This window comes from Bradyrhizobium sp. USDA 4452, from assembly GCF_054063575.1.
In genome coordinates this window covers 4,743,607-4,857,400 of record NZ_JBSSGK010000001.1, presented here as the reverse complement: position 1 = coordinate 4,857,400, position 113,794 = coordinate 4,743,607, and the positions used below count along the sequence as shown (strand labels likewise).

The window sequence follows — 113,794 nt, the reverse complement described above, 5'->3', positions numbered from 1 at the left end:
GAGACCCACGGCCATGTCGGCCTGATCGAAATCCGAAAACCCCCGCTGAACTTCTTCGACGTCGCGCTGATCAACCAGATCGCCGACGCGCTGGAAGAGTTCGACAACAATATCGAGATCCGCGCCTCGGTGCTGGCGGCGCAAGGCAAGGCGTTCTGCGCCGGCGCCAATTTCGGCGACCCGGCCCGGCAGGAGCAAGAGGAGCGCGCCAAGAGCGATCCGGCCTCCAACCTGCCGATCAACCATCTCTACGTCCAGGCGGTGCGCATCTTCCGCAACAAGAAGCCGATCGTTGCGGCGATCCACGGCGCCGCGATCGGCGGCGGCCTCGGCCTTGCGGTCTCGGCCGACTTCCGCGTCGCCTGCCCCGAGGCGCGCTTCGCGGCGAACTTCACCAAGCTCGGCTTCCATCCGGGCTTTGGCCTCACCACGACGCTGCCGGAGCTGATCGGCAAGAACAACGCCGAGCTGATGTTCTACACCAGCCGCCGCGTCACCGGCGAAGAGGCCTATCGCTGGGGTCTCGCCAACGTGCTGGTGCCGCAGGACCAGGTGCGCGCCGAGGCGATGAAGCTCGCGCAGGAGATCGCCGAATGCTCACCGCTCGGTCTGGTCTCGACCCGCGCCACCATGCGCGCCGGCCTCGCCGACCGCGTGCTCGCCGCGACCAACCATGAGCTGGAAGAGCAGACCAAGCTGCGCGCGACCGAGGACTTCAAGGAAGGCGTCAAGGCCACCGCCGAACGCCGCGTCGCGAACTTCAAGGGACGATGAGGCGCGAGCGGCTCTATCCACGGGTCGTCCCGGCGTAGGCCAGGACGACCCGAATTACTTCGGCACCACCAGCGCGTCGACGATCGTCACGCCCTGCCCCTCCGGATGCACCAGCACCGGATTGACCTCGATCTCGGCGATCTCGCCTGCATGCTGCGCCGCCAGCACCGAAATCCGCGAGATCAATTGTGCGAGCGCCGCGACATCGGCTTTCGGCGCGCCGCGGAAACCGTGCAGCAGCGGCGCGGCCTTCAGAGTTTCCAGCATGCTGGTCGCCTCGGCCGCGCTCACCGGCGCCGGGCGATAGACCACATCCTTGAACAGCTCGGTGGTGATGCCGCCGAGGCCCACCATCACCATCGGCCCGAAGGTGCTGTCGGTCATGGTGCCGACAATGATCTCGACGCCTTTCTTCGCCATCGGCCCGACCAGCACGCCCTGAATCGCAGCATCCGGTCGCTGCTGCTGCACGCTTTCCAGCATGTCGCGATAGGCCGTAAACGCCGCGCCCTTGGCGGCGATGTTGACGCGGACGCCGCCGACCTCGCTCTTGTGCGCGATCGCCGGCGACTGGATCTTCATGACAAGCGGAAACCCGGTACGCTCGATCGCCGCGTCTAACCCGTCGCGGTCGGTCACCAGCACCTCGTCGGGCAATGCGATCCCGGCGGCGCGGAGCAGCGACTTGCTGTCATGCTCGGAAAGGGTCTTCGCCGCAAGATGCACCGAAAGATCGTGTATCGGCGAAGCAGATGCCGCGATCTCCGGTAAGGGCTTGAAGCTGGCATAATCCGCCAACCGCCGCATTGCGACGGCGACATGGGTCAGCCCCGACAGCACGACGACGCCCGACTTCGCAAGCTCCTGCCGCGCGAAATGCGACGGCAGCGTGTAAGAATAGAACACCACCGGTTTACTCTGCCGTGCGATCAGAGGCTTTAGCTCGGCCTCCTTGAACGGCATCCGCGTCTCGCTCGACAGCGACAGCACGACCAGCGTCGCATCCACTTCATCGGACGCGTCGAACAGCTCGATGCTCTTCTGCAGGCCACCGGACGAGACACCCTGCGCTGTCACGTCGACCGGATTGCCGGCCGCACCGTAGGACGGCATCCATTGCTTAATCTGGCCTTGAATATCGGCCGAGAGTTCCGGCACCTGCAAGCCCTGCATCGACACGGTGTCGGCACCCCAGATGCCGGCGCCGCCGGACACCGTCAGCACCGCGGCGCGATTGCCCTTCGGCAGCGGATTGGTGGTCAGGACCGCAGCAATCGTCACGGCCTCGTCGAGGTCGTTGGAAACGATGAAGCCATATTTGGCGAACACCGCGTCATAGGCCGCCGACCAGCCCGCCATGCTCGCGGTGTGCGAGGCCGCCGCACGCTCGCCGGCGCCGGAGCGGCCCACTTTGGTGACGATGATGGGCTTCCTGAGCTCCGCCGCGCGCTTCGCCGCCGCCAAAAACTTGTCGACGTCGCGGATGCCTTCGATGAACAGCAGGATCACGTCGGTCGATGGATCCTGCACCATGTAGTCGAGGAATTCACCGGCGCCGAGATCGCTCTCATTGCCGGCGCTGACCACGTAACTCAGCGCAACGCCCAGCGCTTTGGCGCGATGATAGATCGCAAAGCCGATGCCGCCGCTCTGCGCGACGATGCCGATCCGCCGCTTGGTCGCAACGAGTGCCGGCGCGTCCGGCTTGACGTCGACGGTCGGGCTGAAGGTCGCAGCGACCTTCTGCACCTGGCTGTAGAACCCTTCGGCATTCGGACCACTGATCCGCATCCCGGTCCGCTTCGCCAGCGCCACGATCGCGTCCTGCATCGCTGCGCTGTCGCCGCCCTCCTCGGCAAAGCCGGACGAGATGATGACCGCGTTCCTGACGCCGGCGGCCGCGCATTGCTCCAGCGCCGGCAGCACCGCACGTGCAGGAATCACGATGACGGCAAGATCGATCGGCGCGCCGATCTCGGCGATCGACTTGAAACATTTCAAGCCGTCGATCTCGTCATAGTTCGGATTGATCGGATAGAGCGCACCGGGATAGCCGTTCTTGCGCAGCATCGCGAGCAGCCGGCCGGGAATCTTCTCATGATCGCGCGAGGCGCCGATCAGCGCGATGCTCTTTGGGGCGAAGAAGGAATCGAGCGGATGCGGCATGGGGCGTTCCTTGTTATTCTTCTTGTAGCCCGGATGGAGCGCAGCGCAATCCGGGGGGCCTATCCGCGGAGAGCGCAGTCCCGGATTTCGCTCCGCTGCATCCGGGCTACGACGATCATGCCGTCAGCTTGAACATCACTCCGCAGAGCAAGAACTCATCGCCATCGACAGCACAGCCCCGAGCTTTCGCGGCGTCCAGCACCTTGGCCTTGCTGGCGACCTTGAAGGTCAAGCCGCTCATGATCTCGCTGTCGCCCTTGACGAAGCGGAAGGTCGCGTTCGGCAGCTTGACCACGGTGCCGTCGGCGGGAATGCCGAGGATCTTGCCCCAATGCGCCGCCAGCCCCTCCGCCTCGGGGCTCTGCATCTCGACCTCGGTCAGCGCCAAAGTCGTGTCCTTGCGGATCGACTTCTGCCAGTCCGGCCCGGCCGGCGGATATGGCCCAAGAATATCATCGCTGCCGTCGGTGTGGTTGAACTCGATGAAGGCGGCGCGGCAGTCGCGCGGGTGCAGTTGCACGCCGTGATAGGGCGCGTGCGTGATCACGTTCGCGGTCCGCACGCCGATCGCATTGGCTTTGGCGCCGCGCGCGTCGGGATCCTCGCAAGCGAAGATCGCCATGTAGCCGCCGCGGCCGGCGGTCTTTTCGATGAAGCGGCCGGCCGCTGTGCCCGGCCCTGGCTGGAACGGCGATACGACTTCCAGCAGGATGGTATCGACCGGCAGCAGCGCGTTCTCGAGGCCATATTTGGCGACGTTGCCGTCGCGGAAACAGACGTCGAGGCCCATGATCGCGGAGATATCCGCGATCACGGGCGCAAGCTGCGGTGCCACCAGGCAGATCTGCCGCAGCCGCATGTACTCGGCCATCATTTACTGTCCCTGGAAGGTGGGCTTGCGCTTCTCGACGAAGGCCTTGGCCGCTTCCTTGTGGTCGGTAGTCTCGCCCGCACGCGTATGGTGGATCGCCTCGCCGTCGAAGCAGGCTTCCAGCGTCATGGTTTCGGCATTGTTGATGTTGCGCTTGATGTAGCCGAGCGCCACCGACGGGCCCTGTGCCAGCGACCGGGCCAGCTCCAGCGTCTCGGCCTCGATTTCGGCATCGGGCACCACCTTGGAGACCATGCCGAGATTGTAGGCTTCCTGCGCCGACAGCACCGGCGACATCATGTAGAGCTCGCGCGCCTTGGCGCTGCCGAGCATCTTGGTCAGGAAATACGTTCCGCCGTAGTCGCCGGAGAAGCCGACCTTGGCAAACGCCGTGGTGATCTTGCAGGAGGCGCTGGCGACGCGGAGATCGCAGGACAGCGCGATCGAAAGGCCGGCGCCGGCCGCCGCACCGTCGAGCTGCGCCACCACGGGCTTCGGCATCGTGTGCAGGATGCGCGAGACCTCCATGCCACGGCGCAGGTTCGCCATTTTGGCCTCGAACGGCAGCGGCGCGCGACCTTCAGCCATCGACTTGACGTCACCGCCGACGCAGAAGGTGCCGCCGGCGCCCCGGATCAGCACGGCACGCACCTCGGTATCGTCCTGCGCCCGCCGCGCCGCCTCGACCAGGCCGCGCGTCATGTCCGGATTGAGCGCGTTGCGCCGATCCGGCCGGTTCATGGTGATGGTGAGCAGGCCCTTGTCGAGGGATTGGAGAACCATCTGATTATCGCTCATGGCATTTTGCCTTTCGTTGTTGTTGGTTGTTACAGCGTCATTTCTTCACGAGCGGGCAGCGCGACTCCGACAGCGGCTGGAACGCCTGGTCACCCGGCACGGTCGCGAGCAGCTTGTAGTCGTCCCAGCGGCCCTTCGACTCCGAGGGCTTCTTGACCTCGAACAGATACATGTCGTGCACCATGCGGCCGTCCTCACGGATCTTGCCGTTCTTGGCGAACATGTCGTTGATCGGGGTCTCCTTCATCACCTTCATGACGGCGGCCGCATCGGTGGTGCCGGCGGCCTTCACCGCCTGCAAGTAATGCAGAACGGAGGAGTAGACGCCGGCCTGGGCCGAGGTCGGCACCCGCTTGGTGCGCTCCATGAAGCGCTTGGTGAAGGCGCGGGTGTCGTCATTGAGGTCCCAGTAGAACGCTTCCGCGAGCAGCAACCCCTGCGCGGTCTCGAGCCCGACGCTGTCGATATCGGTCACGAAGGCCAGGAGCGGCGAGATCTTCTGACCGCCCTTGGTGATGCCGAACTCGGCGCCCTGCTTGATCGCGTTGATGGTGTCGCCGCCGGCATTGGCGAGCCCGATCACCTTGGCCTTGGAGGCCTGCGCCTGCAGCAGGAAGGATGAGAAGTCCGAGGTGTTGATCGGATGCCGCACGCTGCCGAGCACCTTGCCGCCCGACTTCACCACGACATTGCTGGTGTCCTTTTCGAGGTCCTGGCCGAACGCATAGTCCGCGGTCAGGAAGAACCAGGTGTCGAGGCCGGATTTCACCGCGGCAAGGCCGGTCACATTGGCCTGCGCGAAAGTGTCGAACACGTAATGCACGGTATAGGGGCCGCAGGCCTCATTGGAGAGGCGGATCGAACCCGGGCCATTGAACATGATGATCTTGCCGCGCGCCTTGGCGATCTCGCCGGCGGCAAGCGCGGTCGCAGACGCCGCGACGTCGAAAATCATCTCGACGCCCTGGTTGTCGATCATGTCGCGGGCGATGTTGGCGGCAAGGTCGGCCTTGTTGAGGTGATCGCCGACCACGATCTCGACCTTGCGGCCGAGCACCGTGCCGCCGAAATCCTCCACCGCCATCTTGGCGGCAGTTTCGCTGCCCGAACCGGTGATGTCGGCATAGAGGCTCGACATGTCGAGGATGCCGCCGAGCTTCAGCGGGGGTTTGTCCTGCGCCAGCGACGCATTCGCCGAGATCGCAAACACACAGGCCAACACGCCGGCCAAAACCCGTCTCATTCAGATCCTCCCTTGAACGCCGTGCCACATTCCATTGCAGCCGGTCCGTTTCACGCGCGCGGATCATGCCGCATGCCATCTACAGCGGCAAGTCGCGGAGCTGTCACGTGTTTTCCGCTGAACGGAATGGCTGTAATGTGCCAAGATCAACTGATGCAGGTGTTGTCGATGCGGATTCTGCTGACGCCCGCTCGCAGCGCGCTCCTCGCGTGCGCGACGCTGTTTGCATGCGATCAGGGCCATGCCGCCGGATGCAATTTCGAGATTCAGGGCGAGGGTCGCGTCGCCGCAGTGGTCGATGCGCGCAGCCTGCGGCTGGGCGACGGCCGTGAGGTCAAGCTCGCCGGCATCGAGGTGGCGGACCGGGCGAAGGCCGCCGCCGCACTATCGGCGCTGCTGGTCGGCCGTGAGGTGACGCTGCGCGGCCAGGACGACACGCCGGACCGCTATGGCCGGCAGCCGGCCTACGCATTCCTCGATGGCAGCGGGAGGCCCGTGCAAAGCGAGTTGCTGCGCCAGGGCCTCGCGCTGGTGTCGTCCGAGATCGCCGACAAGGACTGCGCGACGGCGCTGATGGCGGCGGAGGCCGAGGCGCGGACCGCCCGGTCGGGAACCTGGGCCGAGAGCACGGTCATAAAAAACGCCGAAAGTCCGGACGATATTTTGGCCGGGATCGGGCGCTTTACGGTGGTCGAGGGCAGGGTTTTGTCCGTGCGTCAAGCCGGGGCGACGACTTACCTGAATTTCGGCCGAAACTGGACTCGGGACTTTGCTCTGACTATTTCAAGGCGCATAGTCCCTGCGTTCGAGGCGGCCGGGCTTGCGCCCAAGTCTCTGGAAAATCGCAGGATTCGTGTCCGAGGCTGGGTGGAAGCACGACGTGGGCCGCGAATCGAGTTGCTCCGGGTGGGGCAGATTGAGCTGCTCGGCGGGAACTAGGGGGCCGACAGGCCACGGCCCGGCCGGCCACGGGACAATTTGTGGGTTTTTGACGTGATTGAACGCGCTGGACGGCGTGAAGATGGAACCGGCCGCCGGCTTTCGGCTGCGCCGGCGCTCGTCTGCGCGGCCCTGACGCTGTCCGCCTGCGGCAATATCGGCCGGTTCGAGCAGCCCACGCCGACCGCCGCGGCGGCACCGGTGAAGCCGAACCGGGTGGTGCAGCAGACGCCCAACAGCGAGCGCGAGCACGAGCGCATTCTGTCGTCCTATGGCGGCGCCTATGACGACCCGAAGCTCGAGGCCCTGATCAGCAAGACCGTCGAGCGGCTGGTCGCCGCCTCCGAGCGGCCCGACCAGGCCTACAAGGTCACGATCCTCAATTCCGGCGCGGTCAACGCCTTCGCGCTGCCGACCGGCCAGCTCTACGTCACCCGCGGCCTGATCGCGCTCGCCAGCGACACCTCCGAGCTCTCCTCGGTGCTGAGCCACGAGATGGCGCATGTGCTGGCCAAGCACGCCGCGATGCGCGAGGACCAGGCGCGCCAGGCGGCGGTGGTGACGCGCGTCGTCACCGACATGAGCACCGACCCCGACCTCACCGCGCTGGCGCTCGCCAAAACCAAGCTGACGATGGCGAGCTTCTCGCGCCAGCAGGAGTTCGAGGCCGACGGCATCGGCGTCGGCATCGCGGCGCGTGCGCATTTCGATCCCTACGGCGCGGCGCGCTTCCTGACCGCGATGGAGCGCAATGCCGCGCTCAAGATCGGCAAGACCGCGCTCGATCCGCGCGCGCAGGATTTCACCTCATCGCATCCGGCAACGCCGGAGCGCATCAACAATGCGCAGACCACCGCGCGGCAATATTCGTCGCCCGAGAACAACGACCGCGACCGCGAGACCTATCTCGCCGCGATCGACAATATCGTCTATGGCGAGGATCCCAGTGAAGGCTTCGTGCGCGGCCGCCGCTTCCTGCATCCCAAGCTCGGCTTCACCTTCACCGCGCCCGACAATTTCACGCTCGACAACACCGCACAGGCAGTGATCGGCGTCCGCGAGGGCGGCAGCCAGGCGATGCGCTTCGACGTGGTGCGGGTGCCGGCCGAGCAGTCGCTCGGCGACTATCTGAATTCCGGCTGGATGGAAGGCGTCGAGAAGTCCTCGACAGAGGATCTCAACATCAACGGCTTTCCGGCCGCCTCCGCCACTGCGCATGGCGACCAGTGGCAGTTCAAGGTCTACGCGCTGCGCTTCGGCAGCGACGTCTACCGCTTCATCTTCGCCGCCAAGCAGAAATCCACCGAGAGCGAGCGCAATGCGCGCGAGACCGTGAATTCATTCCGTCGCCTGACCCTTGACGAGATCCAGGCCGCCCGGCCGCTGCGCATCAAGGTCATCAACGTGCAGCCCGGCGACACCGTGGAATCGCTGTCGCATCGCATGGCCGGCGTCGATCATCCGGCCGAGCGCTTCCGTGTGCTCAACGGCCTCGACGCCCACGCCCAGGTGAAGCCGCGCGACCGCGTCAAGATCGTGGTGGATTGAGGTATCAAGAACGTAGCCTTACTTCGCCTTCTCCTTGAGGAAGGCGATGATGTCGGCGCGGTCCTTCGGATCCTGAACCTCGTAGAACATCTTGGTGCCGGGCACCATCGCGTCCGGACCGGACAGCCATTTGTCGAGATTGGCCTCGGTCCACACGATCTTCGAGTTCTTCAGCGCCGGCGAGTAATTGTAGCCCGCGACCGAGCCGGCAAGGCGCCCGACGACCCCCTTGTGCATCGGGCCGACGTCGTTCTTGTCGATCGAATGGCAATCGCCGCAGCCCTGGTACAGCGTGGCGCCGCGCGCCGGATCGCCCGCCGCCCGTGCGCTGTTCAACGCGAGCAGGATCGCGATGGCCGCCATCGCGGCGATTTTGGCGTGCCGCGGCGCCAGCACGCCTGCGATCGAACGAATGGTCATTCCCGGGGTTTTCCTGTTTGCCATCTCAACAGGAGCAGCCTGCCTGCCGTTCTATTCCCTGAGATTTCGTCGCCGGCCGCAGCGATCGCCGACGTCAGCACCTCTTGTTGAGATTTTTCCCGCCCGCGGGGAATATCCGCGTGATCAAACGATCATTATCCAAGCTGCCACCTCCGCAGCGGCACCGGGTTTTTGGAGCATCCCCAGTGTTTCACAATCAGTTCGGCGCCGTCGCTCGACTTCCCGAACTCGGGTGCGTGCTTGCTGCGTTCACCCTCGCGGCAGCCACCGCCGCGCGCGCGGACGGTTGTCCCAAGCCGAGCGACGAAATTGCGACCGACCGGCCCGACGTCACCAATTCGAGTATCGTCGTGCCGGTCGGAAGCCTCCAAAATGAGAACGGCGTCAACCTGAACGGCCGCGACGTTGGCCGCAGTATCGACGGCAACAACAGCCGCTGGCGGCTCGGCATCGCGCCCTGCCTCGAAGTGCTGGTCGACCTGCCGAGCTATGTCGGCACGCTGAAGTCGCCGGGAGCCTCGGGATTTTCGGACGTCGCGCCTGCCCTCAAATGGCAGATCAGCCCGGTGCCGGGAAAGATCGACCTGTCGATCACCGCCGGTGTCGCGCTGCCGACCGGTGCGGCTGCCGTCGCCGGGCGCGGCGCGCAGCCCTACATCCAGCTGCCATGGTCATGGGAGCTGCATGACGGCTGGGGCCTCAGCGGCATGTTCACGGAATTCTTCCGCCCGGCCGAGCCGACCAGCAAGCACATGTCGGAGGCGACTTTCGTGATCGAGAAGAAATTGACCGAGCGGATCAGCGTGTTCACCGAATATGTCGGCGACTATCCCGACGGCGCCCGGCCGATCCAGCTGATCAATTCCGGCGGAGTATACCGGATCACGCCGACCCAGCAGGTCGATCTCCACGTCGCGTTCGGGCTCAACCGCAACTCGCCAAATTATATCGTCGGCCTCGGCTATTCGTTCCGCGTCGACGGGCTGTTTCGCTCATCTACTTCCCCTTGAAAAGGCGAGGTCGCTTTGCTCGGCAGAGCAGAGCGGGTGGGGATCTGCTCTCTCCGCTTGCGGCGTCGCCTGCGGCTGGGACCCCCATCCCGACCTTCCCCCTTTCAGGGGGAAGGAGAAGAGCGTGACTTAGCTGACTTCGACCTCGCGCAGCCCGCTCAGCCACAGCGCCAGCAGCGTCCACACCGCGCCCGACAGCAGGTACGCGCCGGCCGAGATCAAGCCGAAATGCGTCGCCAGCAGCAGCGCGGCGAGCGGCGCGAAGCCGGCGCCGAACAGCCAGGCAAAATCCGAGGTCAGCGCCGAAGCCGTGTAGCGATAGTTGCGCGCGAAGTTCGAGGCGATCGCACCCGACGACTGGCCGAACGACAGGCCGAGCAGCACGAAGCCGAGCACCATGTAGATCGTCTCGCCGAATGCGCCGGCATCGAGCAGCTGCGGCGCAAAGCCGCTATAGACCGCGATCGCGACCGCCGAGCCCAGCAGCAGCGGCTTGCGCCCGACGCGGTCGGCGAGCATGCCGGAGGCGATGATCGCGACCACCCCGACCATGGCGCCGATCATTTCGATGATCAGGAAGCGCACCGGGCTTTCCCTGGTGAACAGGAACACCCAGGACAGCGGAAACACCGTGACCATGTGGAACAGGGCAAAGCTCGCCAGCGGCGCGAAGGCGCCGAGCAGGATGTTGCGGCCTTCCTGCGCCACCGTCTCGCCGACCCGCGCCGGCTCGAGGTCACGGCTTTCGAACAGCTCGGAATATTCGTCGGTCGCCACCATGCGCAGCCGCGCGAACAGCGCCACCACGTTGATGGCGAAGGCGACGAAGAACGGATAGCGCCAGCCCCAATCGAAGAAATCATCCGCCGAGAGGTTGCCGGCGAAGAACGCGAACAGCGCGCTCGCCACGATCAGGCCGAGCGGCGCGCCGAGCTGCGGCACCATCGCGTACCAGCCGCGCTTGTTCGCCGGCGAATTCATCGCGAGCAGCGAGGCGAGGCCGTCCCAAGCGCCGCCCCAGGCGATGCCCTGCAGCACGCGCGCGGCGGCCAAAAGCCAGATCGCCGCGACGCCGATCGTGTCGTAACCGGGCAGGAACGCGAGCGCGACCGTGGCGGTGCCGAGCAGGAACAGCGCGATGACGAGCTTTGCGCCCTTGCCGTGGCGGCGGTCGACCGCCATGAAGATCACGGTGCCGAGCGGCCGCGCCGCAAAAGCCAGCGCGAAGATGCCGAATGAATAGAGTGTGCCGGTCAGTTCGTTGACGAACGGGAACACCAGCTTCGGGAACACGATCACCGAGGCGATTGCGTAGACGAAGAAGTCGAAGAATTCCGACGTGCGTCCGATGATGACGCCGATCGCGATTTCGCCGGGTTTCGCCTGCCCGTGACCTGACGCGGTCGGGGTGCCGTGAGCCATTGCTGGGGCCTGTGCCATCGCCGGAGAACCGTCCTTTGGAGCCTGACCCGGAAACGTGGAAACCGGTTTTCCGAACAGGTCATGCTCAAACCTGAGATGAGGCCACGGGCAGCCTTTGCCTCGCGGTCCACCTCACCTTCTGCGCTTCTATCCCGCAGTGCAACATTGGACAAATTGTCCAATGTCAACTTTGCTGCATCGCAGCTACCCCTTGGCGGAACTCATAAAATTCAAGTGAGGTGAGCCGTGCGCGCCTTGAAATTGTTGGCCTTATTGCCGTTCGCGGCGCTCCTTGGCGGGTGCGATTTCGTCGTCCTGGCCCCTGCCGGCGACGTCGCCGTGCAGCAGCGCGACCTCGTCGTGATCTCGACCATCCTGATGCTGATCATCGTGCTTCCGGTGATGGCGCTGACCGTGTTCTTCGCCTGGCGCTACCGCCAGTCCAACACCGCAGCCCCCTACGAGCCGGAGTGGGATCATTCGACCCAGCTCGAGCTGGTGATCTGGTCGGCGCCGCTTCTGATCATCATCTGCCTGGGCGCGCTGACCTGGATGGGCACCCATCTGCTCGATCCCTACCGCTCGCTGGGCCGCATCGCCGCCGACAAGCCGATCGAGAGCAAGGACGCCGCGCTCAATGTCGAGGTGGTCGCGCTCGACTGGAAGTGGCTGTTCATCTACCCGGATTACGGCGTCGCCGCCGTCAACGAGCTCGCAGCACCCGTCGACCGCCCGATCCGCTTCCGCATCACGGCCTCTTCCGTGATGAACTCGTTCTACATCCCTGCGCTGGCCGGCCAGATCTACGCCATGCCCGGCATGGAGACCAAACTGCACGCGGTGGCTAACACGGCAGGCACCTATCGCGGCTTCTCCGCCAATTACAGCGGCGCCGGCTTCTCCGGCATGCATTTCGAGTTCAAGAGCCTCTCGAGCGCCGATTTCGACAAGTGGATCGGCACCGCCAGGGCCAGCGGCAACATGCTCGGCCGTACCGATTATCTGCAGCTCGAGCGTCCGAGCGAGAACGATCCGGTGCGGCTCTATCGCTCGGTCGATCGCGATCTCTACAAGGCGATCCTCAACATGTGCGTCGAGCCCGGCAAGATGTGCATGAGCGAGATGATGGCGATCGACGCCAAGGGCGGCCTCGGCCGCGAAGGCCTCAACAACACCCTGCCGCTCACTTACGACAAATACGCCCGCCGCGGCGCGCCGCTGGGAGCCGAGCCGACCTTCGTCGCCGGCATCTGCTCGATGGACGAGATCAAGGACGCGCCGTCGCGCGACGTTCTGGCGCCGCTCGACCTGACGCCGCTGCGCGGCGTCGGGCTGAAGCGCCCGCCGTTCTCTCCCGCCCATCCGTCATCGACATCCTTGCTGCTCGGCCAGCGCCCGAAATCAGACTCCTAAGGAGCGCCGCATGAATCCCGATCTCATCAAGATGATCTTCGGCCGTCTCAATCTGGACGCGCTGCCGATCCATGAGCCGATCCTGGTCGGCACCTTCGCGGTGGTCGCGACCGGTGGGCTCGCGCTGTTCGCCCTCGTCACCTACTTCCGGCTGTGGACGTATCTGTGGCGCGAGTGGTTCACCACCGTCGACCACAAGCGCATCGGCATCATGTACATGATCCTCGGCATCGTGATGCTGCTGCGCGGCTTCGCGGATGCGCTGATGATGCGCCTGCAGCAGGCGATCGCCTTCGGCGGCTCCGACGGCTACCTCCCGGCCCATCACTACGACCAGATCTTCACCGCGCACGGCGTGATCATGATCTTCTTCGTGGCGATGCCGCTGGTCACCGGCCTGATGAACTATGTGGTGCCGCTGCAGATCGGCGCCCGCGACGTCTCCTTCCCCTTCCTCAACAATTTCAGCTTCTGGATGACGGTCGGCGGCGCCGTGCTGGTGATGATGTCGCTGTTCATCGGCGAATTCGCCCGCACCGGCTGGCTCGCCTACCCGCCGCTGTCCAACATCGGCTACAGTCCTGACGTTGGCGTCGACTATTACATATGGGGACTACAGGTCGCTGGCGTCGGCACGACGCTATCGGGCATCAACCTGGTCTGCACCATCGTCAAGCTGCGCGCGCCGGGCATGACGATGATGAAGATGCCGGTCTTCACCTGGACCTCGCTCTGCACCAACGTCCTGATCGTCGCCTCCTTCCCGGTTCTGACCGCGGTGCTGGCGCTGCTGTCGCTCGACCGCTACGTCGGCACCAACTTCTTCACGAACGACTTCGGCGGCAACCCGATGATGTACGTGAACCTGATCTGGATCTGGGGGCACCCCGAGGTCTACATCCTGGTGCTGCCGGCGTTCGGCATCTTCTCGGAGGTGACCGCGACGTTCTCCGGCAAGCGGCTGTTCGGCTACACCTCGATGGTCTACGCCACCGTCGTCATCACCATCCTGTCCTATCTGGTCTGGCTGCATCATTTCTTCACGATGGGCTCCGGCGCCAGCGTCAACTCGTTCTTCGGCATCACCACCATGATCATCTCGATCCCGACGGGCGCGAAGATGTTCAACTGGCTGTTCACGATGTATCGCGGCCGGATCCGCTTCGAGCTGCCGATGATGTGGACGGTGGCGTTCATGCTGACCTTCGTGATCGGCGGCATGACCGGCGTCCTGCTCGCGGTGCCGCCGGCCGATTTCGTGCTGCATAACAGCCTGTTCCTGATCGCGCATTTCCACAACGTGATCATCGGCGGGGTGCTGTTCGGCCTGTTCGCCGGCATCAACTACTGGTTCCCGAAGGCGTTCGGCTTCAGGCTCGATCCGTTCTGGGGCAAGCTGTCGTTCTGGTTCTGGGTCTCGGGTTTCTACTTCGCCTTCATGCCGCTCTACGTGCTCGGGCTGATGGGCGTGACGAGACGGCTCCGCGTGTTCGACGATCCGTCCCTGCAGATCTGGTTCGTCATCGCGGCCTTCGGCGCCTTCCTGATCCTGCTCGGCATCGGCGCGATGCTGGTACAGTTCGCGGTCAGCATCCTGCGCCGCGAGCAGCTAAAGGACGCCACCGGCGATCCCTGGGACGGGCGCACGCTGGAATGGGCGACTTCCTCGCCGCCGCCGGACTACAACTTCGCCTTTACACCGGTCGTCTACGACAACGACGCCTGGTGGGACATGAAGCGACGCGGCTACAGGCGCCCGCTGACCGGCTTCAAGCCGATCCATATGCCGTCCAACACCGGCACCGGCATCATCCTCGCCGGCTTCGCGACGGTGATGGGCTTCGCGCTGATCTGGTACATCTGGTGGCTCGCCGCCGTCAGCTTCCTTGCGCTGCTCGCTGTCGCGATCGGCCACACCTTCAACTATCACCGCGACTTCCACATCCCGGCGGATGAGGTGGTGCGGACGGAAGACGCGCGGACACGCGTTCTTACCGCGGGAGCCCAGTCATGAGCGTTGCTATAATAACCACACAGGACTCCGAGCCGGTCTTCCACGTCATCGACGAGCACGATCATCCGGAAGGCGCCAGCACCATGCTGGGCTTCTGGATCTACCTGATGAGCGACTGCCTCATCTTCGCGATGCTGTTTGCGACCTATGGCGTGCTCGGCGGCAGCTATGCCGCGGGCCCGTCGCCGAAGGACCTGTTCGACCTCAAGCTGGTCGCGCTCAACACCACGATGCTGCTGCTCTCCTCGATCACCTATGGCTTCGCCATGCTGACGATGGAGAAGTCCAGGATCGGCCAGACCCAGCTCTGGCTCGCGATCACCGGGCTGTTCGGCCTCGCCTTCCTCGGCATCGAGCTCACCGAATTCGCCCACATGATCCATGAAGGCGCCACGCCGCAGCGCAGCGCCTTCCTGTCGTCGTTCTTCACGCTGGTCGGCACCCACGGCCTGCACGTCACCTTCGGCCTAGTCTGGCTGGTGACGCTGATGGTGCAGACCGCGCGCTTCGGCCTCACCACGGCCAACCGGCGCCGGCTGATGTGCCTTTCGATGTTCTGGCACTTCCTCGACGTGGTCTGGATCGGCGTCTTCACCTTCGTCTACCTCCTGGGAATGCTGCGATGACAACAAAAGCTCACGCCGAAGCTCATACCCTCGAAGCCAATGCCGGACACGACCATGACGATCACGGTGGCGCCGCTCACGGCTCGCTGAAGAGCTATCTGATCGGCTTCGGCCTCTCGGTCGTCCTCACCGCCATTCCGTTCTGGCTGGTGATGACCGGCGCCATCGCCGACAAGCAGGTCACCGCGCTGATCGTGCTGGTGCTGGCCGCAGTGCAGATCGTCGTGCACATGATCTACTTCCTGCACATGAACACGCGGTCCGAGAACGGCTGGACCATGATGGCGATGATCTTCACCGTGGTCATGGTGGTGATCGCGCTGACCGGCTCACTCTGGGTCATGCATCACCTCAACATCAACATGATGCCGATCCACGACATGAGCCAGATGCCGTGACGGTGCGGCCTGCCAGACCATCGCTTGCGCTGCTCACGCTCGGCATGCTGGGCGTGGTGCTGCTGAGCGCGCTTGGTATCTGGCAGATCGAACGCCGGACCTGGAAGCTGGCGCTGATCGAGCGGGTGGAGCAGCGCATGCACGCGGCGCCGGTCGCGCCGCCGCCCCCATCGTCATGGCCGGCGGTCACGGCCGCGGGCGACGAATACCGACGCGTCACCATGCTCGGCACGTTCCTGCATGCCGACGAGACGCTGGTGCAGGCCGTTACGGCCGAGGGTCCCGGCTTCTGGGTGCTGACCCCGCTGCAATTGGCCGACGGAACGACGGTCCTGGTCAATCGCGGCTTTGTTCCGCCCGACCGGCGCGATCCCGCGACGCGGCGCGACGGCGAACCGCAGGGTGAGGTCCGCGTCACCGGGCTGTTGCGGATGTCGGAGCCGAAGGGCGGCTTCCTGCGCAGCAACGACCCCGTGGCGGGCCGCTGGTATTCGCGCGACGTCGCGGCGATCGCCGCCACGCACGGGTTGTCGCAGGTCGCCCCCTTCTTCGTCGACGCCGATGCGACGCCCAATCCGGGCGGCATTCCCGTCGGCGGGCTCACGATCGTGCGGTTTCCGAACAACCACCTGATTTACGCGCTGACATGGCTCGCACTGGCCCTTATGCTGGCGGGCGCCCTCCTGCGCATCATCAGCGGCAGGGGCCGCGCCGGCGCCTCCGAGCCAAGGTGGGGTTCAAGGCGCGCCGCCGTGCGCCGCCTGATCGGCGCAGCCCGCAAGCTATCTCGCGACCCAGGCCCAGATGCTCGAGCGCATATCGGATCTGCATGACGAAAACACCGCGACCGGCACGGCCGTGATGTCGTCCGCCGTGAGCGCGACTGCCGGCATGCCGCTCGATCTCGCAGCGCCCGCCGACATCGCGACCAATCGCAAGAACATGGCCTTGCTGGTCCAGCTGCGCTGGATCGCAGTGATCGGGCAGATCGTCACCATCGGTTTCGTGCAGTTCTGGATGGGCGTGGCGCTGCCGCTGCTGCCGATGGCCGCGGTGATTTCAGGGCTCGTGGCGCTCAACCTCATCAGCCTGCTGTGGCTGCGCTATCGCGCCGACATCAACAACCGCGAGCTGCTGGTCGCGCTGGCGCTCGACGTCGCGGCACTGACCGCGCTGCTCTATCTCAGCGGCGGCGCCACCAATCCCTTCACCTCGCTCTACCTGCTGCAGGTGACGCTCGGCGCGGTGCTGCTCGATGCACCCTCGACCTGGTCGCTGGTGGCGCTGGTCTGCATGAACTTCGCCTGGCTGACCAGCTACTATCGGCCGCTGGAACTGCCGCAACCGGGCGGTGCCGAGGCCTTCAATCTCTATATCGCCGGCACCTTCATCGGCCTCGTGCTCGACGCCGTGCTGCTCGTGGTGTTCATGACGCGGATCAACCGCAATCTGCGCGATCGCGACCTCCGGCTCGCGGCACTGCGCCAGCAGGCGGCCGAGCAGGACCACATCGTCCAGATGGGCCTCTTGGCCTCCGGCGCCGCGCATGAGCTCGGCACGCCGCTCGCCTCGCTCTCGGTCATCCTGGGCGACTGGCGCCGGATGCCCGCGCTCGCCTCCGACCCCGAATTGTCGCAAGACCTCGGCGAGATGGAGATCTCGGTGCAGCGCTGCAAATCGATCGTCACGGGCATCCTGCTGTCGGCCGGCGAAGCCCGCGGCGAAGGTTCCTCGCCGACCACGGTCGCAGCGTTCCTGACTGCGCTGGTGGAGGAATGGCGGACGACGCGGCCATCGGCCACGCTGTATTTCCGCAACGCCTTCGGCACGGATCTGGCGATCGTATCCGACGTCGCGCTCAAGCAGGCGATCTTCAACGTGCTCGACAATGCCGCCGAGGTCTCGCGCGACTGGATCGAGCTGATGGCCGAGCGCAATGCCGACAAGCTCGTGCTGTCGGTGACCGATCGCGGCCCGGGCTTCTCGCGCGAAATGCTGGCGCATGTCGGCAAGCCGTATCAATCGACCAAGGGCAGTCCCGGCAGCGGCCTCGGCCTGTTCCTGGTGGTCAATGTGGTGCGCAAGCTGGGGGGCGTGGTGACGGCACGCAACCGGCCGGACATCGGTGCCGCGGTCCGGCTCGAGCTGCCGCTCTCGACGCTTGCGATCGGAGATCCTCTTGACGGTTGAACGCCAGCTCCTGATCGTCGAGGACGATGCAGGCTTTGCCCGCACGCTGAAGCGCTCGTTCGAGCGCCGCGGTTACGGCGTCGCGGTGTCGGCCTCGCTCGACGAGGTCCGCGAGCTGCTCGAGCAGCAATCGCCCGGCTATGCCGTCGTCGACCTGAAGCTCGCCGGCGGCGCATCGGGCCTCGCCTGCGTCGAAGCGCTGCATGCGCATGATCCCGAGATGCTGATCGTGGTGCTGACCGGATTTGCCAGCATCGCGACCGCGGTGGAGGCGATCAAGCTCGGCGCCTGCCATTATCTCGCCAAGCCGTCGAACACCGACGACATCGAGGCCGCGTTCCTCAAGGCGCAAGGCAACGCCGCCATCGAGGTCGGCGCCCGGCCGACCTCGATCAAGACGCTGGAATGGGAGCGCATCCACCAGACCCTGATCGAGACCGAGTTCAACATCTCCGAGGCCGCGCGAAGGCTCGGCATGCACCGCCGCACGCTGGCAAGGAAGCTCGAGAAGCAGCGGGTGAAGTAGCTAGAGCCGTTGGCTCCCGTAGGCCGGATGGAGCGAAGCGCAATCCGGGGTCGGCCAGTCCGCGAATCCAGCGGCCGCCGAAGGCTACCGTCGCGCCAGGTAGACCCCCAGCAAGAAGGCAACGGCGAGTGATTGCAGCGGCGCCGCCTTGGTCGCCTCACTCAAATGATGCAGCCACCGATCCTGTTGCGGCAAGGGTTCGAATACGGCGTGCTCAGCCATCTGACGGATCGCTTCCGACGCCTGCTCTATGCGTTGTTCAGGGCTGACGGTGGATGCCATGGAGTTTTCGCTAGCCATCGGACGAACGCACCTTCTGGATCAACACCAACGCATCCTGGACGCGGACTGTTCCTCGACCTCCTCACCGAGTGATGCGCTCAGTCATCCCCGAAGAAGCTCACAAACGGACGACGGGGGGCGTCATCTTCGGACGCCATGATCGGCACGTCGCGGCGCTCTGCCTGCTCCACGAGCACCGGTGCTTCACGGCGTTGATCGCCTTGCTCGATCCGCCGCTGCTGGCGTCTCGCCTGCTCGGACGCGATACGCTTCGCCTTGCGTTCAGCATAGCGCTTGCGCTGCGCCTTCTCTTCCGTTTCGGATTTTTTCGCATCCACTGCATCTGCCTGTTTTTCGACGGGCGCTTGCACGTCTTTCACCGGCTCGGCTTGCACCTGTGGCGGCGGAGGTTGCACGGCTGCCTCCGCAGCGGCGGCCTCGCGTTGGGTGGCCGGTTGCGGTGCCGGCGCGGCTTCTGCAGTAGATGGCAGGACAACGCGTGCCGGTTCCGCAGCTGCCGTCGAAGCGACGCGCGTCTGGGCGCCGGCGGAATCCTTGAGCGCCGAGTTTGCCATCAGCAGTCCTCCACCGAACCCGGCACCGAGCATGATGAAGGTTGTTCCAACGCCCGCGAAGAAAATGACTGCCTTTGATGCCATGGTCCGCTCTCCTCCAATGCCGAGCGAACGCGCGAAAGTTACCGCCGTTCCGTTTCGGGAGAATTCGGCAATGAAGTGCGATTCGTCCGGATGGCATGCGGATGACCTGGAACCAGCCCACGCGGGCAAGGTGTCATGATCCATCGAGGGACATCAGCTCGCGGATCCCTGCCTCTTGCCACGCGCCCGGTGCGGGGCGACACGGCGCGCCAACAAAAAGCCCGGCCTTGCGACCGGGCTTTTGGTTTCAATCCGTCGAACCCTTTCAGGCGGCTTCGTCCTCAACCGAGGTGTCGTCGCCTTCGCTGTCGGCATCCTCGCCGTCGGCATCGCCCTCGCCTTCACCCTCGGCTTCCGCCTTGGCGCCGCGGCGCGGGCTCTTGGCGAGCTGGCCTTCGATCTCCTTGATCGCCTCGGTCTCGGTCGAGTGCTGCACGACGGCGATTTCGCGCGACAGACGGTCGAGCGCCGCTTCGTAGAGCTGGCGTTCAGAGTAGGACTGCTCGGGCTGCGATTCCGAACGATAGAGGTCGCGGACCACCTCGGCGATCGCGACGATGTCGCCCGAATTGATCTTCGCTTCGTATTCCTGGGCGCGGCGCGACCACATGGTGCGCTTGACGCGGGCGCGGCCCTTCAGCGTCTCCAGCGCCTTCTTGACCAGCGCCGGCTCCGACAGCTTGCGCATGCCGACATTGGCGACCTTCGCCGTCGGGACGCGCAGCGTCATCTTGTCCTTCATGAAATTGATCACGAACAGCTCGAGCTTGGCGCCCGCGATCTCCTGCTCCTCGATCGCCAGGATCTGGCCGACGCCGTGGGCGGGATAGACGACGAATTCATTGGCCTTGAAGCCCTGGCGCTGGGTCACGACCTTCTTCTCTTCCGGACGGGCCGGAGCGGCCGGCTTGGCGGCAGCCTTCGGAGCAGCGGCGGGTACGGCAGCCTTCGGGGCGGCCGGCTTCGGCGCAACAGCAGCAGCCTTGGTCACGGCGGGCTTGGGGGCGACCTTCGCAGCAGCGGGCTTCGTAGCTGCCGCTTTCGCGGCAGTCTTGGCAGTCTTTTCTGGCATCACGCTTCTTTTGTTCTTTGAGGACTTTGCAGCCGCCGCCTTCTTGGCCCCCTTCACGGGCGCCTTGGCACGGCCCTTGGTTGCGCTGCGAGCAACGACAGCGGCTTTCTTCGTCGTCTTTGAAGCACTCTTTTTACGCGTTTTCTGTGACACAGCCTGCGCGCGGAAACTGCCACGCCCCTGTTCGATGTTGCGGGAACCTCGAAGCCACAAGGTACGCATGGCAGGGGGTTCTTGGCCTGTAATGTGTCAGATATAGCACATTTTCCGCAAAAATCAATGATTTACGCCCGATTCCGGGCATAACAGGGCATCCTCAGGTCATATGTCCGTCATTAGGGTTAAATCGGCGGCCCAACGGAGGCCGCCGCGGGTCCAGTCTCGCCCCTATCAGGGTAGTCTGACGGTTGATGGCAAACGCCAGCGAATCAGTCGCCGCTGCCCGGATTCGGAGAAAAATATTTCTCGAACTTGCCTTCCTTGCCTTCCCACTCCTTGGCGTCCTCGGGCGAGTCCTTCTTCTGGGTGATATTCGGCCAGCTCTTGGCGTAGTCGCGGTTGACCTCGAGCCACTTCTCCAGCCCCGGCTCGGTGTCCGGCTTGATGGCGTCAGCCGGGCATTCCGGCTCGCACACGCCGCAATCGATGCATTCGTCAGGATGGATGACCAGCATGTTCTCGCCCTCGTAGAAGCAATCGACGGGGCAGACCTCGACGCAGTCGGTGTATTTGCACTTGATGCAGGCTTCAGTGACGACGTAGGTCATCCAAAACTCCGGAACGATCGATTTTTCTGGGGTTGCGTAGCGCAGGAATACCGGGGCCGCAAGGGAAGCCGCCTCTGAAAAACGCCAGTATTCTCACGCCCCTGCCACCGGTTTTATGGGGAGCATGATCCCCGGGCAAACGCTATGCGTTTGTCGCGAGGAAAACCGGACCCACTTGTCCGGATCATGCTCTATTGAGATAGCAAGCGCTAAATAACTACTCCTTACCGGCTTGCAAATTGCCGGCCTGCAAATCCTCATACAGCACGCGCGCCGAACCGGCATCGCCGCGCCGCTCGGCGAAGCCGGTGACCTTCAGCACGCGGACGCTGTTGTCGAGCGCGACGGTGATGACGTCGCCTGCCTTCACCCCATGGCCCGGCGATTTCTCGCGCGTGCCGTTGATGCGGACATGACCTGATGCGACGAGTTCAGCCGCGCTGGTGCGGGCTTTCACCACCCGTGCGTGCCACAGCCATTTGTCGAGGCGCTGTCGATCCAATCGTCAAACCAAGAGGTGGATCAGGGGTTGGATTATTCCTTCCGGCCGGCGAGCTGCTCCTTCAGGGCAGCGAGCTTGGCGAATGGCGAGTTCGGATCGATCGGACGGTCGCGCTCGCGCGGCGCGCTCGACGCGTAGGGCCGATGCGACGGGCCGCTCTCGCGCTTGTCACGGCCGCCCTTGCCGAAATCGCGGCCGCCGCGGTCACGATCGCCGCGATCGCCCTTGCGATCGCCACCGCCGAACTTGTTGTCGCGGCGACGCTCATTGTCGCGATCGCGGCCTTTACCTTCGAAGCGCTCGCGGCGCTGGCCCTTGTCCTCGCGCGGCGCGCCATCGGCCGGCGCGGCAGCGGCCGGAGCAGAGCCGTCAGCGGGCGCGCCGGGGCGCGGTGCACGGAAATCCTGGTGACGGCGCGGACGACGATGCTGCTCGCGCTTGTTGTCGCCCTCGCCGCCGCCTTCGGTGGCCTGCGCGCCCTCGGCGGGCTTGCCCTGATGACGGCCGCGGTTGCGGTCGTGGCCGCGATGATGCGGACGGCGCTCGTCGGAGCGGCCACCGGGCCGCCAGACTTCGACCATTTGCGGCTCGGCCGGCGTCTCCGCGGCGGCGGGGGCCGGCTCGGCGGGCGCGGCGTCCGCGCTCGCGGTCTCTGCAGGCGCCTCAGCGGCGTGCTGTGACGGTGTCTCAGCAGCCTCAGGCGGCGTCTCCGCCGCGGCTTCCACGGCAGGCGCGGGTTCGGCGGCAACTTCGGCAGCCGGGGCTTCGGCAACAGCGAGCTCATCGACCGGCGCGGCGCGCTCGGCGATGGCATCCTGATGGGTCTCGATCACGACAGGCGTGGCTTCGCTTGGCACCACCTCGGCAAAGCCGACATCGGGCAGCAGCGCGGCCGACGGTGCCGGATCGCCGGACACCGGCTGCTCGACGGCGGTTTCGCCCTCGGACGCAGCGGCAGCCTCCGGCGCGTCGGCCACGACCTCCGCGGCGGCATCGACCGATGCGTCCACCGCGGCGTCGGACGTCGCCTCGACCGGCGCCGCCTCGGCGGCGACCGTCTCGGTTGTCTCGACCGGCGCAGCCTCGACCGGCTTCGGCGGCAGCGGCGGACGGCGGTCCATGCGGTAGCCGAGCGCGCGCAGGATCGAGGCAAAGTCCTCACCGGCCGAGCCGGTCAGCGAGGTCATCGCTTGCGTCACGACAAAGCCGCGGCCGTCGAACGCACCGGCGGGCTTCTCGCCCGGCGAGGTCTCGCGCCAGGCCAGAGCGGGGCGGATCAGATCGGCGAGCCGCTCCAAAATGTCGACGCGCACCGCGCGCTCGCCGCACTGGCGATAGCCGAGCACGCGATAGCCATCGCGCGGCAACGTCTTGTCGACCGGGAACGAGGTGCGGCCGCTACTCGCCAGATGCTGCACGTTGGACAGCGCGGCCATGTCGACATTGCTCTGCTTCTCGGCCCACAGCAGCGAAGCCAGCGAGCGCGCCGCGGGCTTCAAGAGCTGCGGGAAATAGATGTGGTAGGCGCCGAAGCGCACGCCGTATTTGCGCAGCGCGGCGCGCGAGGGCTGGTCGAGGTCCTTCATCTCGGCCGCGATCTTGCTGCGCTCGAGCACGCCGAGCGCCTCGACCAGCTGGAAGGCGATGCCGCGGGCGATGCCCTGCAGATCCTCGGCCTTGGACAGTTCGAACAGCGGCCCGAGCAGCTTTTCGATATGCGTCTTGAGCCAGAGATCGAGCCGGGTCTGCACGGCCTCGCGCGAGGCGCCGGTCAGCCGCTCGTCGGAGATGATGCGCAGCCGCGGATGCAATGCGTCGTCGGCGGCCACCAGCTTGGCGACCGCATCGCCGGTCCAGCGGATGGTGCCGTCGGAAGTCAGCACGAACTGCTCGTCGGGGGCGGCGCCCAGTTTCTCGGCACGGGTATCGATCTCGCGCGCCAGCACCTGCTGGGCAGCGGCTTGCAGCGCCTTGGCGTCGCTGCCGGCCTCGGCCGCATCGGGTGCGAAGGTGAAACCATCGAGCCGGCCGATCACGTGGCCTTCCACGATCACTTCACCGGTCTTGCCAATTTCCGTATTCAAAACTGAGTTCTCCCGCAGGCGGCGCATCAATACACTGGTCCGCCTGTCAACGAAACGCTCCGTGAGCCGTTCATGCAGCGCATCGGATAATTTATTTTCGAGATCGCGCGTGATCCCCTGCCAGTGGTCCGGGTCGTAAAGCCAGTCGGGCCGGTTGGCAACGAAGGTCCAGGTCCGGATCTGCGCGATCCGGCCCGATAGCGTGTCGATATCGCCGTCGGTCCGGTTGGCCTGGTCGACCTGGGCGGCAAACCATGCGTCAGGGATACGCCCCTTTTGCATCAGGAAGCCATACAGCGTGGTCACGAGTTCGGCATGGGCGGCCGGCGACAGCTTTCGGTAGTCCGGAACCTGGCAGGCCTCCCACAGCCGCTCCACCGCCTTGGCCCCATGCGCCCATTCGCGCACCTCGGCGTCGCGTGCGACATGTTCGAGCACCCGAAGGTCCTCCGCCACCGGGGCCCGCGTCAGTGCCTCATGATTGGGCGTCAGCGCCAGCGACACCTGCAACGCGCCGAGCGAGGAGAAGTCCAGCCTGGCATTGCGCCATTGCAGCATCTTGACGCTGTCGAAGGTGTGGTTCTGCAGCGCATTGACGAGCTCCGGCTCGAACGGTGCGCAGCGGCCGGTGGTGCCGAAAGTGCCGTTGCGCGTGGCGCGCCCGGCGCGGCCCGCGATCTGCGCGAATTCGGCCGGCGTCAGCCGGCGGAACTGGTAGCCGTCATATTTGCGGTCGGAGGCAAAGGCGACATGATCGACATCGAGATTGAGCCCCATCCCGACCGCATCGGTGGCGACGAGATAATCGACGTCGCCGTTCTGAAACATCGCAACCTGCGCATTGCGCGTGCGGGGCGAGAGCGAGCCCAGCACCACGGCCGCGCCGCCATGCTGGCGGCGGATCAGCTCTGCGATCGCGTAAACTTCATCGGCCGAGAACGCGACGATTGCCGTGCGGCGCGGCTGCCGCGTGATCTTGCGGTCGCCGGCGAATTCGAGCTGCGACAGCCGTGGCCGCGTGACGATCGAGGCGCCCGGCAGCAGCCGTTCGATCATCGGCCGCATCGTCGCAGCGCCCAGCAGCAGCGTCTCGTCGCGGCCGCGGCGGTTGAGGATGCGATCGGTGAAGACATGCCCGCGCTCGAGATCGGCGGCGATCTGGATCTCGTCGACCGCGAGAAACGACACGTCGAGATCGCGCGGCATCGCCTCCACGGTCGAGACCCAGAAGCGCGGCGCCTTCGGCTTGATCTTCTCCTCGCCGGTGATCAGCGCGACGTTGTCGACGCCGGCGCGGTCGGCGATCTTGTTGTAGACCTCGCGCGCCAAGAGCCGCAGCGGCAGGCCAATGAGCCCCGACGAATGCGCAAGCATGCGCTCGATCGCAAGATGCGTCTTGCCGGTGTTGGTCGGCCCCAGCACCGCAGTGACGCCTGCGCCGGGCACGCGGTCATTTCCGAACGAAGTTGAGAAAACCATTTTTTGCAGGTGTTTCTTTTGATCGATGCGGCGCTGTCAGCCGTCATTGCGAGCGAAGCGAAGCAATCCATTCGGACCACTTGCGGCGACCATGGATTGCTTCGTCGCTGCGCTCCTCGCAATGACGCGGAAATCCGGAAACTGATCGATCATGGGCATCATCTGAGGCGAATCTGTCTCACAATGCGACGCTTTCTGCGCCCGACTTAAGCTTCAGAACGAGTCCGGAACGAATCGCGGCCGAATCGCTGACTCCATTCCGGGCCTGAAACGTTCACCGCAACATCTCGGGCGGGCTGATGGCGGCGGCACTAGATCAAGTTTGAACGGGCTCCACAAGCACAGGATATGCGGACTGAATTCCTTAAATTCCAGGGGTAGCCGAGTCGAATCAGAAGCAGGCAAGAGTCAACTGGATTCCGGTGACGTTTGTTGCATGCCCCGGTGCCTCGTAGCCCGGATGGAGCGAAGCGCAATCCGGGACAGTCGATGAACTGCACCCCTGAGGAGGCCGCGCAGTGGCTCAAGGGTACCCTCTCCCCTTGTGGGAGAGGGTGGATACGATGCGGTAGCATCGAAGCCGGGTGAGGGGTCTGTCTCCGCGGATAGAGACCCCTCATCCGGCGCGGATTGCATCCGCGCCACCTTCTCCCACAAGGGGAGAAGGTGAGGAGACTACTGCGTCTTCGCCACGCGCGGCGGCGCGGCTGTGGTGACGAACGAGGTGGCCTCCAGCATGGCCTGGCCGAGCGGGGTCGGGATCGTCATGCGGAACGGCACCAAGAGGCGGGTGCCGGCGATCGGCACGAAGGCGATCTCGATGTTGCGCTGGGCGGCGAGGTATTTGATCACGGGGCGATCCGGGATGTAGCCCGAGATCGGCACGAAATAGAGCGCGCAGACCAGCGCGGGGCCGTGATAGCCGCGCTCGGCCTTGACGATCTCGACCCGCTTGAAATCGAGCTTGAGGTCGTAGCGCATGCGGCCGTCGAAGATGCCGGCACTGGTGCGGCAGACATCGGGGCTCATCAATTCGGCATTGCCGGGCGCGCGCAGGAACGAGCCGGTCATCGGATCGAACACGTTCTTCTTCTGCGGATCCGTCACCGGCAGGCGGTCGGCATCGACCGGCGGCTCCGGCTCGATCGCGGAGTCCTTGATGCCGCCATTGGCAAGCACCATCCGGATCGTCTCCGACTTCTTCGAGGTGGTGGTGGTCGCGGTGTAGGCGGCGGCGACCAGCGCACCGTTGACGACGCGGCCCTGCGAGGCGCCCGAGCCGGTGCCGCCGGAAAACGCCTTCAAGAGGCCCGCGGTGCCGCCCTGGGCGGCGGCCGAGAAGCTGTCGTCGCCGATTTCGATGGTCCAGGAGCCCTTGCCGACCGGGATACCGGCCAGCGTCGCCTCATACTGGGCGTCGAGCCGCCCCTGCGCGCTGGCGCGCTCGGCGCAAAACAGCAAAACAGCACCGGCGCACAGGCCGACGAGCCGGCCGAGCGGGGGCAAAAGGGCAATGGCGGTCGTCACTTAACCTACCTGACGGTCCTGCTATCGGCGCTCTGTTCGCTGTCCATCTGGTCGTTCAATTCGGCCGGACAACGTGCGCATCTCTTATGGAACCAAGACTTGCAGCCGAATACGCCCTTTATATGGTTGCCATTTCAGCCGTTAAGTGGCTGGTAGCGCTTATGAACCGGCATTCTCCGATACCGCCATGGGGCGATATAATCTTGACGCTCGGGTGATCTGCCCCTATACACCCGCGGTTCCTGGAAAATGGACGCGAATTCAAAACCCCCGCGCGGGCCGTGTGACTGCACGCCTGGCAGAGAGGCGGGGATGCAATAAGGATTTTGTAAGATGTCCCGGCGCTGCGAACTGACGGCCAAGGGCCCCCAGACGGGCCACAAGGTGAGCCACTCCAACATCAAGACCAAGCGGCGCTTCCTGCCGAACCTGGCCAACGTGACCTTCATCTCGGACGCGCTCGGCCGCAACGTGCGCCTGCGCGTCTCGACCAATGCGCTGAAGAGCGTCGACCACAATGGCGGCCTCGACGCCTACCTGCTCAAGGCCAAGGCCGACGTGCTCTCGCCCCGCGCCCTCGAACTGAAGCGCGCCATCGAGAAGAAGGTCGGCAAGCCGGCCCCGGTGAAGAAGGCGAGCTGAGCGAGACGCGAGAGCGGAATTCGCTGGAAGAGAAAACGGCCGGGTCGATGACCCGGCCGGTTTTGTTTTGGGCGCAGCGAATGGCGGCATCTCGGCATCGAGAGCCTGCTCCAGGTGTTGTATCGTCTCTTGCAGCGATACTGCCTCGCGTCCAACGGACTGCATTTCGGTCTTCGCACGCGCGGCTCGTTGCGACAGGTCTCTGTAGGAATCGAGAACTTGGAAACTTGAAAGCTGGTCACGCAACTTATGTGCATTGGTTTCTGCAATAGTCACTTGTGGTCGCAGCTCAGCGACAGTTCCAACAACTTGGCCGAGCATTACCGAGACGTCAAGGGGCTGCTCGTCAGTGGCGAGCGCGACCGCCGTTATCAAATCGCGCAATTCCGCCGCCTGAAGGCCTTGGGCATCTTGCGCGTTCGCAGCCATCCCCAACAACGAGTCGATCTTCGCCACAGGCAAAGCAAATATGGTGGCAGCAATGCTTTCGAGACCTATGAAGCCAAAGCCATGTTTCCCATTCGCAGCCTTGAGCTCCTCGAGCTTTAGGATCGCATCCGTTGGAAGCCCATCCACCAAGTTGTGCACCATGTGCCATTCCTTCATGATCGAAGTTAGAGCGGTAAGGGCTTTGGTGAAGTCTTCTCCCATTTTCTTTGTGAGGTACTGCACTTTGTCAGGCGCGGCATTCACGGCACCGTAGCAAGCGAAGACTTTCCCGGTGGATTGCAGATAGCCGTCGCACCCCTTGTCGCCTAATGCTCCAAAGGGGCGCACCCGAACAAAGTCCGAGCCGTGCGCCGCATGCATAGTTGAAGAGAAGAAGTCTTGAAAGGCGTCGCCACTACTCCGGCGCAACTTCAACTCGAGAGCGATGCTCCACCAATAGTATTGTTCTGAGGTGATCATTCCATGCTCGGTGCGCGCACCGCCAAAATTACGGCAATGCGATCACCGTATTTGATGCAATTAGGACTTGCAAATTCCGTTTCTTTCGCGCCTGCGAATTTCGCCAGCCGTCCCCAGCGAATTGACTGGGGGAGGACTCAACTTTAGTTGTGCTAGCCGCTTCGCTCCGGCTCCATTGGCGACGTGATTTGGGATCGCCCGGTCGTACCTATGGACCCATGGATACGCGACGGCTCCCGGCGTTCCCTGCGCCTGCCGGAAGGCTCAGGTCGGTCGCGCCGCGAGAATGCGAGCGCACACCCTCTCCTGCTGCTGACAGGTGAATCCATCTGACCGGCGCACAGCGCGATGGTGAGGCGGATTTTCTTTATGCGACTGGGCGCGCAGAAAAATCATCCTTCGTGTCGCATCAAGAGATGGATTGTTTCCGCCTTCGCGAAGGCTTCGGCGGACAAGTCGTCGCTTCGCTCCTCGCAATGACGGCGTCCGCGAAGGCTGCAGCGGACCCGCTGACAGTTGCTGCCAATGACAGCGGTGTCATCGCTTCGCCGCAGCGCGAATCCATGACGATGCGCTGTTCGTGCGTGAAGAGACGCTTAACGCACGCGCCTCGACCAACATAGAAACCCTATAAGTAAAGGCAAAAGCGGCTTGGCGCGCCGAAGCCTTAGCGAAGGCGGCCGTTAATCACAACATCACTGCGCATCATCACGAGCGCATGAGGCGCATGCAAAACGCCACGATCTCATCCAACTCATGGTGTGCAAACAAGCCGTCCGACACGACTGCGATTCGATGTGGCCGACGCCGCACGGCTCGAACACCGTGACGGACGTCACGGCCGGTACAACTGATTGTGAGGCATGTGCGCCGCACTCTTGGGAAGAAGCCTGGCCGTTCCTACATCACGTCCAAAGAACGACCCCGATAAAGGAATTGATCAATGCAAGTTCGCGCAGCCGATACGCGCGGAAGACTGGTGCCCGCGATCGCAACCGCCGCCGTGGCGGTGCTGGCCACGGCAGTCCTCGTCATCCTCGAATTCACCCCGCCCCGCGATGTGCAGGCCGCGGCCGAGCCCGGCATGATCACCTCCGCCGCCGCCAGCAGAGCCGGCGCCACCGTGCTGCCGACCGATCCGGTCACGACCGGCAGCGTGCGGTATCGGTAAAGGGCAGGAGTTCTCTCTCACCCCGCGCTCGCGGGGAGAGGGACATCTCTCCACACGATAGGTCGCTGATAGACCTGTACCCCCTCACCCGGATCGCATTGCGCTACGCTCCATGCGATCCGACCTCTCCCCGCAAGCGGGGCGAGGTGAGAGGCGCCCGAATGCGGGGAGAGATTTTGATAATCATTCCACTTCGCGGCAGGCCATCGCACACTCGTTGATCCTGGCGGCCTGAATTACCCCAGCCATTCGTCCCGCCGCATTTTCGCATTCCTGCCCCGGCGTCTCGCCGCAAGCCTGCCTCTCCATACCTCACGTAAGCTTAGCCCCCGCGAACAACAAAAAACGCACAGGGAGGCTCACGATGATCTGGAAGGCCATCACGGTCGCGACCGCGCTTGCGCTGGCGACACAGGGGCATGCCGCCGAGAAGAAGTACGGCACGGGCGCGAGCGACACCGAGATCAAGCTCGGGCAGACCTCGCCATTCTCCGGCGCGGCGTCGGCCTACAGCGTGATCGCGAAGACGCAGGCCGCCTACTTCAGGATGATCAACGACCAGGGCGGCGTGAACGGGCGCAAGATCAATCTGATCACGCTCGACGACGGCTACTCGCCGCCGAAGACGGTGGAGCAGACCCGCAAGCTGGTGGAGCAGGAGGAGGTCGCCGCGATCCTCAATCCGCTGGGCACGCCGACCGGGCTTGCCGTGCGCAAATATCTCAACGACAAGAAGGTGCCGCAGCTGTTCGTCGGCGCCGGCGCCACGCTGTGGGGCGACTATCAGCATTATCCGTGGTCGATCGGCTTCCAGCCGTCGTACCAGGCCGAGACCGCGGTCTACGCCAAATATGTGCTGACCCAAAAGCCCGACGCCAGGATCTCGCTGTTCTACCAGAACGACGACGCCGGCAAGGATTACGGCAACGGCTTCAAGAAGGGGCTGGGGCCGGAGAACACCGCGAAGATGGTGGTGGCGGAGACGACCTATGAATCGACGGATCCGACGGTCGACAGCCAGATCGTGAAGCTGAAGGCCTCCGGCGCCAACGTGCTGTTCATGCATGCGATCCCCAAGCAGGCGGCGCAGGCGATCAAGAAGATCGGCGAAATCGGCTGGAAGCCCGACCTGTTCTTCCTCGCGGCGACCTCGACCTCGGTGTCCTCGGTGCTGAAGCCGGCCGGCTTCGAATACTCCAGGGACATCATCTCGTCCTACTCGCTGAAGGATCCGAACGATCCGCAGTGGAAGGCGGACCCGGACGTGATCGCCTGGAAGGATTTCATGAAGACGTACTTCCCGGAGGGCAATCTGCAGGACCAGCTGATCGTCTACGGCTACGTGGTGGCGGAGGCGACGGTGCAGGTGTTGAAGCAATGCGGCGACGACCTCACCCATGAGAACATCATGAAGCAGGCCGCCAATCTCGACATCGCACTGCCGATGTTGCTGCCCGGCATTAAGGTGAAGACCTCGCCGACCGATTATTTCCCGGTCGAGGCGATGCGGCTGCAGAAGTTCAACGGCGAGACCTGGCAGCTGTTCGGCGACACCATCGGGAATGATTGAGGGGCGTTGTTGAACGCAACTCCATCCCCACCGTCGTCCCGGCCTGGTGTGCAATTGCGCATGGGGGCCGGGACGACGAGGAGGTTGGACTGCCTTCGTCAACAACTGCCGGCGCGACGTGGAAACGTCGGTCACAGACGTGCGTATATGCCCCGTGGAGCGAGCGAGCGCCTGCCTGATTTCGGAATATTGGAAATGTACCCCTGAGTTGCCCGACGCGTCAAGGCCCTGGTCGAACGCCGGCCACCGCCGCCGGCTACTGTGCATGGGGTTGTTTTCGATTTTTTGGGGACGCACCTCCCGCAGGTGCCCCCGCGGGAGCGCAAGGGAGGCGCTACACCCCCTTCTCCAGCAGCACCCGAAAATCCGCCCGCGCGCGCTGCGCCTCGGCGCGCGCGGCCTCGGACGCATCGCCGAGGCCGAAATAGCCGTGGATGAGCCCCTCGCCCGTGTGATACGCGACCGGCACGCCGGCGGCCTGCAACGCCTTCGCATAGGCGTGGCCCTCGTCGCGCAGCGGGTCGAACCAGGCGGTCGTGACCACCGCCGGCGCGACGCCGGCAAGGCTCCTCGCACGCAGGGGTGAGACGCGCCAGTCGGCGCCATCAGCCTTGTCCGCGAGATAATGCCCCGCGAACCATTGCATCGTCGCCCGCGTCAGGAAGTAGCCCTCGGCATTCTCCTCGCGCGACGGGAACTTGGCGTTCTCGCCCGCATCGGCGTAATTGCCGACCACGTCGGTGACGGGATAGACCAGGAGCTGCGCGGCGAGCCTGATGCCGGCGTCGCGGCAGGCCAGCGCCGTGGTCGCGGCGAGATTGCCGCCCGCGGAATCGCCGGCGACGCCGACGCGGGAGAGATCGCCGCCGAAGTCACTGAGGCGCGCGACGACGTCGCGGATCGCGGCGAAGGCATCCTCGAATGCGCCGGGAAAGCGCGTCTCCGGCGGACGGCGGTAATCGACCGAGATCACCACCGCGCCGGTCTCGATCGCGAGGTTGCGGGCCTGGCGGTCATGGGTCTCGAGATCGCCGGCGACCCAGCCGCCGCCGTGGAAGAAGATCACGGTCGGCGCCGTGCCGCGACCGCTGCGATAGAGCCGTGCGCCGAGCTTGCCCGCGGCGCCCTGCACCTCGATATCGTCAGCGACATCGACCGGCGGCGGCGGCACCGCCTTGCGCGCCTCGGCCAGCGCGCGCAGCTGGTCGCGGCAGCTCTGCGGCGTCATGGTTGCGGGATCACGCAGCGGCAGCAGCGGGATGATCTTTTCGATGACGGGGTCGAGGGGAAGAACCATGATCGTGCTTTCTCGGGAGCAGTTGCCGTCCATCTGACAACATGCTCCCGAAAAGCACAACCATCATGCCAAAGCTCAGGCAACGTGTTGCTGCAGCGACGACGGCTCGGCCTCGGCCGCGTCGGTATTCTCATCCGCCTGCGGCGCGGGCGCTGTTGCAGCCGCGGCCAGTTCCTTGGCCAGCGCCGTAGCGCCGACATAATCGGTCTTGCCGGTACCGAGCAGCGGCACCTTGTCGACGACGCGGATGTCGGCCGGCACCGCGAGCTCGGAGGCGCCGACGCTCTTGGCCTGGCGCTGCATCGCGGCGCGGTCGGCGTCCTTCTGCGTGGTGAGCAGCACGATGCGTTCGCCCTTGCGCGGATCGGGCAGCGTGACCGCGACCGACATCGCCTGCGGCCACAGCGCCGTCGCCATCGTCTCCACCGCCGACAGCGAGACCATCTCGCCGGCGATCTTGGCGAAGCGCTTGGCGCGGCCCTTGATCGCGATGAAGCCCTGCGCATCGACGGTGACGATGTCGCCGGTGTCGTGCCAGCCGTCCGGCAGCGGCTCGAGCACGCCGGGATTCTCGGCACGGAGATAGCCGATCATCACGTTCGGGCCCTTGACCGACAGGCGGCCGCCTTCCGCGATGCCGGGGACCGGATCGAGGCGATACTGCATCAGCGGCGAGATCCGGCCGACGGTGCCCTGGCGATTGGCCATCGGCGTGTTCATCGCCAGCACCGGCGCGGTCTCGGTGACGCCGTAGCCTTCGAGGATGCGGATGCCGTAGCGCTCCATGTAGATCTGCCGCGTGCGCTCCTTTACCGCTTCCGCGCCGGCAATGACCAGCCGCAGAGTGCGGAAATCGTAAGCATGCGCCGAGCGGGCGTAGCCGGTGAGGAAGGTGTCGGTGCCGAACAGGATGGTGGCGCCGGTCTGGTAGATCAGCTCGGGCACGATCCGGTAGTGCAGCGGCGACGGATACATGAAGATCGGAATGCCGCCGAGGAGCGGCATCATCATGCCGCCTGTGAGACCAAACGAGTGGAACACGGGCAGCACGTTGAACACCTTGTCGTTGGCATTGGCATCGACCCGCGCCAGCGCCTGCGCAGCGTTGGCGAGGATGTTGCGGTGGGACAGCACGACGCCCTTCGGGGTGCCTTCCGAACCCGAGGTGAACAGGATGACGGCGGGATCGTTGGCGTTACGGGCAACGCGCGGCGCGATGCCGGCGCGGAAGCCGGCGATCTTGTCGGACAGGCTGATGCCGCCGCGCACATCCTCGAGATAGACGACGCGCGCCTGCTGACCGATCGCCGCGATCAGCTTGTCGAGCTTGCCCTTCTCGATGAAGGCCTGCGAGGTCAGCACGGTGTTCACCCGCGCCGCCTTCATCGCGGCCAGCACGTTGACTGGGCCTGCCGAGAAGTTGAGCATCGCCGGCACGCGGCCAATGGTCTGCAGCGCCATGAAGACGACGGCGACACCGGCCGAGTTCGGCAACAGCACGCCGACATTCTCGCCCACTGAAGTCCCCTGCTCGAGCTTGCGGCTCAACACCTGCGCGCCGAGGATCAGCTTGCGATAGGTCAGCTTGGTGCCGAGCGCGTCTTCGATGATCGGCTTGCCGGTGTCGCGGTCACGACAGGCGTGGCCAAGGCCCTCGAACAGCGTCTGGTCGAGCATCGCGTTCTGGACCATGGCGTCGATCATGACGTCCTGCAGCGCGGCACCGGCGGCATTGCGGCGCGCCTTGCCGCGCAGCGACTGGTCGACCGGCAGCTTCACCGGCGGCAGGATCGAGATCGTCACCTTGGGGAACCAGGAGCGCTTGATCTCGCCGTTCTTCAGATAACTGAGATGCGAGCGCTGCGCGCCCTCGATGCGGACCGGAACGACGACGGCGTCGGCCTTGTCGGCGATCATCGCGGTGCCGTCATAGACTTTCATCAGCGAACCGGAGACCGTGATGCGTCCTTCCGGGAAGATCACCACCGGCTCGCCGGCGGCGACCAGCTTGATCAGGTCGCGCGCGGCCAGCGGCTTCGACGGATCCATCGTGTAATGCTTGATCATCTTCAGGAACGGCTTGGCCCACCACGCCTTGGCGATGCCGGTGTCGACGGCAAAGCTGGCGTCGATCGGCAGCATGGCATGCAGCAACGGGCCGTCGACCAGGCTGACGTGATTGGGCGCGATCAGCATCCGGGTGCCGGCGGGCGGCAGGTTCTCCATGCCGCGCACCTCGAGCCGGAACAGCGCGCGGAACAGCAGCGCACCGAAATCGCGCACGCCCTCCTTGCCCCACTTGGTCAGCACGAACCAGACGGTGCCGAAGCTCGCGATCGCAAGGCCGAAGAAGATCCAGGCGATCGGCAGACCGGTAGCCTGCAGCGCGCCGACGAACACCGCGCCAGCGACCATGAAGCCGGCCTGCAGGATGTTGCCGGCGGCGATGATGCGGGCGCGCTCGGACGGCGCGGTCCAGGCCTGCACGGCGGCAAATGACGGCACCACGAACAGGCCGCCACCGAAGGCGAACAGGAAGAAGTCGGCCAGCATGCGGAAGCCACTGAGCGAGGTCGTGAACGCAGCCGCAGAGACGTCCTTGCCGAGCGAGGTGGTGGCGATCGCAAGTGCGAGGTCGAGGCCGACCACGCCCATCACGATCGCGCCGATCGGCACCAGCGCGAGATTCGGGCGGACGTGGCTCAACTGCGCGGCGAACAGCGAGCCGGCGGCAATGCCGATCGCGAACACGGCGAGGCACAGCGTGACCACGCCCTCGGTGCCGCCGACGCCCTCCTTGATCAGCGCGGGCAGCAGCGACAGCACGATCGCGCCGACCATCCAGAACCAGGACACGATCACCATGCCGTCCCACAGCCGCGGCTCGGCATAGAGCGACTTCAAGAGGCGCACCGTCGAGGTCCAGGGATTCCTGGTGATCAGCAGATCGGGCGCGGAGGGCTGCGTCACCGGAATGCGCGATGCAAATCCCCACGACAGCACCGACAGGCCGACCACGGCGGCGCAGATCCAGCCCATGTGGCTGGCGCCGGCGACGAACAGCCCGCCCGCGATGGTGCCGATCAGGATCGCCATGAAGGTCGCACCCTCGACCAGCGCGTTGCCGGTCGCGAGTTCGGAAACCGAGAGCTGATCAGGAAGCACAGCGTACTTCACCGGGCCGAACAGCGCGGCCACGATGCCGAACAGCGCCAGCGCGATGAACAGCAGCGGGATCGAATGGGTGAAGAAGCCCGCTGCCGCAAACGCCGCGGCGAAAATCTCGAAGAACTTCAGCCGGCGCGCGACGATGGACTTGACGTAGCGGTCGGCGAGCTCGCCGCCGAGCGCCGACAGCACGAAGAACGGCGCGATGAACACCGCACCCGCGAGCTGGACCAGCGCCGGCCCCTGCTCGTTGGCGATGCCATACAGCAGCATGATGACCAGCGCGTTCTTCAGCACGTTGTCGTTCAACGCCGAGCAGAACTGCGACCAGAACAGCGGCGCGAAGCGGCGGGACGTCATCAATTCCTTGATCATGACCGGTTCCTTGGGTTAGCGCGCACGGCGCTGACAGGTCTGCGAATTCGAATGGCAGAGAATGATGGGCGTGGTGAAAATGACGGAGATCCCGCAGCCTTTAGTCTTATCCGCAACGTATCGGTTCGAACCGGCCCAGATCGGCCCGCGCCGGGCGCCGCGACCATGCCCGGCAGAAATGTACGAGACCTTATCCAGGGTTGTGATCAGTCGACTTCGAAACGGGCTCGCGAGGGACATGGTGAGCGCTTTGTTGAGGTTTCGGCGACAATTGCGGAGTGGGCGCGTCAGGTCAGGTCGCTCAAGCCGCCGAACGGCGACCAGCGGCAGCGGCGCGACTTGCGCCGGCGGCCGCGCTGAACCGCCGGGCGCGGTGCGCGCCGGTCGGCGCGCCGCTGCTCCAGGACACCTGCGACGTCGCAGGCGCGGGCGATCCGCTCGATCGGGGCGGTCGCCAGGGCGAAGATGGCGCGGCCGAAGCCCGTCACGAGCTCGATCGCGTCATCGACAAAGGTGGTGGGCAATTGAAGTGCTAGGCTCTGCATGTGAGTGGCCTCCTATGTTAATTTGAGCAACGCTCAAAATTAGTAGCTCGAAAATGAACATTGTTCAAGACAAATCGCGACGAGACCGGAAAAAACTTCAGCGGCGAGCTCTGCTGATCGAGATCGCGCGCCGCTATATCGCATCTAAAGGCTTGAGATCATTGAAGGTTCGCGATGTCGCCGAGGCCGCCGGCTGCTCCATCGGCAGCGTCTATAATGAGTTCGGCGACTTCGACGGTTTGATCCTGACCGTGAACCGGGAGACCGTGCAGGCCCTGACCGCACGGCTCAAGGCAATCCCGGCCGGCGATCCGCTGCGCCAGCTGCACGGGCTTGCGGACGCCTATCTCGGCTTTGCCACCGAACACGCCAACCTGCTGCGCGCGCTGTTCGAGCACCGGATGGAGGACGACCGGCCGTTTCCGGACGATATCCTGGCGATGGTGATGGATGCGTTCGCGCTGATGCATGCACCGCTGGTGCGGCTGTTGCCGGATCGCGATCCCGACGACGTCGCGCTGCTGTCCCGAATGATGTTCTCCGCGGTCCACGGCATCATCTCGCTCGGCCTCGAGGAGCGCATGGTTGCGGTGCCGCCGGAGATGTTGCGCGAGCGCCTCGCGGAGTTCGTCGACACGCATCTCGCAGGGTTGGGCGTGTCGCGCAACGCGTAATCACACCCGGGTGCGGGCGATCGTACCGGCGACGATCTGCATGGCGACGCCGAGCACCCAGCCCGCCATGATCGCCGCGGTCCAGGCGATGTCCGGCTCGCTGCGCAGCACGACGACACCGACCGAGAAGAACGCGACCATCGTCGCGAGGAAAGTGCCGATCGCGCTCAGCAGCTCCGCTGCGTCGATCTTGCGCGTCGAGGCCGCGTCCTTCGGATGGAACAGCTTTGGCGGCGTGTCGATCCCGAGATAGAATCCGATCGCGCCGCCCAGCATCATGATCAGCAGGAACGCCTGCGAGGTCAGCGCCGACACGCTCGAGCCGACATGGATGGCGACGAACAGACCGCTTGCAGCTCCCGCCAGGGCAAGACCGAAGCGCTCCAGGACATGGGCAAATTTTCTGACGCGGCTGCGCATTGCTGTGCCTCATCAATGAATTGCGCCACTGTCAGGCTAGGCCTTTTCGCAGCAGCGCGAAAGCCGTCACCTCTCAAATGGCCGCGACCTCGTGACGTTTTTATGCGGCAGCTCACATCTGTCGTGGCACAGAATGACTATTTATCGATCCAAGGTAGCAATCGAATCCGCCACCACTACGCTGCTCGGCGCAGCCCGCGTCAGGCCATTGCGATCGGCGATCGACATGAAGTGCGGGGCAGCGTTGCTGTCCCGCACTCTTCTTCGCCCCGCAAAGCCTACGCCGCGCGGCCGACCGAGGCATCGAGGTGCTTCAGCTTCGGCAACACCTCCTGCTTGAGTAGCCGCAGCGAATTGTGCCAGGCCTCGGGCTTGTGCTTGTAGTCGAAGCCGAACACCAGCAGCACGCCGAAGCCGCCGACCTCCCGATAGATCGTCTCGATCTTCTCGGTGACGGTCGCGGGCGAGCCGACGATCCAGTTGTTGCGGGCGCAATATTCGACCGTGACGTCGCTGTCGGGCACGTCGGGCGAGGCCTTCAGATAATCCTTGAAGCCAAAGTGGCCGAGCAGCGGCAGGAAGTACTCGCCCATCATCCGGCCCATCATGTCGCCGGTCGACAGCCTCCACGCCTCCTCGTCGGTGTCGGCGACGAACACCTCGCGCACCATCCGCCAATCCTTGCGGCTCGGCTTGCGGCCGGTCTTGGCGGCGCCGGCTTCGACCGAGTCCCAGTGGCTGCCGACATAGGCAGGGTTGAGGTTCAGACTCATCGGGATGAAGCCGCGCTCGCCGGCGAGCTTGAGCGTGTCCGAATTCTTCGACAGGCCGGCGACGCCGATCGGCGGATGCGGCGCTTGCTGCGGCTTGATGTGCGGTTTGAGGAAATCGAACATCGTGTCCGGCTTGGTCACCGTCCAGAACTTGCCCTTGTGGGTCCACGGGCCCGGCTCGGTCCACATCTTCAGGATGATCTCGAGCGCCTCGCGGGTCATGTCGCGGTTCTGACCCGACATGCCGTCGACATTGAACATCGCCCAGTCGCTCGGCAGGCCCGAGGCCGCGACGCCGAAATTCAATCGGCCGTTCGAGAGGTGATCGAGCATCGCAACGCGGTTGGCGAGCTCCGCCGGGTGATGATACGGCAGCAGAAATCCGCCGGGTCCGATGCGGATGTTCTTGGTCTGCAGCAGCGCCTGCGCCACCAGCAGATCGGGCGATGGATGCGGCTCCCAGGGCGCGGTGTGGTGCTCGCCGATCCAGGCTTCCTGATAGCCGAGCTCGTCCAGCCAGCGCAGCACCTGCAGGTCCCAATCGTGGCCCTCTTTCAATCCGCACTCCGGCGGATGCGACGGCATCGCGAAGTATCCGAGTTCCATGGGTTTCCTCTCTTTGTTCGAAGCGTGTCTTCCGCACGCGCTCCGGAGAGTAGCTGCACTGGCCACGGCAGAACAATGGCCAGATAAATCGCAACGTCATTCCGGGGCGACGGGGCAGCATCGAACCCGGAATCTCGAGATTCCGGGCCTCGTGCTGACGCACCAGCCCGGGATGACGACGTCGCGATCCTAGCGCGTCCCGAACGTGGTCTTGCCGAAAAGCGCCTTCTGCGTCGAGGGCTGCGAGCGCCAGTATTGCGGCGGCGCGCTGACCTCGCCGCCGAGCTCGGCGGCGGCGTGCCAGCCCCAGCGCGGGTCGTAGAGCATGCCGCGGGCAAGCGCGACCATGTCGGCCTTCCCCGAAGTAACGATCTCCTCGGCCTGCTTCGCTTCGGTGATCAGGCCGACCGCCATCGTGGTGATGCCGGTCGCCTCCTTCACCGCCTGCGCCGCCGGCACCTGGTAGCCCGGCCCGAGCGGAATCTTCTGCAGCGGCGACACGCCGCCGGAAGAAACGTCCATCCAGTCGACCCCGCGCGTCTTCAGCTCCTTGGCAAATTCGATGGTCTGCGCGAGGTCCCAGGCGCCCTCGACCCAGTCGGTCGCCGACACCCGCATGCCGATCGGCTTGTGATGAGGGAACACCGCACGCACCGCGTCGAATACTTCCAGCGGGAAGCGCATGCGGTTTTCGAGCGAGCCGCCATAGCGGTCGGTCCGCTTGTTGGCGATCGGAGACAGGAACTGATGCAGCAGGTAGCCGTGCGCGCCGTGCAGCTCGAGCGCGTCGATGCCGAGTCGGTCGGCGCGCTTCGCTGACGCGACGAACGCATCGCGAATGCGCTTCAGGCCGGCGTCATCGAGCGCCAGCGGCGCAGCCTCGCTTTCCTTATGCGGGACAGCAGACGGTCCAACCGTCTGCCAGCCGCCTTCGGCGATCGGGATCAGCTGGCCGCCCTCCCACGGGCGCTGGCTGGAAGCCTTGCGGCCGGCATGGGCGAGCTGCATCGCGACCGCAGCCTTCGAATGCTTGCGCACCGAGGCGAGGATCGGCTTCAGCGCCGCCTCGTTGGCATCGCTGTAAAGGCCGAGGCAACCCGGCGTGATCCGCCCGATATCCTCGACATGGGAGGCCTCGATGCAGAACATCGCGGCGCCCGACAGCGCCAGCATGTTGATGTGGGTGAAGTGCCAATCATTGGCGGAGCCGTCGTCGGCCGAGTACTGGCACATCGGCGAGACCATGATCCGGTTGGAGAGCTTGAGGCCGCGCAGTTCGATCGGGGAAAACAGGGTGCTCATGCAGGGACATCCAGGATCGGGGAACAGGCCACGATAAGATAGAGGCGGCCTGCGCGATCACCAACCGTCGCCGGCGCCGAACGGGCCGGGGCAGATCAGCAATGCGATAACGGTGGCCGGCCGGCCTGGCCTCAGTCGACCAGCGTGAACTGCAGCAGCAAATTGCGCTGGATCAGGGAGAAATTGTCGTCGGAGATCATGGTCAGCACGGTCTCGCCCTCATCGGTGACATGGGCATCGATGCCTTCCATGTTGTCGATCTCATTGCCGAGATCGGCATTGAAGATCGCCGGACCATCGACCACGGCGCCGGGCGCGATGTCGGACAAAGCGAGGCGGCGGATGCGAATTCCGGCACCGCCGAGCCAGGAGAATTTCCGCTCCAGGATCAACAGATCGCCCGACTGCAGCAGGACGGCGTCGCTGATGTCGAAATTCTCGGTACGGCGGACGCTGAACTGGCCCGGCGTCTTGCCGCCGACCAGGAAGGCGATCAGGTTGCCGCCGGCATCGAGCCCACGTTCGGAGAGCGCGATCAGCGTACCGGCCAGCGGCTGGCTCGGCGGCGTGGCCTTGGACATGACCTTGGGCACGAAGACGAGCGCCTCGAGCCCCTTGTTGATGGGCAGCTTACGCGCCGCCGGCAGCAGCGGCACCACCTCGCCGCGCGCGCGGGTGAAGCCCGTGGCGAAATCGTAGCGCAGCACCTGGTTGACCCGCTCGAGCCCGACATAGGCAATGGCGCCGTCGAGTGCGAGCGATTCCGAATCATACCAGCCGCGGGTGGCGGTGATCGGTTTGCCGTGGGCGTCGAGCAGCGGCGCCGCCTCGACATCGTCGAGCCCGACCATGTCGCGGCCGCGATAGACGATGCGGCCGGTGAACCAGGTGCCCTGGTCGCTGACCGCAATGAAGCGTTCGCCCTTGGCATCGAGCCGCAGCGCGGACAGGCCGCCGAAGCCGGAGAACGACGAGGTCAGGATCAGACCGCTGCGATACTCCAGCGCGCCGAACCGCACCCGCGCGCGATCGCGGATATCGAACGACGGCAACGGCCGTGCGTTGACCTCGACAGCGGCGGGTTCGTCAACGCGGTGTCGGCCCGGCCTGCCCGGCGGTCCCGGCGTCGGCTGCGTCACGCCTTGCGCCTGCGCGAAGCGCGGCAGCACAACGGCCGATAGACCCGCCGCCATATCTCTCAGGAGATGGCGGCGGCTAAAATGTGAGTGCATGTCTCACGAGTGGAGGCGACGCCGCGCGCCCGGCGTGGGTGCCGAGCCGTGGGTCTCGCTGAACAGCTCGGCGAGCTTTTCAGTGATGGCGCCGCCAAGCTCTTCGGCATCCACGATGGTGACGGCGCGACGATAGTAGCGCGTCACGTCATGACCGATGCCGATCGCGATCAGCTCGACCGGCGAGCGGGTCTCGATCTCCTCGATGATGTGGCGCAGATGCCGCTCGAGATAGTTGCCGGGATTGACCGACAGCGTGGAGTCGTCGACCGGCGCGCCATCCGAGATCATCATCAGGATGCGGCGCTGCTCGGGACGCGCCAGCAGGCGCTTGTGCGCCCAGTCGAGCGCCTCGCCGTCGATGTTCTCCTTGAGCAGGCCCTCGCGCATCATCAGGCCGAGATTCTTGCGCGCACGACGCCATGGTGCGTCGGCCGACTTGTAGATGATGTGCCTGAGATCGTTGAGGCGGCCGGGATTGGCCGGCTTGCCGGCCGCAAGCCACGCTTCGCGCGACTGCCCGCCCTTCCAGGCGCGGGTGGTGAAGCCCAGGATCTCGACCTTGACGCCGCAACGCTCCAGCGTGCGCGCCAGGATGTCGGCGCAGGTGGCGGCAACCGTGATCGGACGGCCGCGCATCGAGCCGGAATTATCCAGCAGCAGCGTCACCACGGTGTCGCGGAAGGTCGCCTCCTTCTCGTGCATGAAGGACAGCGGATGATAGGGATCGGTGACGACGCGCGACAGCCGCGCCGGATCGAGGATGCCCTCCTCGAGATCGAAATCCCAGGCGCGGTTCTGCTGCGCCATCAGGCGGCGCTGCAGGCGGTTGGCGAGCCGCGCCACGATGCCCTGCAGATGCGCGAGCTGCTTGTCGAGATAGGAGCGCAGCCGCTCCAGCTCATCATGGTCGCAGAGATCTTCGGCTGCGATCACCTCGTCGAACTTCGGTGCGAACGCGTGATATTCCGGGCCGCGCGGCTCGTTCTGGCCGCGCGAATTAGGCCGCGTCGCCTCGCCCGGCGTCTCGTCGTCGCCGAGTTCACCGTCGTCGAACGTGTCCGACGTGGAGGCCTGCGCGCTCTCCATCGCGCTTTCGCTCATCTCTTCCGCAGAGGTCTGGGCCTGGTCGGCGCTCATCTCCTGCGCGGCGTCGGAATCGGGCGAGCCCTCGGCACCGGACTGATCGTTCTCGCCGTCCTGGTTCTCGTCCTGGTCATCGTCGTCGTCGGAATCCATGTTGCGGTCGTCGCCGAGATCGAGCGCCGACAGCAGATCGTGAACCATGTCGCCGAACCTGGCCTGGTCCTCGGTGAAGCGGCTGAGCTGGTCGAGCCGCGAGCCGATCTTGTCCTCCAGCGTCGGACGCCAGAGATCGACCATCTTCTTGGCGGCCGCGGGCGGCGCCATGCCGGTCAGGCGTTCGCGCACCAGCATCGCCAGCGCATCCGACAGCGGCGCATCGGCGCGGTCGGTGATCTCGTCATACTTGCCGCGGTGGAAATGATCGTCGAGCATCGCGGTGAGGTTCTTCGCGACGCCGGCCATCCGCCGCGAGCCGATCGCCTCGACGCGCGCCTGCTCGACCGCCTCGAACACGCCGCGCGCCTGCGGATTGCCCGGCATCAGCTTGCGATGCACCTTGGGATCGTGACAGGCGATCTTCAGCGCGATCGAATCGGCGTGACCGCGCACGATCGCCGCATCGCGCTTGGTCATCTTGCGCGCCGGCTCCGGCAGCCGCGCCTTGCCGGGCGCAAGCCCCGGCCGCTCGGCGGCGAAAGAGACCTCGAGCTCCGGCTTCTTGGCGATCGCCTTCAGGCACGCCGACACCGAGCGCTTGAACGGCTCGGTCGGCGCTTCCTTCGATCCGGGACGGAATTTGATATTGGAGGTTGTCATAGCGATTTCGTAAACCAGTGGCGCGTGACGCCGCCGGGATACCCCTCAATCGAACCGAACTCTTTATATCCATTGGCGCGGTAGAAGCCCGGCGCCTGGAAGCTCATCGTATCCAGATAGGATTGCGTGGCTCCGAAGCGCCGCGCCTCGTCTTCGATCGCCTTGATCAGCTTCGCGCCAAAACCCTTGTTGCGAAACTTCTGCTCCATCCAGAACAGCTGGATGAACAACACCGCGGTCCAGACCTCGCCGACGATGCCGCCGACAATCTTGTCGCCTTGCCGCAGCGAGATGGCGAAGCGCTTGTACTTCTGCTTCCCCATTTTCTCGTTGTTGTAGCGGAGCAATCCGCCGAGCACCGCCTTCTTCGTCTGTGTGACTGTGCGCTCGACGGAGATTTTCGGCATGGACTAGCTGAGCGCCACGTTGACCGAGGATTCCGGCAGCTCGACGTTGAAGCAGCGCTGGTAGAACTCGGCGACCAGCGGCCGCTCCAGCTCGTCACACTTGTTGAGGAAGGTGACGCGGAACGCGAAGCCGATGTCGTTGAAGATGTCGGCGTTCTCGGCCCAGGTGATCACCGTGCGCGGGCTCATCACCGTCGACAGGTCGCCATTGGCAAACGCGTTGCGGGTGAGATCCGCCAGCCGCACCATCTTGTTGACGATGTCGCGCCCCTCCTGGGTGCGATAGTGCTTCGCCTTTGCCAGCACGATCTCGACTTCCTCATCATGGGCGAGGTAGTTCAGCGTGGTGACGATCGACCAGCGGTCCATCTGGCCCTGGTTGATCTGCTGGGTGCCGTGATAGAGGCCCGAGGTGTCGCCGAGGCCGACCGTGTTGGCGGTCGAGAACAGGCGGAACGCCGGATGCGGCTTGATCACCTTGTTCTGGTCGAGCAGCGTCAAGCGGCCGGAGACTTCCAGCACGCGCTGAATCACGAACATCACGTCCGGGCGGCCGGCGTCATATTCGTCGAACACCAGCGCGATGTTGTGCTGCAGCGCCCAGGGCAGGATGCCGTCGCGGAATTCCGTGACCTGCTTGCCTTCCTTGACCACGATGGCGTCCTTGCCGACGAGGTCGATACGGCTGATGTGGCTGTCGAGGTTGACGCGCACGCAGGGCCAGTTGAGGCGGGCCGCAACCTGCTCGATGTGCGTCGACTTGCCGGTACCGTGATAGCCGGTGACCATCACGCGGCGGTTCTTGGCAAAGCCGGCGAGGATCGCGAGCGTGGTGGCGCGGTCGAAGCGATAGTCGCTGTCGACTTCCGGCACATGCGGATCGACTTCGGAATAGGCCGGAACTTCCAGATCGCTATCGATCCCGAAGACCTGCCGAACCGAAACCTTCATGTCGGGCAAACCGACGGGTTCTTGCGCTTTGGTCTGGACGGCCGTCGTCATTCATCCTCCGAGGTCCCGGGCATTCCCGAAACCAGATTTAGGTCATTTGGCTGCGGATGGGGTGCTATGCACAAGCCTAGCAGAGAGCATCGGCCGGCAGAAGCCCACGGGCAAATCAAAGTTCCGTCGTTGTATCATAAAGATAGGCGCGAAACCCGATTTTTGGAAGGCTGCTCTGCAAATCCCGCCGTACTTTCGCCGCAGCGCCACGTCGGCCTATTCGGCCAGGCACTTTTCAGCCCGGCGGGGAGTTGTTAGCTCTCGAGCCTGTTTCATCGCCACCCAGGGATTCTGTGACTACGTTCCTTGACCCATTGATCGCGTTCGTTTCGGCCCATGCCTGGCTTGCCTATCTGACGCTGTTTCTGGCCGCCCTGCTGGAAGCCGTCCCGGTGGTCGGCTCGCTGGTGCCGGGCTCGACCATCATCCTGGCGCTGAGCGCGCTGGTCCCGGGCGGCGAATTGAAGCTCGTGCCGGTGCTCGCCGCCGCGGCCGCCGGCGCGATGCTCGGCGACGGCACGGCCTATCTGATCGGCTACCGCAGCCAGCGCGAGATCCTGTCGGCCTGGCCGCTCTCCAACTATCCGCGCGTGGTCGCGCAAAGCGAGGCCTTCTTCAACCGCTGGGGCGTGCTCGCGGTGTTCTTCGCCCGCTTCGTGCCGCCGATTCGCGCCTTCGTGCCGATCACCGCCGGCGCGCTCGACATGCCGCCACAGCGCTTCTACGCCGTCAACATTCCCGCGATCCTGCTCTGGGCGCCGGCCCATGTATTGCCCGGCGTGCTCGCGGTCACCGCGCTGCACGACTATGCCGGCCTGCCGCATCATCAGCATGTCGGCAAGCATCTGTGGATGTTCGCGGTCGCGGGCGGCGCGATCATCCTGACGCTGGCGATCTGGACCATCCGCCGGCGGCACGGCGGCGGCCTCATCGAACCGTCCAAGCCGGCAGAATAAGCGCTAAATGCTATTGGTCATGCCGGCGCGCCCCGGTGCCGGACCGACATAACGCGCGCGCGGCCTGATCAGCTTGCCGAGCTGCAGCTGCTCGCTGGCATGCGCGATCCAGCCGACGCTGCGGGCCATCGCAAACAGCGCGAGCTCGCTGCCGGCGGGCATCCGCAGCGCATGCACCAGCACCGCCAGCGCGTAATCGATGTTGACGAACTCGCCGGTTGCCTCCGCGATTCTATCAGGCACTTCCCGGGTGAATTTGCGCGGCGCGCCGGCCCGCGTCAGGGCCTCAAGCAGGGAGATCGCGCGCGGATCGCCCTTCTTGTAGACCCCGTGCCCGAAGCCGGGGAAACGCTCGCCGAGCGCAACCCGCTCGCGGACCACGGGCGCAACGTCGTTGTCGATCATGGTCTTGACGAGGCGCGAGGCGAGCACGCCGGCGCCGCCATGCATCGGCCCCTTCAGCGCGACGAGCCCCGCAATCACGGCGTCGTACAGATTGAGGCCGGTCGACGCCGCGCAGCGCGCGGTGAAAGTGGAGGCATTCAATTCGTGATCGGCGAGCAGCACCAGCGCGCGGCGAACAAGGTCGGGCGCGTGCTTGTTGTCCGGCGTCCAGACCCGCGCCACCTGCTCATGCAGCGGCTCGGCCGACGGCGCAGCGTTCAGCATGGTCGCGACCAGCAGCCGCAAGATTCGCCCGCCGACCATCGCGCGGCCATCGGGCGCGCGGGTGAAGGCGCCGGGATCGGCATTCGCCGCCAGCGCCAGCACCGCGACCGTCCGGTCGATCGGCTGGGACCGCCGCGCAGCCTCGGCGATCGCCCGCATTTCATCCGAGACATGCGGGCAATTGTCCGATGCGAACGGATCGACGCCAGTGACGTCCCACAGCAGCGTCGCGGTATGCTCCAGCGTGTCGCGCTCGGCGAGATCGACGCAGTTCACGCCGCGATAGATCGGGCCCTGCTCGGTGATGGTGGCGATCGCCGAATCCATCACCGGCAGGTCGGCATCGAAATTGCGAAACCCGCGCGGCTCCGGCGACGGCACGCGGCGCTCCTTCAAGCCCCGGATGTCCTCGGCGCGGTAGCGGTGGCTGCGCGAGTCCGGTGACGGCTCGGAGCGGATCAGGCCGCGGCTGACATAGGCGTAGAGGGTCGCCGGCGAGATCGCGAGCTCGGCGGCGGCCTCGCGGGCGGAGAGGTACAGCTCGGCGGATTTTTTCATATTGATTTATATAATCAAGATTGATCAACTCGTCGAGAGGCCCGACCTTGAAAGGCGTGAAACAAGGAGATCGGGCCATGAACATGATTCTCACCAAGAGCCAGATCGGTCTGGACGGCGTCCCCGCGGCCGAGACCGTGTTGAGCCATGTCGACGGCGAGCGCGGCGAACTCATCATCGCCGGCGAACACGTCGCCAACCTCGCAGGCAAGTCGAGCTTCGAGGGCGTGACGGCGCGGCTGTGGAACGGTGCCACCGGCAAGTCGCTGAGCGAGGCCAATGTCCGCGCCAGCCTCGGCGCGGCCCGCGAACGCGCCTTCGCGCGCCTGCCGGACCTGCTACCGGCGACGCGCGGCATGTCTGTTGTCGACGGCTTCCGCGCCGCGATCGCCGGCCTGCGCGGCGAGAACGGGCTGGAGCATGAGGCGACCATCGTCGGCGCCTTCCCGGTGATCGCGGGTGCGCTGGTGCAGCAAGCCAAGGGGCATGCGCCGATCGCACCCGATCCGAATGCCAGCCACGCCGCCGACACACTGCATATGCTACTGGGCCGCAGGGCCGCGCCGCGCGAGGTCACAGCCCTCGACGCCTATCTCGTCACGGTGTGCGATCACGGCATGAATGCGTCGACCTTCACCACGCGGGTGATCGCCTCGACCCAGGCCGATCTGTTCGCGGCCATCACCGGCGGCTATTGCGCGCTGACCGGGCCGCTGCACGGCGGCGCGCCGGAGCCGGTGCTCGAGATGCTCGATGCCATCGGCACCCGCGAGCGCATCAAGCCCTGGGTCGACGGTGCGCTGGCGCACGGCGAGCGGCTGATGGGCTTCGGCCACCGGGTCTATCGCGTGCGCGACCCGCGCGCCGACGTGCTCAAGGTCGCGATCGAGCGTCTCGAGGCCAACGGCGCCGACCTGCCGTTCGCCGCCGAGGTCGAAACCTATATCCGCGAGGCGCTGCGCAAGAAGAATCCGGAGCGGCCGCTGGAGACCAATGTCGAGTTCTTCACCGCGATCCTGCTCGATGCGCTGGAGATCCCGCGGCAGGCCTTCACGCCGGTCTTCGCCGTGGCCCGCGCCGCCGGCTGGACCGCGCACGCGCTGGAGCAGCGCCGCACCGGCCGGCTGATCCGGCCGAGCTCTTCGTATGTCGGGGCAGTGCCGAAGGACTGAAAGCGTAATCCGGGCTACGAGATCTTCTCCTTCCCCCTGAAAGGGGGAAGGTCGGGATGGGGGTCAGCCACGAACGACACCGCATGCGGGGAGACCAGATCCCCACCCGCTTTGCTCCGGCGAGCAAAGCGACCTCCCCTTTTCAAGGGGAAGTGGAGGCCACGCGCACGGACGGCCTACGCCTCGCGCACCACGGTCTTCAGATAATTATACGCCTTGATGATCTCGATCAGGCGATCCTCGGTGGAGCGGTCGCCGCCATTGGCGTCGGGGTGGTGCTGCTTCACCAGCGCCTTGTACTTCGACTTGACGTCTTCGAGCGTCGCGCCGGCGCCGAGGCCCATCACCAGCAGCGCCTTGCGCTCGGCATTCATGACCTTGCGCGTCTCGGGCTTGGGCTCCGCGCCACCCGGTCCGGGCCGCCAGCGGCCGCGGCCGTTGAGCTCGGAGAACACGTGGAATGGATCGGAGGCGGCGTCGAGACCGCTCTCCTTCTTGCCGTTGTTGGCGCCCATCTTCCAGGTCGGACGGTGACCGGTCAGCGCATCCTTCTGGTAGCGCGCGACATCGTCGGGATTCATGCCCTGGAAGAAATTGTAGGACTGGTTGTACTCACGGACGTGATCGAGACAGAAGTGCCAATACTCGCGCGAGTTCTCACGCCCCTTCGGGGCGCGGTGCGCGCCCTTGTTCTGGCAACCCGCCCACTCGCAGGTCACGGCCTGCTCGCCGGCCTGCGCCTGGCGCTTCGCACTCACCTTGGTCGGCTTGATGCGAATGGAGTCGAAGAATTTTGATGAATCGATCGGCATGTTCTCTTTGACTACGCAATGCACAAATCTTCAAGTCTTGACATTGCGCAGACCTCGTTTCCCGCTTGCACCATTGACGAAAAGCCGTCGCGGACCTAACTCCGCCGCCATGAGCACCAAGGACGTTATCATAAACAAGTTGCGTGAAGCTTTCTTGCCCGAAAGCCTCGACGTGGTCGATGAGTCACATCTGCATGAGGGCCACGCCGGTCACAGGCCAGGCGGCGAGACGCATTTCAGGCTATATATTGTGTCTCCGGCCTTCGAAGGGAAGAGCCGGATCGAACGTCACCGCATGATAAATGCGACGCTGGCGCAGGAACTCGCCGGCTCGGTGCATGCGCTGGCGATCCACGCCCACGGCCCCGGGGAAAAGCCGCGCTAGCGCGCGCTTGGCTCAAGACGAAGCAGCGGTTTTCCGTTATGAGGATAGAGCCATCCGGCGACGGACCTGCTCCCGGTGTGAGCAGGTGAATGATGGATCGTATCGCCACGCTTGATATGGGGCCATTGATGATCCCTTGCTGGCCACGTTTCCGGTCGATTGTCGCCGCCGCCGGCCTGCTCCTGATCTGCGCAATGCGTCCGGCCTCGGCGCTGGATATGCCGAGCCCGTTCGTCCAGGAGGTGCTGATCAAGAGTATCCTGGTCTCGCTCAACGACGCGGTGGCCGCGAACAATTTCACCGCGTTCCACGCCAAGATCTCAAAGCCGTTCCGCGACCAGTTTTCGCCGGACAAGCTGAAGACCATCTTCAAGGATCTGGTCGACAAGCACGCCGTGTTCGACGCCGTCGTGGCCAAGCCGATCGTGCTCGATGAGGACGCCAAGATCGACGACAAGGGCGTGCTGCGGCTGAAGGGCCATTTCGACACCGCACCCAAGCAGGTGAAGTATCAGCTCGGCTTCATCCCCTCCGACGGCGCGTGGAAGCTGTCGGGCATCTCGATCGATATCGAGTAGCGAGGCACATCCACAAGACCCGTCATCCTGCGGAGCGCGTAGCGCGTCTCCTCCAGCGACAAGGCGAAGCCTTTGCGCCGGGGTGACGGTGCAGGCAGCTCGCCTACGCGAACTTAGAACGCCGTCCCCGCCCGCTTCGGCTTCTCGAGCTCGGTGGCCTCGCGCGGGACCGCGACGATGCGCAGCGCGGTGATGCGGTTGCGCTCGCGGCGAAGCACGCGGAAGCGGAAGCCATGGAAGGTGAAGCTCTGGCCGCGCTCCGGGATCGAGCGTGCCTCGTGGATCACGAGACCGGCAACCGTGGTCGCCTCCTCGTCCGGCAGGCGCCAATCCATCGCGCGGTTGAGATCGCGGATCGGCACCGAGCCGTCGACCACGACCGAGCCGTCCGGCTGGGCACGCACGCCGGCGACGACGACATCATGCTCGTCGGAGATGTCGCCGACGATCTCCTCCAGGATGTCCTCCAGCGTCACCATGCCTTCGACCTCGCCATACTCGTCGACGACCAGGGCGAAGTGGGTCTTGCGGCGGCGGAACGCCTTCAGCTGTTCGGAGACCGGACGCATCTCCGGCACGAACCAGGGCGGCAGCGCGATCGCGGAGGCATCGATCGCGGACATGTCGCCTTCATTGGCGCGCATCGCGCGCAGCAGATCCTTGGCGTGGAGCACGCCGACGATGTTCTCCGGCTTCTCGCGCCACAGCGGGATGCGGGTGTATTCGCTCGCCAGCACCTCGCGCACCAGCTCCTCGGGCGGCAGATCCGCATTGACCGTGGTCATCTCGGTGCGATGGACCATCACGTCGGAGACCTGCAGCTCGCTGAGGTCGAGCAACCCGCCGAGCATGTCGCGATCCTGCTTTTCGACCTTGCCTTCGTGATGCAACAGATCGACCGCGCCGCGCAGGCGTTCGGTCGGCGACAGGATGGCCTGGTGCGCGCCGATCTTGATGCCAAGCAGCCGCATCAGGGCGCGGACGATCCCTTCGATGATGGTGAGAAGCGGGCCGAGCACGAACACCGTCAACCGCATCGGCCGGGCCACCAGCAGCGACACCCGGTCCGGCGCATTGATGGCGACGGTCTTGGGCAGCACTTCCGCGAAGATCACCACCAGCACCGTCATCACACCGGTGGCATAAAGCACGCCGACATCGCCGAACCAGGCGGTGAAGATCCCGGTGGCGAGCGCGGAGGCGCCGATATTGGCGATATTGTTGCCGAGCAGCAGCGCGCCGATCATCCGCTCGCGCATCGCCATCAGGCTCGAGACCACCGTGGCTTCGCTGTTGCCCTGCTTGGACAACCGCAGCATGCTGGCGCGCGAGGCGCCGGTCAGCGCCGTCTCACTCGCCGAGAAGAAGGCGGAGACGAGCAGACAGAGCAGCACGATCGCGAAGGTGAACCATCCCACTGGCTTGATCCGTGGCTAGAGCTTGATCCGGAAAAGTGTGTAGCGGTTTTCCGAGAAGATCATGCTCAAATCTAAGCCTTCAGCTTGGCTTGCAGGAAGTCGCGCACCGGCTGTGGCTCGACATTGTTGGCAATCACGGCGCGGCCGACCGCCTCGAGCAGGATGAAGGTAAGCTTGCCGCGCTTGACCTTCTTGTCCTGCGCCATCAGCGCCAACAGAGCATCGGCATCGGCAAGCCCTTCCTGGGTGAAGCCCGCGATATCCTGCAACCGCGTCGGCAATCCTACCGCGGCAAGATGACGCGCGATGCGCCCCGCATCGTCGGATGAAATCATGCCGAGCTTTGCCGAGAATTCCGCCGCCAGCACCATGCCCACCGAAACGCCCTCGCCGTGGAACAGGCGATCCGAGAAGCCGGTCGCGGCCTCCAGCGCATGGCCGAAGGTGTGGCCGAGATTGAGCAGCGCGCGCTCGCCGGTCTCGCGCTCGTCGCGGGAAACAACACCGGCCTTGGCGCGGCAGGAAGTCGCGATCGCGTGCTCGCGCCCGGCGCCGCCCGAGAAAATGTCGGCGTGGTTCTTTTCGAGCCAGCCGAAGAACGCCTCGTCACCGAGGATGCCGTATTTCGCCACCTCGGCGTAGCCGGCGCGGAACTGGCGCGGCGACAGCGTGTCGAGCACTGAGGTGTCGGCGATGACAAGCACTGGCTGGTGGAACGCGCCGATCAGGTTCTTGCCCTGCGGCGAGTTGATGCCGGTCTTGCCGCCGACCGAGGAATCGACCTGCGCGAGCAGGGAGGTCGGCACCTGCACGAAATCGACGCCGCGGCGCAGGATCGCGGCCGCGAATCCGGCGAGATCGCCGACCACGCCGCCGCCGAGCGCGATCACCAGATCGTTGCGCTCGATCTTCGCCGCGATCAGCGCCTCGCTGACCTCCGTCAGCGTGGCGTAGCTCTTCGAGCCCTCGCCCTCCTCGACGACGATCCGCGATGTCGGCACGCCTGCGGCCGCCAGCGACGCCTCGGCCGGCTCCAGCCAGTGCCTGGCAACGGTGCGGTCGGTGACGATGGCAGTGCGCACGCCGGGCCGCAGCGCTGCGACGCGTTCGCCCAGCGAGGCCAGCACGTCGCGGCCGATGACGATGTCATAGGCGCGGTCGCCGAGCGCGACGTCGACAGTAACGGAGGCGGAGTGTTTCAAGGGCGCAGTCATGGGGTCGCGTTCAATCCATCAGGTGGTGGCTCGCCGGCCGGACGCACGCCGCACAGATGCGCATGCAGGGCCTCGAGGCATTCGTCGACGATGCGGTCGTGCGGCACGTCGCGCGAGGCGATCGTCAGATCGGCGTTCTGGTAGACCGGTTCGCGCTCGCTGAGCAGCCGGTTGACGGTCGCCTCGGGATCGGCGGTCTGCAGCAGCGGGCGGTCGGCACGGCGGCGGACCCGGCGCATGATGATATCGCTGTCGGCCTTGAGCCAGATCGAAATCGCCTTGTCGCTGATCCGCTTGCGGGTCTCCTCGCGCATGAAGGCGCCGCCGCCGGTCGCCAGCACGACCGGGCCGTTGTCGAGGATGCGGGCGATCACCCGCGCCTCGCCGTCGCGAAAATACGGCTCGCCATGGGCCTCGAAGATCTCCGGGATCGTCATGTCCGCCGCCGTCTCGATCTCGGTGTCGGCGTCGGTGAACGGCAGCTTGAGCCGCGCCGCCATCCGCCGGCCGATGGTCGACTTGCCGGCGCCCATCATACCGACCAGCACGATCGACCGCGGCCCCAGCGCGGCCGTGATTTCGGCCTCCAGGGTCGGGTGGGTGGGCGCCGGGACGGCTGCGTCGGACATCAAAAAACTCGGATATTGGGACGATTTGTTCAGAATTCGAGCAACCTATACTACCCGCGGCGATACCGTTACCAGCGACTCTTGCAACCGCGCGGGGAACATGTTGGATGATTTCATTGGTTAATTCGCCGCCCGAGTCGCCTCCATGCCCAGTCTGTTCCGCTTCCTGACGGTCGTCGCCGTGATTTTCGGGATCGGCTACGGCATCGTCTTCGCGCTGGCGAACTTCGTGCACCCGAAGCCGCGGGAAATGAGCGTGACCATCCCGCCGGATAAGTTCCTCAAGAAATAGGCGTTATGAGTCTTGGCATGACCGCTGCTGCCAAGAAGACCCGTGCAAAATCCTCCGACGCCAAGCTGACCGCGTTGTTCCTCGACATGCTCGCCGCGGAACAGGGCGCAGGCCGCAATACGCTCGACGCCTACCGGCGCGACCTCACCGATTTCTCCGGCTATCTCGCCCATGCCGGCGCCGATTTCACCAGCGCCGATACCGATGCGCTGCGCGGCTATCTGGCGGACCTCGATACGCGCGGCTTCAAGTCGACCAGCGTGGCGCGGCGGCTGTCGGCAATGCGGCATCTCTACCGTTTCCTGCTCAACGAGCGGGTCCGCAGCGACGATCCGGCCGCAATCCTGTCCGGCCCGAAGCGCGGCCGCGGCCTGCCCAAGGTGCTGTCGATCGCCGATGTCGACCGCATGCTGACCCGCGCCAGGGAGCTGACCCAGACCGACGTCTCGCCGGCGCAGCGGCTGCGTGCGCTGCGGCTGTACTGCCTGCTCGAGGTGCTCTACGCCACCGGCCTGCGCGTCTCCGAGCTGGTGTCGCTGCCGGTCTCCGCGGCGCGGCGCGACGCGCGGATGATCGTGGTGAGCGGCAAGGGCAACAAGGAGCGGCTGGTGCCGCTCAACGATGCCTCGCGCCAGGCAATGGCGGACTATCTCGCCGCGCTGGAAGTGATGCAGCCGAAGGCGAAGAAGGCAGCAGCATCGAAATGGCTGTTTCCGTCCTCCGGCGAGAGCGGCCATTTGACCCGGCAACACTTCGCTCGCGACCTGAAGGAGCTCGCGGCCGCCTCCGGCCTCGCGCCGCGGCTGGTGTCGCCGCACGTGCTGCGCCACGCCTTCGCGAGCCACCTGCTGCACAACGGCGCGGACCTGCGCATCGTGCAGACCCTGCTCGGCCATACCGATATCTCCACCACCCAGATCTACACCCATGTGGTCGAGGAGCGGCTGAAGAGCCTGGTCCGCGACCTGCATCCGCTGGCCGAAAAATCGTAGCGGCGATCCCGTAGCCCGGATGGAGCGCAAGCGAAATCCGGGAAAGGTATTTCCGCCGATACAGCTTCCCGGATTGCGCTTCGCTCCATCCGGGCTACGAGCAATCCGCCTTGACTTCCGCTTCGTCTCCGCAGAAAGAGCGTGGCCTGCCTGCGATCCCGAAGCGTGCATTCCGCCCGAACGCGCGTTAACCAATTGAAGTTACAACGCTTCTCCTTTCACCGCCGAATCCGCTTCGCCCCTCGCATTGTTCCTCCCTATATTGAGTTGATGCCCGACCCGATGCGCAGCTATCTCGACTTCGAAAAACCCGTCGCCGAGCTTGAATCCAAGATCGACGAGTTGCGTGCGCTTGCCGCGAGCGGCAGCGACATCGGCGACGAAGTCGCGCGGATCGAGGACAAGGCGGCGCAGGCGCTGACCGACCTCTATGCCAACCTGACGCCGTGGCAGAAGACGCTGGTGGCGCGGCATCCGCAGCGGCCGCACTTCACCGATTTCATCGGCGGCCTGATCACCGAATTCACCCCGATGGCCGGCGACCGCAAATTCGCCGACGACGAGGCCCTGATCGGCGGCTTCGGCCGTTTCCGCGGCGAGAGCATCTGCGTGGTCGGCCAGGAGAAGGGGGCCACCACCGACAGCCGCATCAAGCACAATTTCGGCATGGCGCGTCCCGAGGGCTACCGCAAGGCGGTGCGCCTGATGGAGATGGCAGACCGCTTCGGCATCCCGGTGCTGTCGATCGTCGATTCCGCCGGCGCCTATCCCGGCATCGGCGCCGAGGAGCGCGGCCAGGCCGAGGCGATCGCGCGCTCGATCGACGCCTGCCTGTCGCTCGGCGTGCCCAATGTCGCGATCGTCACCGGCGAAGGCATGTCGGGCGGCGCAATCGCCATCACCACGGCCAACCGCGTGCTGATGATGGAGCACGCGATCTACAGCGTGATCTCGCCGGAGGCGGCGTCCTCGATCCTGTGGCGCGACGGCACCAAGGCGCAGGAAGCCGCCAACAGCATGAAGATCACCGCCCAGGACATGCTGCGCTTCGGCGTCATCGACCAGATCCTGAAAGAACCCTCCGGCGGCGCCCATCGCGACCCCGCCGCGATGATCGCGACCACGGGCGACGCCATCGCCCAGGCGTTCAACGACCTACGAAATCTTGATCCGGACGCGATTCGCAAACAGCGGCGCCAGAAGTTCCTGGACATCGGCCGCAAGCTGGGCTGAGGCGCCCAAACCATCGGGTTTTTCGACCAAATCGGCCGATTTTGCCGTAATTGGGCCCCGAGCCGGGTCTTTAACGTTCCTTGAACCATGCCTGCTACCGTGTGGGCTGTCAGCCCCGGTTCAGGTTGCGAGCAGGGGTGGTCGAAGGCTAATATTTTACACAATGGCTTCAGGGCATATTCGCCGTGTTGGGGTCGCGAAAATCGCCCGGTGGGTGTGGAGCTCGGACTTGACTCATCGCACGCTCGTACGCGCGCTTCTGACTTCGGCGGTCCTCGCCGCGGGCGTCATGCTCGCCGGCTGCGACAGCGACCAGATCTCGCTCGCCCAGAACGCCAAGGCCAACCAGCCGGTCCCGCCAAAGCTCGTGGCAGCCATGGCCGAGAAGGACATGGACATGCAGTCGCCGATCCTGGTGCGGCTGTTCAAGCAGGAGGCGGAGCTCGAGGTCTGGAAGCAGACCCGCTCTGGCCAGTTCGCGCTGCTCAAGACCTATCCGATCTGCCGCTGGTCGGGCGATCTCGGTCCGAAGATCCGCGAGGGTGACCGCCAGGCGCCGGAAGGGTTCTACTCGATCAACCCGAGCCAGATGAACCCGCAGTCGGCCTATTACTTGTCGTTCAACACCGGCTATCCCAACGCGTTCGACAAGGCGCTCGGCCGTACCGGCTCGCAACTGATGGTGCATGGCGACTGCTCCTCGCGCGGCTGCTACGCGATGACCGACGAGCAGATCGCGGAAATCTATTCGCTCGGCCGAGAGTCATTCTTCGGCGGCCAGAAAGCGTTCCAGCTGCAGGCCTATCCGTTCCGGATGACGCCGGTGAACATGGCCAAGCACCGCAACAATCCGAACATGCCTTTCTGGAAGATGATCAAGGAAGGCTATGATCATTTCGAGGTGACGAAGCAGGAGCCGAAGGTCGACTTCTGCGAGAAGAAATACGTGTTCGATGCGGTCAAGGCGCCGAACGCGACGCGCGATCCGGTGTTCGACGCCTCCGCGAAGTGCCCGGCCTATGTGATCCCCGAGGAGATCGCGAGCGCCGTGCGCGAGAAGGAGCAGCAGGACGCCGCCGAGACCGCCAAGCTGATCTCCAAGGGTACCCCCGTGGCGCGGCTCAACACCGGCATCGACGGCGGCATGAACGCGATCTTCGCCTCGAAGATTCCGGAAGGCAACACCGGCCTGTCCGAAGGCGGCGACAGCCAGGCATTGCAGTCGATGGCGCTGGCGCGCGCGCCCGGTACGATCCCCGGCACGGTCAATCCGCCGCGGCCGAATCTCGCAGTCCAGCAGGAAGAGCCGGTAGTGGCGACGACGTCGTCGACTGCCCGTGTTGCCTCGGCGAACTCGTCCGACAAATCCGAAGGCTTCTTCTCGAGCTTTGCCCAGAAGGTCGGCATCGGCAGCGCCACTGCCGATGCCAGCAAGGTGACCTCGCCGCCGGCGCCGGTGGCTGCCGCACCGGCCAAGCCAAAGATCGCCGAGGCCAAGCCGCAATCCGTGGTTCGCGTCGCGCCGAAGGCGGAGCCGAAGCAGGCCGCCAAGCCCGCGCCGAAGCCGCAGGTGACCAATACCGCCGCGGCCGCGCCGGCCGCGACATCGTCGACCCAGCTCGCCGGCTCGGCGCCTGTGGTGCAGACCAACTCGTTCGACACCCGCTTCTCCGCGGTGAAGTAACGGCGGAGCGACGCCGCTCGGAAGCGATCAACTTTCCCGCTGGCGCAGCGTCGCCCCTGCGAAGGCCGGGACGACATAGAGTGTGTTGTGCGATCTGTGAGTCAAACTTTCCGCATCCTCGGGGCATGATTTTGCCCGAGCTTTGCTCTGCCACATTCCGCTTGCCAACCGCGCATAGACGATCGTCTGATCGGTACGGGGCACAGCCGGGAGATTGCGATGGATGACCGAACCGTGCGGATGGCGCTTGAGCGCCATTGGGAGGCGTCGGACGCCAGCGATTTCGAGCGCGAGCACGACATCTATCGCGACGATGCGGTGCTTGATTATCCGCAATCGGGCGAACGGATCCGCGGCCGGCGCAACATTCAGCAGAGCCGCATGGTGCAGCCGAACAAGAAGCGCTTCACGATCCAGCGCATCATCGGCGCCGGCGATCTCTGGGTCACCGAGTTCGTGCTGACCTATGACGGCATCCCGTCCTACACGGTGAGCATCATGGAATTCCGCGACGGGCAGGTCGTCCACGAAACGCAGTATTTCGCCGACAGGTTTGAGCCGTCGCCGACGCGCGCTCACCTTGTTGAACACGCCGACGGGACGTCGTCGCGTTGATCGACAACGAGACTTGTACCGCGCCGGCTGGCGACGGTTACATGCCGTGGCTCTCAAAGACCTTCTTGCAGCTTCGGCTCAGGCTGGCGCGTTGCATCTGAAGGCAATTCTGTACGGCGCCGTCATTGCCGAGGTCCTTGCGGCAGAAGCGCTGTGCGTCGCGCGAGCACGCAGACTGTTCCGCCTTGGTACCGGTATGCTGGGCCAGCGCGGCGCCGCTGCTCATCACGGCAGCGGCAAAAGCGGCTGCGATCGAGAAATAACGCATTGGTGAATTCCTCCCGCGGCCCAACGGCAGGAGGAGCGCTTCGTTCCTGCGGGAACCCGGGATTCTACGGCGCCAGATACCGCAGCAATTCAGGATCGTTGCGCACCTCGCCTGCCGCGCCCTGCAGCGCAATGCGGCCGCGGTCCAGCACATAGGCGTAGTCGGCGACGCGCAGCGCGAGGTCGAGATGCTGCTCGACGATCACGACCGAGATGCTCTTGGCAAGCTCGATCAGCCGCTCGGTGATCTCCTCGATCACGCCGATCCAGACGCCTTCGGTTGGCTCGTCGAGCAGCAGCAGCTTCGGATCGCCGAGCATGGCGCGGCCGATCGCCAGCATCTTGCGCTCGCCGCCGGACAGCGTGCCGGCGGGCTGGTCGAGCCGCTGGCCGAGCTTCGGGAAGATCTCGAGCACGCGATCGACCGCGCTCGAATCCGAATTGAACAGCGAGCCGACCGCGAGGTTGTCGCGCACCGACAGGCGGGCGAACACCGAATGCTCCTGCGGCACATAACCGATGCCGGAGCGCACGCGCTCCTCGGTACGCCGCCGGGTGATGTCGCGGCCGTCGAAGAACAACTCTCCCGTTGTGCTCGCGAGTTCGCCGACGATGGTCTTCATCAGCGTGGTCTTGCCGGCGCCGTTGCGGCCGAGCACGGCGACGCCGCCGCGCCAGGGAATGCCGATGTTGACATCGAACAGGACCTGGCTGCGGCCGTAGCCGGCATCGATGTGCCGGATATCGAGGAAAGATTGATCAGGCACGGCGAAGATAAATCTCCTGGACGCTCTTGTTGGCCTGGATTTCCGCGACCGTGCCCGAGGCCAGCACCTTGCCCTGGTCGAGCACGGTGAGGCGGTCGCAGATGTCGCGGATGAAATCGAGATCGTGTTCGACGATGACGAGCGAGCAATGCTGCTTGATCGGCTGCAGCAGCTCGCCGGTGACGCGGCGCTCCTCGAGACTCATGCCGCCGGTCGGCTCGTCCAGCAGCAGCAGCCGCGGTCGGCCTGCGAGCGCCATCGCGATCTCGAGCCATTGCTGCTGGCCATGCGACAGCGCCGCCGCGGCATCGTGCGCGCGATCGGCGAGCCGGAACTGGGCCAGCATCGTCATCACCTGGTCGTGCAGCCTGTTGCGCGTACGCGAGAGCACGAGATCGAACAGCGACGAATGCGCCTGCAGCGCCAGCAGGATGTTGTCGTAGAGTGTCAGCGTCGGCAGCACCGAGGTGATCTGGAATTTCAGGCTCATGCCGGCGCGGGCGCGCTCTGTCGGCGTGAACGCCGTGATGTCGGTGTTGACGAAGGACACCTTGCCCGTGGTCGGCACCTCAGCGCCGGCGACGCATTTCATCAGCGTGCTCTTGCCCGAGCCGTTGGGGCCGATCAAGCCGTGAAACTCGTTCTCGTCGACGGTCAAGCCTGCGCCGTCCAGCGCGGTGAGCTTGCCGAATACCTTGCTGATCCCTTGCGCTTCAAGGAGCGGCATGGCCGGTCTCCTTTGACTTTGGCGCTTTGCCGAAGCTGCCGACCCGCTCGCGCTCGCCGAGCACAAAGGAGACCAGCCCGAGCGGGCGGAACATGATCACGAGCAGCAGCAGCACGCCGAGGATGATCGGCCAGACATCGCGGTAATTGTCCGACAGCCAGAAGCTGACGCCCTCGATGATCACGGTGCCGATCACGGCGCCGATCAGCGTGCCGGAGCCGCCGAACAACACGTAGAGCACGACCTGGGTCGAGAACACGACGCCCAGCATGTTGGGCCAGACAAATCCTTCGTGGAAAGCATAGAGGCTGCCGGCGAGACCGGCGATGGTGCCGCCGACCGCGAAGATGATCGCCTTCAGATGCTGCGCCTTGTAGCCGAAGAAGGCGATGCGCTGCTCGTTCTCGCGCAGGCCAGCAAGCGCAAGACCGAATTGCGAACGCACCAGGAAGCGGCAGAGCAGATAGACGACCACCAGGATGCCGAGCACCATGTAGTAGTAGATCGGCCCTTCCTCGAACTCGTAGCTGCCGAGGGTGAGCGGCGGGATCGACGGGATGCCGTTCTGGCCGCCGAGATAGTACCAACCCCGCGCCAGCCGGTCCGCAGCATAGGAGCCGGTCAGGGTGCCCAGCGAGACGAAGATCACGCTCGAGGGATAGCGCCCGAGCAGCAGGAAGCCGCCGAGCAGCAGCGATGCAGTGAGGCCAATCAGCGTGCCGGCGGGCAAGATCAGCAGGATCGAAGTGACGTTGAGATCGCGCGCCAATAGCGCCACGCCGTAGCCGGCGGCGCCGAAGAACAGCGCCTGGCCGAAGCTCATGATGCCGGCATAGCCCCACACCAGGTCGAACGACAGCGCGAACAGCGCGAGGATCACCACGCGGGTGGCGAACACCGTGAGATAATCCTGCAGCACCCATGGCAGGACCAGTGCGATCATGAGCACCAGCCCTTCCACGATCGGCAGGACCTTCCATCCTGCCGATGCCTGTTGCACCGGCGCGCGCGCGGCTGGTAGCCCCTCGCCTGTCACGACATCCTCGCTGATGCGTGCGACGGCCTCTCTTGCTCCACTCATTGATCGCTCAGCATTCCTTGGGATCGACGAGACCGTCGCTGCGCGCCACGATCTCATAGTTCCCGCCTTTGGCAACAGCGGTGTACATCTTCATCTTGCAGTGACGCTTGCCCGGCACCATTTCGGCCGGTCCGCCGGGTCCTTCGGCGATCTTGGCGTGATCGAGTGCGGCAGCGACCTGTTCGCGGTCGACCTTGCCGGCTTCCTTGACCGCGGCTTCCCACAGCTTGAGGCCGCGATAGGTTCCGGTCGCGGCGCTGCCGGCGGCGAACAGGAAGTTGCCGGGGAAATCCTTTTCATACGCAGCCTGGAGCTTGGCGTTGAACGGATCTTCCTTGGTCAATACCTTGAAGTAGTCGAGGCAGCTCGCCAGCCCCTCGATCTCATTGGCCTGATTGATGTTGAGCGTGTTCTCGTCATAGTAGACACAGGCGAGCCGCCCGCCGTTCTTCAGGAAGCCGGCCTCATAGAGCTGTTTGAAGAACGGTCCGACACCCGGCGGGATCACGGTGTTGAAGACCACGTCGACCTTGTTGGAGATGATGCGGTTGACGGTGGCCGAGAAGTCGACCTGGTCGAGCGGATAATACTCCTCGAACACGACCTCGCCGCCATTGTCCTCGATCACCTTGCGGGCGTAGACGTTGAGCGTGTGCGGCCAGACATAATTGGCGCTCGGCAGCGCGAACTTCTTGCCGCCGTTCTTGATCAGCCAGGGAATGAAGGTGTCGCACTGCTGCGCCGGCGTCGGCCCGGTGCAGAACAGATAGGGCGTGCACTCCTTGCCCTCGTAGAGCTGCGGATAGATGTAGAGCGTCTTGCCGCGCGCCACGATCGGGTCCTTGATCGCGTTGCGCATCGACGAGGTGATGCCGCCCAGCACCATGTCGACCTTGTCGCGCTGGATCAGCTTGCGGACATTGCCGACCGCGACCGATTCGTTCGAGGCGGTGTCCTCGATGTAGAGCTCGAGCGGCCGGCCGAGCAGGCCGCCGCCGGCATTGATCTCCTTGATCACCATCTTGGCGACGTTGGCGTCGGCATTGCCGGCATAGGCGATCGGGCCGGTCAGGTCGGTCGCGATGCCGACCTTGATCGGGCCTTCGGCGGCGTTGGCCCAATCGGGCCGCACCACCCAGCTGCCGACCCCGGTCGCGAGCGCTCCGGTTGCAAAGGCGAAATTGCTCATGAAGCGGCGGCGCGTGAGGTTCATGTGTTCAATCGACATGGTGACTAGACCCCTTTCCCAGCAATGAGGCCTTGCGGCCGGAATTTGATGAAGGCGATGGCGAGCACGAAGACGAGGACGTCGGCGACGACCGGAGACATCACCCATGGCAGCGCCGCGCTGAGCGTGCCGATCACACCGGCGCCGGCGACCGGACCGATGAAGGAGCCGACACCGCCGACCATCACGGCGACGAAGCCCTGGATCAGGAAGCGGATGCCGAGATCGGCAAAAAGGCTGAACACCGGCACGATCAGCGCGCCGGCAAGCCCGGCCAGCGCCGCGCCGAACGCAAAGGTCGCGCCGTAGATCAACGGCGTCGAGATGCCCGACGCGCGCGCCAGCGCCGGGTTCTCCAGGGTGGCGCGGACCCGAAGCCCGAAGCTCGTGCGCGCCAGCAGGAGATAGCAGCCGCCCATCACCACGAGCGTGATCACGATGATGGTGAAACGCCAGGCCGAAATGTGGACCGAGCCGAGGTCGATCGAACCGCCGATCGGCTCCGGCACCGTGAGATAGAAGCCGCCGATCAGCCCGCGCACGCTTTCGCGGATGATCAGCCCGAGCGCATAGGTGCCGAGCATCGCCACGATCGGCGCGGCATAGAAGCGCCGGATGATCAGCGCTTCCAGCACGAAGCCGAGGGCGCCGACCACGAAGGGCGCCGCGACCATGCCGACCCAGACCGGCGCGCCGTGGGCGTAAGCCAGATAGGTCACATAAGCCCCGAGCAGGACGAATTCGCCCTGCGCGAAGTTGAAGATGCCCATCATGCTGGCGATGATGCCGAGCCCGAGCACGACCAGCACGATGATCGCGCCGAAGCTCACGATCTCGAACACCGCGGCGAAGGTGCTAGCCATGGTGTTCGATCCATCGACCTTGCGTCTGCGACAAGCGGCGCCTCACATCTTCTTCCAGTCGCCGGCCTGCTCGAAGGCGTGCGCGGCGCGGTAGATGGTGGTTTCCTCGAACATCCGCCCGACCAGCATCAGGCCGACCGGCAATCCGTCGACCACGCCGCAGGGCAGCGACATCGCCGGGTGATGGGTGATGTCGAACGGCGCGGTGTTGGAGATCATCTCCAGCGCCCGAGCGACATACTCCTCGCGGCTGGCATTGGCCTCGGGCAACTTCGTCGCCTTCATCGGCGTGGTCGGCATCAGCAGCAGATCGTAGTCCTTGAAGGCCTTGTCGTAAGCCGCAGTCAGCCGGCGCGAGATGTTGAGCGCCTTGCCGTAGAAGCGCGGACCGAAATTGTTGTTGATGTAGGTACCGAGCAGCATGAACAGCTTCGTGGTCTCGGACAGCGAATCCGCCTGACGGCGCCAGCCGCGATGGAAATCCATCAGCGAGGTCGAATAGAGGTCGCCGCGGCTGAGGCCGTAGCCGTCGCCGAACATCATGGTCTGGGTCAGGCCTTCGGTGCCGATCGGGGTCCAGATCGCACCGCCGAGCATGTGCATCGGGATCGATACCGTCTCGATGCTGGCGCCGAGATCCTTGAAGCGCTTGGCCGCCTCGCGCACGCTTTCATTCACCGCAGCTTCGGCGGTCGGCTGCTCGAAGCCTTCCTTGACGATGCCGATCTTCATGCCCTTGACACCCTTGCCGAGCGCCTTGGTGTAGTCCTCGACCTTCGGCGCCTTGATCCGCGGATCGTAGCCATCGTCGCCGGCCAGCACTTCCAGCAGCAGCGCGTTGTCTTCCACGGTCGCGGTCATCGGACCGGTGTGATCGACGTAGATCTCGATCGGCATGATGCCGGTGTAGGGCACAAGCCCCCAGGTCGGCTTCATGCCGTAGGTGCCGCAGAACGAGGACGGCATGCGGATCGAGCCGCCCTGGTCGCCGCCGATCGCCATGTCGACCTCGCCGAGCGCGACCACGACGCCGGAGCCCGACGACGAGCCGCCGGCCGAATAGCCCATCTTGTGCGGGTTGTGCACCGGCCCGTAGGAGCCGGTGTGGCTGCCGCCGGACAGGCAGAAATGCTCGCAATGGGTCTTGCCTGCGATCTCGGCACCGGCGTCGAGCATGCGGGTGACGATGGTGGCGTCGAAATCGGGGATATAGCCTTCCAGCGTCGACGAGCCGTTGGTCATCGGCACGCCGGCCAGCATGATGTTGTCCTTCAGCGCCACCGTCTTGCCCTTGAGCTTGCCGGAAGCCGCACCCTTCACCGTCGACTTGCGGTACCAGGCGTTGTGCTTGTTGTCCTCCGGCGCCGGGCGATAGCCGGGCGTGCGGGGATATTTCACTTCGGGCAGTTCGTCCGGCATCTGGGCGACGAGGTTGTAGGCCTCGATCGAGCCCTGCATCAGGCCGCGGAACGAGGCCACGTCCTCATCGGTCAGGGACAGGCCGCACTGTTCGGCGACGGCACGAAGTTGCGTTGGCGTGGGAAGGACGACGGTCACGGCGCTCTCCTGAAGCTTTTGATCTTTGGATTGATCCCTCGACGCAGGGCCGCGGGCGGCGCGTTGACCGCGCGAACCGCTCACCCCGTTGTTCTATTCAAAACGGAAATATTTTCCTTTTCAAGTATTATTTCGCGGGTCGGTTTGGTTGGTTCGCATTCGGCGTCAGATCGGCTTGATCACCCTGAAGTCGAGACCGTCGGCTTCGGGAAGATACATCGGCATCCGGGCGTGGCCGCTGCGCACCGTTACCGGGCCGCGCGGGCCGCGATAGACGAGGTTGTCTGCCGCCGCGAGCAGCGGCCGCATGTCCAGCGAGCCGGCGCGGTTGGCGGCGGCCTCGAGCAGGCAGAAGCCTTCATAGGCGGACTCGCTGCACGATCCGACCGGCGGCGCAAACGCTCCGAACATCGCGCGATAGCGGTCCCTGAATTCGTCGCCGGCCTGCGAGCCGACCGAGGGGAAATAACCGGAGGCGCAGAACAGGTTTTCGGTCTTGTCGGCGCCGATGCCGAGCAGCGCGGTTTCGTCGAAACAGCCGGCAAAGCGCAGCGTGGTGGCGGCGAGCCCGGCATCGGCGAAGGCGCGGTTGAAGGTCACGCCGTCGGTGCCGATCAGCGAGATCAGCACGACATCGGGCTTCGCCGCACGGATCCGCTCCAGATGCGCCTCGTGATCGTCCTCGCCGACCGGCACGAACTCCTCGCCGACCACGAGGCCACCGGTCTCCTTGATGTAGCGCTTCACCGCGCGGTGCGACTGCCATGGCCAGACATAGTCGCTGCCGATCAGGTACCAGCGCCTGGCGCGCTTCACCTCGGCCAGCCAGTGGATCGATGGCCGGTTCTGCCAGCGCGGCGTCTCGCCGATCGCGATCACGCCCGGCGTCCGCTCGCCGCCCTCGTAGACCGGCGTGTAGATGTAGGGGATCCTGCTCCGGGTGATGAGATGCCGCATCGCGACGCGCACGGCGCTGGTGTGCATGCCCATGATGAGATCGACCTCATCGAACGCGATCGCCTGCTCGGCGCGGTCGAGCACCTCCTCGATCGGGCCACCGGCGTCGTAGACCTGGAACTCGATCTCGCGGCCGAGGATGCCGCCGCGCCGGTTGATATCCGCAACCGCGAGCTGCGCGCTCGAGGTCGCGGCCGGTCCCCACATCCCCGGCGAACCGGTGCAGCAGACGAAGCCGCCGATCCGCAGCCGGTTGCGCGCGCCCCGCCGGCCGAACCCGCTGCGATCCATCGGCGCAAGCACGCGATCCGACGCCGCCGACGCCAGGTTCCTGAACAGCAGGGATGGCGGGAACGGGAGGTCTCTTGCCGTGACGTTGGGCGTCGAATGCACACCTGCTCCTGTCCGGCACCGGCACGCCGCATACGGCAACGGTGCCACACGCTAGATTGTCTTGATCACATTGAAGTCGAGACCGTCGGCCTCGGCAAGATAGATCGGCATTTCGGCATGGCCGTCGCGAATGGTGACGGTGCCGCGGGCGCCGCTGTAGACGAGGTTGCGCGCCGCGGCGAACAAAGGACCCGTCGAGAGCGAACGGGCCCGGTTGGCCGCCGCTTCGAGGAAGCGCATCCCCTCGTAATTGGACTGTCCGACCGAGCCGATCGGCGGCGCGTGCGGGCCGAACATCGCGCGGTAGCTGATCTGGAACTCGTCATTGGCGCGCGAATCGACGCAGCCGAAATAGCCGGAGGCACAGAACAGGTTCTCGGTCGCGTCCGGCCCGATGCCGAGCAGCACGGTCTCGTCCATCGCACCCGCATAGCGCAAGGTGGTGGCGGCGAGACTGGCGTCGGCGAAGGCGCGGTTGAAGGTGATGCTGTCGGTTCCGATCAGGCTGATCAGCACGACATCGGGCTTGGCGGCGCGGATCCGCGCCAGATGCGGCTCGTGATCGTCCTCACCGAGCGGGACGAACTCCTCGCCGACCACCTGGCCGCCGGCCTCCTTGATGTAGCGCTTCACCGCGCGATGCGATTGCCAGGGCCAGACATAGTCGCTGCCGATCAGATACCAGCGCTGCGCTTTCTTGACTTCGGTGAGCCAGTGGATCGCCGGGCGGCTTTCGGCGCGCGGCGTCTCGCCGATCGCCATGACCCCTGGCGTCCGCTCGCCGCCCTCATAGACCGGCGTGTAGACATAGGGAATGCGGCTGGCCGTGACCTTGCGCAGCGCGAGGCGGACCGCCGAGATATGCGAGCCCATGATGACGTCGATCTCGTCGAAGGCGATCGCGCGTTCCGCGCGGCGCACCACCTCCTCGATCGGACCGCCGGCATCGTACATCGACAATTCGACCTCGCGGCCGCGGATGCCGCCGCGTCGGTTGATCTCGGCGACCGCCAGCATGACGCTGTTGGCCGAGATCGGTCCCCAGATTCCGGGCGCGCCGGAGAAGGTGATGAAATTGCCGATCCTGAGCTTGCTGTCGGTGCCGCCACGGCGCGAGGAGCCCGGCTTGACGGTCAATGCGAGATCGGCCGCGCAGGACGACGGGCTTCGAAACAGGTGCGGCGGCGCGACGGGCAAGCCGCCATGCGCCTGGGAAGAGACCGTCGAGAGCACGCCAACTCCTGTCTGGGAAGCAGAACGCAACGCAGCCAGCGGGCGGTTGCGGCATCCGCCCTTTGGTTGGGGGAATATCCTAGGGGAAAATATTGAATATTCAACAATTGAAGTGCATATAGAAATGGCATGAGTTGCCGGACATTCATTCACCGGGTCAGGAACCAGGTCTCACGCCGTGGCTAAACCGCCGAAAGAAAATTCCCCGATCACCGAACACCTCACCTACCTGCTCGCGCAAGCCAACCGGGAGATCAACCGGCAGTTGGAGACGCGGCTGGCCAAGGAAGGCGTGCCGGTCGAGCAGTGGCGCATCCTCAAAGTGCTGTCCGACGGCAATGGCCACTCGATGGGCGAGCTTGCCGACGCGGTGCTGCTCAACCATCCGACGCTGACCAAGATGATCGACCGCATGGTATCGGATGCTCTCGTCTATCGCGTGCAGGATCCCAAGGACCGCCGCAAGGTGCTGATGTTCGTCTCCGACCGCGGCAAGGCGCTGTGCCGCCGGCTCAACTCGCTGGCGGTAAGCCAGGAGGAGCACATCGTCGAGAGCTATGGCGACAAGTCGACCACCGAGCTCAAACGGCTGCTGGAAAGCCTGATCGGCAGCGCCAACTGAGGCGACAGCCTCCGCTACGACGCCACCTCGTCCTGCGCCACCAGGCCTGCTGGCCGGACCGGCGTGAGGGCGGGATCAGCGACCGGATGGGCCAGCCGGTTGCCGACGATCATGATCGCGCACAGCACATAGCAGCAGACGCCGAGTGCGAATGTCGTGGTGATGCCGAACTGGATCGACAGCGCCATGCCGAGCACGGAGGCAAGCATCGAGGTGATGCCGTTGGTGCTCCAGAAGAACGGCAGCAGTCCGTCATGCCGCCGCCAGATGCCGAGGCCCAACGGGAACATCATGCCCATGCAGAAAGCCGGCGGCGCCAGCAGCGCGACCGATACCAGGATGCGGATGTCGGTCGGCGCGGAGCGCGCCCAGGCGGTGACGGCCGGCGTCAGCAGGCCTGCAGCCACCAGCGTTGCGACCAGCGCCATGAGGCGCGCGATCAACATGCCCGGCCGCGCCGGCGCGGCCCCCACCGTGGCGCTGCCGATGCCGCCGAACAGAAGGATCGTGAACAGCACGACGCTGAGCCCGTAGACGGGATGGCCGAGGAACACCATCAGCCGTTGCATCTGCGAAATCTCGATCAGCATGAAGCCCATGCCGATCGCAGCGAAATAGGCCACCGGCGGCACCAGTGCGGCCGCCGGCATCCGCCGCATCAGACGCGCGAACGGAATGCCGATGTAATAGATGCAGATGCCGAGCTGGAAGACGAACACCCATTTGATGACGGTGAGCGCTGCGTTGTGCCGCACCTCTGAGCCGCTCTTGACGAATAGATCGCCAAGTCGCCCCGTATAGAAAAAGAACGGCTTGTCGTCGGTCGAGGCTGCGATGTTTTCCGGCAATGAGTCAAGGAAGCTCTGGTCGGCCTTGCCCGATAGAAGGGTCGAGGTGACATTGTCATAGGCGATATCGGGCCCGAGCAGCAGCTTGAACCCTTGCGCTACCAGGCGGTCGCGCGCGCCCTGCCATTGCGCCGCCGTGAACGCCTCGGGCCGGGTCATCACCGTGACGATGCTGCCGACATTCGCCGCGATCACATGCTGCGACAGTTCGGTCGTCGGCACGCCCTGATGCTGCAGCGCCTCCGCCGCGATCGCGATCAGACGATAGAACTCGCCGCGATAGACCGTTGGTTCGTACCAGCGCGACACCGAAAGCATGCCGCCCGGCTTCAGCGCGCGGAAGAAATCGGCCCACGCCTCCACGGTGTAGAGCCGGTTCTCGGTCAGCGTCAGCCCGCCGGCCGCGGTGGCGGCCCAGGTATCTATTAGCGAGATCTGGATCAGGTCGTAGCGATCGGGCGAATGGTTGATGTAACTGCGCGCCTCGGCATTGACCAGCGACACGCCGGGCCGGCGATGGAGATGGCCCGAATAATCGGCGAACTTGTCGGTCAGCACTTCGAAGATCGCCGGATTGATTTCGATGCCGTGAATTCGCTGCGCGCCGAAATAGAGCCCGGAGAGGATGTCGCGGCCGCCGCCGACGCCGACCACGGCCACGTCGCCTGGCCGTTGCTGCACCAGATAGGGCGCGTTGATGACGTCGTTCTTGAGATAGGAAACCTTGGTCAGATCGCCGGAAAAGCGGGTGATCGGCGTCGCCGCATCGGCATCGATGTCGAGATAGAGCTGCTCGATCCTGGCATCCGGAGTGCGCGAGAACGACCAGCCGAACGGAACCGAGAGCCCGAGATCGGTCACGCGGATGCGCGAATAGGTGTTCCAGCGCTCGAACAGCGTTCCGGTCTGCTCGGTGCCCTTGGCCCAGATCACGCCAAGATGACTGCTGCCGGTTGCAGCAAGCGCGGTGTGAACCGCAGCGAGCGCGGCGAGACCAAGCGCGGCGTTGCGGCTCAGGCGGACATCGCTTCGGCCTTCGTGACGGACCACGAACCAGCCGACGGCCGCGGCGCAGGCGCCGATCCACAGCGTCGCACTGACCGGATCGATCACCAGCAGCACGAAGATGATGCCGAGGCATCCGGCCGCGGCGCCGACCAGGTCGGCAGCGTAAAGCCAGCCGCCGACATAGGGCAGCCGGGTCAGGAGAATCGTGATGCAGATGCCGCCCTCGGTAAACGGCATGGTGAAAGCCAGCGCCACCAGGGCGAGCGCAACCATGGCATATGCGCCAGGCACGACCAGCGGCGCATACAGAAAGGCACACATGGCGGCAACGCCGCTGATCGCGAACCGCGCGGCGTGACGGGCAAATTCCGGCGCCACACGCTCCGGCGCATAACGGGTGGAATCCTCATAAACCTTCATTGCGCCGCGCGTCAGCCCGAACATCGCGAGGGCGATCGCCCCGAAAGCGAAGTGGTAATGCACCATCACGCTGAAAAAGCGGGTGATCAGGATCTGATAGGCCAACGTGGCCGACGCCAGCACGAAGATCGCCGGATAGTAGCGGCCGGGCATCGTCGTCGCGGTCTGCAAGGCGCGGCCTCCTGATCGAGCCTTGACCAAAGAGACGCTTTGATGCGCGTCGGCGGCTCACCCGACGCGCCCTGCAATACTGAGACACAGAGCCCTAACAAGTGATTGATTGGACGAGCCAACAGCGACTTTGGGTAGCAGCCGGACCGGCGGCGGGCTTATCGCGGGGTTACCGGAGAGCCCACAATCGCGAAGATACCGCCTCGCCGACCGCCAGCCCATGCCGGGAAGGTCCAACAAAAAGTCCGGTCAACATGTCGGAGTGCCGGTCGCAGGCTCGTCCTCCGGACGCGCCGACACTGCGCGCGGTTCCGGTTCATCCTCTTCATCGATCACAAGGATTCCCCCTGATGACTTCGATCACGCCTTTCCTCTGGCTCGACAACAACGTCCGCGAGGCCGTCGCCTTCTACAAATCGGTGTTCCCGAACGCCGAGATCGAAACCGTCAGCGACTTCATGGCGAGCTTCGAGCTCGAGGGGCAGCGGTTCTATGCGCTCAATGGCGGACCGCAGCACAAGTTCAACGAGGCGGTGTCGTTCTTCCTCAGCGTCGAGACCCAGGAACAGGTGGACTACTTCTGGGAGAAGCTCACCGACGGCGGCCAGGAATCGCGCTGCGGCTGGCTCAAGGACCGCTTTGGCCTGTCCTGGCAGGTGATCCCGACCGCGCTGAGCCGTTACCTCGGCGATCCCGACCGCACGGCGGCCGACCGCGCGATGCAGGCGATGCTAAAGATGCAGAAGATCATCATCGCCGATCTCGACAAGGCGTTCGCCGGCTGACGGCGATGTAGCCTCGACGGCGGGCCAGGCGCCCGCCGCGTCGGAGCCTGCGGCGGCTTACGCGTACCGGCCGTGGCAGTGCTTGTACTTCTTGCCTGACCCGCAGGGGCAGTCCTCGTTGCGGCCGACCTTGCCCCAGCTTGCCGGGTCGTTCGGATTGCGGTCGGCGGCGGACATGGCGGGCGCCAGCGAGGCCTGGGCGTAGGTGGCCTCGGTCAGGCGGGCTTGGGCGAACTCGTCCTCGCCGGTGTTGGGATCGAGCTTGTGCGCTTCCATCGGCGGCAGCGGCTGCGGCGGCTCGTCCGGCGGCACGATCTCGACCCGCATCAGCTGGGCGGTGACCGCCTCGCGCAGATGCGCGCTCATCTCCTGGAAGAGATTGAAGGCTTCGGTCTTGTACTCCTGCAACGGATCGCGCTGGCCATAGCCGCGCAGGCCGATCACCTGGCGCAGATGATCCAGCATGATCAGGTGCTCGCGCCAGAGATGGTCGAGCGTCTGCAACAGGATGGTCTTCTCGACGTAACGCATCACGTCGGGGCCCCACTGCGCGACCTTGGCCGCCATCCGCTCGTCGACGTGATTCTCGATGCGCGTCAGCAGTTCCTCGTCGGCGATGCCCTCTTCCTTGGCCCACTCATCGACCGGCAGGTCGACGTCGAGCACGCGCTTCAGCTCTTCCTTGAGGCCCGCGGTGTCCCATTGCTCGGCATAGGCGTGCTCGGGGATGTGCTTGGCGACCACGTCCTCGACGAAGGCATGGCGCATGTCGGTCACGGTCTCGACGACGCTGTCGTCCTTCATCAGGTCGACGCGCTGGTCGAAGATCACCTTGCGCTGATCGTTCTGGACGTTGTCGAACTTCAAGAGGTTCTTGCGGATGTCGAAGTTGCGCGCCTCGACCTTCTGCTGCGCCTTCTCGAGCGCCTTGTTGATCCAGGGATGGATGATGGCCTCGCCTTCCTGCAGGCCGAGCCGCTGCAGCATGCTGTCGAGCCGGTCGGAGCCGAAGATACGCATCAGGTCGTCTTCCAGCGACAGGAAGAACTTCGAGCGGCCGGGGTCGCCCTGACGGCCGGAACGGCCGCGCAGCTGGTTGTCGATGCGGCGGGATTCGTGGCGCTCGGAGCCGATGATGTAGAGGCCGCCCGGCTTCTTCACGGTCTTGGCGGGCTTGTTGCCCTTGGCGGGCTCGACCTCGAAATCCTCCTCCGCCTTCAGCACGATCTCGCGGAAGCGCTCGATGTCGGCCTTGATCTGCTCGATCTTCCTGGCCTTCTCGGCTTCGTCGGTGATCGCGGCGGTCTCCTGCTGGATCCGCATCTCGAGCGAGCCGCCGAGCTTGATGTCGGTGCCGCGGCCGGCCATGTTGGTCGCGATCGTGATCGCGCCCGGCACGCCGGCTTCGGCGACGATATAGGCTTCCTGCTCGTGGAAGCGCGCGTTCAGCACCGCGAACAGCTTTGCCGGCTTGCCGGCGCGCGCGGCAGCATAGAGCTTCTCCATGCCGGATTCGGCGGTGAAATCGATCTGCTTGTAGCCGTGCTTCTTGAGGTACTCGGCCAGCACTTCCGATTTCTCGATCGACGCCGTGCCGACCAGCACCGGCTGCAGCCGCTTGTTGGCGCGCTCGATCTCGGCAAGGATCGCGGCGTATTTCTCGTTCTGGGTGCGGTAGACCTCGTCGTCCTCGTCGAGACGCGCCACCGGCAGGTTGGTCGGGATCTCGACGACCTCGAGCTTGTAGATGTCGAACAGCTCGTCGGCTTCGGTCAGTGCCGTGCCGGTCATGCCGGACAGCTTCTGGTACATCCGGAAATAGTTCTGGAAGGTGATCGAGGCCAGCGTCTGGTTCTCGGGCTGGACCGTGACGTGCTCCTTGGCTTCCAGCGCCTGGTGTAGGCCCTCCGAATAGCGCCGGCCCTGCATCATGCGGCCGGTGAACTCGTCGATGATGACCACCTCGTCGTCACGGACGATGTAATCCTTGTCGCGGGTGAACAGCGTGTGCGCGCGCAGCGCCTGGTTGACGTGGTGCACGACGGAGACGTTCTCGACGTCGTACAGCGAATCGCCCTTGAGCTGTCCGGCGTCGCGCAGCAGGTTCTCGAGCTTCTCCATGCCGCCTTCGGTCAGCGTCACCGTGCGCTGCTTCTCGTCGACCTCGTAGTCGTCCTTCTTGACGAGCTTCGGCATGAAGGTGTCGATGGTGTTGTAGAAATCCGAACGGTCGTCGAGCGGGCCGGAGATGATCAGCGGCGTGCGCGCTTCGTCGATCAGGATGGAATCGACTTCGTCGACGATCGCGTAGAAATGCTCGCGCTGGACCATGTCCTCCAGGCGGTACTTCATGTTGTCGCGCAGATAGTCGAAGCCGTATTCGTTGTTGGTGCCGTAGGTGATGTCGCAGGCATAGGCCGCCTTGCGCTCGGCGTCATCGAGACCGTGCACGATCACGCCGGTGGTCAGCCCGAGGAACGCATAGATCTGGCCCATCCAGCCGGAGTCGCGGCGGGCGAGGTAGTCGTTGACGGTGACGACATGGACGCCCTTGCCGGCGAGCGCGTTGAGGTAGACCGCGAGGGTCGCAACCAGGGTCTTGCCTTCGCCGGTCTTCATCTCGGCGATGTCGCCCTCGTGCAGCACCATGCCGCCGATCAGCTGGACGTCGAAATGGCGCTGGCCGAGCGTCCGCTTGGCCGCCTCGCGCACCGTGGCGAAGGCCGGGACCAGGATGTCGTCGAGCGTCTTGCCGCCGGCGAGCTGCTGCTTGAACTCGGCGGTGCGGGCCTTCAGCTGGTCGTCCGTCAGTTTGACGAGTTCTGGCTCCAGGGCGTTGATGGCGCTGACGCGGGACTGATACCCCTTGACCCGACGGTCGTTGGCGGAGCCGAAAAACTTGCGGGCGAGCGCGCCGATCATGCGAAATTCCTGTTCTTCGGTCTCGAGTTCGGTCTTGGTTCAGTGTTGAATTTCAAGTCTTGGAATACAGCCTGAGATGGTCCGCCGGATCGCCTATCAACTCACCGTGACGCGCTACGGTTCGAGCCCCGACCCGGGGCTCCTCCGCCAATTGAGTGGGAAACGGGCCATCCTGGGTTCAACGGCGAAAAACGCAGCAAAATAAGCGCTCTCGCCGCTGACACGGTCTGCCAGAGATATGGCCCGGTCAGGGGGTTGTCAACGCCGCCAAGATGTCAAGGAATTCATCATTTTGACAAGACTTTCGCGTTGCCAATGTAACACGATTGGGCGAGTGTCCGCCCCGCTCGAGCTTCCCCCCTTTGAGACAAGGATTTTGCATGACCACCTCGCCTCCGGAAACCAAAACCGGCCTGCGCCTCGGCCTCGCCACCCTGGCCGCCACGGGCTGTCTTGTCGCAGTGCTGGCTGCCGGCCTGCCGGTCCGCGCCGCGGAATCCGACCCGGTGCTGGCGAAGGTGAACGGTTCCGAGATCCATGCCAGCGACGTGGCGCTCGCCGAGGAGGAACTCGGCCCGAGCCTGCAGCAGATGGACCCCTCGACCCGCAAGGACAACGTGCTGTCCTTCCTGATCGACATGAAGATCGTGTCCAAGGCCGCCGAGGACAAGAAGATCGAGAACAATGACGACTTCAAGAAGCGGCTCGCCTTCACCCGCAACCGCCTGTTGATGGACAGCCTGCTTGCCAGCGAGGGCAAGGCCGCGACCACCGACGACGCCATGAAGAAGGTCTATGAAGAGGCCTCCAAGCAGATCACCGGCGAGCAGGAGGTGCGCGCCCGCCACATCCTGGTCGAGACCGAGGACGAGGCCAAGGCGATCAAGGCCGAGCTCGACAAGGGCGCCGACTTCGCCGAGCTCGCCAAGAAGAAGTCCAAGGACCCCGGCGCCTCCGACGGCGGCGACCTCGGCTTCTTCACCAAGGAGCAGATGGTGCCGGAATTCTCCGCGGTCGCCTTCACGCTCGAGCCGGGCAAGATCTCCGATCCGGTCAAGTCGCAGTTCGGCTGGCACATCATCAAGGTCGAGGAAAAGCGCAACCGCAAGGCGCCGGACTTCGAGCAGGTGAAGGCCCAGATCGAGACCTATGTGACCCGCAAGGCCCAGGCCGACTACGTCGCCAAGCTGCGCGAGGCCGCCAAGGTCGAGCGCATGGACAAGCCGGCCGATGCGGCCAAGGACGCCGCCGCTCCGGCCGATGCCGCCAAGGATGCGCCGAAGCCCGCCGACAACAAGATGGCGCCGGCGAAGAAGTAAGCTTCTCGAACGTTGCAGTTGCGATGGCCGGGCATGTCCCGGCCATTTGCTTTTGCGGCGCCCTCGTAGCCCGGATGGAGCGAAGCGAAATCCGGGGCAGACCATCCGCAGTGACAGCGGCCCCGGATTGCGCTTCGCTCCATCCGGGCTACGGCTTCCTTGAACAATTGATGACAGCCCGTTCACGCCCGAGCCCTCTCCCGCTTCTCACGGCGAGATGTTATGCAGCGCTTCCCTCCCCGTAGCCGGAAGCCTCCCATGTCCACCGCCGTCTCCCCCCTCGCCCCGCCCGACGTCCCCGAGATGCCCGTGATCGCGGGTGTGCGGCTTGCGACCGCTGCCGCCGGCATCCGCTACAAGGGGCGTACCGACGTGCTGCTCGCGCTGCTGGACAAGGGCACTACGGTCGCCGGCGTCTTCACCAAGTCGAAATGCCCGTCGGCGCCGGTCGAATGGTGCCGCGCCAAGCTGAAGGGCGGGGCTGCGCGCGCCCTGGTGGTCAATTCCGGCAATGCCAATGCCTTCACCGGCAAGACCGGCAAGGCCTCCACCGCGCTGACCGCGCAGATCGCGGCGAAGGCGGTCGGCTGCTCGACGTCGGACGTGTTCCTCGCCTCCACCGGCGTGATCGGCGAGCCGCTCGACGCCAGCAAGTTCGACGGCGTGCTGGCACAGCTCGCCGAGACCGCGACTCCCGACCTCTGGATGGACGCGGCCAAGGCGATCATGACCACCGACACCTTCCCGAAGGTCGCGACCGCGACGGTGAGACTCGGCAAGGCCAAGGTGACGATCAACGGCATGGCCAAGGGCGCCGGCATGATCATGCCCGACATGGCGACCATGCTGTCCTTCATCTTCACCGACGCGCCGCTTTCGGCATCGGTGCTGCAATCCCTGCTCAAGGCCGGCGTCGAGGACACCTTCAATGCGCTAACCATCGACGGCGACACCTCGACCTCGGACACGCTGCTGGCGTTTGCGACCGGCGCTGCGGCTGCCAACGGTGCGCCGAAGATCTCGCGCGCCAGCGACCCGCGCCTGAAGGCCTTCACCAAGGCATTCCAGCAGATCCTCGCCGATCTGTCCGAACAGGTGGCGCGCGACGGCGAGGGCGCGCGCAAGCTGGTCGAGGTCGTGGTCGAGGGCGCCACGACAAAACCGTCGGCGCGCAGAATCGCGATGTCGATCGCCAATTCGCCGCTGGTGAAGACCGCGATCGCCGGCGAGGACGCCAATTGGGGCCGCGTCGTGATGGCGGTCGGCAAGGCCGGCGAGCCCGCCAACCGGGACAAGCTCTCGATCTCCTTCAACGGCATCCGCGTCGCCAAGAGCGGCGCGCGCGATCCGTCCTACAACGAGAAGGAGGTGTCGGAGGCGATGAAGGCGCCGAAGATCCAGATCAAGGTCGCGCTCGGCCTCGGCAAGGCAAAAGACCGCGTGCTGACCTGCGACCTCACCAAGGAATACGTCGCGATCAACGGCGACTATCGGTCATAGTAGTCACTGTCATTCCGGGGCTCGCGAAGCGAGAACCCGGAATGACGCCGATGGCGTCAGCTCGAAATCCGCGCGTCGGCGACCGCCTTCTTGAACAGCGCGTTCATCGCATCCGCGATGCCCTGGGTCGGGCTGACCTCGAAATAGAAGCCCGGCGAGGCGCAGGCCTGCATGTTCTGCGCGATCTGGCTGTTCGGCGACGGCCCGAACGGACCCTGGTTGAACGGATCGATCCAGGTCATGTACCAGTTGTTGGTCGGCAGTTGCAGATAGGTGGTGTAGAGCACCGCGATCTTGATGTTGCGCTTCTTGATCGCATCGCAGAGCGCCGGATTGATCGGCGACTGGCAGCGATTGCTGCCGGTGATCGGCTTCAGGCAGCTTGCATTCGGCTCGTCGGCGACGCCATCGGACACGAAGAACAGGTACTTCATCGGCGCGGCCGCGGTGCCGGGCCCCGGCGCGCTGATCGCGTTGCTGATGGCCGGAAGCACCGTCGAGAACTGGCTGTCCTTGTCGGCGGTGTACGAGTCGTTGTTGCCATAGACGCCCATCAGGTCGATGTTACCGGCCGCGGTCTTGGCGCTCGACAGGCTGGTCGACAGTGTGAACAGCGCGCGCAGGCCGATCGTCGCCGACGAGGCGCCGAAATCGTAGATCGCCATCCGGTACTGGCTGGCATAGGTCGCGGTGTTCGCGGCGGTGTCCATCAGCTGCTGCGTCGCGCTGCGCAGCACGTCGATCCGCGTCGTCACGCCGAGCGTCTTGGCGAGATTGTAGTAGTTGTTGGGATCGTTGTAGTCGTGACAGGCGAACGCGCACTGGTCCGGCGTGTTGTTGACCATCTTGGTCACGTCGGCGGGCGTCGCTGCGACCCCCATCGACGGCGAATTGTCCAGCAGCAGATAGAAATCGATATAGAGCGGCATGTTCGCGGTCGAGGTCGAGGTGCCCGACACCGACACCTTGCTCCGCCCCAGCACGCTGAGGAACATGGTCGGGACATCTGCGGTGAACTGGACCGTCGAGGTGATGGTGCTGCCGCTCTTGGTCATGGTCGGCGTCACCTTGGTCAGCGTGAAACCGTTCTGGTTGAAGATATTGCCGTTGAAGATATTCTTCGCGTCGGCCTCGCCGGCCGAAATCTCGCCGTCCGAGGTCATGGCGCCGGCCGCGATGAAGCCGGGCGATGCCTTGGCGACCGATCCGACGCTCGCCGCGTCGGCGGCCGATATTAGCTTGCTGCGGATCTGGTTGGCGCGGGAATAGTCGACCGCACATCCGACCGCGACGAGGATCGGCAGCAGGGCCAGGCCAAAGATCATCGCGATGTTGCCAGAGCGATCGCGGCGGAAACGGCTGACGGTCCGGAGCAAGGTGCGCATGGGTTATATCGGCAGAGAAATTGATAGGCTGATAAATCAGGACCTTCACCCTGCCGGCGGCGCATTAAGGCCGGCTTATCGCGAATGCAGAAAAAGCGCGCAGGCACAAATCGTTTGGCCGATGGCGCGTTGCTGGTTAATGAAAGCTTGCAACAACAAGGAACATTCGTGCTGCATGGCCGACATCAAGCTGACCCTCGTCGTCGCCTGCGCGCTGGTCGATGCCGACAAGCGCGTGCTGCTGGCGCAGCGTCCCGAAGGCAAGGCATTGGCGGGGCTGTGGGAATTCCCCGGCGGCAAGATCGAGCCCGGCGAGCGGCCGGAACAGACCCTGATCCGCGAGCTGCACGAGGAGATCGGCATCACCGTGAGCGAGCCGTGCCTCGCGCCGCTGACCTTCGCCAGCCATGCCTACGAGACCTTCCATTTGCTGATGCCGCTCTACATCTGCCGCCGCTGGGAGGGCATGGCGGTGGCGCGCGAGGGACAGAACCTCGCCTGGGTACGCGCCAACAAGCTGCGCGACTACCCGATGCCGCCGGCGGACATCCCGCTGCTGCCGCATCTGATCGATCTGCTGCTGTGATCGGCTTCGCCTCTCCCGCCCCGCTTGCGGGGGAAGCGGCTATCCAAATTATTGAAAACAACCCCATGCACAGTAGCCGGCGGTATCGTCGGCGTTCGATCAGGCGGCTTGACACGTCGGGCAACTCACCGGCATAATTCCATTATTCCGAAATCGCTTAGACGCCCACTCGGCGGCCTCATAAGAGAGGTTGGCTGGCATGGACAACTGCGATTCGGAGAAAGGTGGGCAACGGCAACAGCCGCACTGCTGCTGCGATTGCTGTTATTTCGCCGGCGCCGCTAAGCGGGCCAACCGTAAGGGACGCACGCTTGACGGGCTCCCTCCCGCCTTGCGGGGGAGGGCTGGGGAGAGGGGTGCCACACGGCGCGCTCTCTCGGCATGCATCTTGAAGACGGGCGCAGGTTGAAGAAGCGATGATCACACTCGTATTTCGCCCGGGGCTACCCCTCTCCCAACCCTCTCCCACAAGGGGAGAGGGAGCCTGAACAGCGTGCTCACCTCACGCTTCAGCGCTTCGTGCCTTTCACCGCGGCCTCAAGGCTCGCCTTCGCCGAGCCCGGCTTGAGCGGCTTCGGCTGGCTGTCATGCGGCGCCCAGCCGGACAGCCAGACGATGTCGAAGGTGGCGCGGATGCGGCCGTCGGGGTCGGCGAAGCGCTCGCCGTAGATCTGCGCCATCCGCAGCATGGTGGCGCGCCGGGTCGGCGTATGGCGGCGCTCGCGCAGCACATTGGTCGCGCCCATGCGCCTCAAGTCCTGCATCAGAGCGAACGCGCTGGCATAGCGCACCACGACGCGGTCCACGTCGGTGACGGGCAGCGCAAAACCGGCCCGCTGCAACAGCGCGCCGATATCTCGCAGATCGGCGAACGGCGCGACGCGCGGCGACACCCCGCCTTCGCATTCGGCCTCCGCCGCAGCAAAGCTCTGCCTGAGCTCGGTCAGCGTGTCGCCGCCGAGCATCGCAGCGAGCAGCAGCCCGTCCGGCCTCAACGCCCGCCGGATCTGCGCCAGCACGCCCGGCAGATCGTTGACGAACTGGAGGGCGAGCGCGGAGACCACCAGATCGAGCGACTCGGGCGCTAGACCAAGCGCTTCCACCTCGCTGAAGCCGATCGGTTCGACCGATCCGACCCGTGCGCGCACGGCGTCCGCCAGCCCATCGCCCGGCGTCCAGATGTCGGCCGCGGACGAAAAGCTGCGCGACACCGCAAGCAACCGGTCGGCCATGTCTTCGGTGGCGCGCTCGAGCAGGAACGTCGCCGCCCCCGCGACCTGCGCGCGCGCCAGCCGCGCGCCAAGCAGTGCGCGATCGAACAGGACGGGGGCCGTGGCCGGGGTCGGTGCCATCCGCGCTGGTTACGCCGGACTGCCGCCACTGGCAATGCGCCTTGAGCCCGTGCGGCTCAAACGCTAGCCTCATCGGCTATGGACGCCGAGACATCACCGACACGCTCCATTTCCGGTCACATCCAGCGCGCGTTCGGCGCAGTCGGCGGGGCGTGGCTGCATACCGCGCGGCTCGCGCTCGACATTGCGCTGCCGACGCTGTGCGTGTCGTGCCGCGAGCCGGTTCATGGCGAAGGCGTCTGCGCGGGCTGCTGGGCCAAATTGTCGTTCATCGCGCCGCCGTTTTGCCCGCGGCTCGGGATTCCCTTCGTCTACGATCCCGGGCCCGAGCTGCTGTCGATGGAGGCGATCGCCAATCCGCCGGCCTACCAGCGCGCCCGCGCCGCGGTGCGCTATGACGACGTCGCGCGCACCCTGGTGCACGCATTGAAATACCAGGATCGCACCGATCTCGCGCCAACAATGGGCCGCTGGATGGCGCGCGCGGGGAAGGAATTGCTAGCAGATGCCGACATGCTGGTGCCGGTTCCCCTGCATTGGCGACGCGGCTGGAGCCGGCGCTACAACCAGTCCGGCGCGCTCGCCAAGGTGATCGCGCGCCAGAGCGGTGTCAAAATGGTCTCCGAGGCGCTGCGGCGCACCCGCGCCACCGAGCAGCAGATCGGACTGTCGCGCAAGGACCGCGCCAGCAATGTGCAGGGCGCATTCGGGGTCGCCGATGAACGCAAGGCTGATATCCAGGGCCGCCGTGTGATCCTGGTCGACGACGTCCTGACCTCCGGCGCGACAGTGGATGCCTGCGCGCGGGCACTGCTCCGCGCCAAAGCCGCGCAGGTCGACGTCCTAGTGTTCGCCCGGGTTGTCGATACCCACCGCGCTCCCATATAATCTGTAACTTCAGGTTCAACCGAGCACACCATGACCGCTGCCATCGAAATCTACACCCGCCCGGGCTGCGGCTATTGCACCGCGGCCAAATCGCTGTTGACGCGCAAGAATGCCGCGTTCACCGAACTCAGCGTCGCCAGCAACCCGGCCTACCGCGACGAGATGTACGATCGCGCCGGCGCGGGTTCGACCTTCCCGCAGATCTTCATCGGCACGACCCATGTCGGCGGCTGCGACGAGCTCTACGCGCTCGACCGCGAGGGCAAGCTCGACGGCCTGCTCAGCAACGGAGGCGGCGCCTGATGAGCACGGACAATATCTTCACCGCCGCCATGGTGCAGATGCGCACCGGATTGCTGCCCGAGCCGAGCCTCGAGCAGGGCACGCGGCTGATCCGCGAAGCGGCAGCGCAGGGCGCGAAGTATGTGCTGACCCCCGAGGTCAGCAACATGATGCAGCTGAACCGCAAGGCGCTGTTCGAACATCTGGCGAGCGAAGAGGACGACAAGTCGCTGCAGGCCTATCGGGCACTGGCCGCCGAACTGAAGATCCATCTGCATATCGGCTCGCTGGCGCTGCGCTACTCGCCGGAGAAGGCGGTCAACCGCTCGTTCCTGATCGGGCCCGAGGGCAATGTGCTCGCGAGCTACGACAAGATCCATATGTTCGATATCGACCTGCCGGGTGGCGAGAGCTATCGCGAATCGGCCAACTACCAGCCCGGCGAGACCGCTGTGATCTCCGACCTGCCCTGGGGCCGGATCGGCCTGACGATCTGCTACGACGTGCGCTTCCCGGCGCTCTATCGCGCCCTTGCCGAAGCCGGCGCGTCGTTCCTCACGGTTCCGTCTGCCTTCACCCGCAAGACCGGCGAAGCGCACTGGCACACGCTGCTGCGCGCCCGCGCCATCGAGACCGGCTGCTTCGTGTTCGCCGCGGCGCAGGCCGGCCTGCATGAGAACAAGCGCGAGACCTTCGGCCATTCGCTGATCATCGACCCCTGGGGCGAGATCCTGGCCGAGGGCGGCGTCGAGCCGGGCGTGTTCCTGGCCCAGATCGATCCCGCCAAGGTCGAGACCGCGCGCAAGACGATCCCCTCACTTCAGCACGGCAGGCGTTTCGGCATCGCCGACCCCAAGGCCGGCCCGGAGCATCTGCACCTCGTCCGAGGCTCGGCATGATCCGCTACACGCTGCGCTGCGAGCGCGGCCATCAGTTCGAGAGCTGGTTCCAGAGCTCCGCGGCCTATGAATCGCAGGAGCGGCGTCACCTGATCGATTGCCCGTCCTGCGGCTCCGACAAGATCGAGCGCGCCATCATGGCGCCGCGGGTCGTCAGCAAGAAAGGCCGCGAGCAGGCCCGCACGGCGCCGGCTGCGCCCGTCGAGACGACGCCGAATGAATCGACCTCGCTGATGATGGCGCAGGAGCGCGAGCTGCGCAGCAAGCTGAAGGAACTGCGCGACCATATCGTCAGGAACGCCGACAATGTCGGCGACCGCTTCCCCAACGAGGCGCGCAAGATGCATTACGGCGATATCGAGCACCGGCCGATCTACGGCGAGGCCTCGCCCGAGGAGGCGCGCGCGCTGATCGACGAAGGCGTCGAGGTCTCGCCGCTGCCGACGCTGCCGGAAGACCGGAATTAGGGCGAGCCGCTTCTATCCTCGTCATTGCGAGGAGCGAAGCGACGAAGCAATCCAGCTTCGTGCTTGTTGCGCTATGGATTGCTTCGCTTCGCTCGCAATGACGGGTGAGCTAAACCGGCCGAGCGTACCGATGACCCCCGAAACCTTCTCCTCCTGGCAGGTCTGGGCCTTTCTCTCGGCCGTGTTCGCCGCGCTGACCGCGATCTTTGCCAAGGTCGGCGTCGAGGGCATCAACTCCGATCTCGCCACCCTGATCCGCACCGTGGTCGTGCTGATCACGCTGTCGGCGATCCTGTTCGCGACCGGACAGTTCACGCAGTCCGGGCCGATCTCGACCAAAAGCTGGCTGTTTCTGCTGCTGTCCGGGCTCGGCACCGGCGCGTCGTGGATCTGCTATTTCCGCGCACTCAAGCTCGGGCCGGCGACGCTGGTCGCGCCGATCGACAAGCTGAGCGTGGTGCTGGTGGCGCTGTTCGGCGCGGTCTTTCTCGGCGAGCGCCCCTCGGCCTATGGCTGGGTCGGGATCGCGCTGATCTCGGCCGGCGCGGTGCTGATTGCCGTGAAAGGCTGATCTAAGCTGCGATCAGCAGCGCGACGCCGATCACGATCAGGACGATGCCGAAAACCTCGCGCAGCGAGACCGGCTGCTTGAGCGAGAAGTACGCCACGCCCTGCGCGAACAGCACCTCGATCAGTGCCAGCGTGCGCACATTGGCGGCGGCGGTGAGCGCGAATGCCAGGAACCAGGACTGCGAGGAGAACGCGCCCATGAAGCCCGCGAACATCGAGGGCCGCCACAGGCCGAGAATTTTGCGCAGCACGTCGGGCGCGCGCAGCAACAGATAGACCGACAGGATCAGCGTCTGGACGAAGAGGCTCCACATCAGCGTGTAGGAGGCCGCCGTCACGAACGAGACGCCGGGCACCGCGATGATGGCGCCGCGAAAACTCACCGCCGAGATCGCGAACACCGCGGCGGCGCCGAGGCCGAGCACCGTCGGGCGCAGATCGGCAAAGCTCTTCTGCCCGCCAGGCCGCAGCGCGGTGATGACGACGCCGATGGTCGCGGTCACGATCGCGATCACCTTTGATGTCGTCAGATGGTCGCCGAGGAAGATGAAGCCGAAGATCGCGGTCTGGATCGCCTCGGTCTTCATGTAGGCCGTGGTCACCACGAAGGAGCGGTCGTTCATCGCCAGCAGCATGAAGCCGGTGCCGACGATCTGGCTGAGCGCGCCGGCCACCAGCCACGGCCAGAACGAGGCCGCCGGCCACGGCAGGCGGTCGCTGGTCAGCAGCACCGCCAGCACGAAGAACACCACCGCGAACGGCAGCCCGAACAGGAAGCGGATATTGGTCGCGCCCCAGGTCCCGAGCGGCCCGGTGAGATGCCGCTGCATCGCATTGCGCGCCACCTGCCCGAACGCAGCGACGATGGTGAAGGGAATCCAGAGCGAGGCGATCGTGAACATGTGGGAAAAGGCAAAGCGTGCGGCGGGAGTACACGCACAGCGTGCCGATTGCGGTCGAGGCGGTCAATCGAGACGGTGCATGACTGGATTGCGCGACGTCCGCAAACTCCCCGTAGCCCGGATGAAGCGAAGCGCAATCCGGGGCCAGCTTCACCGCGGACGAAGGAGTCCCGGATTGCGCTGCGCTCCATCCGGGCTACGGATTCCCCATAACCGGGGCGAGGTGAAAGCTACACCTCCTCCGCCACCACCATGTAGTTCACGTCCATGTCGGACGAGATGCTCCATTTGTCGGCGAGCGGGTTGTAGACCACGCCGGCCTGTTCGGTGACGGTGAGATTGACGTCGCCGAGATAGCGGTCGAGCTCGGCGGGGGTGACGAACTTGCTCCACTCATGGGTGCCGCGCGGCAGCCAACGCAGCACGTATTCGGCGCCGACGATCGCCAGCGCAAAGCTCTTCCAGTTGCGGTTCAAGGTCGAGACCACCATCAACCCGCCCGGCTTGAGCATCGCGGCGCAGCGCTTGATGAAGGCGCCGACGTCGACGACGTGCTCGACCACCTCCATCGCCAGCACGATGTCGAAGCGCTCGCGCGCGTCCATCTCCTCCACCGTGGTGCAGCGGTAGTCGATCGACAGGTGGCCCTTGTCGGCGTGAAGCTTCGCGGCCGCGATGTTGGTGGCGGACGGATCGATCCCGACCACCTGGGCCCCCAGCCGGGTGAACGGCTCGCAGAGCAGGCCGGCACCGCAGCCGATGTCGAGCAGGCGCAGGCCGGACAGGCAGCTCAGGCTCTTGGCGTTGCGCTCGAACTTGCGGCAGGCGGCGTCGCGGATATAGGTCAGGCGTAACGGGTTGATCTTGTGCAGCGGCGCCATCTTGCCGCGCGGATCCCACCATTCATCCGACAGTTTCGAGAATTTTGCGATTTCGGCCGGATCGACCGAGCTGGCGGTGGCATTGGCGGAGGAACTGGAAAGAGCTGTTTGCGTGGCCATGGTTGCGCGCCCCTATCGCGCGGTAATCGAACTGCGGAACGCCAAAGGCGACGCGATGGTCCTGATCTTCTCAAAACCTTCGCCGACGCCGCGGATCGTGACGTCGCCATAATTGAGGATGCGGCCGAGGATGCTCTGGTTGACATCGACGCTCTCGACCTTGTCGAGGCTCATCTCGAAGGTGCGCCGCTTGATGAATCCGGTCTTGTGGACGACGCGGAGGTTGGTGACGTCGGTTTCGGTGGTCCAGCGGTGGAACCAGGCCGCGGCGGTCCAGTACAGCGCCGCGACAGCAACCACGGCGGCGGCGGCAAGGCACGCCAAAACGAGGCCGTCGACCGTCGTCATGCGCGATGCGATCAGCAGCACCAGGGCAACGATCCAGGCCAGGATCGCCTGCCAATAGAAGATCCAGTGCGCATTGGTGGAATACAGCACCTTCTCGCCAGGCTGCAGGATTTCGTCGATATAGCGTCCCATCCAATCCCGCCTTCGAACCAGTCCCGAGTTACGCCCCGAGTTACCCTTGCGCCACAACCGGCCCGCAACCGGTCAAAACAGCCCCAAGGGACCCCAATAGCCCCCCACCAACCGGCTTGCCCCCGGGCGCGGCGCTATGTATACGCGCCTTTCGGTGCCGGCGCTTGCGGTTTTCGGCGTGGGTTAACCTACTTATCCTCTTAAAGGAATAGACGCGTCGTCATGGGCCGCCTCGTGATGAAATTCGGCGGTACGTCCGTCGCCAATATCGATCGTATCCGCAACGTCGCCCAGCACGTGAAGCGCGAGGTCGACGCCGGCCACGAGGTCGCCGTCGTCGTCTCGGCGATGTCCGGCAAGACCAACGAGCTGGTGGCCTGGTGCACCGAGGCTTCCCCGATGCACGACGCGCGCGAATATGACGCGGTGGTCGCCTCCGGCGAACAGGTCACCTCGGGCCTGCTCGCGATCGTGCTGCAGGGCATCGGCATCCAGGCGCGATCGTGGCAGGGCTGGCAGATCCCGATCAAGACCTCGGACGCGCACGCTTCGGCGCGCATCCTCGACATCGACGGCAGCGAGATCATCGACCGTTTCAAGGAGCGGAAGGAAGTCGCCGTCATCGCCGGCTTCCAGGGCATCAATCCGCAGACCGGCCGCATCACCACGCTCGGCCGCGGCGGCTCGGACACCTCGGCGGTGGCGATCGCGGCTGCGCTGAAGGCCGACCGCTGCGACATCTACACCGATGTCGACGGCGTCTACACCACCGATCCGCGCGTGGTGCCGAAGGCGCGCCGGCTCGACAAGATCGCGTTCGAGGACATGCTGGAGCTGGCCTCGCAGGGCGCCAAGGTGCTGCAGGTCCGCTCGGTGGAACTCGGCATGGTGCACAACATGCCGATCTTCGTGCGCTCCAGCTTCGACAAGCCTGAGGATATCGACCCGCACGCCAACCAGCCGCCGGGCACGCTGATCTGCAGCGAGGAGGAAATCATGGAAATGCACGTCGTCACCGGCATCGCCTTCACCAAGGACGAAGCCCAGATTTCCGTGCGCCAGATCGAGGACAAGCCGGGCGTGGCAGCTTCGATCTTCGGGCCGCTCGCGGATGCCAACATCAACGTCGACATGATCGTGCAGAACGTGTCGGAGGACGGCAAGACCACCGACCTCACCTTCACCGTGCCGGCCACCGACTACAACCGCGCCAAGGACACCATCACCTCGGCCAAGGCCAAGATCGGCTATGCCCGGCTCGACACCGCGACCGACGTCGCCAAGGTCTCGGTAATCGGCAGCGGCATGCGCAGCCATGCCGGCGTCGCGGCGAAGGCGTTCAAGGCGCTGTCCGAGCGCAACATCAACATCCGTGCCATCACCACCTCCGAGATCAAGTTCTCGGTCCTGATCGACGCCGCCTACACCGAACTCGCAGTGCGCACGCTGCACACGCTGTACGGGCTGGATCAGGCGTAGGGTTTCTACCCGTCGCCATCCGAGCGCTCCCCCTTTCGTCATTCGGGGGCCCGCGAAGCGGGAGGCCGGAATCCATCGGGCCGCATGCTCCGTGGATGAATGGATTCCGGGCTCTCGCTTCGCGAGCCCCGGAATGACGAGGGGATGGGTCCCAGCGCGCGAACTCAGAATCGGCCGTCCTCCGGTACCCACATCCCGGAGTTAGAATTTCTCTTAGCGGCCGCAGCATTGGGCTGACGCAGACGTTATTTGCTACTGGCAGGCGTTTTGCTTGGCAAAGCGAGCCTCGATTGGCTATACGGCCAGTCAGGTGGGCTGTCGCAAACTGTGGCACAGTTTGTGCGATCCCGAATCGGCGGGAACTGGCGCGAGCGGCGACGCCGAATGACTAAAATTGTTGTTTTTGACGAGTTTTGCGCCAACGGCCGGCCCCGGTGCGCCGGCCTCGTGGGGAGGGACTGAAGCACATGCGGAGCGCGTCGGGAGGCCCCCGCGTCCTGTTGAGACGGCTCCGCGAAACCATGGCGGAGCAAGTCTCCGCCCAGGAACGCCTCGACAAGATCGTGGTGCTGATCGCGGCCAACATGGTGGCCGAGGTCTGCTCCTGCTACGTGCTGCGCATCGACAATACCCTCGAGCTCTACGCCACCGAAGGTCTGAACCGCGACGCCGTGCACCGCACCGTGCTGAGCGCGCATGAAGGCCTGGTCGGCCTCGTCGCCAGCGAGGCGACGCCGCTCAATCTCTCCGACGCACAGAGCCACCCGGCGTTCGCCTACCGCCCGGAGACCGGCGAAGAAATCTACCATTCGTTCCTCGGCGTGCCGATCCTGCGCGCCGGCAACACGCTCGGCGTGCTCGTGGTGCAGAACCGCGCCAAGCGCACCTATGTCGAGGAAGAGGTCGAGGCGCTGCAGACCACCGCCATGGTGCTGGCGGAGATGATCGCCTCCGGCGAGCTTGCCGCGCTGGCGCAGCCCGGCGCCGAGCCCGCCGCGCGGCATTCGCTGCACAAGACCGGCGCGGTGCTCTCCGACGGCATCGCGCTCGGCCATGTCGTGCTGCACGAGCCGCGCGTCGTCATCACCAACTATATCGCCGAGGACCTGCCGAAGGAGATCAAGCGGCTCGACACGGCGCTCGCCAATCTGCGCGCCGATCTCGACCGCATGCTGGAGCGCGGCGACGTCGCCGAAGGCGGCGAGCACCGCGAGGTGCTGGAAGCCTACCGCATGTTCGCCAACGACCAGGGCTGGTCGCACAAGCTGCATGAGGCGGTCGCCACCGGCCTCACCGCGGAAGCCGCGGTCGAACGCGTGCAGTCCGACACCCGCGCGCGCATGCTGCGCTCGACCGATCCCTACTTGCGCGACCGGCTGCACGATCTCGAGGATCTCGGCCATCGCCTGATGCGGCAACTGGTCGGCCAGGACCATGCGCCGACGCGCGAGCAGCTGCCCGACAACGCCATCCTGATCGCCCGCGCGATGGGCCCCGCGGCGCTGCTCGACTATGACCGCAAGCGGCTGCGCGGCCTGGTGCTGGAGGAAGGCACCGCCAATTCCCATGTCTCGATCGTGGCACGCGCGCTCGGCATTCCCGCGGTCGGCGGGGTGCCGAACGCGCCCGGCATCGCCGATCCCGGCGATGCCATCATCGTCGACGGCATTTCCGGCGAGATCTATGTCCGCCCCTCGGCCGAGATCGAATCCGCCTATGCCGAGCGCGTCCGGTTCCGGGCGCGGCGGCAGGCGCAATATTCGGCGCTGCGCGACAAGCCTTGCGTGACCAAGGACGGCCAGCCGATCGAGCTTCTGATCAATGCCGGCCTGACCATCGACCTGCCGCATATCGAGGACACCGGCAGCGCCGGCATCGGCCTGTTCCGCACCGAACTGCAGTTCATGGTGAGCCCGAGCCTGCCGCGTTCGAGCGACCAGCTCGCGCTCTATCGCACCGTGCTCGACGCCGCGGGCGCAAAACCCGTCACCTTCCGCACGCTCGACATCGGCGGCGACAAGGCGCTGCCCTACATGGAGACCGTGGTCGAGGAAAATCCCGCGCTCGGCTGGCGCGCGATCCGGCTCGGCCTCGACCGCCCAGGCCTGTTGCGCGGCCAGATCCGCGCGCTGCTGCGCGCCGGCGGCGGCCGCGCCCTGAAGATCATGTTCCCGATGATCTCCGACATCACCGAGTTCGACCAGGCCAAGGCGATCGTCGAGCGCGAGCTGACCTATCTGCGCCAGCACGGCCATTCGCTGCCCGAACGGATCGACATCGGCACCATGGTCGAGGTGCCGGCGCTGCTCTACCAACTCGACGAGCTGCTGAAGAAGGTCGACTTCGTCTCGGTCGGCTCCAACGACCTGTTCCAATTCCTGTTCGCGGTCGACCGCGGCAACGCCAAGGTCTCGGAACGCTTCGACATCCTGTCGGCGCCGATCCTGCGCGCGCTGCGCGACATCGTGCGCAAGGCCAGGGCCGCGAAGAAGGCCGCCTCGCTGTGCGGCGAGATGGCGTCGAAGCCGATCGGCGCGCTGGCGCTGATCGCGCTCGGCTATCGCTCCCTCTCGCTGTCGGCGACCGCGCACGGCCCGGTCAAGGCGATGGTCCTCGACCTCGACGCCAGGAAGGCCGAGGCGATGATCAATCCGCTGCTGGACGCGCCGGTCGGCAGCGTCTCGATCCGCGAGGCGCTGACCAAGTTTGCGGAAACCGAGGGGCTGGCCTTGTAGCGACGCTGCCGTCGCCTCCGCCACCTTCGCGCTTTTCAGCAATTCGAGACTCCGCCATGCTACCCGAAGCCAAACTCGACGTCCTGCTCGCCCATCACGCCTCGCTCGAGGCCGAGCTGCTCGGCGAGGTCAAATCCGATCGATATGTCGCGATCACGCGCGAGCTCGCCGAGCTCAACCCGCTGATCGACGCAGTGAAGACCTATCGCTCGGCGCGGACCGAGCTCACCGACACCGAGGCGATGCTGGCCGATGCCGGCACCGACGCCGAAATGCGCAGCATGGCAGAAGCCGAGCTGGAGACGTTGCAGGCGCGCATCGGCGATCTCGAGCAGCAGATCCGCGTCGCGCTGCTGCCGAAGGACGCGATGGACGACCGCAACGTGGTGCTGGAAATCCGCGCCGGCACCGGCGGCGACGAGGCCTCGCTGTTCGCCGGCGACCTGTTCCGGATGTATGAGCGCTTCGCGGCCTTGCAGGGCTGGAAGGTCGAGGTGATCTCGGCGAGCGAAGGCACCGTCGGCGGCTACAAGGAAATCATCGCCGAGGTGCAGGGCCGCGGCGCCTTCGCCAAGCTGAAATTCGAATCCGGCGTGCATCGCGTGCAGCGCGTGCCCGACACCGAGACGCAAGGCCGCATCCACACCTCGGCCGCGACCGTCGCCGTGCTGCCCGAGGTCGAGGACGTCGATGTCGACATCAAGGACACCGACTTGCGGATCGAGACCATGCGCGCCGGCGGCGCCGGCGGCCAGCACGTCAACAAGACCGAGTCCGCGATCCGCATCACCCATCTGCCGACCGGCATCGTGGTGATGATGCAGGACAGCCGCTCGCAGCACAAGAACCGGGCGTCGGCGATGAATATCCTGCGCTCGCGCATCTACGACGCCGAGCGCCAGCGCGTCGAAGCCGCGCGCTCCGCCGACCGCAAGGAGAAGGTCGGCTCCGGCGACCGCTCCGAGCGTATCCGCACCTATAATTTCCCGCAAGGACGCGTCACCGACCACCGCATCAACCTGACGCTCTACAAGCTGCCGCAGGTGATCGCGGGCGAAGCGCTCGGCGAACTGATCGATGCGCTGACCACCGAGCACCAGGCCGCGCAGCTCGCGGCGCAGGGCGCGGCGGCGTGAAGTCGGTAGCCCGGATGAAGCGAAGCGAAATCCGGGAACGGCGTATCCTCGCGCGAGATTCCCGGATTGCGCTTCGCTTCATCCGGGCTACAGGATGGTGTTTTCCGTGAGTCCTTTCGCCGGCCAGAGCATCGATGCGGCACGACGCGTGCTCGCCGCGCGACTGCAGGCCGTCGGCAATGATTCCGCCGAGCTTGACGCGCGGCTGCTGGTCGGCGCAGCGCTCGGGCTCGATCTGACCGGCATGGTCAAGGCAGCCAAACGGACACTGACCCACGACGAAACGGATCGCCTCGAGAACCTCGCGCGGCGCCGCCTCGCCGGCGAACCGGTCGCGCGCATTCTCGGCATCAAGGAGTTTTGGGGACTGCCGCTGCATCTTTCCGCCGCGACGCTGGTGCCGCGCCCCGACACCGAGACCGTGGTCGAGCGCGCGCTCGAACTGCTGCGCGCCGATGGTGCGTCGGATCGCGCGCTGCGGATCGCCGATCTCGGCACCGGCTCAGGCGCCATCCTGCTGGCGCTGCTTTCGGAACTGCCGAACGCGCATGGCTTCGCTACCGACATCTCGGCGGCGGCGCTGCGGACCGCGAGCCGCAACGCCGCCGAGCTCGGGCTTGGCGATCGCGCGACATGGATCGCCTGCGACTATGGCAGCGCCCTGACCGGCGCGTTCGACCTGATCGTGTCCAATCCGCCGTACATCCCCTCGGCCGATATCGCCGGTCTCGACATCGAGGTGCGCGCATACGATCCGCGCGCGGCGCTCGATGGCGGGGCCGACGGGCTCGACGCCTACCGCGCGCTGGTTTCGCAATCTGCGGGTCTTTTGACCTTGGGTGGATTTCTGGTTGTGGAAGTCGGGCTGGACCAGAGCGGCGACGTTGAAGCGCTGATGACGGCTTTCGGGTTATCCCCAACGGGCCCGCCCAAGGCCGATCTCGGGGGTGTTCCGAGGGCCGTTTCGGCCCGCCGGCTGCCCCGATAAAGTCCTATTGGAACGTAAAAAAACCTCTTGGATTATCCCCCGGGAACGACTACGTTCCGGGCACAACATCGGTGCTGGCCCCGTAACCGTTACGGGTGATGTCCAGGGTTCAGCAGAGCCCGCCGATCGAAAGGTTCCAGGAACGCAGGTCTCATCGAGCGCAATAGCTGAAGCTGTGCTGCTCTGACCGCCAAGCGAACGAAAGCCTGTTATTGCGCTTGAACACTTACGCACGAGAACTGGGCCTGTCTCAACGGGCGGAATGATTTGGTCGCTGGCGCGATTTGCCGGCGGCGGTTGGGGAACGCGTCTTTGCTGAACGCGACTTTGCTGAACGAGATGGTCGGCGACATCGATGCCTCTTCGAACGGTATTGCGATTCCGTGCGCCTGGGCGCGCGCCGAATCGGACTTTGGGAAATCGGACTTTTGCGAAATCGGACTTCCGAGAAGCGGACTGTGGACTGCAATAACTTCAGGGCTGGAATAAAAGGCGACAGATGAGAAACGGTCAGAACAACAAGCGGATGCGCAACCGGAACAACAACAATAATAACAACAACAATAACCGGCGCGGCCAGAATCCCCTGACACGGGTGTACGAATCGAACGGACCCGACATCAAGATCCGCGGCACGGCCTCCCACGTGGCCGAGAAATACGTCCAGCTTGCGCGCGATGCACGCTCCTCCGGCGATCCGGTGGCAGCCGAGAACTACTACCAGCACGCCGAGCACTACTACCGGATCATCGCGGCCGCGCAGGAGCAGTTCCGGCAGAATCAGCAGCAGCCGCGCCCCGACGCCGAGGTGACGCAGACCGAAGACGACGACAGCGACGGCTATTCGAGCTTCGGCCAGGAGCCCGGCTTCGTGCCGCAGCAGCAGCAACCTTTCATGCGCGAGAACGGCCAGCAGCCCTATCAGCGCGAGCAGCAGCAGCCGCGCGAGCATCGCGAGCGTGAGCAACAGCCGCGTGAACACCGCGAGCGCGAGCATCGTCCGCAGCCGCAGTATCAGCCGCAGCCGCAGAACCAGCCGCAGCCCGCGATGGCCGATGCCGGCGGCGTCGATCGCCTGCCCTCGTTCATCACCGGCGGCGCGCAGCCGCAGGTCAACGGTGGCACCTATGAAGCCGGCAATGGCGGCGCAGAACGCGGCGAACGCAGCGAGCGCTTCCCGCGCCGTCGCCGCCGTCCGCACGGCCCCCGCCCCGATATGGCGGCGCAGCCGGCGCCGAGCGACGACTTCAATCCGGGCAACGAGTAGCGCACGTATGCGGCCACCCTCCCCTGGAGGTTGGCACCGTTACTCGCTGCTGGTCGTTCTACGTTTCCGCGTGGCTGGATTTGCGTGTCGCCGACGAGGACGGCACCAGCACCGGACGCAACGACGGGATCAGCTGCGTGCGCTCGCGGCGCGCGGGGATGGCGCGATAGACCTGCTTGCTCGCTTCCACGATATGCACGCCGGCGAACGGCATCGACAGCGCCGCGCCGAGACGCTCCCACGCCATCGCCGAGCGCAGGAACCAGCTGCCCTGCACCGGCGGCATGAACAGCGCCTCGCCCCATGACGCCGGCGTAAACCAGGTCTGTCGCAACAGCTGGGTGATCTGCGCCCGCGAATAGGGCCGGCCGTGGCCGAACGGCGTGGCATCGGTGCGTGTCCAGACGCCGCGCCTGTTCGGGATGATCGCGATCAGCCGCCCCGACGGCGACAACACGCGCCACACCTCGCGCAGCAGCCGCTCCGGATCGTCGGACATCTCCAGCGCATGCACCAGGAGCACGCGGTCGACCGCGGCATCCGGCAGCGGCATCGAGAATTCGTCGATCAGGGTCGCCAGCGCCGGACGGCCGGTCGGCCATTTCAGCACGCCCTGGGCCGCTGGCATGAAGGCGATGCAGCGCTCGGAGGTATCACGGAACAGGCCGAGATAAGGTGTCGGATAGCCGAGCCCGAGCACGCGCTGGCCTTCCGCGTTCGGCCACCGCGCGCGGATGCCGCGGTTGATCAGCTGCCGCGCCACGATGCCGAGGCGCTGCGAATAGAAGTCGCGGAGGTCGATGACGTCCATGATCCTAGCCTAACATGCCTCTTGCAGCCGGTGAGCGCCGAAATTTGCGTTGCCGCCGGAGCGTTAACGCCATATTTCACCCCTATATTGGGCGCGCCAGGAGCATGATCCGGCAGCGGCGACACCGGGTCTCCCTCGCGACAAACGCGTAGCGTTTGCGCGGAGATCATGCTCTGAAATGTCCGTCCCGTTTGTTCGTGGAGATATCATGACCGCCGAAATTCGCACCTTCAGCTGCCTCACCGACAATTTCGGGTACCTGATCCACGATCCCGCCACCAAGGCGACGGCGTCGATCGACGCGCCGGAGGCCGGCCCGATCATCAAGGCGCTGGAGCGCGAGGGCTGGACGCTGACCGACATCCTGATCACCCATCACCATGGCGACCATGTCGGCGGCGTCGCCGAGCTGAAGCAGAAATACGGCTGCCGCGTCGTGGCGCCACATGACAAATCGGCGAAGATCGCCAATGTCGATCTGCGCGCCGCCAATGCCGACGTCATCAAGGTCGGCAGCCTGCTCGCCCGCGTGGTCGAGACCCCTGGCCATACGCTCGACCACATCTCCTATGTGTTCGACGGCGAGAAGGCGGTGTTCGCAGCCGACACGCTGTTCTCGATCGGATGCGGCCGGGTGTTCGAAGGCACCTATCCGATGATGTGGGATTCGCTGCTGAAGCTGCGTTCGCTGCCGGACGATTTCCGGCTCTATTGCGGCCATGAATACACCGCCTCCAACGTGAAGTTCGCGCTCACCATCGAGGCCGACAATCCGCATTTGCAGGCCCGCGCCGAGCAAGTCGCAAAACTGCGCGCCGAGAACAAGCCGACGATTCCGGTGCTGCTGGGCGACGAGAAGAAGGCCAACGTATTCCTGCGCGCCGACGAGCCCGTGGTCGCCGCCAAGCTGCACATGAAGGGCGCCGACCCGGCGCTGGTGTTCGGCGAACTCCGCGAGCGCAAGAACAAGTCGTGATATCACAGCTCTCCGCTGCCGACGTCATCGCGCGGCTCGAGCTGAAGCCGCACCCCGAAGGCGGGCATTATCGCGAGACGTTTCGCGACGAACGCGGTGATGCCGGCGGACGCGCGCATTCGACCGCGATCTACTTCCTGCTTGCGCGCGGCGAGCGCTCGCACTGGCACCGCATCGACGCGGTCGAGATATGGCACTATTACGCCGGTGCGCCGCTGACGCTGAAGATCGCGCAGGACGGCGCGCCGCCGCATGCGATCACGCTCGGGCCTGACGTCGCGCACGGCGAGCAGCCGCAAGCGATCGTGCCGGCAGGCGCCTGGCAGGCCGCGGAAAGCCGCGGCGACTGGACGCTGGTCGGCTGCACCGTCGCGCCGGGATTCGAGTTCGCGAAGTTCGAGCTGGCGCCGAGCGGCTGGGAACCGGCCTGATTCGTCATTCCGGCGTCGCGCGAGCCCGGAATGACGACGGACAGGGCGTCAGCGCTTCAACACCATGTCCTTGGCCGCAATCAGCCCGCCGCCGGCGATCAGGATCGCGGCGATGGCAATGTTGGCGCTCGGCTTGGCAAAACCCGCTGCAATCAGGAACGCGGTCGACAGCAGCGGCGTGGCGTAGGAGGCGGCGCCGAGCACGCGGATGTCGCCGCGCTTCATGCCGATGTCCCAGGCGAAGAACGCAGCCCCCACCGGACCGATGCCGAGGGCTGCGACGGCCAGCCATTGCAGCGGCGTCGCGGGCCACACCGTGCTCTCCACCATCATGTGCACCAGCGCGGCAAGCACGGCTGTCGCCAGGCAGAAACCCGCCACCGCGTCGGTCGGCACCGCCTTGAGCCGGCGCGACATCACCGAATAGGCGGCCCAGACGAACGCCGCGACGAAGGCCGCCGCGAAGCCTGGAATCTGCGCAGCCGTGAAGCTGCCGGTGTTGCCGGCGAACAGCAAAACGGTGCCGGCAAGGCCGAGCAGCGCGCCGACGATGTGATGGATCGCCAGCCGCTCGCCCGGCAAGAGCGACGAGAACAGCACGATCAACAGCGGCCAGAGATAATTGAGCAGGCCGGCCTCGGCCGGCGGCGCGAAACGCAACGCAAGGAAATACAGCGCGTGATAGCCGAACAGGCCGCCGACGCCGACGACCCAGGCGACCAGCGGCTGCTTCAATGCGCCGAAGGCGGCCGGCCGCAGCAGGAAGCTTGCGAATGCGACCGCAGCCCCGATCGCAAACGTCATGGCGGCGAGCTGGAACGCCGGGATCGTCCCGGTCGCAACCGTCATGACCGACAGCAGCGACCACATCAGGATGGCGGTCAGTCCGACAAGGGTTGCAGTTCGGGTCGTCATTTCAATTCATTCCGTCGCGGCCGCGCCGCCCACATCCTCGCTTGGCGCCCCGAGGTTGTAGCGACGAAAATGCCCGGCACAAGGCCGGGCATGACGACTTGATTGATGGCAGCCGCGACGCGACGACGCTTCTTGCGTCAGGCGTGATACTGGCCGCCGTTCACGGTCAAGGTCGAGCCGGTGATGAAGCCGGCATCGTCGGCCGCGAGGAACACCACCGCGCGCGCGATCTCTTCCGGCTCGCCGAGCCGGGCGACCGGGATCTGCGGGATCACGTTCTTCTCGAGCACGTCCTTCGGCACCGCCTGCACCATTTCGGTGTTGATGTAGCCCGGGCAGATCACGTTGACGGTGATGCCGCCCTTCGCGTTCTCCAGCGCGAGCGCCTTGGTGAAGCCGATATCGCCGGCCTTTGCCGCCGAGTAGTTGACCTGACCGAACTGGCCCTTCTGGCCGTTGATCGAGGAGATCGAGATGACGCGGCCGAACTTGCGGGCGCGCATGCCCTCGATCACCTGGCGCGTCATGTTGAACAGCGAGCCGAGGTTGGTATTGATGACGGCATTCCACTGCTCGACCGTCATCTTGTGGAATGCGGTGTCCTTGGTGATGCCGGCATTGTTGACCAGCACATCGACCGGGCCGAGATCGGCCTCGACCTGCTTCACGCCGGCCGCGCAGGCGTCGAACGAGGCGACGTCCCACTTGTAGACGGGAATGCCGGTTTCCGCCTTGAACTTCTCCGCCGCGGCGTCATTGCCGGCGTAGCTTGCCGCCACCTTGTAGCCCGCCGCTTTCAGCGCCTTGCTGATCGCAGCTCCTATGCCCCGCGTCCCGCCCGTCACCAATGCAACACGTGCCATGTCCGTCTCCTCCTTGGCCGTCTTTTATAACCGGATCACTCCGGCCTACGCACTCACTCAACAAAGCGCGATGGGATTAGGCTCAATCGTCATCGCGCTTTAGCTCCCTTCATTTTGAGCAGGATCTCCGCACAAACGCGCTCCGCGTTTGTCGCGAGGGAAAACCGCTTTCACGGTTTTCCGGATCATGCTCTCGAAACAAAAATGCCCGGCGCAAAGCCGGGCATCTTTTCTATCAGCTCGCGCCGCGGTTGACAGATGATCTTTTCATCACCTAACCGACCTCGCTGCCTCTTGTTCAGTCGCGTGCAACGCACATGGCGATGCCCATGCCGCCGCCGATGCACAGCGTCGCGAGGCCCTTCTTGGCATCGCGCTTCTGCATCTCGTGCAGCAGCGTCACAAGGACGCGGGCGCCCGACGCGCCGACCGGATGGCCGATCGCGATCGCACCGCCATTGACGTTGACCTTGGCCGGATCCCAGCCGAGATCCTTGTTGACGGCGCAGGCCTGCGCGGCGAACGCCTCGTTGGCCTCGATCAGGTCGAGGTCGGCAATGTTCCAGCCGGCCTTCTTCAGCGCGGCGCGCGAGGCGGGGATCGGCCCGGTGCCCATGATCTTCGGATCGACGCCGGCCTGGCCCCACGAGACGATGCGGGCGAGCACCTTCTTGCCCTGCTTGGCGGCTTCCTTGGCGGTCATCAGCACGACGGCGGCAGCGCCGTCATTGATGCCCGACGCGTTGCCGGCGGTCACGGTGCCGTCCTTCTCGAACGCAGCACGGAGCTTGGCCATCGCGTCGAGCGTGGCGCCATGGCGCGGATACTCGTCGCTGTCGACCACGATGTCGCCCTTGCGGGACTTGATGGTAACCGGGACGATCTCGTCCTTGAACTTGCCGGCCTTCTGCGCCGCCTCGGCCTTGTTCTGCGAGCCGACCGCGAACTCGTCCTGCTGCGCGCGGGTGATCTGGTACTGCTTGGCGACGTTCTCGGCCGTGTTGCCCATGTGGTAGCCGTTGAAGGCGTCCCACAGGCCGTCCTTGATCATGGTGTCGATCAGTTCGAGGCCGCCCATCTTGACGCCGCCGCGCAGATATTGCGCGTGCGGGGCCATGCTCATGGATTCCTGGCCGCCCGCGACGACGATCGAGGAATCGCCGTTGAGCAGGGCCTGGTAGCCGAGCGCCACCGTGCGCAGGCCCGAGCCGCAGAGCTGATTGACGCCCCAGGCCGGGCTTTCCACCGGGATGCCGGCCGCGATCGAGGCCTGGCGGGCCGGGTTCTGGCCCTGCGCGGCGGTGAGGATCTGGCCCATGATGACTTCGGAGACCTGGCCCCCCTCGACACCGGCACGCTCCAGCGCGGCCTTGATGGCGATCGCGCCGAGATCGTGGGCCGGCGTGGTCGCGAACGAGCCGTTGAAGCTGCCGACGGGGGTGCGGGCGGCGCTGACGATGACGACATCGTCTGACATGGACATCTCCTATGGGTTGTAGCTGGGTTTCTCGACGGCGGTCGGCCGGTTTGGCGGGCCTGTCTCTTAATGACTATCCTGTAAATCTCATTGAGGCATGTCAATCAGACTGTCGCGCAAATCGCGCCGCGGCGCACTCAAAATGACGCTCTTGGCACATTCCTGAGCAAATCCTATGCTTTGGAATTAACCGCAAAGCACAAAACTGTAGCCGAACCGCTTTGAAAATGCTTACCTTTGCTGCGATGCGTTGCATTTAGCCCTGCGGCGATGCCGTCGGGTTCCAGGTTCTTCGGTGTTGAAGTGAGAGCCCATGGCAAAATCTGAACAACCGACTACGATCAAGAAATACGCGAACCGGCGGCTCTATAATACCGGTACGAGCACCTATGTGACGCTCGAGGATCTCGCGGCGATGGTGAAGGAAGGCGAGGATTTCCTCGTCTATGACGCGAAGACCGGCGACGACATCACCCGCTCCGTGCTCGCGCAGATCATCTTCGAGCAGGAAAACAAGGCCGGGCAGAACCTGCTGCCGACCACCTTCCTGCGGCAGCTGATCCGCTTCTACGGCGACAGCATGCAGATGGTGGTGCCGAAATATCTCGAACAGTCGATCGAGACGCTGACCAAGGAACAGGAGAAATTCCGCAAGCAGATCGCGGGCGCCCTGAGCGGTACGCCGTTTGCTCCCCTGGAAGAGCAGGTCCGCCGCAACATGGAGCTGTTCCAGCAGACCTTCTCGATGTTCAAGCCGTTCGTGCCGCAGCGCGGCGGCACCGAGACCGAGAAGGTGCCGGAGCCGACGCCTGACGACGGCAACATCGATGACCTGCGCCGCCAGATGAAGGACATGCAGGAACGCCTCGAGCGCATGTCGCAGCCGACGAAGAAGGACGAGTAGGTTCTTCGGCGCCGGTATCGCCTGACTCGCCCGGGCGATCCGCAAGCCTGCACGATTCCTCAACGCAGCTTGCAGCCCCGCAAGCCCGGATTGCCGCGCAGCAATCGCATCACCTGCGACGCACTGCGCATCGCACGCTAAAGAGATTGCCTACGATAGAAGGCAATCCGAATGACCATCCAGCTTTACGGCTTCTGGCGCTCCAATGCGGCATTCCGCGTCCGGGTCGCGCTGGCGCTGAAGAATCTCGCTTTCGAGGAAATCGACATCGACATTCTCTCCGGACGCCAGTTCGACCCGGGCTTCGCGGAAGTGAACCCGGGACACGCCGTCCCGACGTTGGTTCACGACGGTCATCGTATCTCACAATCGGCGGCGATCATCGAATATCTCGACGAGGTCCATCCGGAGCCGCGCCTGCTGCCGGCCGATCCGCGCGAGCGGGCGCATGCGCGGTCGCTGGCGATGGTCCTGGCCGCCGACGCGCATCCGCTGACCGTCCCGCGCGTCCGCAAATATCTCGGTCAGGCGCTCGGCGCCGACAAGGCCGCCATCGAGTCCTGGTGCAGGCATTGGACCACCGACGGGCTCTCGACCTACGAGCACCTGCTGGCGCGACGTCCGCCCGCCCCCTTCGCGTTGGGAACGACGCCGACAATCGCCGACATCAGCATTGCCGGCCAGGTCGCGCTGGCCGACGTCTATCGCATGGACCTTGCGACGTTTCCCGAGGTGGCGGCGCTGGCGAAACGATGCTTTGCGCTGCCGGCCTTCGCCGATGCGCATCCGTTTCGGCAACCCGGCTACAAGGCGTCAGGCGAGGCTCGCTAGAGCGCAGCCCGATTGCGCGAGCGTCCTTCGAGCAGGTGGCGGCGGGCCGTCAGCCCCTGCCCCACGACGTCGAAGAAGGCGCGGACGCGCGCAGTGTTGCGCAGGTCGCGATGGGTGATCAGCCAGAGTTCGCGCGTCAGCGCCGCTTCCGGCATCGACACGCTCTCGATATCGGTCTCGGGATCGCCGAGATAGCAGGGCAGCAACGCCATGCCGATGCCGGCCTTCACCGCCATCATCTGGTTGATCAGGCTGCTCGACCGGTAGACGATCTGATCGTTCGGCACCGTTTCGGTGAGCCAGCTCGCGGCGGCCGCGACTGCCGAACTGTCCCAGCCGACAAAACGATGTCCCGCGAACGGCGCAGCGCTGAGCCTGCCGTGGCCGGCCAGATAGCGCGGGCTCGCGTAAAGCGCCCACGCCGTCTCGGCGATCTGCCGCCCGAACAGGTCGCCCTCCGCCGGGCGCGTCGCGCGGATGGCGATGTCGGCCTCCCGCCGCAGCAGGTCGAGCTGCCGGTTGTCGACGAGCAGCTCGACCGTGATCCCCTGATGCATTGCCCTGAACTCGGCGAGCAGGTCGTTGAGGATGCGGTAGGCCAGGGATTCCGAGCAGGTGATGCGCAGGTTTCCGGACAGACGGGAATCCCGGCCGGTGATGTCGCGGTCGAGCGCCAGGGCCTCCGCCTCCATGCGCTCGGCGGCGAGCAGCATACGGTCTCCCGCGTCGGTCGGCACATAGGCGCCGCCGTTGCGCTCGAACAGCTGGACCTCGAACTTCGCCTCCAGCGCGTTGAGCCAGCGAAAGATCGTGGAGTGGTCGTTGCCGAGCTCCTTGGCAGCGCCCTTCAGCGAGCCGGTCCGGCTGATCGCCAGGATCAGCCGAAAGTCGTTCCAGTCCATATCCGCCTGCTCTCCGGACAGCCCAGCGGCGCAACTCGTGCGCACCTGCGGCGGCGGATATGGGGTGCGGAGCCTGCGGTCAATGTGACGCGCCGCGGACCAGCTATGACGGCGGATGCTGCGGCCTGCCGCTTCAGCCCGCGGCCGGTACCGGCTTCTCCGCGGCTTCGTTCCACGGCCGGTCGGGCGAGGCGAGGCCGATCAGGCGGCCCTGGATGAAGTCGCAGCCCCATTCGCGCAGCATCGCGGCGGCTTCCTCGTCCTGCACCCATTCGGCGACAGTCTTGATCTCGAGCCGCCGTGCGAGATCGATCAGCGTCTGCACGAAGGCGCGGTCGTCGGCCGAACGCACGATGTTCTGCACGAAGGCGCCGTCGATCTTGACGATATCGACGCCGAGCTTGCGCAGATTGCGGAACGAGGTGTAGCCGGCGCCGAAATCGTCGATCGCGATCCGGCTGCCGAAATTCTTCAGCCGCGTGACGAAGCCGCGGACGTCGTCGATATCCTGGATCGCGACGGTCTCGGTGATCTCGACGATCAGCCGCTCGCCGACGCCCGGATGCGCGCGCATCAGCGATTCGATGGTGGCCCACCAGTCCGGATCCATCGTGGTGTCCGGCGAGATGTTGAGGCTGAGCTGCACGCCCGGCGCCGCGGCGAGTTCGGCGATCGCAAGCTCCAGCACGCGGTGATCGACCAGCCGGATCAGGCCGAGCCGCTCGGCGACCGGCACGATGTCGGGCGCGAGCAGCGCGCGGCCGTCGTCCTGCTCCATGCGGACCAGGCACTCGTAGAACGAAGGCTGCCGCGAGCGCGCATCGACCACCGGCTCGAAGCCGATCACGATGCGGCGCTCGTTCAGCGCGGTGACGATCTCGTCGGTGACGCGGATGTTGACGCGGCGCTGCGCGTCGCGCTCGACATTCGGCTTCCACAGCGCGAACGACCCGGCGCGGCGGCTCTTGGCGGCGTCCAGCGTCTCCTGGGCGCGATTGACCGCCTCCTCCGCCGACTTCGCATGGCGCGGGATGGTGACGGCGCCGATCGATGCGGTCACCGACACCGGACCGGACCTGGTCGGCACCACTTCGTCGCGCACCGCGGCGAGGAAGCGCTCGGCGGCGACGTTGGTGTCGTCGACGGTGCAATTGCGCAGGATCAGGCCGAACTTGTTGCCGGAGAAGCGGCCGAGCATGTCGCCGCTGCGCAGCCGGGCACGAATCCGCTTCGCCACCTCGGCGATGACGGCGTCCGCAACGTCGAAGCCGAAGGCGTCGTTGACCCGCGCCAGATGATCGATGCCGATCAGCATGAAGGCGCAGGCGGTGCGGAAGCGCGCGCACTCCTCCACGGTCTCCGCGAGCGAGGCGATCAGATAAGTCCGGTTGAGCTCGTTGGTCAGCGGATCGTGCCGCGACAGTTTCAACAGCTGCTCGTCGCGGGCGTGCCGTTCATTGTTGATGCGGACGACGCCCTGCACGCGCGCCGGCCTGCCGTCGGCACCGGGAAACCAGCAGCCGATCTCCTCGATCCAGATTACCGGCGCCGAGGTGACGGCCCGCACGCCATATTCGATCCGGTAGGGAACGCCCTCGCCGCCCCGCACCGGTCCGGTCTGGCCGAGCGCATCCGTGCGAACGGAGCGCGAGGGCTCGATCAGCTTTGCGAGCTCGCCACCGCTGGCGAGCGCGGCAACGGGGATATCCGGGAAGACCGTCGCCGCATTGTCACTCCAGGCCATCGCATCGTTCGCCAGGTCCCAGGCGAATGTCGCTTGGCCGAGCGAGTCGAGGATGCTGGCAGCTGGCGGGACAGGGAGCATCGACTATGTCTCGATTTGGGACGGCACCCGGTGATTCTACACACCATCAAGATAGTGGTTCCGGTGAATCCAACGCTAGGAGAACTTGATAAATAATCTGGAAACCACGTTTTCGACTGCCGCGGAACGAACTGGGGATGGCGGGCATGACCCTTGCCATGAGGGTGTTGCAGCGGGACGCAACGTCCCAAATGATGACGCTCCAACGGGTCGCAGGCGATGCGCGAGTTCGATCAATCAGAGGTCCTGAACGGTGAGTTCACCGACACGGCCCCGGCGACCGGCACGGCCCTGGTGCCGCTGGCCACGATCACCCATTGGGCGCCCAAGATCCCCCTTGCGCATGCCGATCCGTCGTTTGTGGCCCACCTGATCGCCACCGCCGCCCACGAGCCGCAGACCTGCGGGCTGCGGCGTGGGTCATTGGCCGACGCGCAGAGCGCCTATGGTCCGCATGTCGACGAGCGCCGCAGTGTCGCGCGGCGGACCCGGCAAATCATCTAGTCCATGATCTCGATGTCAGCGGGCCTTGACGGGCCGGTTGCCGTGGCTGTCCTGCGGCACGCCGCGGCGCAGCGACATGTGGGAATGGATGCCGAGCCAGCGCCCGTCGGCCTGACGCGCGAGAATGATCGTCGCCCGCCCCGGACGATCGAAGCGGCTGCCGTCCGCATGGAAGCCGGTGCTCGTCCACGGCGTGATCACCGTCGCCATGCCGCCGTCGGCGCTGACCAGCACTTTCGTATGTTCGAGATCGAAGGCGAAATCCGCGGTGCGGGGCCAGACATTGTCCCATTGCATCTCGGTCCAGCGGGTGCGGCCGTGGATCAGTTCCTGATAGGTGCCGAACGAGATGATGTCCGAATGCCAGAACGGTCGGGCCGCCGCATAGTCGACCGCCCTGACGCAGGCGGCGAACCGTTCGAGCCAGTCGAAGATCGATCGAGTGGTCGTCGAATCGGCGATCGGAAGGGCCGTCTCTCCGGTCATGATCGACCTCGATAACGCTCTAGCGTTGCGGCGTGTCCGGCGATGGCGGCCCGCCGGGCTGCAAATCCGGCGAGGTGACGGTCGGCTTGGGCGTGGATTGATCGGCCAGCACGGATTCCGCAACTGAGGTCGCTGGCGGGACCGGCGCGGCGGGCGCCGGTGCGACGACGGGTGCAGGCGCGGGCCGCGGCGGCGCAGGATCCACTGCAGGCGCGGGCCGCGGCGTCTCGACCGCTGCGGGCTGCGGCTTGCTGACCGGCGCAGGCGCCGGTGCCGCGACCACCGCACGGCGGCGGGTGTGTAGCGCAATTCCGGAAATGAAATCGACCAGCGCCAGCAGCGTGAGCAGGCAATAGGTCGAGTTGCCGAATTTCGGCCAGAGCACGAATTCGGCGGCGGCCGCGCCGAACACGATCAACGACAGCAGATGATCGGTGAGGTATTTCGCGCCGGGGCGCGCGCCCTTGATGACCTCGAGCAGCAACAGCAGCACGCCGGCAGCGAGCAGCATGTCACTGAGCGTGATCTGCCACACTTCGCCCGACAGCAGTGTCAGCCTGATCAGCGGGTCCGTGAAGGACACGCCGGGCATCAGGAAGGCGATGATGTTGTAGACCGCGAGCGGAACGAGCAGCAGCGGAAAACCGACCATCGGGGCTTGCGCCTTATTCAGGGAGAACCAGCAACGCGGCGATGCTCATTGGCTTCGCCGCGGACGCGCCCGTGTTGACCGCACTCGTTGGCCGAATTCAGGCGCAGCGCTGCATCACTGCAGCGCGACCGCCGAAGGTCCGATCAGGACTCTTTCTTGGCCTTCAGGACCTGGCGGCCCTTGTACATGCCGGTCTTCAGGTCGAGGTGGTGCGGACGGCGCAGCTCGCCGGAGTCCTTGTCCTCGACATAGGTCGGGGTCTTGATCGCATCGGCCGAACGGCGCATGCCACGGCGCGACGGCGAGGTTTTTCTTCTGGGAACGGCCATGACGGTGTCCTCTAGGGTGTTGCGGAGGCATCGTCCGAAATGCGGACGGGCTCAGCGCTTCGAAGCGCAAGCTGCGATGCCGGTAAGGCCGCGCTTATAGAGGAAGGTACCGCGTAAATCTAGGCCCGCAGACAGCAAAATCCGCCCGAAATCGCGCTCAAGAACCGCGATTTTCGTGCCAGCAGCGCGTCACCGAGTTGGCCCGGGCCATATAGGTCCCGGACAGCCTGCGGACCCCCGGACCCGGGTTCCGGGCACTCCTTTTGACCGGATTCGGCAGGATCGCCGCCAAAAGCGCCGCCTCCCGGGGTGATAGTTCGGCCGCTGACCGGCCGAAGGCATATTGGGCGCCGGCTTCGGCGCCGAACTGCCCGGATGGACCCATTTCCGCGATGTTGAGGTAGATTTCCAGGATCCGCTGTTTCGGAAGCACGAAATCGATCCAGAGTGCCAGCGGCAGTTCCAGCCCCTTGCGGATCACGCTGCGGCCGGGCCACAGGAACAGGTTCTTGGCCACTTGTTGGGTGATGGTCGAGCCGCCGCGGGCCGCCTCACCGTCCCCGGCGTCGTCGATCACCTCGCGCAGCGCACCCCAATCGACGCCCCGGTGCTTGCAGAAATGGGCATCCTCCGAGCCGACCACGGACCGCGGCAGATAGGGCGACATGGCGCCGAAATCGATCCAATGCCGGGTTACCGCGGCCCCTCGCAGGGTCCGCCACGCCATCAGGGCCGAAACTGGCTGACCGGTGCGGTAGAACGGCGTCACCAGATAGGGCAGCAACAGCAAGGCCAGCAAAAGCAGCAATAAAATCCGGACAATGCGCAAAGCTGGGGTTTCCGGGGAGGAGCTTTCCAGGGAGGATTTTGCACCCGCCCGCCAGAACACGGCCGGCGCTATCAGACGTCTGCGGGATAATTCACGGTTTTTCCAGCACTTTTAAGGCGCAATCCATCGCAGGGCGGGAATTGACGAAGCCGATCCCATCAACGATTGTCCGGCCGAAAATCGATCTGGAGCAATTCTTAGATGACGACCGGTACTGCAGAGTTTTCCAAGCGGCTGGACCAGACCGCGGAGGATACCGAAGCCCTGCTCGCCAAACTGCTGTCCGATGCGCCCGAGAGCGACGAGATCGCGCGCCCGAAGCGTCTGATCGAGGCCATGCGCTATTCGAGCCTCGGCGGCGGCAAGCGGCTGCGGCCGTTCCTCGCGGTCGAGAGCGCCGCGGTGTTCGGCATCCCGCGCGAGTCGGCCCTGCTGGTCGGCGCAGCCCTTGAATGCATCCACTGCTATTCGCTGATCCATGACGATCTGCCGGCGATGGACAATTCCGATCTGCGCCGCGGTCGCCCGACCCTGCACAAGGCCTATGACGATGCCACCGCGATCCTCGCCGGAGACGCGCTGCTGACGATTGCCTTCGACATCATCACCCGCGATGCGATCCACAAGGACGCCAAGGTGCGCCTGCTCTTGACCCGCGCGCTGGCGCGCGCCTCCGGCATCGGCGGCATGGCCGGCGGCCAGATCCTCGATCTCGCGGGCGAAGGCCGCTTCGGCGACCGCGAGCCGGTCGACGTCGCGCGCGTGCAACAGATGAAGACCGGCGCGCTGCTCCGCTTCGGCTGCATCGCCGGCGCGATCCTCGGCCAGGCCTCGCAGAAGGAATACCAGGCGCTCGACGATTACGGCAAAGCGCTCGGCGAAGCCTTCCAGATCGCCGACGATCTGCTCGACGTCGAGGGCGACGCCGCCGCGCTGGGCAAGCCGGCAGGCGCTGACGCCGTGCTCGGCAAGACCACCTTCGTCACCCAGCTCGGCATCGACGGTGCCAAGCAGCGGGTGCGCGACCTGCTGGCGCGCGCCGACGCCGCGCTGTCGGTGTTCGGCGATCGGGGCGACGTGCTGCGCGCGGCCGCCCGCTTCGTCGCCGAGCGCAAGAACTAGCCGAAAGCAAAGCGCGAAATGAACAAGGAGCTCGACGACCGCCTTGTTCGTTTCCGCAAGCTGCCGATGCCGGTCCGCGTGGTGGTGGGCCGGCCGCGGACCTTCGTCTCGATCGCGCTCGGCATCGCCGTCGCGCTGCTGATCCCGGGCCCGATGCGCCTCGTCACGCGCATGCTCGCCGGCTGGGACGCCTTCGCCGCGCTCTATCTCGTGCTCGCCTATGCGATGATGCTGCGCTGTGGCGTCGCCCACATCAAGCGCAGCGCCATATTGCAGGACGACGGCCGCTTCCTGATCCTGCTGCTGACCGCGTTCGGCGCACTGGCGAGCCTCCTCGCCATCGTGTTCGAACTCGGCGCATCCAAGGGCAGCGCGGCTGGCCTCGCGGTGGCCATCGCCACCATCACGCTGTCATGGGCGGTGGTCCACACCGCGTTCGCGCTGCATTACGCCCACGAGTTCTACCGCGGCAAGACGCCCGGCGGATTGCAGTTCCCGAGCGGCGATGAGCATACCGACGCCGATTACTGGGACTTCGTCTATTTCTCGTTCGTGATCGGCATGACCGCGCAGGTCTCCGACGTCGGCATCACCGACAAGATCATCCGCCGCACCGCCACCGTGCATGGCATCATCTCGTTCGTGTTCAACACCGCGTTGCTGGCCCTGATGGTGAACATCGCAGCGAGCCTGATCTAGCTGCCTCGCTAGTTGCAGACCTCGACATTGCCGGTGTTGCCGCCGGGGCCGCCGCCGCCGCGGTACTCGAGATGGCAGCCGCGCCTGACCGGGCGGCACAGATAGGCGTCGCACATGATCTGGCCGCTGCCGCCGCCCTCCGCCCTGGCACGGCCCTGCGGGCGCGGAATTTCCGCTGCCGGAACCTGCGGCTCGCGCTGCGGGTGGAAGGCGCGTTCGCGGTCACGGCGCGACGGGCGCTCGTCGCCGTCGCGCTTGGCGACCGGCTTCCGGTCGCGCCGCTTCTCGCATTCGTTGTCGTCGTTGAGGAACGAGCCCTCGGCGCACACGATCCGCGTGCAGCGATCGCCGTCGGCCTTGTAGCCGTGCTCGCAGAGCAGCGGACAGACGCGGGACTGCTTCAGCTTGACGGCATCGAGGGTATCGACGCTCGCGGTCTTGATGTCGAGCTTGGTGCCGGCATAGCGGTTGAACAGCGTCAGCGAGCGCTGCGAGGCGGCGTTCCAGTCGCCATCGACGGCGCCGGTCAGACAGCCGACGCGGCGCAATTCGGTCTGCACCGATTTGACGACATCGGCCTCGGGCGATCCGGGGGCCAACGCGGCCACCGTCGTGGTCTTCTCGGGTGAAGCCGGTGGGGCTGGCGGTGCGGCCGCCGCGGGCGTTGCCGCTTGATCGGTTGGCGCCTTGTTGGCTGCGGCACGATCGGCCAACGCCGAGTCCGCCTGGCGCTTCTGCTCGGCGGCCGCGGCCTGCTCTTGCGCGACTTGCTTGGCCCGTTCCGCGGCAAGACGCGCGGCTTCGGCGGCCTTCGCATCGGCCTCGGCCTTGGCCTGCTGCGCCTTCTGCGCGCCCTCGGCGGCGAGACGGGCGCGCTCCTGTTCGGCCAGACGCGCCTTCTCGGTGGCTGCGATACGCGCGTCCTCGGCGGTGAACTTCTCCAGCTGTAACCTCGCGAGGTTGGCGTAGTAGCCGCTCGGATATTGGGCGAGGAAGGCGTTCATCGCGCTCTTGTTGCCGATCTGCAGCGCCAACTCGTAATCGCGACGGGCCTCGGACTGCGGTGTCGGGGCTGGCGAAATTGGCGCGGCAGCGGCGGCGGGCGCCGGCTTGGCCGGTGCCGGCACCAGCGGCACGTCCTCACCGCCGAGCGAACCGTAGACGAACGGCTCCTGGCGATTGTTGGTGGTCTTCAGCACCTCGTCGCGGACGTAGCCGAAGGCGCGGCGGACATCGAGACCGGGGGTCGGCAGGAATTTCGACAGTGCGATCGTGAACGGGCTGTTCTTGCCGTCGCCGTCGGCCGCGGTCGAGCCCGCCTTCGCCGAATAGGCGATCAGCACATTCGGACTGGTCGGCTCGACCTTGGCCAGGCCCTGCCCGATCGCCCGGGTCGCCAGCGTCCGCTTCATGGTCTTGGCGAACGGATTGTCGCGGCAGGCATCGAGGATCACCAGCCGCAGTCGCCGCGCCGGCTCGATCGCAACCAGGATGCGGTCGAGCGAAAACGCCTCGTCATAGACGTCGGTATCGCGCTCCAGCCGGGCGTCGACCGGGATCAGGTAATTGGCGCCGTCCACCTCGATGCCGTGGCCGGCATAATAGACCAGCGCGATATCGGCATCGCGGGCGAGGTCGGCGAATTCGCGCAGCGCGCGGCGGGTTTCGACGGCCGGCAGGTCCTTGCGGAAATCGACCACGTCGAAGCCGGCGTTCTTCAGCGTCGTGGCCATCACCGAGGCATCGTTGACCGGGTTGGCCAGCGCCGCGGTGTTGCGATAGGCCGAATTGCCGAGCACCAAGGCCACGCGCTTCTCGGCGAAGGCGGGCTGGCTGACGATCAGCAGCAAGGCGAGGGCGAGCAGCAATCGATTCAATTTCGAGAACCCAGACCCGTTCATGGCGACACTCTGGCCGTTTTCCAGAGCCGCGTTCCGATCGCATCGGAACGAGGCTCTAGTTTCTTGTTTGCCGCGTTTTCTTCACGCGAACCGGTATCCACTTCGCTCGAAAGCGCTCCAGCATGCAGGTCCGTTTATCAGAAGCAAGCGGGACGCCTTGTGAGGCGCCTCACGGTCCGCGACAGATTGACCCTGCCATCCTGACTGTTAGTCGGCGAAACCGACCGCCGGTTCGGGTTTGGCCGGTCACGCGATTTCGTGGCACCATCACGCCAACAAGAACAGGACCACGGAGGACACGATGCAGGGCACAAGCGCGGCGGTTCCACTCGCCAGGGCCGGCGAGGTCCGCAGCACAGCGCGAGCCCTCCTCGCCGTCGCGCTGCTGGCCGGCTGCGCCGCGGGCTGCGGCCTGGTCGACGCCGTGTTCGATGGCTTCAAGCACGCCAAGGCCGTGGAGAACGATGTGGTCGCGATGGTCGGGGTCAAACCGGCGGTCGGGTTCAACTGGCACAATGGCCGGCTCACGTCGGTAACCGTTACCTTCCCCAGCCTGCTGCAGGACAAGCCATTGCACGAACTCGCCGACGCCGCGCGCGCTGCGGTCAGCAAGGAGTTCAAGCAGCGCGCCGACGACGTCGTGCTCGCCTTCTCGCTGGGGCCGTCCGAGACGTCAGCAGCACAGGCGGACCCAGCTCAGGGCAAGAACTTGCCTTGAGCGGATTTATTCCCCGCTCTGAGTCACATGCTCCTGATATTGCGGCAGGTCGTCGCGTATCTCGTACCAGGGCGCCTTGGAGCCGACGAAGATATGCGCGGTCGGCCGGATCGTCGGCGCATCGCGCAGCGTGCCCATCGTGACATGGACATAGGCGCCGTTGCGGACCTGCGAATACAGCAGCGACCCGCAGCGGCCGCAATGCGCATCGTGGGTGAGCTCGTCGCCGTAGACCAAAAGACCGTCGGCGCCGCTGATGACGGTGAATTTTTCGCGCGCGATTCCCGCGAACGGCTTGAACGCCGATCCCGTGATGCGCCGGCAATTCGAGCAGTGACAATTCAGCGCATAGCCGAACGCGTCGGCTACCTCGTAGCGTACGTCGCGGCAGAAGCATTCGCCGGTCAGGATGCGAACGTTCGAATTTGCGTTCGAATTTTCAGATGCGGTCACAACTCACTCCTCACGCGGAATTTTATCGCCGGCCATGGCGTAATCTGGCGGTTCATGGCTAAATCCCAAAGCCCTTTCCGTTCCGATTGAATTGGAACGGGGGCTCCAGATTCTCGTTTTGACGCGTTTTCTTCACGCGAACTGGTACCCACTTCGCTCGAAAGCGCTCTCGTAGTTCAAATCCTGCCGGGAGGACTAACCAATGAGTCAGGAACGATCCACCGTCGAAAGCGTCGTGCAGACCTATTTCGACGGCCTCTACGAGAGCGATGCCGACAAGCTCGCGACGGCCTTTCATCCCAGCGCCGACCTGCGCTGGGTGGACAAGGGCGAGCTGAAAGTCCTCAGCGTGCCGGACTGGCTCGCTCTGGTGCGCAAGCGGCCGTCGGCGAAGGCCGAGGGCAAGCCGCGCGAGGACTTCATCGTCACCATCGACCGTTCCGACGACAACACCGCGTTCATCAAGGTGCGCTGCCAGCTGCCGCCGCGCTATTTCACCGACTACCTTGTCGCGATGAAGCTCGCCGATGGCTGGCAGATCGTCTCGAAATCCTACCGCTTCGACGTGCGGGATTGACCGGGCCGCCCACCGCATCCCTGCGACGGCTTTATGACGCGCTTCAGCGGTCCGGCTCCCGCCGGACCGCATTGACTGGCGCTGGTTTCCGGGCGAATTGAGCCCGTTATGGAAGCCAAGTTTCAGATCTTTCTCACTTTGCTCGGCGTGCTGGCGGGAACCGCCCTGGTTGCACGGCGGACCGATATCGCGCCCGCGATCCTGCTGCTGCTGGTCGGCATCGTGCTCGCCTTCGTGCCGGGCATGCCGTCGCTGGAACTGCCGCCCGAGCTGGTGCTTCTGGTGGTGCTGCCGCCGCTGATCTATTCGGCGAGCGTCGCGATGAGCTGGCGCGAGTTCAAGGCCAATCTGCGGCCGATCATCCTGCTGTCGGTCGGCTGCGTGATCTTCACCGCCTTCATGGTCGCGGCCGCGACCCACTATCTGATCGGCCTGCCCTGGAGCATCGGCTTCCTGCTAGGCGCGATCGTGGCGCCGCCCGACGTGGTGGCGCCGCTGGCGATCGCACGCAAGCTCGGCATGCCCCGCCGCATCCTCGTGGTGCTCGAGGGCGAAGGGCTCGCCAATGACGCCACCGCACTGATCCTCTACCGCTTCGCGCTCGCCGCCATCACCACCGGGCTGTTCTCGCTGCCGAAGGCGACCGGCACATTCTTCGTCATCGTTGCCGGCGAGATCGCGTTCGGCACCGCGGTCGGCTGGCTCAGCCTGCGTGCCCGCCGTCGCGCCAGGGACCCGCAGGTCGAGATCACGCTGTCGCTGATCACGCCCTATCTCGCCTACTGGATCCCCGAGCATTTCGGCGGCAGCGGCGTGATCGCAACCGTCGCCTGCGGGCTCTATATGAGCTGGAACGGGCCGCTGCTGATCTCGGCCGCGACCCGTCTGCAGGGCATCTTCTTCTGGGACCTGATCATCTATCTGATCGAGGGCCTGCTGTTCCTCCTGACCGGCTTCCAGATGCGCTCGCTGTACGAGAAGTCGAAGGCGTTCCCGCTGCATGACATCCTGGCCGCCACCGCGCTGGTCGCCGTGATCGTGATCGTCGCGCGCTTCCTCTGGGTGTTCCCCGGCACCTATCTGCCGCGCTGGATCAGCGCCCGCATGCGCGCACGCGATCCGCTGCCGTCATGGCGGGCGGTGTTCGTGGTCGCCTTCACCGGCGTGCGCGGCGCGGTCTCGCTCGCCGCGGCACTTGCGCTGCCGTTGACATTGCCAAGCGGCGAGGCCTTCCCGTATCGCGACCTGATCCTGTTCGTGGCCTTCGGCGTGATCTTCGTGACGCTGGTCGGCCTCGGTCTTACCCTGCCGCCGGTGGTGCACTGGCTCGGCCTTGCCAAGGACGGGCGCAGCGAGCACATTGCCGAGCACGAGCAGGAGATCGAGGCGCGGCGCGAGGCGCTGAACGCCGCGCTGAAGTCGCTCGAAGCCATCACCGACGATCGCGAGCTCTCCGACGAGGTCGTCAAGGTGCTGCGCTCGCGCCATGAGATCCGCATCAACCAGCTGCCCGACACGCTCGATCCCGACAAGCACGACGTCTCCGCCACCGGCACCGCGCTGACGCGGGAGCTGATCTCCTCCGAACGCAAGTTCATCCACATGCTGCTGCGCGACGGCAAGATCACCGACGAGACCAGACGGCGCATCGAGCGCGATCTCGACCTCGAGGAGGCCAGCCTGTCCAATCGCGAGTATCGCAGGATTCCGTTGTAGCCCCGGATACCTCCCCACGTCGTCCCGGCGAAGGCCGCGACGACAGCAATAGCTACTCCGCCGCGGCGTGCTGCCCGGGACCGCCGACGAAGCCTGCGGGATCGCCGAACCGCTCGATCATCACGGCGGTGAGGTCCTTGGTCTTGCTGGTGACGCAGGCGCCGGATCGCACGGTGTAGCGATCCTGGTGCGCGGCGTGCGGCGGCGCCTCCCCCTTTTGCAGCGCCCGGGCCGCCTCCATCACCAGCTTGCGGAAATGCATGATGCCGAGATCGGTCGGGCCGAGATGCTCACGGGTGCGGTCGGCGATCGGGCCTTGGCTGTCCTGCACCGCGGCGTCCTGCTCGGAGACGCCCTTGATCCCGGTGTAGCTCCTGGTTCGCTGCAGCTTGCGGTCGATCAGATAGTCGTTGGCCTTGTTGCGCAGCGGCACGTAGTTCTCGTCGACCACAGCCATCACGCCGTTGCCGTTGACGTACCCCTCCCGCTCGGCGTCGGTCAGCGGGCGGTCGGGATTCCACGCATAGGTGTAGATCCAGCAATTGGTGTCGGTCACCGGCACGAAGGTCTGGCCGAACATGTTCTCGCCCGGCATCGAGCTCGGCGCGTAGCTGTGGAACGGCATCAGGAACTGGGCGATGCGCCAGTAGATGTCGTCGCTGCCGGTGAGCCGTCCGCCGGCGACCGTGAGGCCGGCGTCATGCGGATTGATCTTGATCACCGGGCGCGGATCCTCGGCGATCCAGCGCATGTGGTCGGTCGCGACCCGCGTCAGCGGATTGACGAAATGCTTCTTGATGTCGAGGATCTCGTTCTCCTCCTTCTCGAAGGAGAG

107 protein-coding genes (2 of these 107 running past the window's edge) are annotated in these 113,794 nt (G+C 65.3%); 50 read left to right on the top strand and 57 right to left on the bottom strand.

All coding sequences use genetic code 11. The features are described 5' to 3' along the window. Positions 1-774, top strand: partial view of an enoyl-CoA hydratase/isomerase family protein gene (locus tag ACVISU_RS23280; protein WP_024582673.1) — the 3' portion only. The gene continues 27 nt to the left of window position 1, outside the view; 774 of the gene's 801 nt are visible here — the last part of the coding sequence; its start codon lies beyond the left edge, outside the window; the stop codon is at positions 772-774. A gap of 54 nt (positions 775-828) precedes the next feature. Here ACVISU_RS23280 and ACVISU_RS23275 read toward each other — a convergent pair whose 3' ends face one another. The 4 genes from ACVISU_RS23275 to ACVISU_RS23260 all read right to left on the bottom strand — a co-directional run bounded on the left by ACVISU_RS23275 (position 829) and on the right by ACVISU_RS23260 (position 5,852). Then, positions 829-2,940: an acetate--CoA ligase family protein gene (locus tag ACVISU_RS23275; RefSeq protein ID WP_456708433.1), complete on the bottom strand. Its 2,112-nt coding sequence runs from the start codon at positions 2,938-2,940 to the stop codon at positions 829-831. Positions 2,941-3,055: 115 nt separating this feature from the next. Next, on the bottom strand, positions 3,056-3,811 hold the full coding sequence (locus ACVISU_RS23270; RefSeq protein ID WP_456708432.1) for a hypothetical protein: 756 nt from the start codon (positions 3,809-3,811) through the stop codon (positions 3,056-3,058). A gap of 3 nt (positions 3,812-3,814) precedes the next feature. Continuing rightward, positions 3,815-4,609: an enoyl-CoA hydratase gene (locus ACVISU_RS23265; protein ID WP_050403777.1), complete on the bottom strand. Its 795-nt coding sequence runs from the start codon at positions 4,607-4,609 to the stop codon at positions 3,815-3,817. Positions 4,610-4,646: 37 nt separating this feature from the next. Continuing rightward, a complete protein-coding gene (locus ACVISU_RS23260; protein ID WP_050403776.1) occupies positions 4,647-5,852 on the bottom strand; it encodes an ABC transporter substrate-binding protein in 1,206 nt (401 codons plus the stop codon). 153 nt (positions 5,853-6,005) lie between these two features. On the opposite strand from ACVISU_RS23260, the gene ACVISU_RS23255 reads away from it, so the two are divergent. Together ACVISU_RS23255 and ACVISU_RS23250 are read left to right on the top strand one after the other, a co-directional pair. After that, complete coding sequence (locus tag ACVISU_RS23255; protein WP_456708431.1) at positions 6,006-6,791, top strand: thermonuclease family protein; 786 nt, start codon at positions 6,006-6,008, stop codon at positions 6,789-6,791. A gap of 54 nt (positions 6,792-6,845) precedes the next feature. Continuing rightward, positions 6,846-8,339 (top strand): M48 family metalloprotease, encoded by a 1,494-nt coding sequence (locus ACVISU_RS23250; RefSeq protein ID WP_063695252.1) that lies wholly within the window; start codon positions 6,846-6,848, stop codon positions 8,337-8,339. Between the two features lie 18 nt (positions 8,340-8,357). Here ACVISU_RS23250 and ACVISU_RS23245 read toward each other — a convergent pair whose 3' ends face one another. Then, positions 8,358-8,759 carry a c-type cytochrome gene (locus ACVISU_RS23245; RefSeq protein ID WP_456708430.1) on the bottom strand — a complete coding sequence of 134 codons (402 nt, stop codon included), beginning with the start codon at positions 8,757-8,759 and terminating at the stop codon, positions 8,358-8,360. Between the two features lie 206 nt (positions 8,760-8,965). Between ACVISU_RS23245 and ACVISU_RS23240 the strand changes: the two genes are divergently transcribed. Then, positions 8,966-9,790 carry a transporter gene (locus ACVISU_RS23240; protein ID WP_456708429.1) on the top strand — a complete coding sequence of 275 codons (825 nt, stop codon included), beginning with the start codon at positions 8,966-8,968 and terminating at the stop codon, positions 9,788-9,790. A gap of 129 nt (positions 9,791-9,919) precedes the next feature. On the opposite strand, the gene ACVISU_RS23235 is transcribed toward ACVISU_RS23240, so the two are convergent. After that, entirely contained in the window at positions 9,920-11,212 is a 1,293-nt protein-coding gene (locus ACVISU_RS23235) for an MFS transporter (protein ID WP_050403773.1), read from the bottom strand. 246 nt (positions 11,213-11,458) lie between these two features. Between ACVISU_RS23235 and cyoA the strand changes: the two genes are divergently transcribed. Genes cyoA through ACVISU_RS23200 form a run of 7 tightly spaced genes read left to right on the top strand, consistent with a single transcriptional unit; the run spans position 11,459 to position 18,379 of the window. Then, a complete protein-coding gene (gene cyoA, locus ACVISU_RS23230) occupies positions 11,459-12,625 on the top strand; it encodes a ubiquinol oxidase subunit II (protein WP_456708428.1) in 1,167 nt (388 codons plus the stop codon). A 10-nt stretch (positions 12,626-12,635) separates the two neighbouring features. Beyond that, the gene (gene cyoB, locus ACVISU_RS23225; RefSeq protein ID WP_456708427.1) at positions 12,636-14,639 is read left to right on the top strand and encodes a cytochrome o ubiquinol oxidase subunit I; all 2,004 of its coding nucleotides are present in this window, start codon (positions 12,636-12,638) and stop codon (positions 14,637-14,639) included. Further along, entirely contained in the window at positions 14,636-15,265 is a 630-nt protein-coding gene (cyoC, locus tag ACVISU_RS23220) for a cytochrome o ubiquinol oxidase subunit III (protein WP_456708426.1), read from the top strand. Before cyoB ends, cyoC begins: the two co-directional genes overlap by 4 nt. Then, complete coding sequence (gene cyoD, locus ACVISU_RS23215; RefSeq protein WP_050403769.1) at positions 15,262-15,663, top strand: cytochrome o ubiquinol oxidase subunit IV; 402 nt, start codon at positions 15,262-15,264, stop codon at positions 15,661-15,663. The genes cyoC and cyoD overlap by 4 nt, the downstream gene beginning before the upstream one ends. Positions 15,664-15,707: 44 nt before the next feature. Further along, positions 15,708-16,496 (top strand): SURF1 family protein, encoded by a 789-nt coding sequence (locus ACVISU_RS23210; RefSeq protein ID WP_456710882.1) that lies wholly within the window; start codon positions 15,708-15,710, stop codon positions 16,494-16,496. 28 nt (positions 16,497-16,524) lie between these two features. After that, complete coding sequence (locus tag ACVISU_RS23205; protein ID WP_456710881.1) at positions 16,525-17,853, top strand: ATP-binding protein; 1,329 nt, start codon at positions 16,525-16,527, stop codon at positions 17,851-17,853. Then, the gene (locus tag ACVISU_RS23200) at positions 17,843-18,379 is read left to right on the top strand and encodes a response regulator transcription factor (protein WP_456708425.1); all 537 of its coding nucleotides are present in this window, start codon (positions 17,843-17,845) and stop codon (positions 18,377-18,379) included. Before ACVISU_RS23205 ends, ACVISU_RS23200 begins: the two co-directional genes overlap by 11 nt. Before the next feature lie 84 nt (positions 18,380-18,463). Here the strand turns inward: ACVISU_RS23200 and ACVISU_RS23195 are convergent, their stop codons facing one another. The 7 genes from ACVISU_RS23195 to ACVISU_RS23165 all read right to left on the bottom strand — a co-directional run bounded on the left by ACVISU_RS23195 (position 18,464) and on the right by ACVISU_RS23165 (position 26,730). Next, positions 18,464-18,661, bottom strand: a complete 198-nt coding sequence (locus ACVISU_RS23195; RefSeq protein ID WP_157113272.1) for a hypothetical protein — start codon at positions 18,659-18,661, stop codon at positions 18,464-18,466. A gap of 98 nt (positions 18,662-18,759) precedes the next feature. Next, positions 18,760-19,464 (bottom strand): hypothetical protein, encoded by a 705-nt coding sequence (locus tag ACVISU_RS23190; protein WP_456708424.1) that lies wholly within the window; start codon positions 19,462-19,464, stop codon positions 18,760-18,762. Positions 19,465-19,585: 121 nt separating this feature from the next. Next, positions 19,586-20,392, bottom strand: coding sequence for a CarD family transcriptional regulator (locus ACVISU_RS23185; protein ID WP_456708423.1), 807 nt, complete (start codon positions 20,390-20,392; stop codon positions 19,586-19,588). Between the two features lie 428 nt (positions 20,393-20,820). Further along, complete coding sequence (gene fdxA / locus ACVISU_RS23180) at positions 20,821-21,159, bottom strand: ferredoxin FdxA (protein ID WP_016844914.1); 339 nt, start codon at positions 21,157-21,159, stop codon at positions 20,821-20,823. 217 nt (positions 21,160-21,376) lie between these two features. Beyond that, positions 21,377-21,661, bottom strand: coding sequence for an RNA-binding S4 domain-containing protein (locus ACVISU_RS23175; RefSeq protein WP_456708422.1), 285 nt, complete (start codon positions 21,659-21,661; stop codon positions 21,377-21,379). Between the two features lie 32 nt (positions 21,662-21,693). Continuing rightward, positions 21,694-25,224 carry a helicase-related protein gene (locus tag ACVISU_RS23170; protein ID WP_456708421.1) on the bottom strand — a complete coding sequence of 1,177 codons (3,531 nt, stop codon included), beginning with the start codon at positions 25,222-25,224 and terminating at the stop codon, positions 21,694-21,696. Positions 25,225-25,899: 675 nt separating this feature from the next. After that, the gene (locus ACVISU_RS23165) at positions 25,900-26,730 is read right to left on the bottom strand and encodes a DUF3108 domain-containing protein (RefSeq protein ID WP_456710880.1); all 831 of its coding nucleotides are present in this window, start codon (positions 26,728-26,730) and stop codon (positions 25,900-25,902) included. Between the two features lie 354 nt (positions 26,731-27,084). Here ACVISU_RS23165 and rpmB point away from each other — a divergent pair, with 354 nt between their 5' ends. The 4 genes from rpmB to ACVISU_RS23145 all read left to right on the top strand — a co-directional run bounded on the left by rpmB (position 27,085) and on the right by ACVISU_RS23145 (position 31,043). After that, on the top strand, positions 27,085-27,393 hold the full coding sequence (rpmB, locus tag ACVISU_RS23160) for a 50S ribosomal protein L28 (protein WP_050423898.1): 309 nt from the start codon (positions 27,085-27,087) through the stop codon (positions 27,391-27,393). 276 nt (positions 27,394-27,669) lie between these two features. Next, complete coding sequence (locus tag ACVISU_RS23155) at positions 27,670-27,942, top strand: hypothetical protein (RefSeq protein ID WP_456708420.1); 273 nt, start codon at positions 27,670-27,672, stop codon at positions 27,940-27,942. 1,303 nt (positions 27,943-29,245) lie between these two features. After that, the gene (locus ACVISU_RS23150) at positions 29,246-29,473 is read left to right on the top strand and encodes a hypothetical protein (protein ID WP_050403760.1); all 228 of its coding nucleotides are present in this window, start codon (positions 29,246-29,248) and stop codon (positions 29,471-29,473) included. Between the two features lie 364 nt (positions 29,474-29,837). After that, entirely contained in the window at positions 29,838-31,043 is a 1,206-nt protein-coding gene (locus tag ACVISU_RS23145) for an ABC transporter substrate-binding protein (protein WP_456708419.1), read from the top strand. Between the two features lie 334 nt (positions 31,044-31,377). Here ACVISU_RS23145 and ACVISU_RS23140 read toward each other — a convergent pair whose 3' ends face one another. From ACVISU_RS23140 to ACVISU_RS23130, 3 genes are all read right to left on the bottom strand, one after another. After that, entirely contained in the window at positions 31,378-32,340 is a 963-nt protein-coding gene (locus ACVISU_RS23140) for an alpha/beta hydrolase (RefSeq protein WP_456708418.1), read from the bottom strand. Positions 32,341-32,415: 75 nt separating this feature from the next. After that, the gene (locus ACVISU_RS23135) at positions 32,416-35,883 is read right to left on the bottom strand and encodes an acyl-[ACP]--phospholipid O-acyltransferase (protein WP_456708417.1); all 3,468 of its coding nucleotides are present in this window, start codon (positions 35,881-35,883) and stop codon (positions 32,416-32,418) included. Between the two features lie 287 nt (positions 35,884-36,170). Further along, a complete protein-coding gene (locus ACVISU_RS23130) occupies positions 36,171-36,428 on the bottom strand; it encodes a hypothetical protein (protein WP_050406132.1) in 258 nt (85 codons plus the stop codon). 53 nt (positions 36,429-36,481) lie between these two features. On the opposite strand from ACVISU_RS23130, the gene ACVISU_RS23125 reads away from it, so the two are divergent. Beyond that, a complete protein-coding gene (locus ACVISU_RS23125; RefSeq protein ID WP_456708416.1) occupies positions 36,482-37,102 on the top strand; it encodes a TetR/AcrR family transcriptional regulator in 621 nt (206 codons plus the stop codon). Here the strand turns inward: ACVISU_RS23125 and ACVISU_RS23120 are convergent, their stop codons facing one another. From ACVISU_RS23120 to cobS, 7 genes are all read right to left on the bottom strand, one after another. Beyond that, positions 37,103-37,522 (bottom strand): hypothetical protein, encoded by a 420-nt coding sequence (locus tag ACVISU_RS23120; RefSeq protein WP_050406131.1) that lies wholly within the window; start codon positions 37,520-37,522, stop codon positions 37,103-37,105. Positions 37,523-37,800: 278 nt separating this feature from the next. Beyond that, positions 37,801-38,901, bottom strand: coding sequence for an LLM class flavin-dependent oxidoreductase (locus ACVISU_RS23115; protein ID WP_063695753.1), 1,101 nt, complete (start codon positions 38,899-38,901; stop codon positions 37,801-37,803). Between the two features lie 189 nt (positions 38,902-39,090). Beyond that, positions 39,091-40,203 carry an NADH:flavin oxidoreductase/NADH oxidase gene (locus ACVISU_RS23110; protein WP_456708415.1) on the bottom strand — a complete coding sequence of 371 codons (1,113 nt, stop codon included), beginning with the start codon at positions 40,201-40,203 and terminating at the stop codon, positions 39,091-39,093. Positions 40,204-40,334: 131 nt separating this feature from the next. Beyond that, complete coding sequence (locus ACVISU_RS23105; protein ID WP_456708414.1) at positions 40,335-41,435, bottom strand: esterase-like activity of phytase family protein; 1,101 nt, start codon at positions 41,433-41,435, stop codon at positions 40,335-40,337. A gap of 3 nt (positions 41,436-41,438) precedes the next feature. Continuing rightward, positions 41,439-43,337, bottom strand: coding sequence for a cobaltochelatase subunit CobT (gene cobT, locus ACVISU_RS23100; RefSeq protein WP_050405954.1), 1,899 nt, complete (start codon positions 43,335-43,337; stop codon positions 41,439-41,441). Continuing rightward, the gene (locus tag ACVISU_RS23095) at positions 43,334-43,744 is read right to left on the bottom strand and encodes a GNAT family N-acetyltransferase (protein ID WP_050405953.1); all 411 of its coding nucleotides are present in this window, start codon (positions 43,742-43,744) and stop codon (positions 43,334-43,336) included. The genes cobT and ACVISU_RS23095 overlap by 4 nt, the downstream gene beginning before the upstream one ends. Before the next feature lie 3 nt (positions 43,745-43,747). After that, positions 43,748-44,746 (bottom strand): cobaltochelatase subunit CobS, encoded by a 999-nt coding sequence (cobS, locus tag ACVISU_RS23090; RefSeq protein ID WP_050405952.1) that lies wholly within the window; start codon positions 44,744-44,746, stop codon positions 43,748-43,750. A gap of 293 nt (positions 44,747-45,039) precedes the next feature. Here cobS and ACVISU_RS23085 point away from each other — a divergent pair, with 293 nt between their 5' ends. After that, positions 45,040-45,702, top strand: coding sequence for a DedA family protein (locus ACVISU_RS23085; RefSeq protein WP_050405951.1), 663 nt, complete (start codon positions 45,040-45,042; stop codon positions 45,700-45,702). Between the two features lie 3 nt (positions 45,703-45,705). Here the strand turns inward: ACVISU_RS23085 and ACVISU_RS23080 are convergent, their stop codons facing one another. Further along, positions 45,706-46,929 (bottom strand): citrate/2-methylcitrate synthase, encoded by a 1,224-nt coding sequence (locus ACVISU_RS23080; protein ID WP_456708413.1) that lies wholly within the window; start codon positions 46,927-46,929, stop codon positions 45,706-45,708. Positions 46,930-47,006: 77 nt separating this feature from the next. Here ACVISU_RS23080 and ACVISU_RS23075 point away from each other — a divergent pair, with 77 nt between their 5' ends. Beyond that, positions 47,007-48,101, top strand: coding sequence for a citrate synthase/methylcitrate synthase (locus tag ACVISU_RS23075; protein ID WP_050405949.1), 1,095 nt, complete (start codon positions 47,007-47,009; stop codon positions 48,099-48,101). A 176-nt stretch (positions 48,102-48,277) separates the two neighbouring features. On the opposite strand, the gene ACVISU_RS23070 is transcribed toward ACVISU_RS23075, so the two are convergent. Continuing rightward, on the bottom strand, positions 48,278-48,913 hold the full coding sequence (locus tag ACVISU_RS23070) for a J domain-containing protein (protein ID WP_021082239.1): 636 nt from the start codon (positions 48,911-48,913) through the stop codon (positions 48,278-48,280). A 109-nt stretch (positions 48,914-49,022) separates the two neighbouring features. Between ACVISU_RS23070 and ACVISU_RS23065 the strand changes: the two genes are divergently transcribed. After that, positions 49,023-49,298 carry a BolA family protein gene (locus tag ACVISU_RS23065; RefSeq protein WP_456708412.1) on the top strand — a complete coding sequence of 92 codons (276 nt, stop codon included), beginning with the start codon at positions 49,023-49,025 and terminating at the stop codon, positions 49,296-49,298. 89 nt (positions 49,299-49,387) lie between these two features. After that, positions 49,388-49,876 carry a hypothetical protein gene (locus ACVISU_RS23060; protein WP_456708411.1) on the top strand — a complete coding sequence of 163 codons (489 nt, stop codon included), beginning with the start codon at positions 49,388-49,390 and terminating at the stop codon, positions 49,874-49,876. A gap of 113 nt (positions 49,877-49,989) precedes the next feature. On the opposite strand, the gene ACVISU_RS23055 is transcribed toward ACVISU_RS23060, so the two are convergent. The 3 genes from ACVISU_RS23055 to ACVISU_RS23045 form a co-directional block, all read right to left on the bottom strand. After that, positions 49,990-51,294 carry an HlyC/CorC family transporter gene (locus ACVISU_RS23055; protein WP_050405947.1) on the bottom strand — a complete coding sequence of 435 codons (1,305 nt, stop codon included), beginning with the start codon at positions 51,292-51,294 and terminating at the stop codon, positions 49,990-49,992. Between the two features lie 71 nt (positions 51,295-51,365). Then, entirely contained in the window at positions 51,366-52,508 is a 1,143-nt protein-coding gene (aroB, locus tag ACVISU_RS23050) for a 3-dehydroquinate synthase (protein WP_050405946.1), read from the bottom strand. Then, on the bottom strand, positions 52,505-53,137 hold the full coding sequence (locus ACVISU_RS23045) for a shikimate kinase (protein WP_456708410.1): 633 nt from the start codon (positions 53,135-53,137) through the stop codon (positions 52,505-52,507). The genes aroB and ACVISU_RS23045 overlap by 4 nt, the downstream gene beginning before the upstream one ends. A gap of 145 nt (positions 53,138-53,282) precedes the next feature. Between ACVISU_RS23045 and ACVISU_RS23040 the strand changes: the two genes are divergently transcribed. From ACVISU_RS23040 to ACVISU_RS23020, 5 genes are all read left to right on the top strand, one after another. Then, positions 53,283-53,429: a hypothetical protein gene (locus tag ACVISU_RS23040; RefSeq protein ID WP_050405944.1), complete on the top strand. Its 147-nt coding sequence runs from the start codon at positions 53,283-53,285 to the stop codon at positions 53,427-53,429. A 17-nt stretch (positions 53,430-53,446) separates the two neighbouring features. Then, on the top strand, positions 53,447-54,421 hold the full coding sequence (xerD, locus tag ACVISU_RS23035; RefSeq protein WP_050405943.1) for a site-specific tyrosine recombinase XerD: 975 nt from the start codon (positions 53,447-53,449) through the stop codon (positions 54,419-54,421). 270 nt (positions 54,422-54,691) lie between these two features. Continuing rightward, complete coding sequence (locus tag ACVISU_RS23030; RefSeq protein ID WP_050404812.1) at positions 54,692-55,654, top strand: acetyl-CoA carboxylase carboxyltransferase subunit alpha; 963 nt, start codon at positions 54,692-54,694, stop codon at positions 55,652-55,654. A 229-nt stretch (positions 55,655-55,883) separates the two neighbouring features. Next, on the top strand, positions 55,884-57,338 hold the full coding sequence (locus ACVISU_RS23025) for a L,D-transpeptidase family protein (protein WP_456708409.1): 1,455 nt from the start codon (positions 55,884-55,886) through the stop codon (positions 57,336-57,338). 219 nt (positions 57,339-57,557) lie between these two features. Beyond that, on the top strand, positions 57,558-57,953 hold the full coding sequence (locus ACVISU_RS23020) for a nuclear transport factor 2 family protein (protein ID WP_050404811.1): 396 nt from the start codon (positions 57,558-57,560) through the stop codon (positions 57,951-57,953). Positions 57,954-57,990: 37 nt separating this feature from the next. Here ACVISU_RS23020 and ACVISU_RS23015 read toward each other — a convergent pair whose 3' ends face one another. The 9 genes from ACVISU_RS23015 to ACVISU_RS22975 form a co-directional block, all read right to left on the bottom strand. Further along, positions 57,991-58,221 carry a hypothetical protein gene (locus ACVISU_RS23015; RefSeq protein WP_456708408.1) on the bottom strand — a complete coding sequence of 77 codons (231 nt, stop codon included), beginning with the start codon at positions 58,219-58,221 and terminating at the stop codon, positions 57,991-57,993. Positions 58,222-58,285: 64 nt separating this feature from the next. Further along, positions 58,286-58,987, bottom strand: coding sequence for a branched-chain amino acid ABC transporter ATP-binding protein (locus ACVISU_RS23010; protein WP_050404809.1), 702 nt, complete (start codon positions 58,985-58,987; stop codon positions 58,286-58,288). After that, a complete protein-coding gene (locus ACVISU_RS23005) occupies positions 58,980-59,714 on the bottom strand; it encodes an ABC transporter ATP-binding protein (protein WP_050404808.1) in 735 nt (244 codons plus the stop codon). The genes ACVISU_RS23010 and ACVISU_RS23005 overlap by 8 nt, the downstream gene beginning before the upstream one ends. Further along, the gene (locus ACVISU_RS23000) at positions 59,701-60,795 is read right to left on the bottom strand and encodes a branched-chain amino acid ABC transporter permease (RefSeq protein WP_244522225.1); all 1,095 of its coding nucleotides are present in this window, start codon (positions 60,793-60,795) and stop codon (positions 59,701-59,703) included. The genes ACVISU_RS23005 and ACVISU_RS23000 overlap by 14 nt, the downstream gene beginning before the upstream one ends. A 7-nt stretch (positions 60,796-60,802) precedes the next feature. Then, a complete protein-coding gene (locus ACVISU_RS22995; protein ID WP_456708407.1) occupies positions 60,803-62,023 on the bottom strand; it encodes a substrate-binding protein in 1,221 nt (406 codons plus the stop codon). A gap of 5 nt (positions 62,024-62,028) precedes the next feature. Next, positions 62,029-62,886, bottom strand: a complete 858-nt coding sequence (locus ACVISU_RS22990; protein ID WP_050404806.1) for a branched-chain amino acid ABC transporter permease — start codon at positions 62,884-62,886, stop codon at positions 62,029-62,031. A gap of 42 nt (positions 62,887-62,928) precedes the next feature. Beyond that, entirely contained in the window at positions 62,929-64,443 is a 1,515-nt protein-coding gene (locus ACVISU_RS22985; protein ID WP_456708406.1) for an amidase, read from the bottom strand. Positions 64,444-64,608: 165 nt separating this feature from the next. Continuing rightward, positions 64,609-65,793 (bottom strand): substrate-binding domain-containing protein, encoded by a 1,185-nt coding sequence (locus tag ACVISU_RS22980; protein ID WP_456708405.1) that lies wholly within the window; start codon positions 65,791-65,793, stop codon positions 64,609-64,611. Positions 65,794-65,844: 51 nt separating this feature from the next. Then, on the bottom strand, positions 65,845-67,026 hold the full coding sequence (locus ACVISU_RS22975) for a substrate-binding domain-containing protein (RefSeq protein WP_456708404.1): 1,182 nt from the start codon (positions 67,024-67,026) through the stop codon (positions 65,845-65,847). Between the two features lie 178 nt (positions 67,027-67,204). Between ACVISU_RS22975 and ACVISU_RS22970 the strand changes: the two genes are divergently transcribed. After that, on the top strand, positions 67,205-67,648 hold the full coding sequence (locus ACVISU_RS22970; RefSeq protein ID WP_038387042.1) for a MarR family winged helix-turn-helix transcriptional regulator: 444 nt from the start codon (positions 67,205-67,207) through the stop codon (positions 67,646-67,648). Between the two features lie 14 nt (positions 67,649-67,662). On the opposite strand, the gene ACVISU_RS22965 is transcribed toward ACVISU_RS22970, so the two are convergent. Further along, positions 67,663-70,095: a hypothetical protein gene (locus ACVISU_RS22965; RefSeq protein WP_456708403.1), complete on the bottom strand. Its 2,433-nt coding sequence runs from the start codon at positions 70,093-70,095 to the stop codon at positions 67,663-67,665. Between the two features lie 350 nt (positions 70,096-70,445). Here ACVISU_RS22965 and ACVISU_RS22960 point away from each other — a divergent pair, with 350 nt between their 5' ends. Beyond that, positions 70,446-70,880, top strand: a complete 435-nt coding sequence (locus tag ACVISU_RS22960) for a VOC family protein (RefSeq protein WP_456708402.1) — start codon at positions 70,446-70,448, stop codon at positions 70,878-70,880. Positions 70,881-70,937: 57 nt separating this feature from the next. Here ACVISU_RS22960 and secA read toward each other — a convergent pair whose 3' ends face one another. Then, complete coding sequence (gene secA / locus ACVISU_RS22955) at positions 70,938-73,802, bottom strand: preprotein translocase subunit SecA (RefSeq protein ID WP_050404801.1); 2,865 nt, start codon at positions 73,800-73,802, stop codon at positions 70,938-70,940. 380 nt (positions 73,803-74,182) lie between these two features. On the opposite strand from secA, the gene ACVISU_RS22950 reads away from it, so the two are divergent. After that, on the top strand, positions 74,183-75,121 hold the full coding sequence (locus ACVISU_RS22950; protein ID WP_050404800.1) for a peptidylprolyl isomerase: 939 nt from the start codon (positions 74,183-74,185) through the stop codon (positions 75,119-75,121). Between the two features lie 258 nt (positions 75,122-75,379). After that, a complete protein-coding gene (gene argJ, locus ACVISU_RS22945; protein ID WP_456708401.1) occupies positions 75,380-76,621 on the top strand; it encodes a bifunctional glutamate N-acetyltransferase/amino-acid acetyltransferase ArgJ in 1,242 nt (413 codons plus the stop codon). A gap of 56 nt (positions 76,622-76,677) precedes the next feature. Here the strand turns inward: argJ and ACVISU_RS22940 are convergent, their stop codons facing one another. Continuing rightward, positions 76,678-78,006, bottom strand: a complete 1,329-nt coding sequence (locus ACVISU_RS22940; RefSeq protein WP_050404798.1) for a TadE/TadG family type IV pilus assembly protein — start codon at positions 78,004-78,006, stop codon at positions 76,678-76,680. Positions 78,007-78,181: 175 nt separating this feature from the next. Between ACVISU_RS22940 and ACVISU_RS22935 the strand changes: the two genes are divergently transcribed. Beyond that, positions 78,182-78,592, top strand: a complete 411-nt coding sequence (locus ACVISU_RS22935) for a (deoxy)nucleoside triphosphate pyrophosphohydrolase (protein ID WP_050404797.1) — start codon at positions 78,182-78,184, stop codon at positions 78,590-78,592. Positions 78,593-79,101: 509 nt separating this feature from the next. Here ACVISU_RS22935 and ACVISU_RS22930 read toward each other — a convergent pair. Then, positions 79,102-79,944 carry a methyltransferase domain-containing protein gene (locus ACVISU_RS22930; RefSeq protein WP_456708400.1) on the bottom strand — a complete coding sequence of 281 codons (843 nt, stop codon included), beginning with the start codon at positions 79,942-79,944 and terminating at the stop codon, positions 79,102-79,104. A 78-nt stretch (positions 79,945-80,022) separates the two neighbouring features. Between ACVISU_RS22930 and ACVISU_RS22925 the strand changes: the two genes are divergently transcribed. From ACVISU_RS22925 to ACVISU_RS22905, 5 genes are all read left to right on the top strand, one after another. Next, positions 80,023-80,832: a ComF family protein gene (locus ACVISU_RS22925; protein ID WP_050404795.1), complete on the top strand. Its 810-nt coding sequence runs from the start codon at positions 80,023-80,025 to the stop codon at positions 80,830-80,832. 30 nt (positions 80,833-80,862) lie between these two features. Then, positions 80,863-81,135, top strand: a complete 273-nt coding sequence (gene grxC, locus ACVISU_RS22920; RefSeq protein ID WP_050404794.1) for a glutaredoxin 3 — start codon at positions 80,863-80,865, stop codon at positions 81,133-81,135. Beyond that, positions 81,135-82,013: a carbon-nitrogen hydrolase family protein gene (locus ACVISU_RS22915; protein WP_050404793.1), complete on the top strand. Its 879-nt coding sequence runs from the start codon at positions 81,135-81,137 to the stop codon at positions 82,011-82,013. Before grxC ends, ACVISU_RS22915 begins: the two co-directional genes overlap by 1 nt. After that, positions 82,010-82,480 carry a DUF1178 family protein gene (locus ACVISU_RS22910; RefSeq protein ID WP_050404792.1) on the top strand — a complete coding sequence of 157 codons (471 nt, stop codon included), beginning with the start codon at positions 82,010-82,012 and terminating at the stop codon, positions 82,478-82,480. Before ACVISU_RS22915 ends, ACVISU_RS22910 begins: the two co-directional genes overlap by 4 nt. Positions 82,481-82,610: 130 nt before the next feature. Continuing rightward, complete coding sequence (locus ACVISU_RS22905; RefSeq protein WP_456708399.1) at positions 82,611-83,051, top strand: EamA family transporter; 441 nt, start codon at positions 82,611-82,613, stop codon at positions 83,049-83,051. Between the two features lies 1 nt (position 83,052). On the opposite strand, the gene ACVISU_RS22900 is transcribed toward ACVISU_RS22905, so the two are convergent. The 3 genes from ACVISU_RS22900 to ACVISU_RS22890 all read right to left on the bottom strand — a co-directional run bounded on the left by ACVISU_RS22900 (position 83,053) and on the right by ACVISU_RS22890 (position 85,433). After that, positions 83,053-83,952, bottom strand: coding sequence for an EamA family transporter (locus tag ACVISU_RS22900; RefSeq protein WP_456708398.1), 900 nt, complete (start codon positions 83,950-83,952; stop codon positions 83,053-83,055). A gap of 230 nt (positions 83,953-84,182) precedes the next feature. Further along, positions 84,183-84,953: a bifunctional 2-polyprenyl-6-hydroxyphenol methylase/3-demethylubiquinol 3-O-methyltransferase UbiG gene (gene ubiG / locus ACVISU_RS22895; protein ID WP_456708397.1), complete on the bottom strand. Its 771-nt coding sequence runs from the start codon at positions 84,951-84,953 to the stop codon at positions 84,183-84,185. Positions 84,954-84,965: 12 nt separating this feature from the next. Further along, the gene (locus ACVISU_RS22890) at positions 84,966-85,433 is read right to left on the bottom strand and encodes a PH domain-containing protein (protein ID WP_050404788.1); all 468 of its coding nucleotides are present in this window, start codon (positions 85,431-85,433) and stop codon (positions 84,966-84,968) included. 222 nt (positions 85,434-85,655) lie between these two features. Here ACVISU_RS22890 and ACVISU_RS22885 point away from each other — a divergent pair, with 222 nt between their 5' ends. From ACVISU_RS22885 to ACVISU_RS22865, 5 genes are all read left to right on the top strand, one after another. Next, a complete protein-coding gene (locus tag ACVISU_RS22885) occupies positions 85,656-86,912 on the top strand; it encodes an aspartate kinase (RefSeq protein WP_050404787.1) in 1,257 nt (418 codons plus the stop codon). Between the two features lie 467 nt (positions 86,913-87,379). Beyond that, positions 87,380-89,647, top strand: a complete 2,268-nt coding sequence (ptsP, locus tag ACVISU_RS22880) for a phosphoenolpyruvate--protein phosphotransferase (RefSeq protein WP_050404786.1) — start codon at positions 87,380-87,382, stop codon at positions 89,645-89,647. A gap of 56 nt (positions 89,648-89,703) precedes the next feature. Beyond that, entirely contained in the window at positions 89,704-90,783 is a 1,080-nt protein-coding gene (gene prfA, locus ACVISU_RS22875) for a peptide chain release factor 1 (RefSeq protein WP_050404785.1), read from the top strand. Between the two features lie 94 nt (positions 90,784-90,877). Further along, the gene (gene prmC, locus ACVISU_RS22870; protein ID WP_456708396.1) at positions 90,878-91,771 is read left to right on the top strand and encodes a peptide chain release factor N(5)-glutamine methyltransferase; all 894 of its coding nucleotides are present in this window, start codon (positions 90,878-90,880) and stop codon (positions 91,769-91,771) included. 499 nt (positions 91,772-92,270) lie between these two features. After that, positions 92,271-93,038, top strand: a complete 768-nt coding sequence (locus tag ACVISU_RS22865) for a DUF4167 domain-containing protein (protein WP_456708395.1) — start codon at positions 92,271-92,273, stop codon at positions 93,036-93,038. Positions 93,039-93,096: 58 nt separating this feature from the next. Here the strand turns inward: ACVISU_RS22865 and ACVISU_RS22860 are convergent, their stop codons facing one another. Beyond that, positions 93,097-93,849 carry a class I SAM-dependent methyltransferase gene (locus tag ACVISU_RS22860; RefSeq protein ID WP_050404783.1) on the bottom strand — a complete coding sequence of 251 codons (753 nt, stop codon included), beginning with the start codon at positions 93,847-93,849 and terminating at the stop codon, positions 93,097-93,099. Between the two features lie 208 nt (positions 93,850-94,057). Here ACVISU_RS22860 and gloB point away from each other — a divergent pair, with 208 nt between their 5' ends. Together gloB and ACVISU_RS22850 are read left to right on the top strand one after the other, a co-directional pair. Beyond that, positions 94,058-94,825, top strand: a complete 768-nt coding sequence (gloB, locus tag ACVISU_RS22855; RefSeq protein WP_050404782.1) for a hydroxyacylglutathione hydrolase — start codon at positions 94,058-94,060, stop codon at positions 94,823-94,825. Further along, complete coding sequence (locus tag ACVISU_RS22850) at positions 94,825-95,256, top strand: cupin domain-containing protein (RefSeq protein WP_456710879.1); 432 nt, start codon at positions 94,825-94,827, stop codon at positions 95,254-95,256. Before gloB ends, ACVISU_RS22850 begins: the two co-directional genes overlap by 1 nt. A gap of 48 nt (positions 95,257-95,304) precedes the next feature. On the opposite strand, the gene yddG is transcribed toward ACVISU_RS22850, so the two are convergent. The 3 genes from yddG to ACVISU_RS22835 form a co-directional block, all read right to left on the bottom strand. Further along, positions 95,305-96,171 carry an aromatic amino acid exporter YddG gene (gene yddG / locus ACVISU_RS22845; RefSeq protein WP_050404781.1) on the bottom strand — a complete coding sequence of 289 codons (867 nt, stop codon included), beginning with the start codon at positions 96,169-96,171 and terminating at the stop codon, positions 95,305-95,307. A gap of 137 nt (positions 96,172-96,308) precedes the next feature. Then, on the bottom strand, positions 96,309-97,034 hold the full coding sequence (phbB, locus tag ACVISU_RS22840; RefSeq protein WP_050404780.1) for an acetoacetyl-CoA reductase: 726 nt from the start codon (positions 97,032-97,034) through the stop codon (positions 96,309-96,311). Between the two features lie 298 nt (positions 97,035-97,332). Then, positions 97,333-98,511: an acetyl-CoA C-acetyltransferase gene (locus tag ACVISU_RS22835; protein ID WP_456708394.1), complete on the bottom strand. Its 1,179-nt coding sequence runs from the start codon at positions 98,509-98,511 to the stop codon at positions 97,333-97,335. A gap of 313 nt (positions 98,512-98,824) precedes the next feature. Here ACVISU_RS22835 and phaR point away from each other — a divergent pair, with 313 nt between their 5' ends. Together phaR and maiA are read left to right on the top strand one after the other, a co-directional pair. Further along, entirely contained in the window at positions 98,825-99,415 is a 591-nt protein-coding gene (phaR, locus tag ACVISU_RS22830) for a polyhydroxyalkanoate synthesis repressor PhaR (RefSeq protein ID WP_456708393.1), read from the top strand. 171 nt (positions 99,416-99,586) lie between these two features. After that, entirely contained in the window at positions 99,587-100,246 is a 660-nt protein-coding gene (gene maiA, locus ACVISU_RS22825) for a maleylacetoacetate isomerase (protein ID WP_456708392.1), read from the top strand. Here the strand turns inward: maiA and ACVISU_RS22820 are convergent. Then, a complete protein-coding gene (locus ACVISU_RS22820) occupies positions 100,243-101,148 on the bottom strand; it encodes a LysR family transcriptional regulator (RefSeq protein ID WP_456708391.1) in 906 nt (301 codons plus the stop codon). The two genes, maiA and ACVISU_RS22820, sit on opposite strands and share 4 nt — an antisense overlap. A 133-nt stretch (positions 101,149-101,281) precedes the next feature. After that, entirely contained in the window at positions 101,282-102,973 is a 1,692-nt protein-coding gene (locus tag ACVISU_RS22815) for a putative bifunctional diguanylate cyclase/phosphodiesterase (RefSeq protein ID WP_456708390.1), read from the bottom strand. 219 nt (positions 102,974-103,192) lie between these two features. Between ACVISU_RS22815 and ACVISU_RS22810 the strand changes: the two genes are divergently transcribed. Next, positions 103,193-103,477, top strand: a complete 285-nt coding sequence (locus tag ACVISU_RS22810) for a hypothetical protein (RefSeq protein ID WP_456708389.1) — start codon at positions 103,193-103,195, stop codon at positions 103,475-103,477. A gap of 15 nt (positions 103,478-103,492) precedes the next feature. Here ACVISU_RS22810 and ACVISU_RS22805 read toward each other — a convergent pair whose 3' ends face one another. The 4 genes from ACVISU_RS22805 to mtgA all read right to left on the bottom strand — a co-directional run bounded on the left by ACVISU_RS22805 (position 103,493) and on the right by mtgA (position 105,773). Then, positions 103,493-103,963 (bottom strand): YybH family protein, encoded by a 471-nt coding sequence (locus tag ACVISU_RS22805; RefSeq protein ID WP_050404774.1) that lies wholly within the window; start codon positions 103,961-103,963, stop codon positions 103,493-103,495. A gap of 19 nt (positions 103,964-103,982) precedes the next feature. Continuing rightward, positions 103,983-104,615 (bottom strand): hypothetical protein, encoded by a 633-nt coding sequence (locus ACVISU_RS22800; RefSeq protein ID WP_050404773.1) that lies wholly within the window; start codon positions 104,613-104,615, stop codon positions 103,983-103,985. Positions 104,616-104,758: 143 nt separating this feature from the next. After that, positions 104,759-104,944, bottom strand: coding sequence for a 50S ribosomal protein L32 (gene rpmF, locus ACVISU_RS22795; protein ID WP_021077536.1), 186 nt, complete (start codon positions 104,942-104,944; stop codon positions 104,759-104,761). A gap of 157 nt (positions 104,945-105,101) precedes the next feature. Beyond that, entirely contained in the window at positions 105,102-105,773 is a 672-nt protein-coding gene (gene mtgA / locus ACVISU_RS22790) for a monofunctional biosynthetic peptidoglycan transglycosylase (protein ID WP_050404772.1), read from the bottom strand. A 201-nt stretch (positions 105,774-105,974) separates the two neighbouring features. Here mtgA and ACVISU_RS22785 point away from each other — a divergent pair, with 201 nt between their 5' ends. Continuing rightward, positions 105,975-106,895 carry a polyprenyl synthetase family protein gene (locus ACVISU_RS22785; RefSeq protein WP_456708388.1) on the top strand — a complete coding sequence of 307 codons (921 nt, stop codon included), beginning with the start codon at positions 105,975-105,977 and terminating at the stop codon, positions 106,893-106,895. A gap of 18 nt (positions 106,896-106,913) precedes the next feature. Then, a complete protein-coding gene (locus ACVISU_RS22780) occupies positions 106,914-107,594 on the top strand; it encodes a DUF1345 domain-containing protein (protein ID WP_050404770.1) in 681 nt (226 codons plus the stop codon). 8 nt (positions 107,595-107,602) lie between these two features. Here ACVISU_RS22780 and ACVISU_RS22775 read toward each other — a convergent pair whose 3' ends face one another. After that, positions 107,603-109,495, bottom strand: coding sequence for a caspase family protein (locus tag ACVISU_RS22775; RefSeq protein WP_456708387.1), 1,893 nt, complete (start codon positions 109,493-109,495; stop codon positions 107,603-107,605). A gap of 301 nt (positions 109,496-109,796) precedes the next feature. On the opposite strand from ACVISU_RS22775, the gene ACVISU_RS22770 reads away from it, so the two are divergent. Beyond that, entirely contained in the window at positions 109,797-110,213 is a 417-nt protein-coding gene (locus ACVISU_RS22770; protein ID WP_456708386.1) for a hypothetical protein, read from the top strand. Between the two features lie 6 nt (positions 110,214-110,219). Here ACVISU_RS22770 and ACVISU_RS22765 read toward each other — a convergent pair whose 3' ends face one another. Then, positions 110,220-110,666, bottom strand: coding sequence for a GFA family protein (locus tag ACVISU_RS22765; protein ID WP_456708385.1), 447 nt, complete (start codon positions 110,664-110,666; stop codon positions 110,220-110,222). 202 nt (positions 110,667-110,868) lie between these two features. Here ACVISU_RS22765 and ACVISU_RS22760 point away from each other — a divergent pair, with 202 nt between their 5' ends. After that, entirely contained in the window at positions 110,869-111,243 is a 375-nt protein-coding gene (locus ACVISU_RS22760; protein WP_456708384.1) for a nuclear transport factor 2 family protein, read from the top strand. A gap of 108 nt (positions 111,244-111,351) precedes the next feature. Further along, on the top strand, positions 111,352-112,959 hold the full coding sequence (locus ACVISU_RS22755) for a Na+/H+ antiporter (protein WP_456708383.1): 1,608 nt from the start codon (positions 111,352-111,354) through the stop codon (positions 112,957-112,959). Positions 112,960-113,011: 52 nt separating this feature from the next. Here ACVISU_RS22755 and ACVISU_RS22750 read toward each other — a convergent pair whose 3' ends face one another. Then, a protein-coding gene (locus ACVISU_RS22750) for a Rieske 2Fe-2S domain-containing protein (RefSeq protein WP_050404765.1) crosses the window boundary here: on the bottom strand, positions 113,012-113,794 show its 3' portion. The gene runs 558 nt beyond the window's last position; only the last 783 of its 1,341 coding nucleotides appear in the window; its start codon lies beyond the right edge, outside the window; its stop codon occupies positions 113,012-113,014.

Coding starts and splice junctions, on each gene's coding strand:
- ubiG (WP_456708397.1), bottom strand. CDS start 84,953: ATGGCCACGCAAACAGCTCTTTCCAGTTCCTCCGCCAATGCCACCGCC.
- ACVISU_RS23065 (WP_456708412.1), top strand. CDS start 49,023: ATGAGCACCAAGGACGTTATCATAAACAAGTTGCGTGAAGCTTTCTTG.
- ACVISU_RS22995 (WP_456708407.1), bottom strand. CDS start 62,023: ATGTCGATTGAACACATGAACCTCACGCGCCGCCGCTTCATGAGCAAT.
- ACVISU_RS22960 (WP_456708402.1), top strand. CDS start 70,446: ATGACTTCGATCACGCCTTTCCTCTGGCTCGACAACAACGTCCGCGAG.
- ACVISU_RS23270 (WP_456708432.1), bottom strand. CDS start 3,811: ATGGCCGAGTACATGCGGCTGCGGCAGATCTGCCTGGTGGCACCGCAG.
- aroB (WP_050405946.1), bottom strand. CDS start 52,508: ATGACTGCGCCCTTGAAACACTCCGCCTCCGTTACTGTCGACGTCGCG.
- rpmB (WP_050423898.1), top strand. CDS start 27,085: ATGTCCCGGCGCTGCGAACTGACGGCCAAGGGCCCCCAGACGGGCCAC.
- prmC (WP_456708396.1), top strand. CDS start 90,878: ATGGTGTTTTCCGTGAGTCCTTTCGCCGGCCAGAGCATCGATGCGGCA.
- ACVISU_RS22940 (WP_050404798.1), bottom strand. CDS start 78,006: ATGCGCACCTTGCTCCGGACCGTCAGCCGTTTCCGCCGCGATCGCTCT.
- ACVISU_RS23110 (WP_456708415.1), bottom strand. CDS start 40,203: ATGAGCACCCTGTTTTCCCCGATCGAACTGCGCGGCCTCAAGCTCTCC.
- ACVISU_RS22785 (WP_456708388.1), top strand. CDS start 105,975: ATGACGACCGGTACTGCAGAGTTTTCCAAGCGGCTGGACCAGACCGCG.
- ptsP (WP_050404786.1), top strand. CDS start 87,380: ATGCGGAGCGCGTCGGGAGGCCCCCGCGTCCTGTTGAGACGGCTCCGC.
- ACVISU_RS22760 (WP_456708384.1), top strand. CDS start 110,869: ATGAGTCAGGAACGATCCACCGTCGAAAGCGTCGTGCAGACCTATTTC.
- ACVISU_RS23195 (WP_157113272.1), bottom strand. CDS start 18,661: ATGGCATCCACCGTCAGCCCTGAACAACGCATAGAGCAGGCGTCGGAA.
- cobS (WP_050405952.1), bottom strand. CDS start 44,746: ATGACGACGGCCGTCCAGACCAAAGCGCAAGAACCCGTCGGTTTGCCC.
- ACVISU_RS23190 (WP_456708424.1), bottom strand. CDS start 19,464: ATGGATCATGACACCTTGCCCGCGTGGGCTGGTTCCAGGTCATCCGCA.
- ACVISU_RS22885 (WP_050404787.1), top strand. CDS start 85,656: ATGGGCCGCCTCGTGATGAAATTCGGCGGTACGTCCGTCGCCAATATC.
- ACVISU_RS22780 (WP_050404770.1), top strand. CDS start 106,914: ATGAACAAGGAGCTCGACGACCGCCTTGTTCGTTTCCGCAAGCTGCCG.
- ACVISU_RS23005 (WP_050404808.1), bottom strand. CDS start 59,714: ATGCCGCTCCTTGAAGCGCAAGGGATCAGCAAGGTATTCGGCAAGCTC.
- ACVISU_RS23150 (WP_050403760.1), top strand. CDS start 29,246: ATGCAAGTTCGCGCAGCCGATACGCGCGGAAGACTGGTGCCCGCGATC.
- ACVISU_RS23170 (WP_456708421.1), bottom strand. CDS start 25,224: ATGGTTTTCTCAACTTCGTTCGGAAATGACCGCGTGCCCGGCGCAGGC.
- ACVISU_RS22800 (WP_050404773.1), bottom strand. CDS start 104,615: ATGGTCGGTTTTCCGCTGCTGCTCGTTCCGCTCGCGGTCTACAACATC.
- ACVISU_RS22930 (WP_456708400.1), bottom strand. CDS start 79,944: ATGGCACCGACCCCGGCCACGGCCCCCGTCCTGTTCGATCGCGCACTG.
- ACVISU_RS23045 (WP_456708410.1), bottom strand. CDS start 53,137: ATGTCCGACGCAGCCGTCCCGGCGCCCACCCACCCGACCCTGGAGGCC.
- ACVISU_RS22935 (WP_050404797.1), top strand. CDS start 78,182: ATGGCCGACATCAAGCTGACCCTCGTCGTCGCCTGCGCGCTGGTCGAT.
- ACVISU_RS23130 (WP_050406132.1), bottom strand. CDS start 36,428: ATGCAGAGCCTAGCACTTCAATTGCCCACCACCTTTGTCGATGACGCG.
- grxC (WP_050404794.1), top strand. CDS start 80,863: ATGACCGCTGCCATCGAAATCTACACCCGCCCGGGCTGCGGCTATTGC.
- ACVISU_RS23205 (WP_456710881.1), top strand. CDS start 16,525: ATGTCGTCCGCCGTGAGCGCGACTGCCGGCATGCCGCTCGATCTCGCA.
- ACVISU_RS23185 (WP_456708423.1), bottom strand. CDS start 20,392: ATGCCAGAAAAGACTGCCAAGACTGCCGCGAAAGCGGCAGCTACGAAG.
- ACVISU_RS22865 (WP_456708395.1), top strand. CDS start 92,271: ATGAGAAACGGTCAGAACAACAAGCGGATGCGCAACCGGAACAACAAC.
- maiA (WP_456708392.1), top strand. CDS start 99,587: ATGACCATCCAGCTTTACGGCTTCTGGCGCTCCAATGCGGCATTCCGC.
- ACVISU_RS23015 (WP_456708408.1), bottom strand. CDS start 58,221: ATGCGTTATTTCTCGATCGCAGCCGCTTTTGCCGCTGCCGTGATGAGC.
- ACVISU_RS23140 (WP_456708418.1), bottom strand. CDS start 32,340: ATGGTTCTTCCCCTCGACCCCGTCATCGAAAAGATCATCCCGCTGCTG.
- yddG (WP_050404781.1), bottom strand. CDS start 96,171: ATGACGACCCGAACTGCAACCCTTGTCGGACTGACCGCCATCCTGATG.
- ACVISU_RS22900 (WP_456708398.1), bottom strand. CDS start 83,952: ATGTTCACGATCGCCTCGCTCTGGATTCCCTTCACCATCGTCGCTGCG.
- ACVISU_RS23020 (WP_050404811.1), top strand. CDS start 57,558: ATGGATGACCGAACCGTGCGGATGGCGCTTGAGCGCCATTGGGAGGCG.
- ACVISU_RS23120 (WP_050406131.1), bottom strand. CDS start 37,522: ATGCGCAGCCGCGTCAGAAAATTTGCCCATGTCCTGGAGCGCTTCGGT.
- ACVISU_RS22835 (WP_456708394.1), bottom strand. CDS start 98,511: ATGTCAGACGATGTCGTCATCGTCAGCGCCGCCCGCACCCCCGTCGGC.
- ACVISU_RS22950 (WP_050404800.1), top strand. CDS start 74,183: ATGACCACCTCGCCTCCGGAAACCAAAACCGGCCTGCGCCTCGGCCTC.
- ACVISU_RS22775 (WP_456708387.1), bottom strand. CDS start 109,495: ATGAACGGGTCTGGGTTCTCGAAATTGAATCGATTGCTGCTCGCCCTC.
- ACVISU_RS23075 (WP_050405949.1), top strand. CDS start 47,007: ATGAACATGATTCTCACCAAGAGCCAGATCGGTCTGGACGGCGTCCCC.
- phaR (WP_456708393.1), top strand. CDS start 98,825: ATGGCAAAATCTGAACAACCGACTACGATCAAGAAATACGCGAACCGG.
- ACVISU_RS23260 (WP_050403776.1), bottom strand. CDS start 5,852: ATGAGACGGGTTTTGGCCGGCGTGTTGGCCTGTGTGTTTGCGATCTCG.
- ACVISU_RS22755 (WP_456708383.1), top strand. CDS start 111,352: ATGGAAGCCAAGTTTCAGATCTTTCTCACTTTGCTCGGCGTGCTGGCG.
- secA (WP_050404801.1), bottom strand. CDS start 73,802: ATGATCGGCGCGCTCGCCCGCAAGTTTTTCGGCTCCGCCAACGACCGT.
- ACVISU_RS22810 (WP_456708389.1), top strand. CDS start 103,193: ATGCGCGAGTTCGATCAATCAGAGGTCCTGAACGGTGAGTTCACCGAC.
- ACVISU_RS22820 (WP_456708391.1), bottom strand. CDS start 101,148: ATGGACTGGAACGACTTTCGGCTGATCCTGGCGATCAGCCGGACCGGC.
- ACVISU_RS23125 (WP_456708416.1), top strand. CDS start 36,482: ATGAACATTGTTCAAGACAAATCGCGACGAGACCGGAAAAAACTTCAG.
- cyoC (WP_456708426.1), top strand. CDS start 14,636: ATGAGCGTTGCTATAATAACCACACAGGACTCCGAGCCGGTCTTCCAC.
- ACVISU_RS22905 (WP_456708399.1), top strand. CDS start 82,611: ATGACCCCCGAAACCTTCTCCTCCTGGCAGGTCTGGGCCTTTCTCTCG.
- rpmF (WP_021077536.1), bottom strand. CDS start 104,944: ATGGCCGTTCCCAGAAGAAAAACCTCGCCGTCGCGCCGTGGCATGCGC.
- ACVISU_RS22910 (WP_050404792.1), top strand. CDS start 82,010: ATGATCCGCTACACGCTGCGCTGCGAGCGCGGCCATCAGTTCGAGAGC.
- ACVISU_RS22860 (WP_050404783.1), bottom strand. CDS start 93,849: ATGGACGTCATCGACCTCCGCGACTTCTATTCGCAGCGCCTCGGCATC.
- ACVISU_RS23000 (WP_244522225.1), bottom strand. CDS start 60,795: ATGAGTGGAGCAAGAGAGGCCGTCGCACGCATCAGCGAGGATGTCGTG.
- ACVISU_RS23255 (WP_456708431.1), top strand. CDS start 6,006: ATGCAGGTGTTGTCGATGCGGATTCTGCTGACGCCCGCTCGCAGCGCG.
- ACVISU_RS22890 (WP_050404788.1), bottom strand. CDS start 85,433: ATGGGACGCTATATCGACGAAATCCTGCAGCCTGGCGAGAAGGTGCTG.
- ACVISU_RS22925 (WP_050404795.1), top strand. CDS start 80,023: ATGGACGCCGAGACATCACCGACACGCTCCATTTCCGGTCACATCCAG.
- ACVISU_RS23265 (WP_050403777.1), bottom strand. CDS start 4,609: ATGAGCGATAATCAGATGGTTCTCCAATCCCTCGACAAGGGCCTGCTC.
- fdxA (WP_016844914.1), bottom strand. CDS start 21,159: ATGACCTACGTCGTCACTGAAGCCTGCATCAAGTGCAAATACACCGAC.
- xerD (WP_050405943.1), top strand. CDS start 53,447: ATGACCGCTGCTGCCAAGAAGACCCGTGCAAAATCCTCCGACGCCAAG.
- ACVISU_RS23235 (WP_050403773.1), bottom strand. CDS start 11,212: ATGGCTCACGGCACCCCGACCGCGTCAGGTCACGGGCAGGCGAAACCC.
- ACVISU_RS23080 (WP_456708413.1), bottom strand. CDS start 46,929: ATGAAAAAATCCGCCGAGCTGTACCTCTCCGCCCGCGAGGCCGCCGCC.
- ACVISU_RS23245 (WP_456708430.1), bottom strand. CDS start 8,759: ATGACCATTCGTTCGATCGCAGGCGTGCTGGCGCCGCGGCACGCCAAA.
- cyoB (WP_456708427.1), top strand. CDS start 12,636: ATGAATCCCGATCTCATCAAGATGATCTTCGGCCGTCTCAATCTGGAC.
- ACVISU_RS22815 (WP_456708390.1), bottom strand. CDS start 102,973: ATGCTCCCTGTCCCGCCAGCTGCCAGCATCCTCGACTCGCTCGGCCAA.
- cyoD (WP_050403769.1), top strand. CDS start 15,262: ATGACAACAAAAGCTCACGCCGAAGCTCATACCCTCGAAGCCAATGCC.
- argJ (WP_456708401.1), top strand. CDS start 75,380: ATGTCCACCGCCGTCTCCCCCCTCGCCCCGCCCGACGTCCCCGAGATG.
- ACVISU_RS22915 (WP_050404793.1), top strand. CDS start 81,135: ATGAGCACGGACAATATCTTCACCGCCGCCATGGTGCAGATGCGCACC.
- ACVISU_RS23210 (WP_456710882.1), top strand. CDS start 15,708: ATGCTGGGCGTGGTGCTGCTGAGCGCGCTTGGTATCTGGCAGATCGAA.
- ACVISU_RS23105 (WP_456708414.1), bottom strand. CDS start 41,435: ATGCACTCACATTTTAGCCGCCGCCATCTCCTGAGAGATATGGCGGCG.
- ACVISU_RS23115 (WP_063695753.1), bottom strand. CDS start 38,901: ATGGAACTCGGATACTTCGCGATGCCGTCGCATCCGCCGGAGTGCGGA.
- cobT (WP_050405954.1), bottom strand. CDS start 43,337: ATGACAACCTCCAATATCAAATTCCGTCCCGGATCGAAGGAAGCGCCG.
- prfA (WP_050404785.1), top strand. CDS start 89,704: ATGCTACCCGAAGCCAAACTCGACGTCCTGCTCGCCCATCACGCCTCG.
- ACVISU_RS23095 (WP_050405953.1), bottom strand. CDS start 43,744: ATGCCGAAAATCTCCGTCGAGCGCACAGTCACACAGACGAAGAAGGCG.
- ACVISU_RS23275 (WP_456708433.1), bottom strand. CDS start 2,940: ATGCCGCATCCGCTCGATTCCTTCTTCGCCCCAAAGAGCATCGCGCTG.
- ACVISU_RS23030 (WP_050404812.1), top strand. CDS start 54,692: ATGCCCGACCCGATGCGCAGCTATCTCGACTTCGAAAAACCCGTCGCC.
- phbB (WP_050404780.1), bottom strand. CDS start 97,034: ATGGCACGTGTTGCATTGGTGACGGGCGGGACGCGGGGCATAGGAGCT.
- ACVISU_RS22990 (WP_050404806.1), bottom strand. CDS start 62,886: ATGGCTAGCACCTTCGCCGCGGTGTTCGAGATCGTGAGCTTCGGCGCG.
- ACVISU_RS23040 (WP_050405944.1), top strand. CDS start 53,283: ATGCCCAGTCTGTTCCGCTTCCTGACGGTCGTCGCCGTGATTTTCGGG.
- ACVISU_RS22770 (WP_456708386.1), top strand. CDS start 109,797: ATGCAGGGCACAAGCGCGGCGGTTCCACTCGCCAGGGCCGGCGAGGTC.
- ACVISU_RS22805 (WP_050404774.1), bottom strand. CDS start 103,963: ATGACCGGAGAGACGGCCCTTCCGATCGCCGATTCGACGACCACTCGA.
- ACVISU_RS23135 (WP_456708417.1), bottom strand. CDS start 35,883: ATGATCAAGGAATTGATGACGTCCCGCCGCTTCGCGCCGCTGTTCTGG.
- ACVISU_RS23070 (WP_021082239.1), bottom strand. CDS start 48,913: ATGCCGATCGATTCATCAAAATTCTTCGACTCCATTCGCATCAAGCCG.
- gloB (WP_050404782.1), top strand. CDS start 94,058: ATGACCGCCGAAATTCGCACCTTCAGCTGCCTCACCGACAATTTCGGG.
- ACVISU_RS23145 (WP_456708419.1), top strand. CDS start 29,838: ATGATCTGGAAGGCCATCACGGTCGCGACCGCGCTTGCGCTGGCGACA.
- ACVISU_RS23060 (WP_456708411.1), top strand. CDS start 49,388: ATGATGGATCGTATCGCCACGCTTGATATGGGGCCATTGATGATCCCT.